Source organism: Bacillus sp. 22483, from assembly GCF_052044605.1.
Classification (GTDB): domain Bacteria; phylum Bacillota; class Bacilli; order Bacillales; family Bacillaceae; genus Bacillus; species Bacillus altitudinis.
Window position 1 is genome coordinate 1 of record NZ_JBQENU010000011.1, and the last position, 112,910, is coordinate 112,910.

General features: G+C 41.1%; 130 protein-coding genes, 1 tRNA gene and 2 riboswitches (1 of these 133 running past the window's edge). Of the genes, 105 read left to right on the forward strand and 26 right to left on the reverse strand.

What is annotated here, in order from left to right:
- On the reverse strand, positions 1-692 hold a 692-nt coding region (gene sigK, locus ACTJJQ_RS14990), incomplete at its 3' end, for an RNA polymerase sporulation sigma factor SigK (RefSeq protein WP_440600345.1).
- A gap of 234 nt (positions 693-926) precedes the next feature.
- Between sigK and ACTJJQ_RS14995 the strand changes: the two genes are divergently transcribed.
- The 4 genes from ACTJJQ_RS14995 (at position 927) to ACTJJQ_RS15010 (ending at position 3,983) form a co-directional block, all read left to right on the forward strand.
- Positions 927-2,048, forward strand: a complete 1,122-nt coding sequence (locus tag ACTJJQ_RS14995) for a tetratricopeptide repeat protein (RefSeq protein ID WP_007501361.1) — start codon at positions 927-929, stop codon at positions 2,046-2,048.
- A 166-nt stretch (positions 2,049-2,214) separates the two neighbouring features.
- Positions 2,215-2,955 (forward strand): polysaccharide deacetylase family protein, encoded by a 741-nt coding sequence (locus tag ACTJJQ_RS15000; protein WP_024718802.1) that lies wholly within the window; start codon positions 2,215-2,217, stop codon positions 2,953-2,955.
- Between the two features lie 71 nt (positions 2,956-3,026).
- Complete coding sequence (locus ACTJJQ_RS15005) at positions 3,027-3,755, forward strand: SGNH/GDSL hydrolase family protein (protein WP_169476094.1); 729 nt, start codon at positions 3,027-3,029, stop codon at positions 3,753-3,755.
- A gap of 78 nt (positions 3,756-3,833) precedes the next feature.
- Complete coding sequence (locus ACTJJQ_RS15010) at positions 3,834-3,983, forward strand: hypothetical protein (protein ID WP_003217499.1); 150 nt, start codon at positions 3,834-3,836, stop codon at positions 3,981-3,983.
- A gap of 136 nt (positions 3,984-4,119) precedes the next feature.
- On the opposite strand, the gene ACTJJQ_RS15015 is transcribed toward ACTJJQ_RS15010, so the two are convergent.
- Positions 4,120-4,260 (reverse strand): sporulation histidine kinase inhibitor Sda, encoded by a 141-nt coding sequence (locus ACTJJQ_RS15015; RefSeq protein ID WP_003217327.1) that lies wholly within the window; start codon positions 4,258-4,260, stop codon positions 4,120-4,122.
- A gap of 362 nt (positions 4,261-4,622) precedes the next feature.
- Here ACTJJQ_RS15015 and ACTJJQ_RS15020 point away from each other — a divergent pair, with 362 nt between their 5' ends.
- From ACTJJQ_RS15020 to ACTJJQ_RS15055, 8 genes are read left to right on the forward strand one after another with little or no spacing between them, the layout of a single operon-like run.
- The gene (locus ACTJJQ_RS15020) at positions 4,623-5,144 is read left to right on the forward strand and encodes a YqeG family HAD IIIA-type phosphatase (protein WP_008356191.1); all 522 of its coding nucleotides are present in this window, start codon (positions 4,623-4,625) and stop codon (positions 5,142-5,144) included.
- A gap of 2 nt (positions 5,145-5,146) precedes the next feature.
- Positions 5,147-6,247 (forward strand): ribosome biogenesis GTPase YqeH, encoded by a 1,101-nt coding sequence (gene yqeH, locus ACTJJQ_RS15025; RefSeq protein ID WP_178930347.1) that lies wholly within the window; start codon positions 5,147-5,149, stop codon positions 6,245-6,247.
- A 21-nt stretch (positions 6,248-6,268) separates the two neighbouring features.
- A complete protein-coding gene (gene aroE, locus ACTJJQ_RS15030) occupies positions 6,269-7,111 on the forward strand; it encodes a shikimate dehydrogenase (protein ID WP_440600346.1) in 843 nt (280 codons plus the stop codon).
- Entirely contained in the window at positions 7,105-7,395 is a 291-nt protein-coding gene (gene yhbY / locus ACTJJQ_RS15035) for a ribosome assembly RNA-binding protein YhbY (protein ID WP_008342507.1), read from the forward strand. Before aroE ends, yhbY begins: the two co-directional genes overlap by 7 nt.
- Positions 7,396-7,408: 13 nt before the next feature.
- On the forward strand, positions 7,409-7,978 hold the full coding sequence (locus ACTJJQ_RS15040) for a nicotinate-nucleotide adenylyltransferase (protein WP_045034392.1): 570 nt from the start codon (positions 7,409-7,411) through the stop codon (positions 7,976-7,978).
- Positions 7,968-8,531, forward strand: a complete 564-nt coding sequence (yqeK, locus tag ACTJJQ_RS15045; RefSeq protein WP_017367637.1) for a bis(5'-nucleosyl)-tetraphosphatase (symmetrical) YqeK — start codon at positions 7,968-7,970, stop codon at positions 8,529-8,531. Before ACTJJQ_RS15040 ends, yqeK begins: the two co-directional genes overlap by 11 nt.
- A 12-nt stretch (positions 8,532-8,543) precedes the next feature.
- Positions 8,544-8,900 carry a ribosome silencing factor gene (rsfS, locus tag ACTJJQ_RS15050; RefSeq protein ID WP_008342502.1) on the forward strand — a complete coding sequence of 119 codons (357 nt, stop codon included), beginning with the start codon at positions 8,544-8,546 and terminating at the stop codon, positions 8,898-8,900.
- Positions 8,897-9,640: a class I SAM-dependent DNA methyltransferase gene (locus tag ACTJJQ_RS15055; protein ID WP_440600347.1), complete on the forward strand. Its 744-nt coding sequence runs from the start codon at positions 8,897-8,899 to the stop codon at positions 9,638-9,640. The genes rsfS and ACTJJQ_RS15055 overlap by 4 nt, the downstream gene beginning before the upstream one ends.
- 48 nt (positions 9,641-9,688) lie before the next feature.
- Here ACTJJQ_RS15055 and comER read toward each other — a convergent pair whose 3' ends face one another.
- Positions 9,689-10,537: a late competence protein ComER gene (comER, locus tag ACTJJQ_RS15060; RefSeq protein ID WP_440600348.1), complete on the reverse strand. Its 849-nt coding sequence runs from the start codon at positions 10,535-10,537 to the stop codon at positions 9,689-9,691.
- Between the two features lie 90 nt (positions 10,538-10,627).
- On the opposite strand from comER, the gene ACTJJQ_RS15065 reads away from it, so the two are divergent.
- The 3 genes from ACTJJQ_RS15065 (at position 10,628) to ACTJJQ_RS15075 (ending at position 14,212) form a co-directional block, all read left to right on the forward strand.
- Complete coding sequence (locus ACTJJQ_RS15065) at positions 10,628-11,257, forward strand: helix-hairpin-helix domain-containing protein (RefSeq protein ID WP_440600349.1); 630 nt, start codon at positions 10,628-10,630, stop codon at positions 11,255-11,257.
- Positions 11,258-11,322: 65 nt separating this feature from the next.
- Entirely contained in the window at positions 11,323-11,892 is a 570-nt protein-coding gene (locus ACTJJQ_RS15070) for a ComE operon protein 2 (protein WP_008342495.1), read from the forward strand.
- Positions 11,885-14,212: a DNA internalization-related competence protein ComEC/Rec2 gene (locus ACTJJQ_RS15075; protein ID WP_440600371.1), complete on the forward strand. Its 2,328-nt coding sequence runs from the start codon at positions 11,885-11,887 to the stop codon at positions 14,210-14,212. Before ACTJJQ_RS15070 ends, ACTJJQ_RS15075 begins: the two co-directional genes overlap by 8 nt.
- Positions 14,213-14,251: 39 nt before the next feature.
- Here the strand turns inward: ACTJJQ_RS15075 and ACTJJQ_RS15080 are convergent, their stop codons facing one another.
- The gene (locus ACTJJQ_RS15080) at positions 14,252-14,386 is read right to left on the reverse strand and encodes a YqzM family protein (RefSeq protein ID WP_008342491.1); all 135 of its coding nucleotides are present in this window, start codon (positions 14,384-14,386) and stop codon (positions 14,252-14,254) included.
- 238 nt (positions 14,387-14,624) lie between these two features.
- Here ACTJJQ_RS15080 and holA point away from each other — a divergent pair, with 238 nt between their 5' ends.
- Positions 14,625-15,644 (forward strand): DNA polymerase III subunit delta, encoded by a 1,020-nt coding sequence (holA, locus tag ACTJJQ_RS15085; protein ID WP_017358025.1) that lies wholly within the window; start codon positions 14,625-14,627, stop codon positions 15,642-15,644.
- 133 nt (positions 15,645-15,777) lie between these two features.
- Here holA and rpsT read toward each other — a convergent pair whose 3' ends face one another.
- Entirely contained in the window at positions 15,778-16,044 is a 267-nt protein-coding gene (rpsT, locus tag ACTJJQ_RS15090; protein ID WP_008342485.1) for a 30S ribosomal protein S20, read from the reverse strand.
- 198 nt (positions 16,045-16,242) lie between these two features.
- Between rpsT and gpr the strand changes: the two genes are divergently transcribed.
- From gpr to mtaB, 12 genes are all read left to right on the forward strand, one after another.
- Positions 16,243-17,358, forward strand: a complete 1,116-nt coding sequence (gene gpr, locus ACTJJQ_RS15095; protein ID WP_008342483.1) for a GPR endopeptidase — start codon at positions 16,243-16,245, stop codon at positions 17,356-17,358.
- A gap of 66 nt (positions 17,359-17,424) precedes the next feature.
- A complete protein-coding gene (locus tag ACTJJQ_RS15100) occupies positions 17,425-18,633 on the forward strand; it encodes a stage II sporulation protein P (protein WP_007501337.1) in 1,209 nt (402 codons plus the stop codon).
- 13 nt (positions 18,634-18,646) lie between these two features.
- On the forward strand, positions 18,647-18,979 hold the full coding sequence (locus tag ACTJJQ_RS15105) for a YqxA family protein (protein ID WP_019743214.1): 333 nt from the start codon (positions 18,647-18,649) through the stop codon (positions 18,977-18,979).
- A 165-nt stretch (positions 18,980-19,144) separates the two neighbouring features.
- Entirely contained in the window at positions 19,145-20,983 is a 1,839-nt protein-coding gene (gene lepA, locus ACTJJQ_RS15110; RefSeq protein WP_008342476.1) for a translation elongation factor 4, read from the forward strand.
- A 114-nt stretch (positions 20,984-21,097) separates the two neighbouring features.
- Positions 21,098-22,237 carry a radical SAM family heme chaperone HemW gene (hemW, locus tag ACTJJQ_RS15115; protein ID WP_440600350.1) on the forward strand — a complete coding sequence of 380 codons (1,140 nt, stop codon included), beginning with the start codon at positions 21,098-21,100 and terminating at the stop codon, positions 22,235-22,237.
- Positions 22,238-22,318: 81 nt separating this feature from the next.
- Positions 22,319-23,350: a heat-inducible transcriptional repressor HrcA gene (gene hrcA / locus ACTJJQ_RS15120; protein WP_008342473.1), complete on the forward strand. Its 1,032-nt coding sequence runs from the start codon at positions 22,319-22,321 to the stop codon at positions 23,348-23,350.
- Between the two features lie 63 nt (positions 23,351-23,413).
- On the forward strand, positions 23,414-23,971 hold the full coding sequence (gene grpE / locus ACTJJQ_RS15125) for a nucleotide exchange factor GrpE (RefSeq protein ID WP_440600351.1): 558 nt from the start codon (positions 23,414-23,416) through the stop codon (positions 23,969-23,971).
- Between the two features lie 24 nt (positions 23,972-23,995).
- Positions 23,996-25,834, forward strand: coding sequence for a molecular chaperone DnaK (gene dnaK / locus ACTJJQ_RS15130; protein ID WP_008342469.1), 1,839 nt, complete (start codon positions 23,996-23,998; stop codon positions 25,832-25,834).
- A 165-nt stretch (positions 25,835-25,999) separates the two neighbouring features.
- Positions 26,000-27,133: a molecular chaperone DnaJ gene (dnaJ, locus tag ACTJJQ_RS15135; RefSeq protein WP_008342467.1), complete on the forward strand. Its 1,134-nt coding sequence runs from the start codon at positions 26,000-26,002 to the stop codon at positions 27,131-27,133.
- A gap of 22 nt (positions 27,134-27,155) precedes the next feature.
- Positions 27,156-28,091: a 50S ribosomal protein L11 methyltransferase gene (prmA, locus tag ACTJJQ_RS15140; RefSeq protein ID WP_440600352.1), complete on the forward strand. Its 936-nt coding sequence runs from the start codon at positions 27,156-27,158 to the stop codon at positions 28,089-28,091.
- Between the two features lie 23 nt (positions 28,092-28,114).
- Positions 28,115-28,885: a 16S rRNA (uracil(1498)-N(3))-methyltransferase gene (locus ACTJJQ_RS15145; RefSeq protein ID WP_440600353.1), complete on the forward strand. Its 771-nt coding sequence runs from the start codon at positions 28,115-28,117 to the stop codon at positions 28,883-28,885.
- Complete coding sequence (gene mtaB / locus ACTJJQ_RS15150) at positions 28,885-30,243, forward strand: tRNA (N(6)-L-threonylcarbamoyladenosine(37)-C(2))-methylthiotransferase MtaB (protein ID WP_017367626.1); 1,359 nt, start codon at positions 28,885-28,887, stop codon at positions 30,241-30,243. The genes ACTJJQ_RS15145 and mtaB overlap by 1 nt, the downstream gene beginning before the upstream one ends.
- A 40-nt stretch (positions 30,244-30,283) precedes the next feature.
- On the opposite strand, the gene ACTJJQ_RS15155 is transcribed toward mtaB, so the two are convergent.
- The gene (locus tag ACTJJQ_RS15155; protein WP_116307164.1) at positions 30,284-31,213 is read right to left on the reverse strand and encodes a Na/Pi symporter; all 930 of its coding nucleotides are present in this window, start codon (positions 31,211-31,213) and stop codon (positions 30,284-30,286) included.
- A 182-nt stretch (positions 31,214-31,395) separates the two neighbouring features.
- Here ACTJJQ_RS15155 and rpsU point away from each other — a divergent pair, with 182 nt between their 5' ends.
- From rpsU to ACTJJQ_RS15280, 25 genes are all read left to right on the forward strand, one after another.
- On the forward strand, positions 31,396-31,569 hold the full coding sequence (gene rpsU / locus ACTJJQ_RS15160) for a 30S ribosomal protein S21 (protein ID WP_003152957.1): 174 nt from the start codon (positions 31,396-31,398) through the stop codon (positions 31,567-31,569).
- 14 nt (positions 31,570-31,583) lie between these two features.
- Positions 31,584-32,033 (forward strand): GatB/YqeY domain-containing protein, encoded by a 450-nt coding sequence (locus ACTJJQ_RS15165; protein ID WP_007501319.1) that lies wholly within the window; start codon positions 31,584-31,586, stop codon positions 32,031-32,033.
- Positions 32,034-32,174: 141 nt separating this feature from the next.
- The gene (locus ACTJJQ_RS15170; protein WP_079919484.1) at positions 32,175-33,488 is read left to right on the forward strand and encodes an NfeD family protein; all 1,314 of its coding nucleotides are present in this window, start codon (positions 32,175-32,177) and stop codon (positions 33,486-33,488) included.
- Between the two features lie 27 nt (positions 33,489-33,515).
- The gene (gene floA / locus ACTJJQ_RS15175; protein ID WP_007501317.1) at positions 33,516-34,508 is read left to right on the forward strand and encodes a flotillin-like protein FloA; all 993 of its coding nucleotides are present in this window, start codon (positions 33,516-33,518) and stop codon (positions 34,506-34,508) included.
- A gap of 31 nt (positions 34,509-34,539) precedes the next feature.
- The gene (locus ACTJJQ_RS15180) at positions 34,540-35,037 is read left to right on the forward strand and encodes a hypothetical protein (RefSeq protein ID WP_024718815.1); all 498 of its coding nucleotides are present in this window, start codon (positions 34,540-34,542) and stop codon (positions 35,035-35,037) included.
- Between the two features lie 205 nt (positions 35,038-35,242).
- Entirely contained in the window at positions 35,243-35,524 is a 282-nt protein-coding gene (gene yqfC, locus ACTJJQ_RS15185) for a sporulation protein YqfC (protein ID WP_012010618.1), read from the forward strand.
- An 18-nt stretch (positions 35,525-35,542) separates the two neighbouring features.
- Entirely contained in the window at positions 35,543-36,733 is a 1,191-nt protein-coding gene (gene yqfD / locus ACTJJQ_RS15190; RefSeq protein ID WP_242730677.1) for a sporulation protein YqfD, read from the forward strand.
- A 3-nt stretch (positions 36,734-36,736) separates the two neighbouring features.
- Positions 36,737-37,696, forward strand: a complete 960-nt coding sequence (locus ACTJJQ_RS15195) for a PhoH family protein (protein WP_008342419.1) — start codon at positions 36,737-36,739, stop codon at positions 37,694-37,696.
- A gap of 114 nt (positions 37,697-37,810) precedes the next feature.
- On the forward strand, positions 37,811-39,925 hold the full coding sequence (locus ACTJJQ_RS15200) for an HD family phosphohydrolase (RefSeq protein ID WP_423232571.1): 2,115 nt from the start codon (positions 37,811-37,813) through the stop codon (positions 39,923-39,925).
- Positions 39,926-40,405, forward strand: coding sequence for an rRNA maturation RNase YbeY (gene ybeY / locus ACTJJQ_RS15205; protein WP_007501310.1), 480 nt, complete (start codon positions 39,926-39,928; stop codon positions 40,403-40,405).
- Positions 40,383-40,769, forward strand: a complete 387-nt coding sequence (locus ACTJJQ_RS15210; RefSeq protein ID WP_242730675.1) for a diacylglycerol kinase family protein — start codon at positions 40,383-40,385, stop codon at positions 40,767-40,769. The genes ybeY and ACTJJQ_RS15210 overlap by 23 nt, the downstream gene beginning before the upstream one ends.
- Positions 40,770-40,881: 112 nt before the next feature.
- A complete protein-coding gene (locus ACTJJQ_RS15215; protein ID WP_008342410.1) occupies positions 40,882-41,280 on the forward strand; it encodes a cytidine deaminase in 399 nt (132 codons plus the stop codon).
- On the forward strand, positions 41,273-42,178 hold the full coding sequence (gene era, locus ACTJJQ_RS15220; protein ID WP_440600354.1) for a GTPase Era: 906 nt from the start codon (positions 41,273-41,275) through the stop codon (positions 42,176-42,178). The genes ACTJJQ_RS15215 and era overlap by 8 nt, the downstream gene beginning before the upstream one ends.
- A gap of 147 nt (positions 42,179-42,325) precedes the next feature.
- Positions 42,326-42,469, forward strand: coding sequence for a YqzL family protein (locus ACTJJQ_RS15225; protein WP_008342408.1), 144 nt, complete (start codon positions 42,326-42,328; stop codon positions 42,467-42,469).
- A 35-nt stretch (positions 42,470-42,504) separates the two neighbouring features.
- The gene (recO, locus tag ACTJJQ_RS15230; protein ID WP_366968157.1) at positions 42,505-43,275 is read left to right on the forward strand and encodes a DNA repair protein RecO; all 771 of its coding nucleotides are present in this window, start codon (positions 42,505-42,507) and stop codon (positions 43,273-43,275) included.
- 329 nt (positions 43,276-43,604) lie between these two features.
- A complete protein-coding gene (gene glyQ, locus ACTJJQ_RS15235) occupies positions 43,605-44,492 on the forward strand; it encodes a glycine--tRNA ligase subunit alpha (RefSeq protein ID WP_003217487.1) in 888 nt (295 codons plus the stop codon).
- Positions 44,485-46,530 carry a glycine--tRNA ligase subunit beta gene (gene glyS, locus ACTJJQ_RS15240; RefSeq protein WP_241511284.1) on the forward strand — a complete coding sequence of 682 codons (2,046 nt, stop codon included), beginning with the start codon at positions 44,485-44,487 and terminating at the stop codon, positions 46,528-46,530. Before glyQ ends, glyS begins: the two co-directional genes overlap by 8 nt.
- Before the next feature lie 166 nt (positions 46,531-46,696).
- Positions 46,697-47,335: a helix-turn-helix transcriptional regulator gene (locus ACTJJQ_RS15245; protein ID WP_024423017.1), complete on the forward strand. Its 639-nt coding sequence runs from the start codon at positions 46,697-46,699 to the stop codon at positions 47,333-47,335.
- A gap of 25 nt (positions 47,336-47,360) precedes the next feature.
- Positions 47,361-48,182 carry a pyruvate, water dikinase regulatory protein gene (locus tag ACTJJQ_RS15250; protein ID WP_440600355.1) on the forward strand — a complete coding sequence of 274 codons (822 nt, stop codon included), beginning with the start codon at positions 47,361-47,363 and terminating at the stop codon, positions 48,180-48,182.
- Positions 48,183-48,443: 261 nt separating this feature from the next.
- Positions 48,444-48,944, forward strand: a complete 501-nt coding sequence (locus tag ACTJJQ_RS15255; protein WP_008342395.1) for a YaiI/YqxD family protein — start codon at positions 48,444-48,446, stop codon at positions 48,942-48,944.
- A 33-nt stretch (positions 48,945-48,977) separates the two neighbouring features.
- A complete protein-coding gene (gene dnaG / locus ACTJJQ_RS15260; RefSeq protein WP_008342393.1) occupies positions 48,978-50,807 on the forward strand; it encodes a DNA primase in 1,830 nt (609 codons plus the stop codon).
- A 203-nt stretch (positions 50,808-51,010) separates the two neighbouring features.
- Positions 51,011-52,132, forward strand: coding sequence for an RNA polymerase sigma factor RpoD (gene rpoD / locus ACTJJQ_RS15265; protein WP_008342392.1), 1,122 nt, complete (start codon positions 51,011-51,013; stop codon positions 52,130-52,132).
- Between the two features lie 301 nt (positions 52,133-52,433).
- Positions 52,434-52,793, forward strand: a complete 360-nt coding sequence (gene cccA, locus ACTJJQ_RS15270) for a cytochrome c550 (protein ID WP_008342390.1) — start codon at positions 52,434-52,436, stop codon at positions 52,791-52,793.
- A 120-nt stretch (positions 52,794-52,913) separates the two neighbouring features.
- Complete coding sequence (locus ACTJJQ_RS15275) at positions 52,914-53,630, forward strand: tRNA (adenine(22)-N(1))-methyltransferase (protein WP_440600356.1); 717 nt, start codon at positions 52,914-52,916, stop codon at positions 53,628-53,630.
- Positions 53,623-54,744 (forward strand): Nif3-like dinuclear metal center hexameric protein, encoded by a 1,122-nt coding sequence (locus tag ACTJJQ_RS15280; protein WP_060781198.1) that lies wholly within the window; start codon positions 53,623-53,625, stop codon positions 54,742-54,744. Before ACTJJQ_RS15275 ends, ACTJJQ_RS15280 begins: the two co-directional genes overlap by 8 nt.
- A 37-nt stretch (positions 54,745-54,781) precedes the next feature.
- On the opposite strand, the gene ACTJJQ_RS15285 is transcribed toward ACTJJQ_RS15280, so the two are convergent.
- On the reverse strand, positions 54,782-55,726 hold the full coding sequence (locus ACTJJQ_RS15285; protein WP_007501283.1) for a 4-hydroxy-3-methylbut-2-enyl diphosphate reductase: 945 nt from the start codon (positions 55,724-55,726) through the stop codon (positions 54,782-54,784).
- Between the two features lie 156 nt (positions 55,727-55,882).
- Positions 55,883-56,596, reverse strand: a complete 714-nt coding sequence (gene vrrA, locus ACTJJQ_RS15290; protein WP_144679327.1) for a VrrA/YqfQ family protein — start codon at positions 56,594-56,596, stop codon at positions 55,883-55,885.
- A 155-nt stretch (positions 56,597-56,751) separates the two neighbouring features.
- Between vrrA and ACTJJQ_RS15295 the strand changes: the two genes are divergently transcribed.
- Both ACTJJQ_RS15295 and ACTJJQ_RS15300 read left to right on the forward strand, forming a co-directional pair.
- The gene (locus ACTJJQ_RS15295; RefSeq protein ID WP_024718822.1) at positions 56,752-58,071 is read left to right on the forward strand and encodes a DEAD/DEAH box helicase; all 1,320 of its coding nucleotides are present in this window, start codon (positions 56,752-56,754) and stop codon (positions 58,069-58,071) included.
- 9 nt (positions 58,072-58,080) lie between these two features.
- On the forward strand, positions 58,081-58,974 hold the full coding sequence (locus ACTJJQ_RS15300) for a deoxyribonuclease IV (protein WP_206115550.1): 894 nt from the start codon (positions 58,081-58,083) through the stop codon (positions 58,972-58,974).
- A gap of 48 nt (positions 58,975-59,022) precedes the next feature.
- Here the strand turns inward: ACTJJQ_RS15300 and ACTJJQ_RS15305 are convergent, their stop codons facing one another.
- The gene (locus ACTJJQ_RS15305) at positions 59,023-59,277 is read right to left on the reverse strand and encodes a DUF2624 domain-containing protein (protein WP_008342377.1); all 255 of its coding nucleotides are present in this window, start codon (positions 59,275-59,277) and stop codon (positions 59,023-59,025) included.
- A 140-nt stretch (positions 59,278-59,417) separates the two neighbouring features.
- Between ACTJJQ_RS15305 and ACTJJQ_RS15310 the strand changes: the two genes are divergently transcribed.
- From ACTJJQ_RS15310 to ACTJJQ_RS15330, 5 genes are all read left to right on the forward strand, one after another.
- Complete coding sequence (locus ACTJJQ_RS15310) at positions 59,418-60,299, forward strand: YitT family protein (RefSeq protein WP_007501276.1); 882 nt, start codon at positions 59,418-59,420, stop codon at positions 60,297-60,299.
- A gap of 136 nt (positions 60,300-60,435) precedes the next feature.
- Complete coding sequence (locus ACTJJQ_RS15315) at positions 60,436-61,212, forward strand: metal ABC transporter ATP-binding protein (protein WP_008342368.1); 777 nt, start codon at positions 60,436-60,438, stop codon at positions 61,210-61,212.
- A complete protein-coding gene (locus ACTJJQ_RS15320; protein WP_007501274.1) occupies positions 61,212-62,072 on the forward strand; it encodes a metal ABC transporter permease in 861 nt (286 codons plus the stop codon). Before ACTJJQ_RS15315 ends, ACTJJQ_RS15320 begins: the two co-directional genes overlap by 1 nt.
- Positions 62,050-62,478 (forward strand): Fur family transcriptional regulator, encoded by a 429-nt coding sequence (locus tag ACTJJQ_RS15325; protein WP_003217433.1) that lies wholly within the window; start codon positions 62,050-62,052, stop codon positions 62,476-62,478. Before ACTJJQ_RS15320 ends, ACTJJQ_RS15325 begins: the two co-directional genes overlap by 23 nt.
- 140 nt (positions 62,479-62,618) lie before the next feature.
- Complete coding sequence (locus tag ACTJJQ_RS15330) at positions 62,619-63,536, forward strand: ROK family protein (RefSeq protein WP_025207635.1); 918 nt, start codon at positions 62,619-62,621, stop codon at positions 63,534-63,536.
- Positions 63,537-63,763: 227 nt separating this feature from the next.
- Here ACTJJQ_RS15330 and ACTJJQ_RS15335 read toward each other — a convergent pair whose 3' ends face one another.
- Positions 63,764-64,342, reverse strand: a complete 579-nt coding sequence (locus tag ACTJJQ_RS15335; protein WP_025207634.1) for a 5' nucleotidase, NT5C type — start codon at positions 64,340-64,342, stop codon at positions 63,764-63,766.
- Between the two features lie 139 nt (positions 64,343-64,481).
- Between ACTJJQ_RS15335 and ACTJJQ_RS15340 the strand changes: the two genes are divergently transcribed.
- On the forward strand, positions 64,482-64,844 hold the full coding sequence (locus ACTJJQ_RS15340; RefSeq protein WP_008342359.1) for a DUF308 domain-containing protein: 363 nt from the start codon (positions 64,482-64,484) through the stop codon (positions 64,842-64,844).
- Between the two features lie 48 nt (positions 64,845-64,892).
- On the opposite strand, the gene ispG is transcribed toward ACTJJQ_RS15340, so the two are convergent.
- Together ispG and ACTJJQ_RS15350 are read right to left on the reverse strand one after the other, a co-directional pair.
- Entirely contained in the window at positions 64,893-66,008 is a 1,116-nt protein-coding gene (gene ispG / locus ACTJJQ_RS15345) for a flavodoxin-dependent (E)-4-hydroxy-3-methylbut-2-enyl-diphosphate synthase (RefSeq protein WP_008342357.1), read from the reverse strand.
- Between the two features lie 106 nt (positions 66,009-66,114).
- Positions 66,115-66,417: a hypothetical protein gene (locus ACTJJQ_RS15350; RefSeq protein ID WP_007501268.1), complete on the reverse strand. Its 303-nt coding sequence runs from the start codon at positions 66,415-66,417 to the stop codon at positions 66,115-66,117.
- A gap of 185 nt (positions 66,418-66,602) precedes the next feature.
- Here ACTJJQ_RS15350 and ACTJJQ_RS15355 point away from each other — a divergent pair, with 185 nt between their 5' ends.
- Positions 66,603-67,148: a GNAT family N-acetyltransferase gene (locus tag ACTJJQ_RS15355; protein WP_017367613.1), complete on the forward strand. Its 546-nt coding sequence runs from the start codon at positions 66,603-66,605 to the stop codon at positions 67,146-67,148.
- A gap of 39 nt (positions 67,149-67,187) precedes the next feature.
- On the opposite strand, the gene ACTJJQ_RS15360 is transcribed toward ACTJJQ_RS15355, so the two are convergent.
- A complete protein-coding gene (locus tag ACTJJQ_RS15360) occupies positions 67,188-67,940 on the reverse strand; it encodes a DUF1189 domain-containing protein (protein ID WP_007501266.1) in 753 nt (250 codons plus the stop codon).
- Positions 67,941-68,083: 143 nt separating this feature from the next.
- Between ACTJJQ_RS15360 and ACTJJQ_RS15365 the strand changes: the two genes are divergently transcribed.
- The 9 genes from ACTJJQ_RS15365 (at position 68,084) to pstB (ACTJJQ_RS15405) (ending at position 77,685) form a co-directional block, all read left to right on the forward strand.
- Positions 68,084-68,569: a DUF456 domain-containing protein gene (locus ACTJJQ_RS15365; protein ID WP_440600357.1), complete on the forward strand. Its 486-nt coding sequence runs from the start codon at positions 68,084-68,086 to the stop codon at positions 68,567-68,569.
- Positions 68,570-68,752: 183 nt separating this feature from the next.
- Entirely contained in the window at positions 68,753-69,361 is a 609-nt protein-coding gene (gene sodA, locus ACTJJQ_RS15370; protein WP_007501264.1) for a superoxide dismutase SodA, read from the forward strand.
- Between the two features lie 123 nt (positions 69,362-69,484).
- The gene (locus ACTJJQ_RS15375) at positions 69,485-70,771 is read left to right on the forward strand and encodes an MFS transporter (RefSeq protein WP_440600358.1); all 1,287 of its coding nucleotides are present in this window, start codon (positions 69,485-69,487) and stop codon (positions 70,769-70,771) included.
- Between the two features lie 122 nt (positions 70,772-70,893).
- A complete protein-coding gene (locus ACTJJQ_RS15380; RefSeq protein WP_440600359.1) occupies positions 70,894-73,029 on the forward strand; it encodes a peptidoglycan D,D-transpeptidase FtsI family protein in 2,136 nt (711 codons plus the stop codon).
- Between the two features lie 214 nt (positions 73,030-73,243).
- Entirely contained in the window at positions 73,244-74,161 is a 918-nt protein-coding gene (locus ACTJJQ_RS15385) for a phosphate ABC transporter substrate-binding protein (RefSeq protein ID WP_017367609.1), read from the forward strand.
- A 79-nt stretch (positions 74,162-74,240) separates the two neighbouring features.
- Positions 74,241-75,167 carry a phosphate ABC transporter permease subunit PstC gene (gene pstC, locus ACTJJQ_RS15390; protein ID WP_017357999.1) on the forward strand — a complete coding sequence of 309 codons (927 nt, stop codon included), beginning with the start codon at positions 74,241-74,243 and terminating at the stop codon, positions 75,165-75,167.
- A complete protein-coding gene (gene pstA, locus ACTJJQ_RS15395; RefSeq protein WP_007501259.1) occupies positions 75,167-76,051 on the forward strand; it encodes a phosphate ABC transporter permease PstA in 885 nt (294 codons plus the stop codon). Before pstC ends, pstA begins: the two co-directional genes overlap by 1 nt.
- 23 nt (positions 76,052-76,074) lie before the next feature.
- Positions 76,075-76,887, forward strand: a complete 813-nt coding sequence (pstB, locus tag ACTJJQ_RS15400) for a phosphate ABC transporter ATP-binding protein PstB (RefSeq protein ID WP_440600360.1) — start codon at positions 76,075-76,077, stop codon at positions 76,885-76,887.
- A 15-nt stretch (positions 76,888-76,902) separates the two neighbouring features.
- Positions 76,903-77,685 (forward strand): phosphate ABC transporter ATP-binding protein PstB, encoded by a 783-nt coding sequence (gene pstB / locus ACTJJQ_RS15405; RefSeq protein WP_017367606.1) that lies wholly within the window; start codon positions 76,903-76,905, stop codon positions 77,683-77,685.
- 44 nt (positions 77,686-77,729) lie between these two features.
- Here pstB (ACTJJQ_RS15405) and ACTJJQ_RS15410 read toward each other — a convergent pair whose 3' ends face one another.
- Together ACTJJQ_RS15410 and ACTJJQ_RS15415 are read right to left on the reverse strand one after the other, a co-directional pair.
- Positions 77,730-78,230 (reverse strand): endolytic transglycosylase MltG, encoded by a 501-nt coding sequence (locus tag ACTJJQ_RS15410; protein WP_007501254.1) that lies wholly within the window; start codon positions 78,228-78,230, stop codon positions 77,730-77,732.
- On the reverse strand, positions 78,227-78,574 hold the full coding sequence (locus ACTJJQ_RS15415; RefSeq protein ID WP_003217285.1) for a hypothetical protein: 348 nt from the start codon (positions 78,572-78,574) through the stop codon (positions 78,227-78,229). Before ACTJJQ_RS15415 ends, ACTJJQ_RS15410 begins: the two co-directional genes overlap by 4 nt.
- A 451-nt stretch (positions 78,575-79,025) precedes the next feature.
- On the opposite strand from ACTJJQ_RS15415, the gene rpmG reads away from it, so the two are divergent.
- From rpmG to ACTJJQ_RS15470, 11 genes are all read left to right on the forward strand, one after another.
- Positions 79,026-79,175, forward strand: coding sequence for a 50S ribosomal protein L33 (gene rpmG / locus ACTJJQ_RS15420; RefSeq protein ID WP_008360061.1), 150 nt, complete (start codon positions 79,026-79,028; stop codon positions 79,173-79,175).
- Between the two features lie 49 nt (positions 79,176-79,224).
- Positions 79,225-79,785, forward strand: a complete 561-nt coding sequence (locus ACTJJQ_RS15425) for a 5-formyltetrahydrofolate cyclo-ligase (RefSeq protein WP_317327620.1) — start codon at positions 79,225-79,227, stop codon at positions 79,783-79,785.
- Positions 79,786-79,870: 85 nt separating this feature from the next.
- Complete coding sequence (locus ACTJJQ_RS15430; protein WP_440600361.1) at positions 79,871-80,335, forward strand: hypothetical protein; 465 nt, start codon at positions 79,871-79,873, stop codon at positions 80,333-80,335.
- A 100-nt stretch (positions 80,336-80,435) separates the two neighbouring features.
- Positions 80,436-80,609: a hypothetical protein gene (locus tag ACTJJQ_RS15435; protein ID WP_017367602.1), complete on the forward strand. Its 174-nt coding sequence runs from the start codon at positions 80,436-80,438 to the stop codon at positions 80,607-80,609.
- Positions 80,610-80,695: 86 nt separating this feature from the next.
- Positions 80,696-82,234: a rhomboid family intramembrane serine protease gene (locus tag ACTJJQ_RS15440; protein WP_440600362.1), complete on the forward strand. Its 1,539-nt coding sequence runs from the start codon at positions 80,696-80,698 to the stop codon at positions 82,232-82,234.
- Positions 82,235-82,304: 70 nt separating this feature from the next.
- Complete coding sequence (locus ACTJJQ_RS15445; protein WP_008342322.1) at positions 82,305-82,508, forward strand: YqgQ family protein; 204 nt, start codon at positions 82,305-82,307, stop codon at positions 82,506-82,508.
- Between the two features lie 13 nt (positions 82,509-82,521).
- Positions 82,522-83,475: an ROK family glucokinase gene (locus tag ACTJJQ_RS15450; protein ID WP_007501244.1), complete on the forward strand. Its 954-nt coding sequence runs from the start codon at positions 82,522-82,524 to the stop codon at positions 83,473-83,475.
- 212 nt (positions 83,476-83,687) lie between these two features.
- On the forward strand, positions 83,688-85,607 hold the full coding sequence (locus tag ACTJJQ_RS15455; protein WP_440600363.1) for an LTA synthase family protein: 1,920 nt from the start codon (positions 83,688-83,690) through the stop codon (positions 85,605-85,607).
- A gap of 84 nt (positions 85,608-85,691) precedes the next feature.
- Positions 85,692-86,816 carry a M14 family metallopeptidase gene (locus ACTJJQ_RS15460; protein WP_440600364.1) on the forward strand — a complete coding sequence of 375 codons (1,125 nt, stop codon included), beginning with the start codon at positions 85,692-85,694 and terminating at the stop codon, positions 86,814-86,816.
- Between the two features lie 350 nt (positions 86,817-87,166).
- Complete coding sequence (locus ACTJJQ_RS15465; protein WP_081114337.1) at positions 87,167-88,420, forward strand: MFS transporter; 1,254 nt, start codon at positions 87,167-87,169, stop codon at positions 88,418-88,420.
- Between the two features lie 77 nt (positions 88,421-88,497).
- The gene (locus ACTJJQ_RS15470) at positions 88,498-88,812 is read left to right on the forward strand and encodes an MTH1187 family thiamine-binding protein (protein ID WP_017367597.1); all 315 of its coding nucleotides are present in this window, start codon (positions 88,498-88,500) and stop codon (positions 88,810-88,812) included.
- Between the two features lie 24 nt (positions 88,813-88,836).
- Here ACTJJQ_RS15470 and ACTJJQ_RS15475 read toward each other — a convergent pair whose 3' ends face one another.
- Complete coding sequence (locus ACTJJQ_RS15475; protein ID WP_003217333.1) at positions 88,837-89,010, reverse strand: DUF2759 domain-containing protein; 174 nt, start codon at positions 89,008-89,010, stop codon at positions 88,837-88,839.
- 160 nt (positions 89,011-89,170) lie between these two features.
- Between ACTJJQ_RS15475 and ACTJJQ_RS15480 the strand changes: the two genes are divergently transcribed.
- Positions 89,171-89,809: an MBL fold metallo-hydrolase gene (locus ACTJJQ_RS15480; protein ID WP_216942587.1), complete on the forward strand. Its 639-nt coding sequence runs from the start codon at positions 89,171-89,173 to the stop codon at positions 89,807-89,809.
- A gap of 48 nt (positions 89,810-89,857) precedes the next feature.
- On the opposite strand, the gene ACTJJQ_RS15485 is transcribed toward ACTJJQ_RS15480, so the two are convergent.
- The gene (locus ACTJJQ_RS15485; RefSeq protein WP_003217440.1) at positions 89,858-90,100 is read right to left on the reverse strand and encodes a DUF2626 domain-containing protein; all 243 of its coding nucleotides are present in this window, start codon (positions 90,098-90,100) and stop codon (positions 89,858-89,860) included.
- Between the two features lie 212 nt (positions 90,101-90,312).
- On the opposite strand from ACTJJQ_RS15485, the gene ACTJJQ_RS15490 reads away from it, so the two are divergent.
- Complete coding sequence (locus ACTJJQ_RS15490) at positions 90,313-90,693, forward strand: Spx/MgsR family RNA polymerase-binding regulatory protein (RefSeq protein WP_007501232.1); 381 nt, start codon at positions 90,313-90,315, stop codon at positions 90,691-90,693.
- Between the two features lie 55 nt (positions 90,694-90,748).
- On the opposite strand, the gene ACTJJQ_RS15495 is transcribed toward ACTJJQ_RS15490, so the two are convergent.
- Positions 90,749-90,819 (reverse strand) — tRNA-Gln (locus ACTJJQ_RS15495).
- A gap of 99 nt (positions 90,820-90,918) precedes the next feature.
- Between ACTJJQ_RS15495 and ACTJJQ_RS15500 the strand changes: the two genes are divergently transcribed.
- The 9 genes from ACTJJQ_RS15500 to ACTJJQ_RS15540 all read left to right on the forward strand — a co-directional run bounded on the left by ACTJJQ_RS15500 (position 90,919) and on the right by ACTJJQ_RS15540 (position 96,469).
- On the forward strand, positions 90,919-91,791 hold the full coding sequence (locus tag ACTJJQ_RS15500) for an STAS domain-containing protein (RefSeq protein ID WP_035390819.1): 873 nt from the start codon (positions 90,919-90,921) through the stop codon (positions 91,789-91,791).
- 465 nt (positions 91,792-92,256) lie between these two features.
- Positions 92,257-93,327, forward strand: coding sequence for a competence type IV pilus ATPase ComGA (comGA, locus tag ACTJJQ_RS15505; protein WP_024718839.1), 1,071 nt, complete (start codon positions 92,257-92,259; stop codon positions 93,325-93,327).
- The gene (gene comGB, locus ACTJJQ_RS15510) at positions 93,308-94,348 is read left to right on the forward strand and encodes a competence type IV pilus assembly protein ComGB (RefSeq protein WP_440600365.1); all 1,041 of its coding nucleotides are present in this window, start codon (positions 93,308-93,310) and stop codon (positions 94,346-94,348) included. The genes comGA and comGB overlap by 20 nt, the downstream gene beginning before the upstream one ends.
- Before the next feature lie 16 nt (positions 94,349-94,364).
- Positions 94,365-94,658, forward strand: coding sequence for a competence type IV pilus major pilin ComGC (gene comGC / locus ACTJJQ_RS15515; protein ID WP_008342186.1), 294 nt, complete (start codon positions 94,365-94,367; stop codon positions 94,656-94,658).
- Positions 94,651-95,097, forward strand: a complete 447-nt coding sequence (comGD, locus tag ACTJJQ_RS15520) for a competence type IV pilus minor pilin ComGD (protein ID WP_440600366.1) — start codon at positions 94,651-94,653, stop codon at positions 95,095-95,097. The genes comGC and comGD overlap by 8 nt, the downstream gene beginning before the upstream one ends.
- Positions 95,081-95,395, forward strand: a complete 315-nt coding sequence (comGE, locus tag ACTJJQ_RS15525) for a competence type IV pilus minor pilin ComGE (RefSeq protein ID WP_039166034.1) — start codon at positions 95,081-95,083, stop codon at positions 95,393-95,395. The genes comGD and comGE overlap by 17 nt, the downstream gene beginning before the upstream one ends.
- Entirely contained in the window at positions 95,337-95,834 is a 498-nt protein-coding gene (gene comGF, locus ACTJJQ_RS15530) for a competence type IV pilus minor pilin ComGF (RefSeq protein ID WP_440600367.1), read from the forward strand. Before comGE ends, comGF begins: the two co-directional genes overlap by 59 nt.
- Positions 95,831-96,214: a hypothetical protein gene (locus ACTJJQ_RS15535; protein WP_440600368.1), complete on the forward strand. Its 384-nt coding sequence runs from the start codon at positions 95,831-95,833 to the stop codon at positions 96,212-96,214. Before comGF ends, ACTJJQ_RS15535 begins: the two co-directional genes overlap by 4 nt.
- Positions 96,215-96,274: 60 nt before the next feature.
- The gene (locus tag ACTJJQ_RS15540) at positions 96,275-96,469 is read left to right on the forward strand and encodes a YqzE family protein (protein ID WP_008342191.1); all 195 of its coding nucleotides are present in this window, start codon (positions 96,275-96,277) and stop codon (positions 96,467-96,469) included.
- A 33-nt stretch (positions 96,470-96,502) separates the two neighbouring features.
- Here ACTJJQ_RS15540 and ACTJJQ_RS15545 read toward each other — a convergent pair whose 3' ends face one another.
- A complete protein-coding gene (locus ACTJJQ_RS15545) occupies positions 96,503-96,829 on the reverse strand; it encodes a DUF3889 domain-containing protein (RefSeq protein ID WP_017367590.1) in 327 nt (108 codons plus the stop codon).
- Between the two features lie 252 nt (positions 96,830-97,081).
- Between ACTJJQ_RS15545 and tapA the strand changes: the two genes are divergently transcribed.
- Genes tapA through tasA form a run of 3 tightly spaced genes read left to right on the forward strand, consistent with a single transcriptional unit; the run spans position 97,082 to position 99,090 of the window.
- Positions 97,082-97,609 carry an amyloid fiber anchoring/assembly protein TapA gene (gene tapA / locus ACTJJQ_RS15550; RefSeq protein ID WP_440600369.1) on the forward strand — a complete coding sequence of 176 codons (528 nt, stop codon included), beginning with the start codon at positions 97,082-97,084 and terminating at the stop codon, positions 97,607-97,609.
- 49 nt (positions 97,610-97,658) lie between these two features.
- The gene (gene sipW, locus ACTJJQ_RS15555; protein ID WP_017357979.1) at positions 97,659-98,231 is read left to right on the forward strand and encodes a signal peptidase I SipW; all 573 of its coding nucleotides are present in this window, start codon (positions 97,659-97,661) and stop codon (positions 98,229-98,231) included.
- 58 nt (positions 98,232-98,289) lie between these two features.
- A complete protein-coding gene (tasA, locus tag ACTJJQ_RS15560; protein ID WP_008342195.1) occupies positions 98,290-99,090 on the forward strand; it encodes a biofilm matrix protein TasA in 801 nt (266 codons plus the stop codon).
- Positions 99,091-99,157: 67 nt separating this feature from the next.
- Here the strand turns inward: tasA and sinR are convergent, their stop codons facing one another.
- The 4 genes from sinR to ACTJJQ_RS15580 all read right to left on the reverse strand — a co-directional run bounded on the left by sinR (position 99,158) and on the right by ACTJJQ_RS15580 (position 102,358).
- Positions 99,158-99,493, reverse strand: coding sequence for a transcriptional regulator SinR (gene sinR, locus ACTJJQ_RS15565; RefSeq protein WP_017357978.1), 336 nt, complete (start codon positions 99,491-99,493; stop codon positions 99,158-99,160).
- Positions 99,494-99,526: 33 nt separating this feature from the next.
- A complete protein-coding gene (locus ACTJJQ_RS15570; protein WP_008342197.1) occupies positions 99,527-99,691 on the reverse strand; it encodes an anti-repressor SinI family protein in 165 nt (54 codons plus the stop codon).
- Between the two features lie 184 nt (positions 99,692-99,875).
- Positions 99,876-100,673 carry a YqhG family protein gene (locus tag ACTJJQ_RS15575; protein ID WP_007501215.1) on the reverse strand — a complete coding sequence of 266 codons (798 nt, stop codon included), beginning with the start codon at positions 100,671-100,673 and terminating at the stop codon, positions 99,876-99,878.
- 14 nt (positions 100,674-100,687) lie between these two features.
- Positions 100,688-102,358: a DEAD/DEAH box helicase gene (locus ACTJJQ_RS15580; RefSeq protein WP_440600370.1), complete on the reverse strand. Its 1,671-nt coding sequence runs from the start codon at positions 102,356-102,358 to the stop codon at positions 100,688-100,690.
- Between the two features lie 250 nt (positions 102,359-102,608).
- Positions 102,609-102,716, forward strand: a riboswitch (glycine riboswitch).
- Positions 102,717-102,719: 3 nt separating this feature from the next.
- Positions 102,720-102,815: riboswitch (glycine riboswitch) on the forward strand.
- 104 nt (positions 102,816-102,919) lie between these two features.
- Between ACTJJQ_RS15580 and gcvT the strand changes: the two genes are divergently transcribed.
- The 3 genes from gcvT to gcvPB are packed head-to-tail and all read left to right on the forward strand — an operon-like array spanning position 102,920 to position 106,833.
- Positions 102,920-104,017 carry a glycine cleavage system aminomethyltransferase GcvT gene (gene gcvT, locus ACTJJQ_RS15585; protein ID WP_057079317.1) on the forward strand — a complete coding sequence of 366 codons (1,098 nt, stop codon included), beginning with the start codon at positions 102,920-102,922 and terminating at the stop codon, positions 104,015-104,017.
- Positions 104,018-104,033: 16 nt separating this feature from the next.
- Positions 104,034-105,380 (forward strand): aminomethyl-transferring glycine dehydrogenase subunit GcvPA, encoded by a 1,347-nt coding sequence (gene gcvPA / locus ACTJJQ_RS15590; RefSeq protein ID WP_345910964.1) that lies wholly within the window; start codon positions 104,034-104,036, stop codon positions 105,378-105,380.
- Positions 105,373-106,833, forward strand: coding sequence for an aminomethyl-transferring glycine dehydrogenase subunit GcvPB (gene gcvPB, locus ACTJJQ_RS15595; protein ID WP_035390797.1), 1,461 nt, complete (start codon positions 105,373-105,375; stop codon positions 106,831-106,833). The genes gcvPA and gcvPB overlap by 8 nt, the downstream gene beginning before the upstream one ends.
- 39 nt (positions 106,834-106,872) lie before the next feature.
- Here gcvPB and ACTJJQ_RS15600 read toward each other — a convergent pair whose 3' ends face one another.
- Positions 106,873-107,253 carry a rhodanese-like domain-containing protein gene (locus tag ACTJJQ_RS15600; RefSeq protein WP_110487391.1) on the reverse strand — a complete coding sequence of 127 codons (381 nt, stop codon included), beginning with the start codon at positions 107,251-107,253 and terminating at the stop codon, positions 106,873-106,875.
- Between the two features lie 219 nt (positions 107,254-107,472).
- Between ACTJJQ_RS15600 and ACTJJQ_RS15605 the strand changes: the two genes are divergently transcribed.
- From ACTJJQ_RS15605 to ACTJJQ_RS15615, 3 genes are all read left to right on the forward strand, one after another.
- Positions 107,473-108,309 (forward strand): lipoate--protein ligase family protein, encoded by an 837-nt coding sequence (locus ACTJJQ_RS15605; protein WP_017357972.1) that lies wholly within the window; start codon positions 107,473-107,475, stop codon positions 108,307-108,309.
- A gap of 85 nt (positions 108,310-108,394) precedes the next feature.
- The gene (gene mntR / locus ACTJJQ_RS15610; RefSeq protein WP_003215946.1) at positions 108,395-108,829 is read left to right on the forward strand and encodes a transcriptional regulator MntR; all 435 of its coding nucleotides are present in this window, start codon (positions 108,395-108,397) and stop codon (positions 108,827-108,829) included.
- Between the two features lie 305 nt (positions 108,830-109,134).
- Entirely contained in the window at positions 109,135-110,010 is an 876-nt protein-coding gene (locus ACTJJQ_RS15615) for a patatin-like phospholipase family protein (RefSeq protein WP_041091753.1), read from the forward strand.
- Here the strand turns inward: ACTJJQ_RS15615 and ACTJJQ_RS15620 are convergent.
- The gene (locus tag ACTJJQ_RS15620; RefSeq protein WP_024422959.1) at positions 110,007-110,402 is read right to left on the reverse strand and encodes an SA1362 family protein; all 396 of its coding nucleotides are present in this window, start codon (positions 110,400-110,402) and stop codon (positions 110,007-110,009) included. The two genes, ACTJJQ_RS15615 and ACTJJQ_RS15620, sit on opposite strands and share 4 nt — an antisense overlap.
- Before the next feature lie 38 nt (positions 110,403-110,440).
- Complete coding sequence (locus ACTJJQ_RS15625; RefSeq protein WP_017357970.1) at positions 110,441-111,397, reverse strand: DUF1385 domain-containing protein; 957 nt, start codon at positions 111,395-111,397, stop codon at positions 110,441-110,443.
- A 222-nt stretch (positions 111,398-111,619) separates the two neighbouring features.
- Here ACTJJQ_RS15625 and ACTJJQ_RS15630 point away from each other — a divergent pair, with 222 nt between their 5' ends.
- The 3 genes from ACTJJQ_RS15630 to ACTJJQ_RS15640 form a co-directional block, all read left to right on the forward strand.
- Complete coding sequence (locus ACTJJQ_RS15630) at positions 111,620-112,147, forward strand: YqhR family membrane protein (protein WP_035390792.1); 528 nt, start codon at positions 111,620-111,622, stop codon at positions 112,145-112,147.
- Positions 112,148-112,256: 109 nt separating this feature from the next.
- Positions 112,257-112,700: a type II 3-dehydroquinate dehydratase gene (aroQ, locus tag ACTJJQ_RS15635; RefSeq protein WP_007501195.1), complete on the forward strand. Its 444-nt coding sequence runs from the start codon at positions 112,257-112,259 to the stop codon at positions 112,698-112,700.
- A protein-coding gene (locus ACTJJQ_RS15640; RefSeq protein WP_007501193.1) for a M24 family metallopeptidase crosses the window boundary here: on the forward strand, positions 112,697-112,910 show its 5' portion. 848 nt of this gene lie beyond the right edge of the window; 214 of the gene's 1,062 nt are visible here — the first part of the coding sequence; the start codon lies at positions 112,697-112,699; its stop codon lies beyond the right edge, outside the window. Before aroQ ends, ACTJJQ_RS15640 begins: the two co-directional genes overlap by 4 nt.

Sequence of the window (112,910 nt, forward strand, 5' to 3'; positions counted from 1 at the left end):
TCCGCCCGGTAAAACTCATGAAACATCTTCATCAGTGCGCGTTTCTCTATCCGAGACACATAGCTCCGCGATATCCCGAGCTCCTTGGCTATTTCCCGCTGCGTTTTCTCTTTTTTTAAGTCCAAACCGAACCGGCCGACGATGACTTCTTTTTCCCGGCCGTCGAGAATGTCGATATATTCTTTTACTTTTTCAAGCTCCATGTTGAGCTGAATGGTATCAATCACGTCTTCATTTTCTGATTTTAAGACGTCAATTAATGAAATTTCATTTCCTTCTTTATCTTGACCGATTGGGTCATGCAGAGAGACGTCCTTTTTTGTTTTTTTGAGTGCGCGTAAATGCATGAGGATTTCGTTCTCAATACAACGCGCCGCATATGTCGCCAGCTTTGTTCCTTTTCCAGAGGAATAGCTTTCGATGGCTTTAATGAGTCCGATCGTCCCGATGGAGATGAGGTCTTCAGCGTCTTCCCCGGTATTTTCAAATTTCTTGACAATATGGGCGACGAGCCGAAGGTTATGTTCAATCAGCATGTTTCTTGCGTGTTCATCGCCCTCTGCCATGAGGGCTAAGTATTTTTTCTCATCATCTCCCGAAAGGGGTTGTGGAAAGGCATTGTTTTTGACATAGGACACTAAAAACACCAATTCTTTGACCATCAATCCCATCGCTGTAAATACTCCTGCCACGATTTTCACCTCCACCATGTTTAGGCCGCTGCCTATATCCTCAAATGTATGTGAAGGAAGGATTGTCTGTGTCTGTACGATGAAAAAATCATCTTATTTGAAAGAAGCGTGCTTGTGTGCGTATGTTTTTGCTGCACCTCTCATATGTTTGCGGTTTCTTTGCGGTGCTTGGCGGTCTAGAAGCGTGCTAAAATATGTAATATTAGACCGAAAAGGAAGGGGTTTTTTCGGAACATGGGGAAGGTTCTTTCTTCACATGTCGGTATGAAAATTAATGAATGGTATCGAATGATACGGCAGTTCAGTGTTCCAGATGCGGAAATCTTGAAAGCGGAAGTAGAAGCGGAAATTGAACGTATGGAAGAGGACCAGCATTTACTGATTTATTATCAGCTCATGTGTTTTCGGCACCAAATTATGCTCGACTATATACACCCTTCAAAATATCAACCTTTCTCAGTATCTAACCTTGTCGATAAAATCGAAAATTCCAATCATGAGTTATCTGATATGCTGCATTATTACCATGCATTTTTTCGTGGCATGCATGAGTTTAGTCAAAAAGAATATTTGGAGGCCGTCAAATATTATCGCATGGCAGAAAAACAGCTGTCTATGGTATTTGATGATATTGAGCAGGCTGAGTTTCATTTTAAAGTAGCAGAAGCCTACTATATAATGAAACAAACGCATGTCTCCATGCACCATATTTTAAAAGCGCTTGAAATATACGATCAGCATGATGCATATTCCATTCGCATTATTCAGTGCCTCTTTGTCATCTCGGGAAATTATCAAGATTTAAAACGTAAAGATCGAGCACTGCCTCACTTGAAAAAGGCGAAACAACTCGCATCTGAAATTGACCACCCGCGCATTTATAGCTCAGCACTCTATAATTTAGGGAAATGTTACGGGGAGTTAGGTTATCGAGAAGAAGCAGAACGATATTTAACCGAATCGGCTGACCTCGCCAAAAAAGAGCTGCTTCCCACGCTGCCTCATACACTTTATACACTGGCCAAGCTGCTTTTTAGACAAAATGAGCAGACTGAAGCAAGGCGCATATTAGAGGATGGGAAATTGGCCGCAAAGAAGCATGAAGACCAGCTGTTCTGTCATATGTTTGAGTATCTGGATGCTTTATATGTTCAGGAAATCAATGAAGAACAACTGCAAAAAACCATTGATTATTTGGAAAAACTTAGCCTATACTCTTATATAGAGGATATCTCACTAGAAATTGCGACAGCCTTAGAAACCTCTCAACAATACCAGAAGTCCAACCAGTATTATCAAAAATTGCTATGGGCTCAAAATCAAATCCAAGAAGGAGAGTGTCTGTATGAATTCTAAGCAACGTTCGACAGTTGAAGAGAGAAACCAAACGTGAGACAAAAAGCGGGCCTGATGGGCCGGCTTTTTTTATGTGAAAAAGAAGCGTAGACGATCACGAAACTTGAATGAATTCATCAGAAAGCGGGCAATTTAATGTGTAATGATGTTCTGTGGAGGCGGTCTGATGAAAGGGTTGCATATCTTGTTATGTATATTGGTAATATGCGCTTTTGTTCCTGGTAACATAGAGGCGCGTACATTAAAAAGAATCGACCTAGAAAAAACGGGACGAGCCTTTTGGGACATGAGAGAGGAACGGAAAAAGATTGCGTTAACCTTTGATGATGGACCTCATCCGGTATACACAAATCAAATACTAGATGTACTGAGAGAGCATGAAGTGAATGCCAGCTTTTTTGTCATCGGAAGCCGTATTCATGCATATCCCCTGCTCGCAGAGCGGATTGTGAGCGAAGGAAATGAGCTTGGCAATCACACGATGAACCATACGTATTTTGACCTTTTGTCATCGAAAGAAATCAAGCAAGAATTAAAAGAATCAGCGGCTCATATCGCTTCTCTCCAGCCTGGCGGACCCTTATTATTTCGTCCCCCGGGCGGGCGCTTGACGATGAAGTCATTCCGCATTCTTTCAAAGCAAGGATACGATGTCGTGATGTGGTCCTTTACGCAAGATCCGAAGGACTGGTCTAGGCCAGGTGCACACAAAATTGCCAGCCGTATTATTGAGAATATTCAGGGCGGTGATATCATCCTTTTACATGATGGCGGAGGAAATCGTAAGCAGACAGTAGAAGCGCTGAAACAAGTCGTACCTGAACTAAAGAAAAGAGGCTATGAGTTTGTGAAAGTGAGCGAACTGGTGCACCATAACAGAGATTATCTACCGGTTCAATTACAATAAGAAACAGTCATTCATTGAAACCAAAAGTCTTGTCGTTTACTATATGAAGAGGGCTTTTGGAGGTGAATGTTGTGAAGAAATTTGTTTTCCTTTTCATCCTGTTATGTGTTGCTGCTGGGTGCTCAAAACCAGTTCAGGAAAGTGTGATTGCATTTGGTGACAGTAACACAAGAGGATCGAACTGGGATTTTCGAGATTATCCAACATCTGAAAAATGGGTGAATCTCATGAAAAACGTCGAGCGCGGCCAAATCAAGGTACAGAATGCCGGAATTGGCGGGCAGACAACAGAAGATGCGAAGCTGCGCTTTGAGCAGGATATTTTAAAACAAAAACCAACTTACGTCCTCATCATGTTCGGTACAAATGATGCGGCGATTCTAGACGGGAAACATCCCCGTGTGACCAAAAAACGATTTAAAGAAAACTTATCCTACTTCATTTCTGAAAGTAGAAAAGAGGGAATTACCCCGATCCTCATGACGTGCGTGCCTGTGGTGGAAGGAGGCAAAAAGGGCTTGTATTATTATTCTAGATATAAGTCATCTTATTTTGCTGAGAGAGGCGGGGCGAGAGCTTGGCAAAACTCATACAATGACATCACAAGACAAGTAGCTGAAAAACAGCAAGTGCCGCTTGTCGACAATTGGAAAGCGTTCATCAGAGAAGCGGGTGAAGATAGTGACAACGCCTTGATTCAGTCTGGCCTCATTGACCCTTCTGGCAATCATATGACACCAAAAGGGGCAAGAATCATTTATAACGAAATCAAAGAGCGTGATGTCATTAAACATTTTTAAATGCAGGCCATCTGCCTAAACAAGACGATCCATCCAGCATAGTCTAACAGTATATCTTCTTAGAAGGAGGTAACTGATATGTGGGGATGTCCTTATCCTTACCCTGCGTGTTCGCCTTATCCAGCTCAAGGAGCAGGAATCGGTTACGCTTTTCTTGTTGTGTTCCTTGTCGTCATTTTGGTCGTAGGTGGAGGGTTATGGTTTTGGAATGAACAGCCTTGCAAATAAGACACCTCTTCTTTGATCAGAAGGGGTGTTTTTTACGGAAAATAGTAGTAAGCCTATAGCGCAAGTGATATAATATCAGTCACCTGAGTTTAAAAAAGGAGAGTGCTCGGGAGGCATGGTTCCTGGATATATGGAATTAAGAGGAAACAGAGAGCATATGCCCGAGCGAACGTCTTTTCATTTCTGTCTCAATTAATTCAATGAAGTCGCGATTTAAGTTCATTTCATTTGCTTTATAATACGATTCTATAAGTAAATCATCTGACAGCTTTTTCATACTAGAAACCCATATGATGGGAAAAACACCTCCCCTGAAAAAGTTGGCATAAAACTTGAGGAAAAGACATATCATCATAGGTTGATCGAATGTCTTTGAAGTACCTTTAATCTACCATGAATGGGAAACAAGAACAATCGTTCTGTTATCCACATGGTTAAGTGGATAACTTGTGGGTAGAGTGTTTATAATTGAATGAAAGCGTGATGAAATATAGGTGGATAATGTGTGTAAAATTATCCACACCTGTTGAAGGTCCTCATCATATGTCGAAAACTTTTTCATTGTATTCGATAGACAGACAAATTGTGATTTGATTCGACACAATCGCTGAAAAACCAATGGAAGAAAGGGTGCAAATTGTGCTAAAGAAGTATTTCTTACCGGATGAATTTGTGAAAAGTATTTTCCACATTTCGCCGCAAAAACTAAAAGAACGAAATGTAAAAGGAATTATTACGGATTTAGATAACACACTAGTAGAATGGGATCGTCCTAGTGCGACCCCGCGTTTAATTGAATGGTTTCAAGAGATGAAAGATCACGGGATACAGGTGACGATTGTATCGAACAATAATGAAAAAAGGGTCAAGCTTTTTTCTGAGCCTGTTCATATCCCGTTTATTTATAAAGCGAGAAAACCGATGGGAAGAGCCTTTAATAAGGCCGTCGCTGATATGCAATTGAAGAAAGAAGATGTGGTTGTCATTGGCGATCAGCTTATGACAGATGTGCTTGGCGGAAACAGGCATGGCTTCCATACCATTTTGGTTGTACCTGTTGCGGCATCGGACGGATTTTTCACGAAGTTTAACAGGCAGATTGAACGCAGAATTTTAGGAGCCTTAAAGCGTAAGGGCCACATTCAGTGGGAGGAAGAGTAATAATGGAAAAGGTTGTTTGTATTGGCTGCGGTGTAGCCATTCAGACGGAAGATAAAGATCAATTAGGATATGCGCCGGCAGCATCTCTATTGAAAGAAGATGTGATCTGTCAGCGCTGTTTTAGGTTAAAGAACTACAATGAAATTCAGGATGTATCTTTAACAGAAGACGACTTTTTAAATATTTTACACAGCATTGGCGAGACTGATTCTTTGATCGTCAAGGTCGTTGATATTTTTGACTTTAACGGAAGCTGGATTAATGGACTGAGCCGTATTGTTGGTGGTAATCCCATTTTACTTGTCGGCAACAAGGTAGATATTTTACCGAAATCCGTGAAAAAAGACCGTCTTGTTCAATGGATGAAGCGGGAAGCAAAAGAAAATGGGCTCAATCCGATTGATGTGTTTTTAATCAGTGCGAGCAGAGGACAAGGTGTGCCTGAGGTTATGGAGGCCATTGATCATTACCGTGAGGGCAGAAATGTCTATGTTGTCGGCTGTACAAATGTTGGGAAATCAACATTTATTAACCGCATTATCAAAGAGGTGTCTGGAGAAGAGAATGTGATCACCACATCCCAATACCCAGGGACAACACTTGATGCGATTGAAATCCCGCTTGATGACGGGTCTGCTTTATTCGATACACCGGGGATCATCAACCGCCATCAAATGGCGCACTATGTCGGCAAAAATGACTTAAAGATTTTAACGCCGAAAAAAGAATTGAAACCGAGAACGTTCCAGTTAAATGAAGCTCAAACGCTTTACTTTGGCGGACTGGCTCGATTTGATTATGTAAAAGGCGGCAGAACATCCTTTGTCTGCTACATGCCAAATGAACTCAACATTCATAGGACGAAGATGGAGAATGCAGATGACTTATATGAAAAGCATGCAGGTGAACTGCTTTCACCGCCATCAAAAGAGGGAATGGAAGATTTCCCGCCGCTCGTTCTGCACACTTTCACCATCGATCAGCCAAAAATGGACATTGTCTTTTCAGGATTAGGCTGGGTGACGGCGAATGATGCTGGGAAACAAATCAAAGTGTATGCGCCAAAAGGCGTGCACGTGTTTATGAGACGTTCGTTAATTTAAATGTTCAGAGGGGGAGAGACCTTGAAACCTTTATACGGAGTAATCGGTAACCCTGTTGGCCATTCAATGTCTCCAGATATTCATAATGCAGCATTAAAGGATGCTGGAATTGATGGACATTATCATGGCTTTCAAGTAGAAGAAAACGACCTGAAAGATGCCATTAACGGTATGAAAGTCTTAGGAATCAGCGGCTTTAACGTCACTGTTCCGCACAAGGTAGACATCATGCAGTACCTTGACAAAATTGATGTGACAGCTGAACGCCTGCGTGCCGTCAATACGGTTCGCCTCGAAAATGGTCAGCTCGTTGGGTACAATACAGATGGAGAGGGTTTTCTTCATTCATTGCTTGAAGCGTTGGATCAGCCGTTATCGGAGCTGTCATTTCTCCTGCTTGGTGCTGGTGGAGCAGCAAGAGCGATTTACACGACAATTGCTGAGTATGCACCGAAACAATTTGATATCGCCAACCGCACCATTGAAAAAGCTGAGGCTTTAATTGAAAGTGCCGATGGGAAAATTACATCTCGTGCGATAGCATTAAATACAGCAGAAGAGCGGCTGGGGGAATATGATGTCATCATCCATACGACCTCGATTGGTATGTATCCGAATGTTGAAGAAACCCCAATTTCTTTAGCGAACGCAAAAAAAACAGCGGTCGTTTGTGATATTGTGTATAATCCAATAGAAACAAAGCTGCTAAGCGAAGCAGCCGGGTTAGGTTTGAAAACGGTCGATGGCGTCGGCATGTTTGTTGGTCAGGCGGTAAGAGCCTTTGAACTGTGGACGGGCATTACACCTGACGCCCGAAAAATGAAGTCAATTGTCATAGAGAAATTAGGAGGAACACCATGTTAAAAGGTAAGCAAAAACGTTTTTTACGTGCGCAAGCACATCATTTATCACCTATTTTTCAAGTTGGAAAAGGCGGGGTAAATGACAATATGGTCAAGCAAATTTCCGAGGCGCTTGAAGCAAGAGAACTTTTGAAAGTCAGCGTATTGCAAAACTGCGACGAGGACAAAACAGAGGTTGCAAAAGCACTTGTAAAAGGTGCAAAAGCTGAACTCGTTCAAACGATCGGAAATGTGATTGTCCTTTATAAGGAATCAAAGGAAAATAAACAAATTAAGCTGCCGTAAAGGTGGATATGATATGAAAAAAATAGGGTTGTTCGGCGGTACGTTTGATCCCCCGCATAATGGGCATTTGCTGATGGCAAGTGAGGTGCGTTTCCAAGTAGGGCTTGATGAAATTTGGTTTATCCCAAATCACAAGCCCCCTCATAAAACGGGCCGAAAACGAGCAGAGAGTCATCACCGCGTAAAAATGGTGGAAAAAGCGATTCAGTCAAATCCTCATTTTCGAGTTGAGCTTATTGAAATGGAGCGGGAGGGCCCATCTTATACAGTAGATACGGTTGAGCTGTTGAAGAAGCGCCATCCTGAAGATGAGTTCTTTTTTATGATTGGAGCGGACATGGTCGAGTATTTGCCGAAATGGCACAGAATCGATGATTTGCTTCAGATGATCACCTTTATTGGGATGAAAAGACCAGGTTATGAAGGAAGTACGGCGTATCCTCTTTTGTTTGCAGATGTTCCGGCTTTTGATGTATCATCGACATTGATTAGGCAGCGAATGAAGCAGGGGAAACCTGTTGATTATTTGATTCCGAAAGCTGTTGAGTGTTATATAAAGGAGCATCATTTATATGAATCGTGAAGAAGCGTTAAACTGTGTCAAACAGCAGTTAACAGAGCATAGATATACACATACAATTGGGGTAATGGAGACGGCCATTTCATTAGCTGAACGTTTTGGTGTAGATGTGAAAAAAGCAGAGGTCGCGGCTATTTTCCACGATTATGCCAAATTTAGACCGAAAGAAGAAATGAAGGGCATCATCCAGCAAGAACAGATGAACCCTCTATTGCTTAAATATTCACCTGAGCTTTGGCATGCCCCAGTTGGTGCCTATTTGGTCAAAAAAGAAGTTGGAATTGACGACCGAGATATTTTAACAGCCATTGAATTCCATACATCCGGCAGACCGAACATGACATTGCTTGAAAAAGTTATTTATGTCGCCGACTATATAGAGCCAGGACGCCATTTTCCTGGTGTAGAGGAAGTAAGAGAGTTAGCAGAGCAGGATTTGGATCTTGCCTTGATTCAATCTTTAAAAAACACCGTCAGCTTTTTAATGAAAAAGAATCAGCCAGTTTTCCCAGATACACTTGCTACTTATAACTCACTTGTGCAAAAGAACAACTAAGGAGGAATTTTGATGGATGCATCATCAATTTTAAACATCGCAGCTGGAGCGTGCGATGATAAACGGGCAGAGGATATTATTGCCCTGAATATGCAAGGGATCTCACTTGTTGCAGATTATTTTCTCATTTGTCACGGGAATTCTGACAAACAAGTACAGGCCATTGCAAGAGAAGTGAAACACCTTGCAGAAGAAGGCGGCATCGAAGTTAAAAAGATGGAAGGCTTTGACGAAGCAAGATGGGTCTTGATTGATCTAGGAGATGTCATTGCTCATGTGTTCCACAAAGAGGAAAGAGGATACTATAACTTAGAGAAGCTTTGGGGAGATGCGCCGAGAGAAACGCTTTCGCTTGGCATTAACTCATGATTTATCAAGGGTTTGCAGGTGTGTATGATAAGCTCATGACACATGCCCCTTATGATGAATGGGTTCAGTGGATACAGCGGCATATCAAGCCAAATAGTGCGATTATCGATGTAGGTTGTGGAACTGGAGAGATCTCTCTTCGGTTAGCTGCAAAAGGCCACATGGTCACAGGAATTGATCTAAGTGAAGAGATGCTGGCATTTGCGCAGCAAAAAGCACAGGCTCATAAGCAGTCTATTCAATTTTTACATCAAGATATGAGAGAGCTTGAGGGGTTTGAACAAACTTTTCAAGCAGCGGTTATTTGCTGTGATTCTTTGAATTATCTAAAAAACGAAAATGACGTCAAAAAAACCTTTAAAAACATGTTTCAGCTTTTAGAGACAGGTGGGGTTTTATTGTTTGATGTTCATACCCCTTATAAAATGGAAGAGGTATTTCCTGGCTCTACTTATGCCGATCAAGATGAAGAGATCAGCTATATTTGGCAGAGTGATCAAGGAGATCATCCATATTCGGTCATTCATGATTTAAGCTTTTTTGTAAAAGACGGAGACGTGTATGAGCGTTATGATGAAACGCACGAACAGCGTACATTTCCTTTTGAGACATATGCAGCGTTCCTTGAGTCCGCTGGCTTTGAACAGATTGAAGTGACCGCTGATTTTACAAATGAAGCACCTCAAGAATGTGCAGAAAGATATTTTATTTCAGCGAAGAAACCAAAAACCATCGTTTAATGGAACGATGGTTTTTTAAAACCCTTTTTTCGCTTGTTGCGAACATGTTTAATTTCTGAGATCATCAGTAAACACACTCGGCGGGTATTGATGCGCAACCGCTTCTACATCCTCATCGAACTTGTCATGAGTGTTCTGAAAAAGCTGATGGAACATATCTTGAACACCTGCTTCAAGTGCTTTAATGCCCTCGCCGGTGACGCCGCCTTTTACACACACCTTCTGTTGCAGTGTAGGCAGGGTATACACCCTTTTTTCAATCAAACGGCCAAGTCCTACAAGCATATCTTCTGATAAGGTGGTGGCTTCTTCTTTTGAAATATCCGTTTCTTCAACAGCGGCTTCAATCATTTTCTGAACAAGAAAGCTAATAAAGGCAGGACCGCAGCTGACAATATCTGAGGCTGCCCGTGTGATTGAATGATGAATTTCGATTGGTGTTGAAATGCGGCAAGCGAGTTGTCTGAGCGCTGCTTTTGTCGTGACATTGCATGATGAACCAAATGTTAAAAGTGATGCGCCTGATAACGCGCGGTTGGTGATGCTTGGGATCAGTCTGGCTGTTTGACAAGGAACAATGTCTTGAAGCTGTTCAGGATGAACCGGACTAGTAATGATGACAATGGTTTGCTGTTCTTTTAAAAGTGGGCTCAGTTCTTTTAAAAGCGGATAAATATCAAGTGGTTTGACACAAACAAAGATGAAATCTTTATCTGTTACAGCTCCTGAAAGCTGTTTCGTCACTTCGACCTCTGGGTGATTCTTTTTTATATTGAACGCTTTTTCGATGGTCCGATTTGTAATGGTGATGGATGAGGGATTGACTGCTTTTGATTCAATAAATGCCTCAGTAAGTATGGTACCCATGTTTCCTGTACCGATTAACCCTATATTCAAACGTTCTCCCTCCTTAGACGCATAGGATCTGTTATCTTCTAAACAGTATGTGAAGCAGCGTGAAAATATGATTGAAAGAAGCGTGAACAAGTGAAGCAGCTCATTTCGTTGAAAAAATACAGTCTTTATCTGATAGCGGGAATCATTATCCTCGTCATCATCTGTTTCTTCTTTTTAGCAGGAAAAGAGAAAGGCAGCGCCGAGCTAGGTGTATTGAAAGAACAACATGAAACGCAAGTCACATTAGAAGAAAAACAAGAGAGTGCAGAAAAAGAGCCAACATCCATCGTAGTAGAGGTCAAAGGAGCTGTACGGAAGCCGGGCGTTTATGCATTTATGGCTGAGGACAGAGTTGAAGAAGCCATTAAAAGAGCAGGTGGTTTTACGAGCAAGGCAGATACAGTTGACATCAATCAAGCAGCAAAATTAGAGGATAGTATGATGATTTATGTACGAAAGAAGGGGGAGGCTGACAAGCAGGGACAAACAGCAGCGGCTGATACGCCGCCGGGAAATGAAAAGAGTCAAGGGGTGAATGTCAATCAAGCTGATGCAGCGGAATTGCAGACCATTAACGGAATAGGTCCAGCCAAAGCGGAAGCCATCATTGCGTATAGAGAAGAACATGGAGAATTTCAGCAAATTGAAGATTTACAGAATATTTCGGGTTTTGGAGAGAAGACCATTGAACGGCTGAAAAATCAACTGACGGTCAAGTAGAATTGACGGTATAGAAGAAAGGCATGTACACTTAATACCAACCATCATTCTGGAGGGATCAGCTCGTGGAGAGAATTTCATGGAATCAATATTTTATGGCTCAAAGCCATTTGCTTGCCTTGCGAAGCACCTGTGAGCGGCTAGCTGTTGGGGCAACGATCGTAAGAGACAAGCGCATCATCGCAGGTGGATATAATGGATCCATTGCCGGTGACGTGCATTGTGCAGATGTAGGATGCTATGTGATAGATCATCACTGCGTTCGTACAATCCATGCGGAGATGAACGCTATTTTACAATGTGCCAAATTTGGTGCACCAACGGCTGATGCTGAAATATATGTGACGCATTTTCCTTGCTTGCAGTGCTGTAAAGCGATTATTCAAGCAGGTATTCGAACAGTGTATTATGCGAAGGATTATAAAAATCATCCATATGCTGTTGATTTATTTGAACAGGCCGGAGTTCAAACAGAACAGGTTGAATTAGATGAGATGATTATTGACTTAAAAAACCAAGAAAAATTAGCCTTTGTTGCGGATTTAATAGGCAAACTAAGTGAATCAGGACGTAGCGAAACAGAAATTCGTCAAATGCATGAAAAGGCGAATCAATTATTTACTTCCTATGTTTAAGTATTTGCCGTTCGGGGCGATTTCAGCAGCTGTTGGAATTGCTCTGGCCGCATATCATCTTCATTTGTATTTTCTCCTTTTTCTTCTTGTATGTCTTCTTTTCAGTCTGCTGAAAAAAACACCCCAGCTCTTTTTAATGGTCAGTTTGTGTGGAATGATCTATATGCTCATTTTTATGGTGCATCAGTCTTTTGAAACGGATCATCCTGTACAAGAAAAAGCATTTTCTGATTCGGTTGTGATTGAAACGATTCCGAAAATAGATGGCAATCGCTTTTCAGCGACTGTTTCATCAGAGAATGGTCGACTAGCGGCATTTTATACGATTCAAACAGAGCGTGAAAAAGAAGCGCTGAAAGATGTTGAGCCAGGTATGAGCTGTCATATGACAGGTGAGGTTCGGTTACCTAAACATGCTACCATACCGAACGGGTTTCAATATGATCAATTTCTAAAAACAAAAGGCATTGATGCTATTTTCTTAACGCAGTCTATGAAAAGCTGCACGAAACATGACAGTCCTTCACATGACCTTTCATCTATTAGGCAGAAGGGGCTGAAATTTCTAGAAGATCATGTCCCGAAGAGTTCTGTTGGGATTGTGCAGGCACTTATTTTTGGCGATCGTGATTTAATAGACCCTGATACATTAAGAGATTATCAAATGCTTGGCATCATTCATTTATTAGCCATTTCAGGACTTCATGTTCAAACATTGCTCGCTTGTCTATTTTGGTGTCTACTCCGCGCTGGCGTGACAAGAGAGACAGCACGTATTCTTCTAATATCCTTTTTGCCGGTTTATGCTTGTTTAACAGGTGCTGCACCGTCTGTGTTAAGAGCCTGTCTCATGGCTGGAATTTATTTAGTCATCACAAGCCTGCCAAAAGAAATGAAACAGCCTTTTGCGGTCGTGTTAAGTGCAGCGTTCTTGCTTTTATTAGCTATTCAACCACTTTATATATTTGATGTCGGTTTTCAGCTGTCATTTGTGGTGACCTTATTTATTTTGCTATCCACTAGTATTTTATCAAAAGCAAAAAGTTCGGTGATGCAGTTATTCCTCATTTCCGTGATTGCACAGCTTGCTTCGCTTCCTGTTCTTTTATATTATTTTCAGCAATTTTCCTTGCTGAGTGTTCCTTTAAATATGATGTTTGTTCCTTTTTATACAATGGTTGTCATGCCTCTGTCCTTATTCTTTTTTCTTTTATCTATCATTTATCTTCCGCTTGGACAAACACTGTTTCAGCTGCTTGATTGGGTGATCCAGTTTAGTCATCAATTGTCAGCACATATGGCTGCTTACGATGGTCTTACTCTGATTTTTATGAAATCGACATGGTGGCATGTTCTCCTAGAGGTGTCCTCCATTGTTTTTCTATTCATTGTGATGGAATGTAAAACTTCTATCAAATCTTATTTTGTGCCGATTTTGATTCTCATTTGTGTGCTGGCTGTACACTATTTCACGCCGAATTTTCTTCAAAAAGGAGAGGTCACGATGTTAGATATAGGACAAGGGGATAGTTTGTTTATTCAGCTACCTTATCGAACCGGGCATATATTAGTCGATACAGGAGGCAGGCTTTCTTTTGAAGAAGAGCCATGGAAAAAAAGACGTAAAGTATCTACAATTGGGGATCAAACGCTTATTCCATTTCTGCATTCTAAAGGCATAGCAAAACTTGATGTCCTCATCCTTACCCATGCAGATCAAGATCACATGGGAGAAGCGATGCGGTTAATAAAGCGAAATAAAGTCAAACGCCTTGCAATCCCAAAAGGCTTTGCTCGAAATCCAGAGGATGCGCAGCTTTTAAAGGAAGCGGCTGATCAAAGGATTCCTGTAGATGAGTTGGAAAGAGGGGATCAGCTGAGAATTGGAGGACAAAAATTTGACGTTCTGCATCCCGCACGTGACCAGGTGACGAGTAAAAATAATGATTCACTGGTCCTCACCTTTACGCTTGGCGGCAAGTGTTTTATGCTGACTGGGGATCTTGAACAAGAAGGGGAACGAGACATCATTCAAGCTTACCCCAAGCTGAGAGCGGATGTCTTGAAGGTTGGGCATCACGGGAGTAAAGGATCAACAAGTGAAGAATGGCTTCAGCATTTGAACCCGTCATATGCACTGATTTCAGTAGGTGAACGAAATCGGTATCACCATCCTCATCAAGAAGTTTTGAAAAAATTAAATGATCATAAAACAAAGGTGTATCGTACAGATATTGATGGAAGTGTGACCTATGAATTTCTTGAAGAGGATGGAACATTTTACGCTCATCCTCCATATGATATCTTACAAAATCAATAAAAAAACTGCCAAAACGGCAGTCATCTTGCATTCATGTAGTTAAGATCCAACGAGGTGTATCACTGTTGCCAAAATAAACATTGAGGCGAAAAATCCGAATGTGACGATAAAACCAACAGCTGAGTCGGTCACATCATTCCGCTTGCTTTGAACATTCTTTTCAAATTCATTCATTTTCATCCCTCCTGGCTATTTTTAGTATACTTGAACTCATTTGGAATTGCTAGAAGGTAAAGTAACCGTTTTCCATTTTCATGATCATTTTGTGAATATCGTCTGACTGTAAGCTGACCCGGGAGCTTACGTGAGACGTTTACTATAAATGAGGAGGCGGCACTTTCAGCTTCCTCTTTACTAATGTCTCTACACACTTTAGGATAGAGGAGGAAGTGAAAGAGAGGGATTTAAGCGAATGGTCTTTGAGGTATGGAACAATTTAAAAAAAGGGGATATCCATCCCGTTTATTGCTTATATGGAAAAGAAACGTATTTACTTCAAGAGACAGCTGCAAAATTGAGACAAGCTGTCGTCGACGAAGAAACAAAGGATTTTAATTACTCTGTCTTTGATATGGAAGAGGTGCCGCTTGAGCAGGCTGTGACGGACGCAGAAACATTTCCGTTTATGGGAGAGCGGCGTCTCGTTGTGATCAAGAACCCTTATTTCCTCACTGCAGAAAAGAAAAAAGAAAAGATCGAGCATCAGCTTTCTGTGTTAGAAGCTTATTTAGAAAAGCCAGCACCCTATACGATTCTCGTGTTATTAGCGCCATATGAAAAACTGGACGAACGTAAGAAAATCACCAAATTGTTAAAAAAGAAAGCGGCTGTGGTTGAGGCGAAAGAGTTAAATCCGAAAGAAACAACGGATTTCACCATCACATTAGTGAAAACAGAAGGAAAAACAATCTCTGCTGAAGCGGCAGAACAGCTTGTCATGTTATGTGGCGGGAGCCTGTCCTCACTTTTTCAAGAGGTTCGAAAGCTAAGTACATATATTGGGCAGCGAGAGGAAATTGAGCTGGCGGATGTCAATCAGCTCGTTGCACGAAGTTTGGAGCAGAATATTTTCGAATTGATTAATCAAATCGTGAACAGGCGCCGGTCTGAAGCGATGCAAATGTTTTATGACCTCCTAAAGCAAAATGAGGAACCCATTAAAATATTGGCACTCATTTCAAATCAATTTCGGTTGATATTGCAGACAAAGTACTTTGCTCAGCAGGGGTACGGGCAAAAACAAATTGCGTCAAACCTGAAAGTCCACCCATTCCGGGTCAAACTCGCGATGGATCAGGCAAGACTGTTTTCAGAAGAAGAGCTAAAGTACATCGTCAAAGAGCTCTCCACGATTGATTATGAAATGAAAACGGGTAAAAAGGACAAGCAGCTATTATTAGAATTGTTCCTGCTTCGGTTATTAGGGGCTTGAACATAAAAAAACGACCTTCTCAAAAGAGGGTCGTTTTTGTTTAGATGTATAATTGCCAGTCTGTCCTTAGGCTCGGCCGGTCAGGACGGACGTACAGTTAAACAGGTGCCTCATCACTGAGGCGTTGCAAACATTATGCAGAAAGTCCGTTTACTTGTTTCGCAAGTCTTGATTTGTAACGCGCAGCTGCGTTTTTGTGTACAAGACCAGTTTTAACGGCTTTGTCAATGCGTTTTGCAGCAGAAGAAAGAGCAGCTTTTGCTTGCTCAGCATCGTTGTTAGCTACAGAAACTTCAACTTGTTTAATCGCAGTACGCATCGCAGACTTGATTGTTGCGTTGTGTGCACGGCGTTCGTTATTCGTTTTTGTACGTTTGATCGCTGATTTAATATTTGGCATGTGTTTCACCTCCTAAGATACAACCTAAACACAATTGTCTTAAGGTTAAATCTTCACAATAGAACAAATTGTATTCTATCAAACACACCTTTAGAATGCAATATAAATGTAAAGTATTTTTCATTGATGAAGCGCTCGAATGTTTCTTGAACGAGATGGAAAGACTACTGTTAATTACTTGATGGAAGGAGCCTTTTCATGAAGAAACAGAAACTCGATTTAAGCGCTTATCAAATCCGGACCGATTTGGCCGTTGAAACAAAAGAGATACTAGAACAAGAGAACGATCCGAATGTGGTCAAAAAGGACGGTATTCAAGGAATTGTTGAGAAGGAGAAGGAAGAGCACGGCATCCGCATCCGCACTGTGGAGATTACGACAGAAGGAGAAGAGCTGACCGGAAAAAAGGCAGGGACATACTTGACGCTTGAGGCGCAAGGAATTCGGGAGAAAGACTCTGAGATGCAAGAAAAAGTGGTCGAAGTTTTTGCCCATCATTTTGCTCAGTTTTTAAAAGATCACGGCATTCAGGCAGATGCGAGCTGTCTTGTCGTAGGACTCGGAAACTGGAATGTCACGCCTGATGCTTTAGGGCCGCTCACAGTTGAAAATTTGCTGGTGACACGCCATTTATTTGAATTACAGCCTGAGAATGTGCAGGAAGGCTATCGCCCGGTGTCTTCATTATCGCCTGGTGTCATGGGGCTGACTGGTATAGAAACAAGTGACATTATACAAGGTGTCATTGAACGATCTAAACCAGATTTTGTGATCGCCATCGATGCACTGGCTGCACGTGCAGTAGAACGAGTGAATACGACGATTCAAATTTCTGATACAGGTATACATCCAGGATCGGGTGTCGGAAATAAACGAAAAGAATTAAGCAAAGAGACCTTGGGGATTCCAGTCATTGCCATTGGTGTGCCGACAGTGGTCGATGCAGTCACGATCGCAAGTGACACGATTGATTACGTGTTAAAGCATTTTGGTAGAGAACTGAAAGATGATAGACCTTCCCGATCTTTAGTACCAGCGGGTCTGACATTTGGGAAGAAAAAAGTGCTGAATGAAGAGGATTTGCCAGATGATGAAACGCGTCAATCCTTTTTAGGAATCGTCGGAACGCTTCCTGAAGAAGAAAAAAGACAGTTGATCCATGAAGTGCTTGCACCGCTTGGACAAAATCTAATGGTCACACCGAAGGAAGTGGATACATTCATTGATGACATGGCGAACGTACTCGCCAATGGGTTAAATACAGCACTTCATCAAAAAATCTCTCAAGACAACATGGGTTCCTATAATCATTAATCAGTTCTACTTTCTCTAGCTCGCTCATAGTGTAATTACTAGAAAGCGTGCTGGAGGGAGTAAATCATGAAAAAAAGACCTCGCCGTCCTCGACAGTTGGTCGTTGCGATTAATGGAACAAAAGTAGTGAAGAGTATTTTTTTGTTTATTGTCTCTCTGGTGGTTGTGTTTGTCATGTCAGGGGCTTTGACGTCTTTAAAACCTGAGCTTAGGCCTCAAGCATCATTATATGGTGTGGCAGATGAGCTGTCAGGGGCATTCTTTGCAACTCTAATGGGGATGGAAAATCAATATTTTGCTTCAGCAGTCCCTGAAGATCAAAAAGGATTTCATTTCTCCGGGCTGTCACTCAAACTTGCCACAAGTATCAATTTAGAAGACCCCCGCAGTTTTCTAGGAAGAGAGCTGCCAGGCTTTGAACATTTTGATACAAAAATCATCCTAGCAGGTGAAGGTACAGACTATACGAATATGCCAATGGAATCGCCGCCTCCAAGTGAAGTCATCAAAGATGAAAAAGAAGCAAATCTAGCTGAGCTGGACAAGCTTGATGAAGATGAACCGAAAACGCCTGCAAAAGAGCCGGATCAGTCGACAGGAAAACGAAAAGCTGTATACATTTATCACACACATAATACGGAATCATATTTACCATTTTTAAAAGGAGAAACAAACCCAAACAATGCGCGCCACTCAAAAGTGAACGTCACCCTTGTCGGGGAGATGTTTGGTAAAGCGCTCGATCAGCAAGGAATCGGCAACACAGTGGATAAAACAGAAATTGAAAAAAGACTGCTGAAAAAAGGGTTGAAGTATCCTCAATCATATAATGAATCCAGATTGGTTGTAAAAGAAGCTCTCGCTAAAAATGATGACCTAGATTACTTAATCGATATTCACCGGGATTCAAGAAGAAAGAAAGATACGACAGTAGAAATCAAAGGCAAGAAATATGCGAGAATCGCGTTTGTTGTAGGGAAGAAGAATCAAAGCTATGAGAAAAACTTAAAGCTGGCGACAGAGTTCCACCATTTGATGGAGAAAAAATATAAAGGACTTAGTGTCGGTGTGTTTGCCAAAGGAGAAATTGGTGATAATGGAATCTATAATCAAGATTTATCTGACAAAGCACTCCTATTAGAATTTGGCGGTGTGGATAATAATATGGAAGAACTGAAAAACGCATCCAATGCAGCAGCTGATGTGTTCAGTGAAATTTTCTGGGACGCAGAAAAGGTAGACGGCAAAGCAAAGGATGAGAAAAAACGGTCTTAAGGTGGTGGAGGACATGGGCTCATTTATCGGAAAAACCATTATTTTATCGCTCGTATTGCTATTCGGTGTCTTTTTAGGAATGCAGCAAGCCAATAATGGCATGCTGCAAATGAAAGGGTATCATGATCCGCAATTAAAAGGGGCCTTCACTGTCCAAATGAATGATGATCAAGAAAAAGAAGCCTCTATCCTCGGAACAGCTGTCACACAAAAAGACTTAGCAGAAAAACAAAAGCAGCTAGAAGAAATGGAGAGCTTTAATGCCTTCTCTAAGGCCGGAAAAGCATTATCAGATGGTATGACGCATGCAGCCCGTACACTTTATGATTGGGTGAATGGTAAATAAACTGTTGTAAGCATCATGTTGGATGTTATTTCATAAGATATCACACCTTTTCATGAAAGCCGCTAACCGATGAGCGGCTTTTCTTGATTTCGATTGAATCTTTACAGCCCTATTGATATAATCTAACCTAGCGCAACCCGCGTTTTATAGTAGGAGTGATAGATTGTGACAGATAAAGAAAAACGATTAGAACGGCAATCAAGAATTCGAAATTTCTCCATTATCGCCCATATTGACCATGGGAAATCCACATTGGCTGACCGTATTTTAGAAAAAACAGCGGCGATTACGCAACGAGAAATGAAAGAACAATTACTTGATTCCATGGACTTAGAGCGTGAACGCGGCATTACGATCAAATTAAACTCTGTCCAGCTGAAATATCAGGCGAAGGATGGAGAAGAATATATTATGCACCTGATTGATACACCAGGGCATGTCGACTTCACCTATGAGGTATCTCGAAGCCTAGCTGCCTGTGAAGGTGCAATTCTTGTGGTGGATGCAGCACAAGGCATTGAGGCTCAGACACTTGCGAACGTTTATTTAGCTCTTGATAACAACTTAGAAATCCTGCCGATCATTAACAAAATTGATCTGCCGAGTGCAGAGCCTGAACGTGTAAGACAAGAAATTGAAGATGTCATCGGGTTGGATGCATCTGAAGCTGTTCTCACCTCTGCTAAGGCGGGCATCGGGATCGAGGATATTTTAGAACAAATCGTCGAAAAGGTGCCGGCACCAGCTGGAGATCCAGAAGCACCACTTCAAGCCCTCATTTTTGATTCTCTCTACGATGCGTATCGTGGCGTCATTGCTTACATACGAATTGTCGAAGGAACCGTAAAACCGGGTCAAAAAATTAAGATGATGGCGACAGGCAAAGAATTTGAAGTGCTTGAAGTTGGCGTATTTACACCGAAAGCAATGCCAACAGACGAACTCACTGTTGGAGATGTTGGCTATTTAACAGCTGCCATTAAAAACGTTGGTGATACACGAGTAGGGGATACGATCACAAGTGCGGTAAACCCTGCGAAAGAAGCTCTGCCTGGATATAGAAAGCTGAACCCAATGGTGTACTGCGGCCTTTATCCAATTGACACAGCGAAATATAACGACTTGCGTGAAGCGTTAGAAAAGCTTGAATTAAATGATTCTTCACTTCAATATGAGGCAGAGACATCCCAAGCACTTGGCTTCGGCTTCCGCTGCGGCTTCCTTGGCATGCTTCATATGGAAATCATCCAAGAACGGATTGAACGTGAATTTAAAATCGACCTCATTACGACAGCGCCAAGTGTTATTTACGATGTGTATATGACAGACGGAGAAAAAATCGTTGTAGATAATCCATCCAATTTGCCTGATCCGCAAAAGATTGAGCGAATTGAAGAGCCATACGTGAAGGCAACAATGATGGTGCCAAATGATTATGTTGGTTCTGTGATGGAGCTTTGCCAAGGAAAGCGCGGCAATTTCATTGATATGCAATATCTTGATGCAAACCGCGTGAGCATTGTGTACGAAATTCCTCTGGCAGAGATCGTATACGAATTCTTTGATCAATTAAAGTCCAATACAAAAGGGTATGCATCCTTTGATTACGAGCTAATCGGCTATCGCCCATCCACTCTAGTGAAAATGGATATCATGCTCAATGGCGAAAAAATCGATGCACTTTCCTTTATTGTTCACCGCGATTATGCATATGAACGCGGAAAGATCATTGTAGAAAAGCTGAAAGAACTGATTCCGCGCCAGCACTTTGAAGTACCAGTTCAGGCAGCGATCGGTCAAAAAATTGTTGCTCGGTCTACCATTAAAGCAATGCGCAAGAACGTACTAGCGAAGTGTTATGGTGGAGATATTTCCCGGAAAAGAAAGCTTCTTGAGAAGCAAAAAGAAGGGAAAAAGCGCATGAAGCAAGTGGGTTCTGTAGAAGTCCCACAAGAAGCATTTATGGCCGTGCTGAAAATGGACGACAGCACACCGAAAAAATAACATCCTCAAGGCAACCTGCTTTACAATGCTCGCCTTGACGTTTATAGTCGAAAACAAACGAAGAGGCCGCAGCGATAAACTGCGGCTCTTTACCTGTAAAGAAGGTGTCAACAAATGAAAGCAGCATACATTCACATTCCATTTTGTGAGCACATTTGTCACTATTGTGATTTTAATAAATTTTTCATTAAAACCCAGCCGGTCGATGAATACTTAGCCGCTCTTGAAAAAGAAATGCAGCACACGATCGATCAAAAAGGGGAGCAAGAACTAAAGACGATCTTTATTGGCGGGGGAACCCCGACATCACTGACAACCACCCAGTTAGATCAGCTTATGGACAGCATTCACCGCGTATTAAAACCAACCAAAAACTTAATCGAGTTTGCAGTAGAAGCAAACCCAGACGAACTATCGCTTGAGAAATTGAATGTCTTAAAATCAGCAGGCGTTAATCGGCTGAGCTTTGGTGTTCAAACATTTGAAGATGACCTGCTCAAAAAAATCGGACGGGTTCATCAAAAGAAAGATGTTCTCACGTCTTTCGAGCGAGCAAGAGCAGTTGGGTTTGACAACATTAGTCTTGATCTGATGTTTGGTTTGCCTCATCAAGAGAAGCATCATGTCATGCATTCACTAGAGACCGCTTTTTCATTAGGTGCAGAACATTATTCGGTTTATTCGCTGATTGTCGAGCCGAAGACGGTTTTTTACAATTTAATGCAAAAAGGGAAACTGCATTTACCACCGCAAGAACGTGAGGCTGAAATGTATGAGCTCGTCATGGATGAAATGGAGCGGAACGGACTCAGACAATATGAGATTAGCAATTACGCCAAACCAGGTTTTGAAAGCCAACATAACCTCACCTATTGGAGCAACGAAGATTACTTTGGTTTTGGCGCAGGAGCGCACGGGTATGTAGATGGCGTCCGTAATGTGAACGCTGGACCAGTGAAGCATTACTTAGAGCTCATTGAACAAACAGGGTTTCCATATAAGGAAACGCATCAGGTGACAAAAGCAGAACAGATTGAAGAAGAAATGTTCTTAGGTTTGCGGAAAATTGAAGGCGTGAAAAGTGCTCACTTTCAAGCGAAATTTGGAGCATCACCAGAAGCACTCTTTCCCGCCGTTCTTGAAGAATTAGCAGAAAAAGGTCTCATTGAACAGGATGAGATTGGCATTCGTTTAACAAGAAAAGGAAAATTGTTAGGAAATGAAGTATTTCAAGCGTTTCTCGGTGAGTTATAATTGACATTTTAATTTGAGTTTGGTAATTTTGTTTATACAATTAGCACTCGTTGAAAGAGAGTGCTAACAGGGGTGATGATGATGTTAACAAATCGTCAGCTTTTGATTCTACAAGTCATTATTAATGACTTTATTCGTTCGGCGCAGCCAGTTGGATCAAGGACTCTTTCCAAAAAAGAAGACATTACATTCAGCTCTGCGACGATTAGAAACGAAATGGCTGATTTGGAGGAACTCGGTTTTATTGAAAAGACCCATTCTTCATCAGGAAGAATTCCTTCCGAAAAAGGATATCGTTATTATGTAGATCATTTGCTCTCTCCGCGAAAACTGTCATCTAAAGAGCTTGTGCTCATCCAGTCAGTATTTCAGGAGAAAATTTTTGAGCTGGAAAAAACAGTTCAAAAATCGGCGGAAATTTTATCAGATCTCACAAACTACACATCGATTGTCCTTGGTCCAAAGCTAAGTGAAAATCGATTGAAGCAAATTCAGCTTGTTCCTGTCCAGCCTAATAAAGCAGTAGCGATTATGATTACAGACAGCGGGCATGTTGAAAACAAAACCATCACCTTCTCTGAGCATCTTGATGTCTCCGATATTGAGAAGCTGATGAATATTTTAAACAGCCGCTTAGCCGGAGTCCCGATGGATCAGCTGAAGGACAGGATGTATAAAGAAGTAGTGATGCTCCTTCGCACGCATTTAAAAGACTATGATCATATTTTAGATGCGCTTGGTAACACATTCACTTCAACACAAAATGAATCAAAACTTTTCTTTGGCGGGAAGATTAATATGTTGAACCAGCCAGAGTTTCATGACATTGACCGCATTCGTTCACTCATGATGCTGATTGAACAAAAGAATGATGTCATGCAGCTGTTTCATCCAAATCAGCAAGGAATCACCATTAAAATCGGTTCAGAAAACAATTTGGAAGCAATGGAGAACTGCAGTTTAATCACAGCAACTTATGCGATTGATCAAAAATCACTCGGCTCCATCGCTGTCATTGGTCCAACCCGTATGGATTACGGGCGAGTCGTTAGTCTTTTGCATCATGTATCAAAAGACTTGTCAAACGCACTTTCCAATTTGTATGATGAGTAGGGTGATAAAAGATGGGGGCACAGCCCCTTCGTATAATTGAATCTTTTGAGGGAGGTGAACACAATGTCAGAAGAAAAACAGCCACCTGAGCAAGCAGCAGAGGTTGAAGCACAAGAAGAAGCAGTTCAAGCAGAAACTGAGGAAGTAAAGCACGATGAACAGTCTGCCTTCCAAGAGAAGATTGATGAATTGCAGCAGCTTCTAGATGAAAAAGAAAACAAAATTCTGCGTGTTCAAGCAGATTTTGAAAACTATAAACGCCGTGCTCGAACTGAAGTGGAGACCGTGCAAAAATATCGTTCTCAACATGTTGTCAGCGACCTTCTCCCAGCTCTCGACAACTTTGAAAGAGCGCTTGGAATCGATCCAGACAATGAGCAGACGAAAAGTTTGTTAGAAGGTATGCAAATGGTTTACCGCCAGCTGGTAGAAGCGTTGAAAAATGAAGGCGTTGAACCAATTGAAGCTGTCGGCAAAGAGTTCGATCCAAACCTTCATCAAGCCGTCATGCAAGTTGAAGATGAAAACTACGATTCAAACATCGTTGTAGAAGAATTGCAAAAGGGCTATAAACTCAAAGACCGAGTTATTCGTCCATCAATGGTAAAAGTAAATCAATAACTACATAATGGGAGGTCATCGAATATGAGTAAAATCATTGGTATTGACTTAGGAACAACAAACTCATGCGTTGCAGTACTCGAAGGCGGCGAGCCAAAAGTTATTGCAAACGCTGAAGGAGCACGTACAACACCATCTGTTGTCGCTTTTAAAAATGGAGAGCGCCAAGTAGGTGAAGTAGCGAAGCGTCAATCAATTACAAACCCGAACACCATCATGTCTGTTAAAAGACATATGGGTACAGATTATAAAGTAGAAGTTGAAGGCAAGAACTACACGCCGCAGGAAATCTCTGCAATTATTCTTCAACACCTTAAATCTTACGCTGAAGCTTATCTTGGCGAAGAAGTAACAAAAGCGGTTATTACAGTTCCTGCTTACTTCAACGATGCAGAGCGCCAAGCAACAAAAGATGCTGGTAAAATTGCTGGTCTTGAAGTAGAACGTATCATCAACGAACCAACAGCAGCTGCACTTGCTTATGGTTTAGATAAAACAGATGAAGATCAAACGATCCTTGTATATGACCTTGGCGGCGGTACATTTGACGTATCAGTCCTTGAGCTTGGAGACGGCGTCTTTGAAGTACGCTCAACTGCTGGGGACAACCGTCTAGGTGGAGACGATTTTGACCAAGTCATCATCGATCATCTAGTGGCTGAATTCAAAAAAGAAAACGGCATTGATCTTTCAAAAGATAAAATGGCGCTTCAGCGTTTAAAAGATGCTGCTGAAAAAGCGAAAAAAGATCTTTCTGGTGTATCTTCTACACAAATCTCACTGCCATTTATCACAGCTGGAGATGCAGGTCCTCTTCACCTAGAATTAACGCTAACGCGTGCTAAATTCGAAGAGCTTTCTGCAGACCTTGTAGAGCGTACAATGACACCTGTACGTCAATCACTGAAAGATGCTGGTCTATCTGCTAGCGAGATTGATAAAGTTATCCTTGTTGGTGGATCAACTCGTATTCCTGCAGTACAAGAAGCAATCAAAAAAGAAACAGGTAAAGAGCCTCATAAAGGCGTAAACCCTGATGAAGTGGTTGCACTTGGTGCGGCAATTCAAGGTGGAGTTATCACAGGAGATGTCAAAGACGTTGTTCTTCTTGACGTCACACCACTTTCTTTAGGAATTGAAACAATGGGCGGCGTATTCACAAAGCTGATTGAACGTAATACAACCATTCCAACAAGTAAATCTCAAGTATTCTCAACGGCTGCTGACAACCAAACTGCTGTAGACATTCACGTCTTACAAGGTGAGCGTCCAATGGCAGCAGACAACAAAACATTAGGTCGTTTCCAATTGACTGATATCCCGCCAGCACCACGCGGCGTACCACAAATCGAAGTATCTTTTGATATCGATAAAAACGGTATTGTCAACGTACGTGCGAAAGATATGGGTACAGGCAAAGAGCAAAACATCACAATCAAATCTTCTTCAGGTCTTTCTGATGATGAGATCGAAAAAATGGTCAAAGAAGCAGAAGAAAATGCTGAAGCAGATGCAAAGAAAAAAGAAGAAATCGAAGTGCGCAATGAAGCAGATCAATTAGTGTTTACAACAGAAAAAACATTAAAAGATCTTGAAGGCAAAATCGATGAAGAGCAAGTGAAAAAAGCGAATGATGCAAAAGATGCGCTAAAAGCTGCGATCGAAAAAGGCGAGCTTGAAGACATCAAAGCGAAAAAAGATGAGCTACAAACAATCGTTCAAGAATTAACGACAAAGCTCTATGAAGAAGCTGCAAAACAAGCACAAGCTCAGCAAGAAGGCGCTGAAGGTGCTCAAAAAGCAGATGACAATGTAGTGGATGCAGAATACGAAGAAGTAAACGACGATCAAGAGAAAAAATAATCACCTTTACTTTTGAAAAAGACTGCTGAAACGTACTCGTCAGAAAGTCAAAGTCAGGATCTCTTGGCTTTGACTTTTTTCTTTTCAACGATGAAAAGGAATTGAAAAAGATCAATTTAAAATGATACAATCGTATTTATGTGAGAAAATCGGGAGTGTGAAGAGATGAGTAAGCGTGATTACTATGAAGTGCTTGGCGTGAGTAAGAGCGCCTCAAAGGACGAAATCAAAAAGGCATACCGCAAGCTTTCAAAAAAGTATCACCCTGATATTAATAAAGAAGCTGGCTCAGATGATAAATTCAAAGAAGTAAAAGAAGCCTATGAAACCCTTTCTGACGATCAAAAACGTTCACATTATGACCAGTTCGGTCACACCGATCCAAACCAAGGATTTGGTGGCGGCGGATTTGGCGGTGGAGGAGACTTTGGCGGCTTCGGCGGCTTTGATGACATCTTCTCTAGTATTTTTGGCGGCGGAGCCAGAAGAAGAGATCCAAATGCACCGCGTCAAGGAGCGGACCTTCAATATACAATGACCCTTTCATTTGAAGAAGCAGCATTTGGGAAAGAAGCAACGATCGAGATTCCCCGCGAGGAATCATGTGAAACGTGTCATGGATCAGGTGCAAAACCTGGAACACAGGCGAAGACATGCTCACATTGCGGCGGATCAGGTCAACTAAATGTCGAGCAATCCACACCATTTGGTAAAGTAGTCAACCGCAGAGTATGTAACTACTGTAGCGGAACTGGTAAACAAATTGAACATAAGTGTTCAACATGTGGTGGATCTGGTAAAGTGCGTAAGCGCAAGAAAATCAATGTGACGATCCCAGCAGGTGTGGACGATGGTCAGCAGCTTAGAGTATCTGGTCAAGGTGAACCAGGTGTAAATGGAGGACCTCCAGGCGATCTATTTGTTGTTTTCCATGTGAGGGCGCATGAATTCTTCGAACGAGATGGAGATGACATCTACTGCGAAATGCCCCTTACCTTTGCGCAGGCTGCACTAGGTGATGAAATTGAAGTGCCGACATTACATGGGAAAGTCAAATTAAAAGTTCCTGCGGGCACACAAACGGGTACGAAGTTTAGACTCAAAGGAAAAGGTGTAAAAAATGTACGCGGTTATGGTCAAGGCGATCAGCATATCGTTGTACGCGTCGTAACACCGACGAATTTAACTGAAAATCAAAAAGATATCATTAGAAAATTTGCTGAAGTGAGCGGAAATAAACCGGACGAACAAGAAATGAGCTTTTTCGATAAGGTGAAACGCGCATTTAAAGGCGAGTAAGACGGATAAGGAGTTGGTAGTATTGAAGTGGTCAGAAATTAGCGTCCATACAACAAATGAAGCGGTGGAACCGATCACCAATATTTTGCATGAAGCAGGTGCAAGTGGTGTCGTGATTGAGGACCCGCTTGATTTAGTCAAGGAACGTGAAAATGTATACGGTGAGATCTACCAGCTCGATCCGAATGATTATCCTGAGGAAGGGGTTATCGTCAAAGCCTACCTTCCGATGAATAGCTTTTTGATGGAAACGGTAGATGAGATCAAAGAAGCCATCAACAATCTTCTTCTATATGATATTGACCTTGGACGAAATACACTGTCAATTTGTGAAGTAAACGAAGAAGAATGGGCGACTGCATGGAAGAAATACTATCATCCTGTGAAAATCTCTGAGAAATTTACCATCGTCCCAACATGGGAAGAGTACACACCCGTTCATTCTGATGAATTGATCATCGAAATGGACCCTGGAATGGCATTTGGAACCGGTACACATCCAACAACGGTTCTTTGCATTCAGGTGCTTGAGCGCTATGTGAAGGAAAACGACACGGTGATTGACGTTGGAACAGGATCTGGCATTTTAAGTGTTGCCGCTGCAATGCTCGGTGCAAAAGACATTCATGCATTTGATCTCGACACCGTTGCAGTGGAAAGTGCAAAGCAGAACATCGAATTAAATGGTGTGAGCGAGCAAGTAACGGTAAAACAAAATAATTTACTTGATGGGATTTCAGGTGAACGCGATGTGATTGTGGCCAACATCCTTGCAGAGGTCATCATGCGCTTTACAGATCAAGCGTATGATCTATTGAAGAAAGATGGTTACTTTATTACATCAGGCATTATCGGACAAAAGAAATTACAAGTCAAAACTGCTTTAGAAGAAGCCGGTTTTGAGATTGTTGAAGTGCTGTCAATGGAAGATTGGGTCAGCATAATAGCGAAAAAATAAAGCGAGTAGGTGTCAGGACACGTATGCAACGATATTTTATCGACCTCACAAAAGAAGAAGTGACGGAAAAGGGAAACATCGTCATAAAGAATGAAGATGTTCATCACCTTGCAAACGTCATGCGGATGAAAGCAGGAGAGGACATCCTTTGCTTAACGACAGACGGCTTTGAAGCGCTCAGTAAAATTGATACAATAACAAAGGAAGAAGTGATTTGTCACTTGGAAGGCTGGACGAATCAGAATCGAGAACTTCCGATCAAGGTGACGATTGCAAGCGGTCTGCCAAAAGGGGATAAGCTTGAATGGATTATCCAAAAAGGTACCGAGCTTGGCGCAAGTGCTTTTATGCCGTTTCAAGCGGCTCGTTCGATTACAAAACTTGACCAAAAAAAGTCATTGAAAAAACGAGATCGCTGGGAAAAAATTGCGAAAGAAGCTGCCGAGCAGTCTTACCGGAATATCATTCCGCGCGTTCATCCAGTATCAACATTTAAAGAGCTGATTCAACTGGCCGGTGAATTCGATAAATGTGTCGTTGCATACGAAGAATCATCGAAAGAAGGCGAGCAAAGCCGGTTTCAAACGGTGCTCCAACAGATGAAGGGCGGACAAACCTTATTAGTGGTTTTTGGTCCAGAAGGCGGTTTAGCAGAAAAGGAGATTGAAGAACTTGAAGCGCATGGTGCAGTCATTTGCGGGCTTGGACCACGCATTTTAAGAACAGAAACAGCTCCTCTTTACGCGCTTTCTGCTATATCTTATCAAACAGAGTTATTAAGAGGTGAATCATGATGGGAACAGTAGCGTTCCATACACTTGGCTGTAAGGTCAATCACTACGAAACAGAAGCCATCTGGCAACTGTTTAAAGAAGCTGGCTATGAAAGAAAAGATTATGAATCAAAAGCAGACGTATATGTCATTAATACATGTACCGTCACCAATACAGGCGATAAAAAAAGCCGCCAAGTCATTAGAAGAGCCATTCGTCATAATCCGGATGGTGTCATTTGTGTAACAGGCTGTTACGCACAAACGTCTCCGGCAGAAATCATGGCGATTCCTGGTGTTGATATTGTGGTTGGCACACAAGACAGGCATAAACTGCTTGGTTATATTGAAGAATACAGAAGAGAAAGACAGCCGATCAACGGAGTTGGCAATATCATGAAAGCACGGGTCTTTGAAGAACTAGATGTTCCTGCGTTTACTGACAGAACACGTGCTTCATTAAAAATCCAAGAAGGCTGTAACAATTTCTGTACATTCTGCATTATCCCTTGGGCTCGCGGATTACTGCGTTCTCGCGATCCAGAAGAAGTCATCAATCAAGCGCAGCAGCTTGTCGATGCCGGCTACAAAGAAATTGTATTAACAGGTATTCATACAGGTGGATATGGTGAAGATTTAAAGGATTATAACTTTGCTAAGCTTCTGAAAGAATTAGATGAACGTGTGGCGGGATTAAAACGAATCCGCATTTCATCCATTGAAGCAAGTCAAATTACAGACGAAGTGATTGAAGTGCTCGATCAGTCAGATAAAATTGTGAGACACTTGCACATTCCGCTTCAATCTGGCTCTAATACTGTACTGAAAAGAATGCGCCGTAAATACACAATGGAATTCTTTGCAGAGCGTTTAACGAAGCTCAAAAAAGCATTGCCAGGTCTTGCTGTCACTTCAGATGTGATCGTTGGATTCCCTGGAGAAACAGAAGAAGAATTTATGGAAACATACAATTTTGTCAAAGACCATCAATTCTCTGAGCTCCATGTGTTCCCTTACAGCAAACGGACAGGTACCCCTGCTGCAAGAATGGAAGATCAAGTAGATGAGAATGTGAAAAACGAACGCGTTCACCGTCTAATCGCTCTTTCTGATCAGCTTGCGAAAGAATATGCATCGGCATATGAAGGCGATGTCTTAGAGATTATTCCAGAAGAATCCTTCAAAGAACAAGACGGAACGCACAATCTGTATGTAGGATATACTGATAACTACATGAAGGTCGTATTTGAAGGAACAGAAGACATGATCGGCCGTTTGGTAAAAGTGAAGATTACGAAAGCAGGTTATCCATATAACGAAGGACAATTCGTCCGTATAAGTGATGACGTGCAGACGGATCAAGTGAGAATGACTTCATAATAGATGAAAAACCGGCAGCCATTAGGCAAGCCGGTTTCTTTTATGTTGACCGATTCGGAAGAAGGAACAAAATCAAGGCGTGAAAAGGGCGGATGAACGGGAAAAAGAGGAGAGAACTTGCAACATTAAACAGCAGACTAAAGTGCGCAATCTGCTGGGCAGGAGAGCTTGCGAGAAGCGCAACAAACTCTGTGATAAAGGCGAGAAAAGGAAGACATAAAAGAACACCTAGAACATTAAACACAACGTGTGCATACGCGGTTTGGCGTGCTGCATAACCGCCAGAGATAGCAGCCATCACGGCAGTAATACATGTCCCGATATTGGACCCTAAAACAAAGCTGATGCCTTCTTTTAGAGCGACAGTCCCTTCATTCATAAATCCCATCAAAATACCGATACATACGGAGCTTGAATGAACAATCGCCGTGAGCACTGTACCAGAGAGAAGAGCTGTCCAATCGGAGTGCTGCATCATTTCAAGGAAATGCAGTGTCTCTGGCTGACTGGTCATCATACCTGCAATTTTTGAAAAACCTTGAATGCAAAAAAAGATCATGCCAAGCCCAAATAAACTTTTTCCTGCATATCGAAAAGACTTCCTGCCCAAAATGATACATAAAAGACCAGCTGCAATCAGAACCCACATAAACACGTCCATCTTAATGGCAATAAATTCTGTCGTAAATGTTGAGCCGATATTCGTTCCAAGAATCATGGGTATGGATTTTTTAAACGTGAGAATGCCTGTACTCACAAAGCCGATAACGATGACCATAAACGCCGAACTGCTTTGAAGAACCCCTGTAAACACAATACTGACCAAGAATGCTTTGACTGGATGATCTGTAAAGAGAAGAAGTGATTTCTCAATACGAGACGACGTGAGCGCCATTAATCCTTTCCTAAGCAAACCCATTGCCCATAAAAAAATGAAAATAAGTGCACAAAAATAAATGATCGCCATCATAGAAAAGTCCTCCTCTTACCAATGAATATATGGACTTGTCTACCTGCTCATGACGAAAATATATTTCCAAATCACTTAGTTGACCTCAACCTAGGCTTATATTATAATGTCTAGGTACATGTTTTGCATGTATATCTTTTTTTAATGCAGTCGATTGGTGTATTCGGAGGGAGGGAAAGAGAATGTCAAAAACGGTCGTTAGAAAAAACGAATCGCTTGAAGATGCTCTTCGTCGCTTTAAACGCAGTGTATCCAAAACTGGAACATTGCAAGAAGCAAGAAAGCGTGAATTTTATGAAAAGCCTAGCGTAAAGCGTAAGAAAAAGTCTGAAGCTGCTAGAAAACGTAAATTCTAAAGAGGGTGGATTTTATGAGTCTTCTTGAGCAATTAAATTCTGATATGAAGCTTTTTATGAAAAACCGAGAGAAAGACAAGCTTATTGTCATTCGTATGGTAAAGGCTTCACTGCAAAATGAAGCAATAAAGCTTAAGAAAGACAGTTTGACCGGAGATGAGGAACTAACCGTCCTTTCCCGCGAGATTAAGCAACGTAAAGACTCCCTCCATGAATTTTCGAAAGCTAATCGCTTAGATTTAGTAGATAAAGTTCAAAAAGAGATTGACATTTTAGACGTTTATTTACCTGAACAGCTTTCTGAAGAAGAACTGCAGGCGGTTGTGAAAGAAACAATCGCCGAAACCGGTGCTTCATCGAAAGCTGATATGGGTAAAGTGATGAGCGCTATTATGCCAAAAGTAAAAGGTAAAGCTGATGGTGCTGTGATTAACAGACTTGTCAGCGAGCAACTGTCTCAATAAAAAAGTATCCTTCTCATGTTAGAAGGGTACTTTTTTTATGCCTCCATAAACCTGTCATATAAAAATGAAACCTATGATACATTTGTAACGTATGTAAAGGAACGGTAAAATGAAAGAAAGAGAGGGGGGATCACCAAATAGATGAAAAAAATGAAAATTTCTATTGCTCTCTTCAGTTGTTTTATAATATGCTTGTTATTAGGGGTTCAATTGACCGCGAAATCAGCAGATCAGAAAGTTCATGTTATCCCAATTGAAGATACAGTAGAAAAAGGACTTTCTAAATTCATTGAACGATCATTTGAGCAGGCAAAGTCGGAACGGGCGAAGCACATCATTCTCGACATCAATACACCAGGTGGTGCAGTCGATGCGGCGCTTGAAATAGCCGATACCATTCGTGCATCCGATATCCCAGTGACAGCGTTTGTGAATCATAGAGCGCTTTCAGCCGGGGCATTCATTGCCTTAAATGCCGATCAAATTTATATGACCCCAAACGGAAAGATGGGGGCTGCTGCGATTATTGATGGTGAAGGCAACGCTGCCGATCAAAAATCTGAATCTCTATGGCTTGCTGAAATGAGTGACGCTGCTGAAAAGCAGGGGCGTGATCCAAAATATGCTCTTGCGATGGCAGATGTAGATATAGACGCAAAAGAAGCTGGTGCACCAAAAGGAGAATTGCTGACCTTTAACACAGATCGGGCGCTTCAGTTCGGTTATGCAGAAGGAGAAGCGAAAAATATGGATGACTTGCTTCAGAAGCTGAACTTAGCAGATGCCTCTGTTCAATACGATGAAGTGAGCTTTGCTGAAAAGGTTGCGCGTTTTCTCACGCATCCGATCGTCATTCCTATCCTTTTATCCATTGCGAGCTTAGGATTAATTGTTGAATTATATTCTCCCGGCTTTGGGGTCCCAGGCACCATGGGAGTCACAGCGCTTCTTCTATTCTTTTATGGTCATCTCGTGGCAGGTTTTGCAGGATATGAGACATTGTTCCTGTTTTTGGCAGGGATTGTGTTGATCATTCTGGAATTATTTTTGCCAGGGGGAATCGTGGGTGTCATTGGACTAATCTGTGTCGTTGTCAGCTTATTTTTAGCAGCTGGAAGCTTCACAGAAATGGCGATTTCCATCTTGATTGCCACTGCTGTTTCAATCATAGCAGTTATTTTATTGACAAAGGTGTTGGGGAAACGTATGAAATTTTTTAAAAAGTTCATTTTAACCGATTCAACCAATAAAGAAAGTGGTTATGTCTCAAATGAAACAAGAGATGATCTTGTAGGACAAATCGCAGTGACAGCAACAGCACTTCGTCCATCTGGTACGATTGTATTCGGAGACGAGCGCATTGATGTTGTGTCAGAAGGTGCTTTTATCGATAAGGATGTACAAGTAAAAATTGTGAAAGCGGAAGGCTCACGCATTGTCGTGAGGAAAGTATAGATATACTGATTTTATAGGAGGAATAAAATGGATCCATCTACTTTACTATTATTCGTGATTATCGCAGCAGGTTTGATCGTTCTATCGATCTTCTTCACCTTTGTACCGGTGATGCTGTGGATTTCTGCCCTAGCGGCTGGCGTAAGAGTGAGCATTTTTACACTAGTAGGAATGAGGCTTCGCCGAGTGATTCCAAACCGAGTGGTCAACCCGCTCATCAAAGCGCATAAAGCAGGTCTTGATGCGACGATTAACCAATTAGAAAGCCACTATCTTGCAGGTGGTAACGTAGACCGAGTTGTCAACGCACTGATCGCAGCTCAGCGTGCGAATATCGAATTGAACTTTGCTCGCTGTGCGGCAATCGACCTAGCAGGCCGTGACGTACTTGAAGCTGTCCAAATGAGTGTAAACCCTAAAGTCATTGAAACACCATTTATCTCAGGTGTTGCGATGGACGGGATTGAAGTAAAAGCAAAAGCACGTATTACAGTTCGTGCAAACATTGACAGGCTTGTCGGTGGTGCAGGGGAAGAAACAATCATTGCTCGTGTAGGTGAAGGGATTGTTTCGACAATCGGTTCATCAGATAATCATAAAAAGGTTCTTGAAAATCCTGATATGATTTCTCAAACGGTTCTTGGTAAAGGATTAGATTCAGGTACAGCATTTGAAATTCTCTCGATTGATATCGCAGATGTTGATATCGGTAAGAACATCGGGGCGATCCTGCAGACAGACCAAGCAGAAGCCGACAAAAACATTGCACAGGCGAAAGCAGAAGAACGCCGCGCAATGGCTGTTGCACAAGAACAAGAAATGCGTGCGAGAGTTGAAGAAATGCGCGCGAAAGTAGTAGAAGCAGAGGCTGAAGTACCACTTGCAATGGCCGAAGCACTACGTGAAGGTAATATCGGTGTCATGGACTACATGAACATTAAGAATATCGATGCTGATACGGATATGAGAGATTCATTTGGCAAAATGACAAAAGGTCCATCTGATAATGAAAACAAATAAGCATCCTCTCACGCTTTAAGGAGGGAGCCCATTGGACATTCTATTTGAAAATCCGCTATTAATCGCGATTATCATCGGTATCATTTCTGCGGTCTTTGGGAAAATCGGTAAACAAGAGGAGAACGAACAAAAGAACCAGCAAAACAAACCGGCTCCTCAGCGTAAACCAGTGCCGCAAAAGCAAACAAAACAAACAAGTCCAGATCCGGTCGTAACGGACCAGCTTGACGATTTTGGCGATGTACATGATCATGGCGGGATGAAGAAACAAGGTTCACAATCCTTACAGGATCGTTATACAGCTACACTTGCCGAAATGGAAGAAAGAAAAAGCGAGCTGAATAAAGAGTTTCAATCGCTTGAAAGAGAACTTACAAGGCCAAAGGCAGCATCTGCTGGAATGAAGCCGAAAATGATTGAGAAACTCAACCAAGATACGGTCGTTCAAGGGATGATCCTTGGTGAAGTATTTGGAGAGCCTCGTGCGAAAAAGCCACATCGAACGATGAAACGGCCATATAAAAGATAAAGAAGTAAGCCCCCTCATCCTTAAGGGGGCTTTTTTGTTGTGTATGGAGACTTTTTTTAGTCAAAATGATGAAACGGCTGTTTTACGGGATTCATTAGCATGATATGAACCGCTAAGGAATAGGATGATATAGAGGCTTTCTCATCAGTCTCACCATCTTTCAGTTTGATCTCATACACATGAGGTGGGAAGGGGTTCTTATTGAATGGGAAAAAGAAAAAATCGACTTAAAGCATGGCTGACAAGAACACTTGAAATCCCTCCGGACGTGATGATGGATCTTCCCCGTATTACGATGGTTGGCAGACTCCATATTTACATAGAGAACCATAAAGGGCTTTTACTTTTCAGTGATCAAGAGGTAAGGCTGATGCTCAAGCAAGGACAGTGCATTATTTCAGGAAAAGACTTTGTGATTAAAACGATTTTGCCAGAAGAGATCTTATTAGAGGGGAAAATCGATGAGGTCCGTTATATTGATTCTTAACTGACGGAGGGGAGAAACGTGAAAAACAAATGGTTTTCCTATTTTATTGGCAGAGTGGAAGTGGAGATAAGAGGAAGCGGTATTGAGCGGCTAATCAATGAGTGCACGAGACAGGGGATCACAATTTTTCAAGTGAGCCGCCGTCAAGACAGCGTGCGCTTATTTATTCGCCTCTCAGATGTACATGCCTTTAGAAAAGTGCGCAGACATCATGAGGTGAAATGTTCGTTTCATCAAAAGAAAGGGTTCCCGTTTCTTCTTCTATGGTCGAGAAGAAATATTGGATTCACCCTCGGAATGGCTTTTTTCCTAGTGACGATATTGGCTCTTTCAAATATGGTGTGGAAAATTGAGATTAAAGGTGCGAATCCAGAAACAGAACACCAAATGAGAAAGCATCTGGACGAAATAGGGGTGCAAAAAGGGCGTTTTCAGTTTCTCATGGGGACACCTGAAAAAATACAAAAGTCATTGACGACCAATATTCAGAGCATTACATGGGTCGGAGTTGAACTGAACGGAACGACGTTTCAAATGAAAGTGGTCGAAAAAAATGAACCTGAAAAGGAGAAATATACGAGTCCTCAGCACATCGTTGCCAAGAAAAAGGCGGTCATCACGAGAATGTATGTAGAAAAGGGGGAACCGCTTGCCCAGGTCGATGAGCATGTGAAAAAAGGGCAGATGCTCGTCTCAGGTTTAATTGGGAGTGAAGATCAGAAAAAAACGGTCGGAGCTAAAGCGAAAATCTATGGTGAAACATGGTACCGATCTGAAGTTTCTGTCCCTCTCCGAACATCTTTTGATGTCTTTACGGGTAAAATGAAGACAAAGCACAAGCTCTCCTTATTTGGAGGCTCCATCCCATTTTGGGGATTTTCCTTTAAAAAAGATGATTTTCAGCAGCCGAAAACAGAAACAGAAGTTCACCCGCTTCATTTTTTGAATATGCAATTGCCGTTCTCCTATGAAAAGGAAATCACACGAGAAAGTGAAAAAATAAATCGAGAATACACAAATAAAGAAGCGGTTCAAGCAGGGATTAAAATGGGTAAAAAAGAATTAGAAGAAAAGCTAGGTTCAACAGGTGAGGTGAAAAGTGAAAAAGTTTTGCACGAGACAACAGGGAATGGTAAAGTTAAGTTAATCATCCTTTACCAAGTAATAGAAGATATTGTTCAACCAACACCTATTGTTCAGGGAGACTAGAGAATGACAGAACATTTACTTGAGATTCAACAAAAATTGGATAGTCCAAACGAAGCCATTGCTTTATTTGGCAATCAAGATGCTTATCTGAAACTGATGGAAAACGAGCTGAATGTCTCCATTATCACACGTGGAGAGAAAGTGTATGTTTCTGGTCAGGAAGCATCAAGAGATACTGTGAGCCGTTTGATTACATCTCTCTTACATCTCATTCGTAAAGGAATTGAGATTTCTGAACGGGATGTTGTCTATGCCATTAAAATGGCGCAAAAAGACAAGCTCAATTATTTTGAAAATATGTATGAAGATGAAATTACGAAAAATGCCAAAGGAAAGTCGATCAGAGTCAAAACGATCGGCCAGCGTGAATATGCTGCGGCAATGAAAAAAGATGATCTGGTCTTTGGGATTGGACCTGCTGGTACAGGTAAAACGTATTTGGCAGTGGTCAACGCCGTACATGCCCTGAAAAATGGACATGTCAAACGGATTATCCTGACAAGGCCAGCTGTTGAAGCAGGAGAAAGTCTTGGCTTTTTGCCAGGAGATTTAAAAGAAAAAGTTGATCCTTATTTAAGACCGCTATATGATGCTTTGCACGATGTGCTTGGTAGTGATCATACGGAACGTTTAATTGAGCGCGGAGTGATTGAAATTGCCCCTCTTGCCTATATGAGAGGGCGGACGCTTGATGATGCATTTGTGATTTTAGATGAAGCGCAGAATACAACGCCAGCTCAAATGAAAATGTTTTTGACGAGACTAGGCTTTGGTTCTAAAATGGTCATTACAGGAGATATTACACAAATTGATCTGCCTAAAGGTATGCAGTCAGGTCTTGCGGCTGCAAAGGACATGCTTGCTGAGATCAAGGGTATCTCATTCATTGAATTAGATCAGACAGATGTGGTCAGACACCCGCTTGTGGCGAAGATCATTGGAGCATACGAAAAGCAAAAATGAACTGAGTGACCCGATCGCCTTAATCGGGTCATTTTGTTTCGATCGTGGTTTAAAGTAAAAAAGGAGGTACTTTCCTTGAGAAAGAATCAGAAAGGCAGTAAGCGCAAAAGGCTGCTGTCTAAAAAAGAACCTCAGAAAATGGAGCGCTCACGCTATTTAAACGTACTGCTATACGCTGGTTTAGCGGCCATCATGTTTGTGGTGCTCTTCTTCCATGTAAAGCCTGAATCGCTCGACCTAGATTTGTTTTCAGTGAGCGAACAGACCATCTATTCTCCGTCTACCGTTGATGACCAAGAAGCAACAGAAGAAAAGAAACAAGAAGCAACGGATCAAGTGGAAGACCAATATACACTCAAAAAAGCGTATTCTGATAATCGTGTTGACCTCATTTCATCCCTCTTTGAAGCCATTAAAGAAGAGAAGAAAGCAGCAGCTGATGACAAAGAGAACCCGCCAACAGATCAAGAGATGGTGAAGCATGTAAAAGAGAAACTCACGACGGATATGCAGGAAGCTGTTTCGGATCAATCGATTAAAGCACTGCTCCAAGCAAGCGACGAAAACCTTTCTTTTACAAAGGACTCCATCATCACAGTGGTCAATTCGCTCATGGGTAAAGAAATCACAGCTTCTAAGCTGCAAGATGAAAAGAAACAAGTGAAAGCAGAGCTTGAAAACAATTCGATTCCGTCAAAATATTTAAATGCAGCGAAAGAAATTGGTGAATTTGCGATTATTCCAAACTATGTATTTGACCCGGTGGCAACAGAGAAGAAAAGACAAGAAGCAGCTGATAATATCCAGCCGGTTCAAATCAAGCAAGGGCAAATTTTAGTGGAAGAAGGCGAGCTCATTGACCGTGAAGTGTATCGTAAATTAGAACTGACCGGTCTTTTAAACAGCTCCAATTTGTTTAAGCCTGTAAGCGGTCTTATCATCTTAATCGGTCTTTTCTTAGCGGCGATTGTCCACTCACTGGAATCGAGGAAAAAGTCGCTCGTCCATAAGAATAAATCGTTACTGCTGTACTCGCTTATTTTCACCATTATTTTAATCATCATGGAAGTATTCAGTCTCTTCCAGGAAACCAAATATACAACCATCGGCTACGTCGTGCCTGTGGCACTTGGCACGATGCTGATTAAGCTGCTGATCAATGAGCGGCTGGCGATCTTCTCCGGCCTTGTATTTGCCCTTTGCGGCAGTATGATGTTTAATCAAGGAGTAACAGGCGTCTTTAACTATGTCATCTGTGCTTATTATCTAATAAGCGGGATGGCGGGGATTTTATTTTTGAGAAAACATAATGCGAGATCAAAAATTTTGCAGGCGGGGCTTTGGGTAGCTTTGGTGAATGTACTTGTTGTGCTGTCCATTACGCTGATTCAAAATTCTTCTCCATCAGGGCTTGAAATAGGTGTGAACCTCATCATGGCGATTGTGTCAGGGTTTGCATCGGCTATTTTGGTTATTGGGTTAATGCCAGTCTTTGAGAGCATGTTTGGCATTCTTTCGACCATGAAGCTTATTGAATTATCGAACCCGAATCATCCGCTGCTGAAAAAGATCTTAACAGAGACGCCAGGTACATATCATCATAGTGTCATGGTGGCGAATTTAGCGGATGCTGCATGTGAAGCAGTCGGTGCAAATGGATTGTTAGCAAGGGTTGGAGCTTATTATCATGACATTGGAAAAACGAAAAGACCCCAATACTTTATTGAAAATCAAATGAACATTGATAATCCGCACGACAAGCTTTCTCCTCAGCTGAGCAAAAATATTATTATTGCCCATACGACAGATGGTGCTGAAATGCTGAGAGAAAAGAAGTTTCCAGAGGAACTTGTGGACATTGCAGAACAGCATCACGGAAAGTCCCTGCTGAAGTTCTTTTACTATAAGGCAAAAGAACGGGATGATCAGGTGACAGAAGAAGAATTTCGTTATCCTGGTCCAAAACCGCAATCGAAAGAAGCGGCCATTATTTCTGTAGCTGACAGCGTGGAAGCGGCGGTTCGTTCGATGCATAATCCAAACCCTGAGCGGATTGAAAAGCTTGTCAAAGGCATTATTTCAGATAAGATGCAGGATGGGCAATTTAGTGAATGTGATCTGACATTTAAAGAATTAAATATTATTAGTCAAACAATTTGTACAACATTAAAGGGGATTTTCCATTCTCGGATTGAATATCCAGATGCCCCGAAGCAGAAGGTGAAGTAAATGACATTGTTAATCGATTTAATAGATGAAACAGGACAAGTATCGAAAGAGCAGCTTGAAGAAGTGGAAAAGCTTCTTCAATTTGCTGCGGATGCTCTTGAAGTAAAAGATCAAGCAGAAGTATCAGTATCGATCGTTTCAAATGAAGAAATTCATCAAATTAATAAAGAATACCGAGGAAAAGATGCACCAACAGATGTAATTTCATTTGCACTTGAGGAAGAAGGCGAAGGGGAAATTGAAATCATTGGAGCTGATGACATTCCGCCTGTACTTGGTGACATTATCATTAGTGTTGATCGTACGAAAGAGCAAGCAGAGGAATATGGACATTCCTTCATGAGAGAGCTAGGATTTTTAACGATTCATGGTTTTCTTCATTTGCTTGGTTATGATCATATGACAGAAGAAGATGAAAAAGAAATGTTCGCCAAACAGACAAAAATCTTGGATGATTATGGCCTTTCTAGATCATCGTAAGAAACGAACGCCGCTTGTCCGTTTTTTTCGGAGTTTTTATTATGCATTTAGAGGAATATGGCGAACTTTCTTGAATGAACGGAATTTTCGGTTTCACACAGTCGCAGCCATCATCGTGGTGATTTGCGGCTTTTGGTTTCACATTCATCCGGTTGAATGGATGATCATTCTGCTTTTATGTGGCGGGATGTTTGCGTTAGAACTTGTGAATACAGCGATTGAACATACAGTAGATCTTTTCACAGAAGAGAAGCATCCTCTTGCTGAGAGAGCGAAGGACGCGGCAGCAGGCGCTGTTTGCGTTTACGCCGCCATTTCGGTTATGATTGGGTTGATGATCTTCTTACCGAAGATCATGCAATAGAACAATATTACTATTTATTAACATTTTTAGAAATGGGCGTGAAAATGTCACGTGAATTATGTAAAATATAAATGTGACAGTGGTACCATTTCTTCTGAAAGTGGGAACTAGAATGAACAAACAAGAGTTGATTTCAGAAGCAGTCAAAGCAAGAGATTTTGCATATGTACCCTATTCTAAATTCAAAGTCGGTGCAGCATTATTATCGCATGACGGAAAAGTGTATGGCGGCTGCAATATTGAAAATGCAGCATATGGTATGTGTAATTGTGCGGAAAGAACAGCACTTTTTAAAGCTTACTCAGAGGGCATCACATCTTTTCAAATGCTTGCAGTAGTGGCTGATACAGATCGGCCTGTTTCACCATGCGGCGCATGCAGACAGGTCATTTCAGAGCTATGTGCACCTGATATGCCAGTGATTCTAACGAACTTAAAAGGACATATATACGAAACGACAGTAAACGAACTATTGCCAGGCGCATTTTCACCGGAGGATTTAAATGATTAACGAAAGCTTCAAATCAGGATTTGTATCAATTATTGGAAGACCAAATGTAGGGAAATCGACCTTTCTTAATCGTGTGATTGGACAAAAGATTGCGATTATGAGTGATAAGCCCCAAACGACTCGAAACAAAGTGCAAGGTGTTCTGACAACGAACACGTCACAAACGATTTTTATCGATACACCAGGAATTCATAAACCGAAGCACAAACTTGGCGATTTTATGATGAAGGTGGCTCAAAATACACTCAAGGAAGTCGACCTGATCTTGTTTATGATCAACGCACAGGAAGGCTATGGCAAAGGTGATGAATTCATCATTGAACGACTAAAGCAAACATCGACACCGGTGTTCCTTGTCGTCAATAAAATTGACCAAATTCATCCGGATGAACTGTTCCTTTTAATTGATGAATACCGCACACGTTACCCATTTAAGGAAATTGTGCCAATTTCAGCACTTGAAGGCAACAACATTGATACGCTTCTTCAGCAAATTGAAGGTTATCTTCCAGAAGGCCCTCAATTTTATCCGGCAGATCAAGTAACAGATCACCCAGAGCGATTTATTATTTCTGAATTAATTCGTGAAAAAGTGCTGCATTTAACGAGAGAAGAGATCCCTCACAGTATTGCGGTTGCGATTGAATCGATCAAGCCAGATGAAAACGGCAAGATTCATGTTGCAGCGACCATCGTCGTAGAACGTGATTCACAAAAAGGGATTGTGATTGGTAAGCGCGGCAGCTTATTAAAAGAAGTGGGACAAAAAGCGCGCAGAGACATTGAAGCACTTTTAGGCTCAAAGGTGTATTTAGAGCTTTGGGTAAAAGTGCAGAAGGACTGGCGTAATAAATCCACACATCTTCGTGATTTCGGATTTAGAGAAGACGAATATTAAAAACCTATACAGTTGTTAGTAGATCTGACAATGGTGCGGTTCGATTAGTAAAAATTGTTTATCATGAAATGGAGGTAGCCTGGTCAAGATAAAATTAATATGTTGGATGTAGCGTTGCTGCTTCTAATAAAGAAAGGTGGGGTTTTTATGTTGAATTTTACATGGAACGTATTTTCACAAACAGGAAGCGTTGACACGTATCTGCTTTTCAAAGAGTTAGAAAAGGAGAACCTGGAAAGACCCGATGTACTTGAAGAAGAAATAGCACGACTTGATTTTCCAATCTTATAATTCTTGACCCCCTCCAATGCTCGGAGTGTAGACAAATGCTCATTAAAAGTGAAGGAATCGTCCTTAGAACAACAGATTATGGCGAAACAAACAAAATTGTCACGCTGCTCACTAGAGAACATGGGAAAATTGGTGTGATGGCAAGAGGCGCTAAGAAATCGAACAGCCGCCTGTCAGCCATAAGCCAGCCGTTTTTATACGGAACCTTCCTGATCCAATCATCAACAGGACTTGGAACGCTCCAGCAAGGTGAAATGATGGAAAGCATGCGGACCATTCGGGAAGATTTATTTCTGACCGCATATGCCGCATATATGACAGAATTACTTGATAAAGGAACAGAAGAAAAGAAGCCAAACCCTTACTTGTTTGAACTTCTTCTTCAATCTTTACGCCATCTCAATGAAGGCACAGATGCTGATATTATTTTATTTATCGTAGAGGTTAAAATGCTGTCAGTGATGGGGTTGAAGCCTGAACTGGACCAATGTGTACACTGCGGTCAAAAAGAAGGGCAGTTCCATTTCTCAATTAGAGATAACGGATTCATCTGTAAGCGATGCTTTTCTAAAGATCCATATAAACTGCCCTTATCCCCAGCAGCAGCAAGACTGCTCCGTTTGTTTCATTATTTTGATTTATCAAGGCTTGGTCAGGTTGACGTGAAACCACAAACGAAACAAGAAATTCGTCAAGTGCTCGATCATTATTATGAAGAGTATTCAGGTCTTTATTTAAAATCAAAAAAATTCATGAATCAAATGGAATCCATGAAAAAGCTAATGGACGGTGAAAACAAAAGTTGACATCTCTCATGACTTTTTGTAAGATCATCTAAGATCAAATATGTTGCATTGACAGAAAGAAGTACTTACGTATCAGCCATAAAAGCGACCTTAGGGCGGTGTGAGCTAAGGATGGACACGTAACGAAAGGCATTCTTGAGCAACGTAAAACAAAGCGGCTGGGTGCTACGACACCAGCAAATAGGGTGGAACCGCGGGAAAAACTCTCGTCCCTATGTTTGCAAGGAACCTTGTGAGCATAGAGACGGGAGTTTTTGTGTTTTGCAAAAAGGTTCTAGGCCCCACCGCCATACATAGCGGATGGTGTAAAAAAGATGGAGGTGCGATCATTGAATATTCAAGACATGATTTTGACACTGCAAAAGCATTGGTCAAATGAAGGCTGCGTATTAATGCAGGCATATGACACAGAAAAAGGTGCTGGAACGATGAGTCCATACACGTTCCTGCGAAGCATTGGGCCAGAGCCATGGAAGGTAGCCTATGTAGAACCTTCAAGACGCCCGGCTGATGGCAGATATGGAGAAAACCCAAACAGATTGTATCAGCATCATCAATTTCAAGTGATCATTAAGCCATCACCTGACAATATTCAAGAACTGTATCTAGAATCATTGAAGGCGCTTGGCATTGACCCGCTAAAACATGATATCCGCTTTGTTGAAGACAACTGGGAAAACCCATCTCTTGGCTGCGCAGGACTTGGCTGGGAAGTTTGGCTTGATGGAATGGAAATTACGCAATTTACGTATTTCCAGCAAGTTGGCGGTTTAGAATGTAAGCCAGTTTCTGTTGAAATCACATACGGAATTGAGCGCCTTGCTTCTTACATTCAGGACAAAGAAAATGTGTTTGACCTTGAATGGACAGATGGCTTTACTGTAAGAGATTTATTCTTAATGGCTGAATACGAGCATTCTGTGTATACGTTTGAAACATCTAATACGGATATGCTGTTCGATTTATTTACAACATATGAAAAAGAAGCACATAGCCAAATGGACAAAGGGCTTGTTCACCCGGCATATGATTATGTACTCAAATGTTCTCACACCTTTAACCTGCTTGATGCCAAAGGCGCGATTTCTGTGACTGAGCGAACAGGTTATATCGGAAGAGTACGTCAGTTAGCGAGAAAAGTAGCCAAAACATATTACGAAGAACGAGAAAAACTAGGATTCCCTATGCTAAAAGAGGAGGCGGCTTCTCATGAATAAACAAGATGTATTACTTGAAATCGGCTTAGAAGAGATGCCGGCTCGTTTCATGCCAGAAAGCACAAAGCAGCTAGGTGACAAAGTAAAAGCTTGGTTCGTAGCGCAAAATATTTCATTCGAAGACGTTGCTTTATTTAATTCACCAAGACGTCTAGCTGTACTCGTCAAAGGTGTTGCAGAAAAACAAGAGGACATCAAAGAAGAAGCAAAAGGACCGGCTAAAAAGATTGCTCAAGATGCTGAAGGCAATTGGACAAAAGCTGCCGAAGGTTTTGCCCGCGGACAAGGCGCTTCAACAGATGATCTTTATTTCAAAGACATTAAAGGTGTGGATTATGTCCATGTCCAAAAGTTTCAAGAAGGAAAGCAAGTCAAAGACCTTCTTCCAGCATTGGGTGACATTGCCGCTTCATTGAGTTTTCCAAAGAACATGAGATGGGGAAGCGAGGATTTACGCTATATCCGTCCAATTAAATGGATTGTTTGTTTATTTGGCCAAGAGATCATTCCTGTCGAAATTGCAGGAGTGAAAAGCGGACGGGAGACTAGAGGACATCGTTTCCTAGGGACGACAGCCAGCATTGACACACCAGCTTCTTATGAGCAAACATTAAGAGATCAATTTGTGATTGTAGATTCAGATAAAAGAAAACAATTAATTACTGAGCAATTACATGCGCTTTCTTCCGAAAAAGGCTGGGTCATTCCAGTTGATCCCGAGCTTCTAGAAGAAGTGAACGATCTCGTTGAATATCCAACCGTTCTATTTGGTTCTTTTGAAGAAGAATTTCTTGCGCTACCGGAAGAAGTGCTTGTTACGACAATGAAAGAGCATCAGCGTTATTTCCCTGTGAAAAATGAACAAGGGGAATTACTGCCGCACTTTATTACGGTCAGAAATGGAAACAGTGAGGCACTTGAAAATGTGGCAAGAGGGAACGAAAAGGTCCTTCGTGCACGTTTATCAGATGCGGCATTTTTCTATAAAGAAGACGAAAAACTCGTCATTGAAGACAACATTCAAAAGCTTGATAAAGTCGTATTCCATGAGAAACTTGGCACGATTGGCGACAAGCTGAAAAGAGTAACAGACATTGCCGTTCGCCTTGCTAGTCATGTGGGTGCAGATGAAGAAACGTCTAAACGCGCTGCAAGAGCAGCCAGTATTTCTAAATTTGACCTTGTGACTCAGATGGTCTATGAATTCCCAGAACTGCAAGGAATCATGGGTGAAAAATATGCTAGAGCACTTGGCGAGCATGAAGAAGTGGCAAAAAGTATCAACGAGCACTATATGCCGCGTTTTGCTGGTGACGATGCGCCGTCAACACTTATTGGGGCGATTGTTGCAGTGGCGGATAAGTTAGATTCTATTTGTTCATTCTTCTCAATTGATGTCATTCCAACGGGCTCTCAAGATCCTTATGGATTAAGAAGACAAGCGAGCGGTATCGTTCAAATCCTGCTCGACCGCCAATGGAATCTTTCATTTAAAGAGCTTTTAGCACTAGCTCAAGTAGAGACTAAACATGAAGTGGCTCTCATTGAATTTTTAACACACCGTTTGAAATATGTTCTCCAAGCAGAACATATCCGTCATGACGTAGTGGAAGCAGTCCTTGATGTTGAAAATATTGAACCATATGCGGTTGTGAAAAAAGCGGCTGTTCTTGAAGAGAGCGTGAAACAGGAGAGTTTCAAAGAAACGGCTGAGGCACTAGGCCGCGTCATTTCAATCAGTAAAAAAGGGGAAGACGCACAGATTCAGCCTGAACTGTTTGAAAATGAACACGAACAAAAGCTATTTGAAGCGTATCAGCAAGCGGAAAAAGCCGTCAACGAGCATATGGCAAGTGGACAGTACCATTCAGCACTTGAAGCGTTAGATACGTTAAAGGCACCAATTGTTCATTATTTCGACCATACCATGGTTCATGCCGATGATGAAAAACTGAAACAAAATCGTTTAGCACAAATGGTCAAACTTGCAAAAGTCATTCAATCATTTGCGAATATGAACAATTTAATTGTAAAATAAATACCTAAGAACGGTTGCCTTTTTCGAAGGGCAATCGTTTTTTACTCATTTAATTCACGGTTTTTGAGTGGATTTTTGTTTCATTCGGACAAAGATGCGCTATAATATGATGAGTTATGAAATTGATATACATAAAGTAAGGATTCGCTCTCTCTATTTAAAGGTGGTGAGTACAATCGAGTTAAATAAACGGCAAGAGCAGATTTTACAGATTGTCAAAGAGAATGGTCCGATCACTGGAGAGCATATCGCCGATCGGCTGAACTTAACAAGGGCTACCCTCAGACCGGATTTAGCCATTTTAACGATGTCTGGCTTTTTAGAAGCAAGACCAAGGGTCGGCTACTTTTTTACAGGCAAAACAGGCACGCAGCTTCTGGCAGATAAGCTGAAAAAACTTCAAGTGAAAGATTTTCAGTCCATTCCGGTCGTGATACACGAGAATGTTTCGGTTTATGATGCGATTTGTACGATGTTTTTAGAGGATGTGGGCACATTATTCGTTGTGGACGATCACTCTATATTAACAGGCGTGTTATCAAGAAAAGACCTCCTTCGAGCAAGTATTGGGAAACAAGAGCTTCCATCTATACCTGTCCATATTATTATGACAAGAATGCCGAACATTACCGTTTGCCGCAAAGAAGATTTTATTATGGATGTGGCCAAGCACTTGATTGAAAAGCAAATAGATGCACTTCCTGTTATAAAAGATACGGATAAAGGCTTTGAAGTGGTCGGCAGAATTACGAAAACAAACATGACGAAAATACTTGTTAGCTTATCAGAGAACGAAATTATCTAATTACAGAAGACTGCGAGGGGATGTTATGAGTAATCGCGTAATTTTTGTTGTATCAGATTCAGTAGGAGAAACGGCAGAGCTCGTGGTCAAAGCGGCACTTAGCCAATTTGATGGCGGCTCATCCGACCATTCAAATATTAGAAGAATCCCATATGTAGAGGATGTCGGTACGATTAAAGAAGTGATTTCATTGGCGAAAGCAGATAATGGGATCGTTTGCTTTACTCTTGTTGTGCCAGAAATGCGCCAATTCTTAATAGAAGAAGCAGAAGCGAATGGCGTCGTGTACTATGACATTATCGGTCCACTTATTGATAAAATGGAGACGGCATATGGAAATGAAGCGAAACATGAGCCAGGTCGTGTACGTCAATTAGATGAGGACTATTTTAAAAAGGTAGAAGCCATTGAGTTCGCTGTGAAATATGATGATGGCCGGGACCCAAGAGGTATTCTAAAGGCTGATATTGTGCTGATTGGTGTATCGCGTACGTCTAAGACACCACTTTCTCAATACTTAGCACATAAACGCTTGAAGGTAGCAAACGTTCCGATTGTTCCTGAAGTTGATCCGCCAGAGGAGTTATTCTCAGTTGATCCCAAAAAATGCATCGGCCTGAAAATTAGTCCAGACAAACTAAATCATATCCGTAAAGAACGTTTAAAATCACTCGGTTTAAATGACCGTGCCATTTATGCGAATATCGAGCGGATTAAAGAGGAACTAGAATATTTTGAAAAAGTGGTTGACCGCATTAACTGTCAAGTTGTGGATGTATCGAATAAAGCAGTTGAGGAGACAGCAAATGTCATTCATCAAATGATGACCAAAAGAGGTTCCGAATAAACTCAGGATGCTCCTCCTGGGTTTTTCCTATGGTGGGAAACGGGTAAACAAAAACAATAGCATATTTGCTGCATTTGTATTATAATAAAAAATTGTGATAAAATGATTGATTTTAGGTTTAAGTTAAGTCAAGAACGAATAAACTAATATTGGCAGAAGTCAAGTGATTCTGAACATAACTTTTCGACAAAATGAGTTTTACTGTTGATTGCTTTATGGGGGAAAAGTATGGTCTTTTTGCTTCTCTAAAGCAGGAATAAGGTGGAGGGATGGAGAATTAGTCACCTGAATGAACGTAAAAAAGAAAGGACGATTTATGTCGATGCAGATGCTTGTCCTGTAAAAGACGAAATCCTTTCTGTCGCATCTCAATTTCAAGTACCTGTGACTTTCATTGCTTCATATGAGCATTTTCAAACCAAACGATCACCACTTGAAGATTGGCGGTTTGTTGATACACATAAGGAAGCAGCAGATTTAGTCATTGCGAACTTAGCTGTCAAGCACGATATTGTTGTCACCCAGGATATTGGTCTGGCCTCCTTACTGCTTCCAAGACAAGTCATTGTTCTGTCTGAAAGAGGACGAATGTACACAAACGAAACAATTGATTTTGATTTGGAACGCAGGCATGTTTCCAGTAAACAGCGAAGAAAAGGTGTATACGGAAAAGGTCCCAAAAAGCTTTTAGAAGAGGATAAAAAGCGATTTATTGCCCAACTACAAAAAATCCTGTCGAATCATGAAGGATTTTTGAATTAAAAGGCGAATAATGTACGACGGAGTGTTATTAGGATGAGCAAACGTATACCAGATGAACTTTTGGAGCAAATCCAAAAAAACGCAGACATTGTCGAAGTGATTGGAGAATACGTACAGCTTAGAAAACAAGGTCGGAATTACTTCGGTCTTTGTCCATTCCATGGTGAAAATACTCCTTCATTCTCTGTTTCAGCAGATAAGCAAATCTTCCATTGTTTTGGCTGTGGTGCAGGAGGCAATGTATTTTCGTTCCTCAGACAAATGGAAGGCTACTCATTTATTGAAGCCGTTTCACATGTTGCTGATAAGTACCATATTGATTTGCCGGATCATGTAGCGAATGCGCAGATCAGTTCCTCACAGCAAGAGGATACAGCAGATCATAAAATGATTGAGGCGCATGAGCTTCTTAAGAAATTTTACCACCATTTGCTGGTAAATACAAAGGAAGGTCAAAACGCACTCGATTATTTAAGGTCCAGGGGCTTTACGGATGAAACAATTGCCAAGTTTGAGATCGGGTATGCTCTCGACTCGTGGGATTTCGTGACCAAGTTTTTAGAAAAACGAGGGTTTGATCCTGCGATGATGGAGAAGGCTGGTCTTTTGATTCAACGAGAAAACGGCACAGGTTTTTTTGACCGCTTTAGAGATCGTGTCATGTTTCCGATTCATGATCATCACGGGACGGTCGTCGCTTTTTCTGGAAGATCACTTGGTGATCAGCAGCCAAAGTATATGAATAGTCCTGAAACGCCACTTTTTCATAAAAGTAAGCTGCTTTATCACTTTCATGACGCGCGTATGCATATTAGAAAACGCGAACGTGCTGTCCTTTTCGAAGGATTTGCTGACGTCATCTCGGCTGTCACAAGTGGTGTTGGCGAAAGTGTTGCAACAATGGGTACGTCTTTAACAGAAGAGCACGTAAAGCTTCTTAGACGGAACGTTGAAGAGATCATTTTATGTTATGACTCTGACACGGCCGGGTATGAAGCGACCATGAAAGCATCAGATTTGCTTGGAAAAAGAGGATGTAAAGTTCGCGTTGCCATGATACCAGATGGACTTGATCCAGATGATTACATTCGTAAATATGGCGGCGAGAAATTTAGGAATGACATCATAGATGCAAGTGTGACATTAATGACATTTAAGATGAATTTTTTCCGAAGAGGAAAGAATTTGTCTGACGAAGGAGACCGCCTGACTTACATGAAGCAGGTTCTCCGAGAAATTAGCCGATTAAACGGTTCCTTGGAACAAGAGATTTACATGAAGCAGCTGGCTGGGGAGTTCTCCATTTCACTTGACTCATTAAAGGAGCAATTGGAGCTTTTTGAAAAGCAGCAGAGACAAGAGGCCAAGAGCTCGCAAGAAGAAAATGGACTTGAAAAGAGGCGTGCACATCTGTCAACACAGGTAAGACGAAAACGTCTAAGGCCGGCATATGAAAACGCAGAGCGAATGCTCCTTGCACATATGTTGAAAAATGATGACGTGATCCGAAAAGTGCTTGATAGGATAGGGTTTGAATTTAATATAGATTCGCACAGAGCGCTGGCAACATACATTTATGCATTGTATGAAGAAGGCAAGGAGCCGACCCCGCAGCATCTGATGAACCGTATAGAAGATGATGTGATCAATCAGCTCCTGACGGATATATTCATGATTCAAGTTGGAGACGAACTAAGTGAAGCTGAATTAAGTGATTATGTAAAAAAAGTGTTGAATCATCGGAATTTGTCAATGATAAAGGAAAAAGAACTAGAACGTGCAGAGGCGGAGAGGCAAAAAGATTTCTTCAAAGCGGCAACACTTGCAAAAGAAATTATTCAGTTGAACCGTTCGCTGAAGTAATACGTCTACTATTTATGACAAGACTTACGGCTGGCAATGAATCCTTTAATGGGAGGAGCATAAGACCGCAAGCATCTTGCCTTCATCATTATTTATTTTATTCCTATTTGCTCATTCTGTTTGATAGAGAGAGAAAGGCAGAGCAGAAGCAAATCGCAAGTTACTTTAGAATTCGTTGCAAGCTTTGGAAGGAGGGATCCATAATGGCTGATAAACAAGCCCACGAAACTGAAACTGAATTAACCTTTGAACAGGTGAGAGATAAGCTCACTGAAACGGGTAAAAAACGGGGCGTTTTAACATACGAAGAAATTGCAGAGCGTATGTCTAGCTTTGAAATTGAATCAGACCAGATGGATGAATACTATGAATACTTAGGCGAACAGGGTGTAGAACTCATCAGTGAAAATGAAGAGACTGAAGACCCAAATGTTCAGCAGCTGGCTAAGGCAGAAGAGGAATTTGACCTGAATGATTTAAGCGTACCACCAGGTGTCAAAATTAATGATCCTGTTCGTATGTACTTAAAAGAGATCGGGCGCGTCAATTTGCTATCTGCTAAAGAAGAGATTACGTATGCTCAAAAGATTGAAGAAGGCGATGAGGAATCAAAAAGAAGATTAGCGGAAGCGAACCTTCGTCTCGTTGTCAGCATTGCGAAACGTTATGTTGGTCGTGGTATGCTGTTCCTTGACTTGATTCAAGAAGGAAACATGGGGCTCATGAAGGCGGTTGAGAAGTTTGATTACCGCAAAGGATACAAATTCTCAACATATGCGACATGGTGGATTAGACAGGCGATCACACGTGCGATTGCCGATCAGGCGAGAACAATCCGGATCCCGGTTCATATGGTGGAAACCATTAATAAATTAATCCGTGTTCAAAGACAGCTTCTACAAGATCTAGGTAGAGAACCAACGCCAGAAGAAATTGCGGAAGACATGGATTTAACACCAGAGAAAGTAAGAGAAATTCTTAAAATTGCGCAAGAGCCAGTATCTTTAGAAACACCTATTGGTGAGGAAGATGACTCGCATCTTGGTGATTTTATCGAAGACCAAGAGGCGACTTCTCCATCAGACCATGCTGCCTATGAGCTCTTAAAAGAGCAGCTTGAAGATGTATTAGATACGCTAACGGACCGTGAAGAAAATGTGCTGAGACTGCGTTTCGGACTAGATGACGGAAGAACACGCACATTAGAAGAGGTAGGAAAGGTGTTTGGCGTAACAAGAGAGCGTATTCGCCAAATTGAAGCGAAAGCTCTTCGTAAATTAAGACACCCAAGCAGAAGTAAACGATTAAAAGACTTCTTAGAATAGAAACCGGACGGATCTTGAGAGAGATCCGTTCTTTCTTCATCAAAATGAAAACGCTTTTTTGATCTGATTATATTTTACTGAATAACAAATGAATTTGCAACGTTCTTAGAGAAAAGATGTATAAAAAATACATCTAAATGTGCTGAAGGCTTCATTTCTCATTTTGAATCATTTTTGTCTAATCTGTGAACTTGACCAAAGTTTTGTATCATAATTCGTTTACTTTTTGTAAAATTAAAGTAGAATTAGAATTGTTTGCATAGTCTCAAAGGGGTTTTTCACAAAGGGGAGGATGAAAGAAATGAAACGGAATCCACTTATACCATTCTTATTGATTGCCATTTTAGGTATTGGACTCACTTTTTTCTTATCAATGAAGGGGCTGAAAGATGAAGACAAAATTGCCTCTGGGGGCAAAGAGCAAAAGCAAGAAGAGACCGCAAATGCGACGCCGGAAGAATTGTATAAGCAGAACTGTATTAGCTGTCATGGGGAAAACTACGAAGGTGGCGCTGGTCCTGCATTAAAAGGTGTTGGCGACAAGCTTGAAGTAGCAGACATCAAGAAAAAAATTCAAGAAGGCGGAAATGGGATGCCGGGCGGGCTAATTCCGAATGAAAAGCTCGATGAAATGTCAGAATGGGTATCCAAAATTAAATAATAAAGCGCAAAAAGCTCTTTTTCATCAGAAGAGCTTTTTTCATTTGAAAACGACTTTTAAAAAGTCCATAATTTATATAAGATAGACAAGTATGAACATTAAAGAAAAGTAGTGATATGGATGAATGAAATGAATTTGTCAAAACGATTAAAAAGAGTCGCAGACTTTTTACCAAAAGAGGCGGTCTTTGCTGATATTGGCTCAGATCATGCCTATTTGCCATGTTATGCGATATTACATCATAAAGCATTGAAAGCCATTGCTGGTGAAATTACTGATGGACCGCTTCAATCTGCGAAGAAGCAAGTACATAGGCTTGAATTAGATGAGCAGATTTCAGTCAGAAAAGGAAATGGCCTTGAAGTGATTGAAAAAGGCGAGGTGAATGCTGTCACGATTGCAGGAATGGGCGGAGCACTCATTGCAAGCATTCTAAATGAAGGTAAACACAAGCTCACAGGGCAGGAGCGGCTTATTCTTCAGCCTAATATTCATGCTCACCATATTCGTTTATGGCTCTATCAAGAGGGGTATGAACTGATGGATGAAGTGATTTTAGAAGAGGATGGCAAAATATACGAAATCATCATTGCCGAAACTGGCGACAAAGATAAAGCTTATGAAGGCATGTCGATTGAAACAGGCATGCTCGTTGGTCCGTTTCTTGCCAAAGAACATAATGATGTCTTCCGGCGCAAATGGATGAATGAGCTTCAGCACATGGAGCATATAGAAGGCCAGATTCAAAAAGCAGCGCCGACGGAAGAGAACAAAGAACGTCTAAAAGAGCTGAATGCGAAAATAAAAATGCTAAAGGAGGTTTTGACTGTTGGCTAAAACAGTGAACGGGCATGAAATCATCCAATTATTTGAGCAATTTTCACCAAAGGCATATGCGGTGGAAGGTGATAAAATCGGGCTCCAGATTGGAACGCTGAATAAAAAAGTGACCAATGTCATGATCACCTTAGATGTATTAGAAAATGTGGTAGATGAGGCAATTGAGCGGAAGGTGGATCTCATTATTGCCCACCATCCGCCAATTTTCCGTCCATTAAAACATGTGGCTACAGATCAGCCGGCAGGACGGATCATTGAGAAATGCATCAAACATGATATTGCGGTGTATGTAGCACATACAAACCTGGATGTGGCTGATGGGGGAGTCAATGACTTGCTTGCAGAGGCTTTAGAGCTCGGGGAAACAAAAGTGCTAGTTCCAACATACGAAGATCCAATTAAGCAGCTAGCCTTGTATGTTCCAGTGGAATTTGAAGAGGCCATCAGGACGGCTTTAGGAAATGCGGGAGCTGGCCATATTGGCAACTACAGTCATTGCGCTTTTTCAAATGAAGGGACAGGCAGTTTTCTGCCATCAGAAGAAGCTGTGCCATTTATTGGTGAGACGGGTAAATTGGAATTTGTGAAAGAAGTACGAATCGAAACCATTTTCCCAGCGAGTATTGAAAAACAAGTGATTCGTGAAATGATCAAAGCACACCCTTATGAAGAAGTGGCTTACAGTGTACACACGACAGATCTTCCTCCTATTCAAAAAGGCCTTGGGCGTATTGGTGAATTAAAAGAACCTATGACACTTAAAGACTTCACTCAATTTGTGAAAACGAAGTTAGATGTGAATGGAGCGCGTTTTGTAGGAAATCAGGAAGCGGTCGTGAAAAAAGTAGCTGTGCTTGGAGGAGACGGAAATAAATATATCCATCAAGCGAAAAGAATGGGTGCAGATGTGTACGTGACTGGCGACCTTTATTTCCATGTCGCTCACGATGCCATGATGCTCGGACTGAATGTAGTGGACCCGGGTCATTACGCAGAAAAGATCATGAAAGAGGGCGTGAAGACAAAGCTAGAATCGCTATGTACAGATAAAAAATATGATGTGCAATTCTTTGTATCAGAATCAAACACAAACCCGTTTCAATTTGTGTAAACAAAAACGTCAGAGCATAGCAGCTCTGACGTTTTTTTTATTTCTTTGTTTTCACGCGAGGTAATATCTTAGAAAGAGGAACCGTCCGTTCAATTTTCCATGTCGATTCATCATCAGGTTCGTAGTTTTCTAAGAAACGAATGACTTCTTTTGTAATAGGTGTTGGTGTGGAAGCACCTGCAGTAACGGCAACTGTTTTTACCCCTTGGAGCCATTCAAGCTTTAACTCACTGAGATCACCAATTCGGTAAGCCTGCGTTCCTGCAATCTCCATTGACACTTGCGCCAGACGATTTGAGTTATTGCTTTTTGGATCGCCGACCACAATGGTCAGATCGGCTTGGCCTGCTTGCTGTGACACAGCTTCTTGACGTACCTGTGTCGCAAGGCAGATCTCTTGATGGTACTCGACGTGAGGATATTTTTCTTTAATGAGCTCCATCAGATCATGAACATCCCACTGAGACATTGTCGTCTGATTGGTGATGAGCAGTTTATCTGACGTTAAATCGAGCGCTTTAATATCAGCTTCTGTTTCGACAAGGTGCACTTTGTCAGGTGCAACACCGACGGCTCCTTCTGGCTCAGGGTGACCCTTTTTTCCGATATAAATAATGTCATATCCATCAGCTGTTTTTTCTGAAATGAGTTCATGTGTTTTCGTGACATCTGGACAGGTCGCATCAATGGCGACAAGGCCTTTTTCTTCTGCAATTTGACGGACTTCAGGAGATACGCCGTGAGCGGTGAAAATCACTGTGCCACTTTCAACCTGTTTTAAAATATCCAGACGGTTTGGTCCGTCCAGTGTGTAAATTCCATCTTCTTCGAAGGCGTCTGTGACATGTTTGTTGTGCACAATCATACCTAATATATAAATTGGGCGTGGCAAGTTTTTATCAAGTGCGGCATTTTTAGCAATGACCATTGCATCTACAACGCCATAGCAATAGCCACGCGGCGAAATTTTAATTACATTCATTTATTCGTCCTCCTGTAGGGAAGTGCTGCTAGAGAAGAACAATATAAAAAGCCGTGAAAAACGGCTTTTGATCATTCTCTTCCTTCATTATAGCCAAAGTAAGCGCATATATCAAAGATTGTTATACATGGGAAACACTTCGCCTTTAAAAGATCACTAGACATATAGTTTCGGAATGGAACTACCCGATCTTTTTTTCGGTTTTGCTTCAGGAGCAGCTGATGTGTGTACAGTCCCTTTTTTGACAAGGATGTCCTCTGGTTCTTCTTCTTTTCCTTCTTCTATTTCATCATCAACTGGTTCGTGCGGAACGTCTGTTTCTGCAGTGATTTCTTTTGGTTCTTCGTCTGCATCATTCGTATTTGTTTCATCGTCATCCGCACTGCCAAGCTGGCTATAGAGTTTAATCATGGCAGGCAAATTTCTGACTAAAGGACCGTATTGCTGAATCATAGGCGTGAATTGCTGCGCCATTCCGAGTACTTTTTGAACATTTCCTAACATGCTTGAAAGGTTCGCAGGGTTTGCGAAGCTCTGGATTCCTTGTAATCCCGCACCACCTCCAGCTCCAGAGATCCCTGCTCCTCCAGCTCCAGGAAGAAATTTTGCCAGCATGCCCTTAATTCCGGCTCCGCCGCCTAGTGCACGGCTTTCGCCTCCAGGAATGCCACCCATCCCGCGTAGACCGCCGCCTTGTACAGACGGAGAGCGAGGCATCATTTGTTGAAATTGGTTGCCTTGCCCTTGAAAAGGCTGTTCGATCGGAGCCTGCTGTCTCCGTTGAAAAATTCCGGGCTGTCCGCCATTTCCAAGGTGCCGGCGTGAGGGGCGATGCGGCTGAAAATCGCCCATAGGCCTTTGCCCTAACATACTTGTACCTCCCTTACTGCATTCTCTTTCTCTTCATAGGTTATGCAGGGAAGTATCATTTGGTTTCCTGTGAGAAAAGCGGACATGGTTTTTTTGCAGAAAATCAGCTATAATGAGGAGATGAGCAAAAAGGCATTGCCTTAAGGAGTGAAAACATGAAAGAAACGAAATTTACGACATATGAATTAAAGTCTTTTATTATAGATGCTATTCATGAACTGGGCTTTTATGAGCCGACTGATATTCAAAAAAGAATTATCCCTGCTGTTTTAAAAGGTGAAAGCGTGATTGGACAGTCTCAAACAGGGACAGGGAAAACCCATGCGTATTTATTGCCGCTTATTCATTCAATTGATCCAAGCAAAGAGCAAGTACAAGTGGTCATTACTGCACCAACACGAGAATTAGCGAATCAAATTTTTAAAGAAGCACAAACGATCTTAAAAAATACGCCTCCAGAAGAAGAAATCAAGGCAAAGCTTTACATTGGCGGAACGGACAAGCAGAAATCCATTCAAAAGCTAAAGAATCAGCCGCACTTAGTGGTCGGCACTCCTGGACGTATTGCTGATCTTATTCATGAGCAAGCGCTGAATGTGTACAAAGCAACATCTCTTGTCATTGATGAAGCAGACCTTATGCTGGATATGGGCTTTTTAGAAGATGTGGATCGTATTGGTTCACAAATGCCAGAACAGTTGCAAATGCTCGTGTTCTCAGCAACTATTCCAGAAAAATTAAAACCTTTCCTCAAAAAATATATGGATAATCCGAAATATGCACATGTTGAACCGAAACGAATTACGGCTGAAAACATTCAGCATATTTTAGTTCCATCTAAACAGCGTGATAAATTAAAATTACTTCATGAAATGGTGACGAATGTACAGCCTTATTTAGGGATCATCTTTGCCAATACGAAATCAACTGTTGATGAGATTGCCTCATTCCTACAAGAAAAAGGAATGAAAATTGGGGTACTTCATGGTGGTTTAACGCCTCGTGAACGTAAAAAAGTGATGAAACAAATTGAAGATTTGGAGTTCACATATATTGTGGCATCTGATCTTGCTGCCCGCGGGATTGATATTAAGGGCGTCAGCCACGTGATTAACTATGAGCTCCCATCCGATCTTGATTTTTATGTTCACCGTGTGGGAAGAACGGCTCGCGCTGGTTCATCTGGCATTGCAATGACCATTTATGATCTCGCTGATGAGGATGCACTCGTTCAAATTGAAAAAATGGGTGTTGTGTTTGAAAACAAAACGATTGTTCATGGCGAATGGCGAGATGCAGATGATCGTTTGAAGCGTCAAAGACGTAAAAAAGCACCAAATGAAATTGAAGAAAAAGCAAAACGCCTTGTCAGAAAACCGAAAGCCGTCAAACCTGGATATAAAAAGAAAATGACACGTGAGATGGATAAGATCAAAAGACAAGAACGTAGAAAGTCAAAGCGTAACGGAAAGTAGGGGGACACATTGTTGAAGATTGGATCACATGTATCCATGAGCGGAAAACATATGCTACTTGCAGCGAGTGAGGAAGCTGCCTCTTATGGTTCAAATACTTTTATGATTTATACAGGTGCACCGCAAAATACGCGCCGTAAAAAAATTGAAGATCTCAATATTGAAGCTGGACAAGCGCATATGAAAGAGCATGGTATGACAGATATCGTCGTTCATGCACCGTATATTATTAATATTGGGAACACAGTGAATCCAGCGACATTTGAGCTTGGAGTGGATTTCCTTCGCTCTGAGATAGAGCGTACAGAAGCGCTAGGTGCAAGACAAATTGTTCTTCATCCAGGTGCGCATGTCGGAGCAGGTGCAGATGCTGGAATTCAAAAAATCATTGAAGGTCTTAATGAAGTCATTGTGAAGGGGCAGGAGGTTCAAATTGCGCTGGAAACAATGGCGGGAAAAGGATCAGAGTGCGGAAGAAGCTTTGAAGAGCTTGCCCAAATTATTGACGGTGTGACACATAACGAAGCACTTTCTGTTTGCTTTGATACGTGTCACACGCACGATGCAGGTTATCCCATTGTGAGTGATTTTGATGGAGTATTAGAAGAATTTGATCGAATTGTCGGGATCGACCGAATCAAAGTTCTTCATATTAATGATAGTAAAAATGTACAAGGCGCAAGAAAAGACCGACATGAAAATATCGGTTTTGGAGAAATTGGTTTTGATGCCCTGAGCTATATCGTTCATCATCCACAGCTTCAAGATATGCCGAAGATTCTAGAAACGCCTTATGTAGGTGAAGATAAAAAGAACAAGAAACCACCTTATAAATTCGAAATTGCGATGCTGAAAGAAAAGCAATTTGATGAAGGTTTACTAGATAAGATTACGGGTCAATAAAAGTGCATGCAATGTGATGAGGTGCCGCTAAATGCGGCCCTTTTTTGCCTAATTTGTGAACTGATTAAACAGATCGTTGACGGTCTGTGCAGTTTGTTTAGACGTAATCGCTTCCACTTGCTTAAGCAGCCGGTTGCGCTCTGCATCGTTAAAAATATTGACGTTTTTCCCATTCATGAGTTTGGCGACCTCAGCAGCCTGATTGGATGTTAAACTGACCCCATACTGTTTCGCATACCTTAACAAGTCATTTGCTGTGATCTGATTCAGACGCTGCAACACAATTTTTTGAATTAAAATCAATTCCATTCCTCCCCTCTGTATCAATGTATGGGCGAAAACGGAAAATGTGCAAAAAATTTTATTTTACTCTGTGAAATGATAAAATAGTAAAGTGAATAAAATGTTCATTGAAAACTAAACATGTGTAGAAGGGAGAACGTATGGCAAATAGTAAACAGCATAAAAAGGAATCAGTGCCTCATTTTATTTTGAGAATTTTTCTGATTCTAGTAGGAGCTGCATGTGCGGCAGTCAGCATTGAATTATTTTTAGTGCCAAACAATATTATTGATGGAGGCATCATCGGTATTTCGCTTATTTTGGATTATCTTTTTACGGATAACCCATTCATTAATTTTGCGACGATTGTTGTCATTTTAAATATTCCATTTATGATATCAGGATACAAACATATTGGGAAAACCTTCTTGATTTCCACTGTGATTGGGATTGTCAGCTTGGCCGTGATTGAATCTTCACTCCATCATGTAGAAGCATTTACGACGCAGCCGATTTTAGCTACTGTATTTGGGGGGCTGTTACTCGGGTTTGGCGTTGGGCTTGTGATACGGAATGGAGGCTCAATGGACGGAACGGAAATCTTAGGAATTCTTCTGACGAAAAAAATTCCTTTCTCCGTCGGTGAGTTTGTCATGATCGTCAATGTGTTCATTTTTATTTGGGCGGGCTTTGTATTCGGACCGGAGCAAGCTATGTATTCTGTCATGACATATTATTTGGCAATGAAAACAATTGATGCTGTCATTCAAGGACTAGATGAAACAAAAGCTGTCATTATCGTTTCGGATTATTATGATGAAATTTCAGATGCGATTCTTCATCGTCTCGGCAGGGGAACGACCAAACTTAGAGGAAAAGGCGGTTATACCGATGAAGAAAAAGATGTCATTTACGCCGTCGTGACAAGACTTGAAATTACGAAGCTGAAATCTATTGTGTTTGAAATTGATGGTCAAGCCTTTATTACGATTATGGATACGCATGAAACAAAAGGCGGTAAATTCAAAACAGCCATTCATTAGCTTTTATTTTACTTTTTTATCTTTCTTTTATATAATGAAATGTATGTATGGACAAAGAAAATGGCTTTTGCCATTTTCTTTTTGTTGTATAAATCGTAATCATTCTTTTTATATTGGATTAAAGGTGGAAAGATTTATGGCAAAGCCAATTATTGAAATGAAGGACATTTCGTATTCATATGGACAGCGAAATGTCATCGATCACATTCATTTAACGGTAGAGGAAGGAAACTTTCTAGCACTTGTTGGACCGAATGGATCTGGTAAAACAACCTTATTAAAATGCCTGCTTGGCTTGATTAAACCACAGCAGGGAGAATTGAAGCTCTTTGGCACACCTGCTCAAAAATTTAAAGACTGGGATCAAATTGGATTTGTTTCTCAAAAGGCGAATAGCTTTAATACAGGTTTTCCTGCTTCTGTATACGAGGTCGTGGCAAGTGGTTTAACGGCGAAGATTGGTTTATTCAAACGCATGAGTAAGCAGGATAAGCTTCAAGTAGATGAGGCCATACGTTCAGTTGGCATACAAGACTTAAAACACCAAAACATTGGTGAGCTTTCAGGCGGTCAGCAGCAGCGTACATTTATTGCCCGTGCGCTCGTCAGTCAGCCGAAGCTGCTCATTTTAGATGAGCCGACTGTGGGTGTAGACCAAAGAACAGTAGAGGGCTTTTATCAGCTGTTAGAAACATTGAACAAAGAAAAAGGAATGTCTTTAATTCTCGTTACACATGATGTAGGAACCGTTTCTGACAAAGTCACGCATGTGGCTTGTTTAAATCAGACACTTCATTTTCATGGAGATGCGGAAACGTTTGATTCGATGGATGATCAGGCGCTTTCTCAGTTTTACGGGCATGACATTCAAGTGATTCATCACGATCATCACCATCATGGGGGACATGAATAATGCTATTTCCATTTTTTCATTATGAATTTTTACAAAATGCGTTTATCGCAGGGATGCTGATCGGCTTTATTGCGCCCTTACTTGGTGTATTTATTGTCGTGAGAAGGCTCTCTCTCATCGCAGATGCGCTTAGTCACGTGTCACTTGCTGGGATAGCGGCAAGTTTATTCCTTGATAAAAAGTTTGGACTTTTGACAGGGGTTAGCCCGCTTTACTTAGGAATGGCTTTTTCTGTGGCTGGCTCATTGTTTATTGAACGTCTGCGCTCTGTGTATAAACATTATCAGGAGCTGGCGATTCCCATTATTTTATCAGGTGGTATTGGGATCTCTGTTATTTTCATTTCACTTGCAAATGGTTTTAATACAGATTTGTTCAGCTATTTGTTTGGAAGTGTCAGTGCGGTTTCAAGGCTCGATCTTTGGATCATTGTTGGGATCTCACTTGTCGTTGTATTAGTGGTTGTGCTCTTGTATAAAGAATTGTTTTTGCTTTCTTTTGATGAAGAACATGCGAAGGCTTCTGGTATTTCAGCGAAGTGGATTCATTTTATTTTTATTTTAGTTGTTGCACTTGTCATCGCAGCATCGATGCGTATTGTCGGTACACTCCTAGTGTCCGCACTCATGACACTGCCAGTTGCGGCAAGTATTCGGATTGCCAAAGGGTTTAAACAGGCGATTTTCCTTTCCATCTTATTTGGGGAATTGTCTGTCATGGTCGGCTTGATTTTAAGTTATTATCTTGATTTAGCGCCGGGTGGAACCATTGTGATGCTGTCTATTTTGATTTTAATCGGGTGTATTAGTATTGGGAAATTCAGAAGGGGGAATCATCATGAACGTACAAGAAGCGCTTGATTTATTAAAGGAAAAAGGCTATAAATATACAAGCAAACGTGAAGATATGCTTCAATTGTTTTCTGATTCTGATAAATACTTGACCGCTAAAAATGTATTAACAGCTTTAAGTGAAGATTACCCAGGGCTTAGTTTTGATACGATTTATCGAAACCTGTCTTTATATGAAGATCTTGGGATATTAGAGACAACGGAATTATCAGGGGAGAAACTGTTCCGTTTTAAATGTTCGTTTTCCCATCATCATCATCACTTTATTTGTTTGACGTGCGGTAAAACAAAGGAAATCGATGCTTGCCCTATGGACAAGCTTGATGCCGATCTAGAGGATTATCACATTAGCGGACATAAATTTGAAATTTACGGAACGTGTCCTTCTTGCGAACCGAAGGAAGTTCATTCATGAAAGAAGCCAGCCGATGGGCTGGCTTTTTGTTTTGTCATGTTGAAAACGTTTTACAAAGGATAGCTGTTTCATTAAAATGAGAACAACAGATCATCTATAGAAGCAGATTTGAGTCTTTAGAAATAGGGGGAGGGTCAAAAGTGGCGTATTATATCGTATTCGATGTAGGCGGGACAAAAACAAAGCATGGGGTCATGGATCGACATGGTGAGCTGATCACGAGCGGCGACTACGAAACAAACTGCAGGCAGCTTGAGCCGTTTTTAGAGGACATGGAGAACGTGGTGAAAGAGTATCAAAGGACTTGGGATATCAAAGGGATTGCGATGAGTCTTCCGGGGTTTGTTGACAGTCAAACGGGTTATACGGAATTTGCAGGAGCGATTATTGCTTTAAATGGCCAAAATGTCAAAACGCTTTTGGAAGAAAAAACATCACTTCGTGTAGAAGTAGAAAATGATGCGAACTGTGCAGCTCTGGCTGAAAAATTTAGTGGTCATGCGAAAGAGTGTGACAGCTTTATATGTATGACGCTTGGGACTGGTGTCGGCGGCGGTATTTTTGCTGGCGGAGAGCTTGTTCGCGGTGCCTCTTTTCGCGGCGGTGAATTTGGCATGATGCTGACAGAAACAGAAAACGGTCAGTTTACGACACTCAACAGCAGTGCTTCGACAGCTGGATTGATACGAAGCTACAAAGAGCAGCAAGGAATTCCACAAAGTCAGCAAATCGACGGTCAAGAAATCTTTGAAAAAGCCAAGCAAGATCCGGCCATTGAGAAGATGATCGATCAGTGGTACAAGCGAATCGCAATTGGCATTTACAATGTGGCAACAGTTCTCAATCCAGAGAAAATCCTCATTGGCGGGGGCGTGAGTGCAAGGCCCGATTTGATTCCAAACATTGAGAAACATTTACATACTTTGCATGCATGGAAAAACATACAGGTGACACTGGAAACGTGCTATTACTTCAATCAGGCAGGTATGATGGGTGCACTTTATCATTTTTTAATAAAAGAAGGACATCATCGTACAATCAAAAAGCCGATACATTAAACGTATCGGCTTCAGCGCGCAGACAAACCCTCGCATTCTTTGTCAGTCCTGCGTTCCGGTGCTCACGAATGTCAAATTCGCTCCGCTCCAGTACTCGTCCTTCCTAGGGCTGCAAAGGTTTTCTATCACGTTGAAACGAAGACAAAGGGCTAAAATAAAGTTCATTTTAGCCCTTTGTCAACAATCTGAAGCCGATACATTAAAAACGTATCGGCTTTTGATCTGTTTTAGTAAGCAGTTTGCAGACGCTTTTCATACTGTTTGATCCATTGGGATGCTTCTTGCCAGTTATTCACGCGAATGATCCGTTCATCAATTGGCATTTGATTATACGGTGAGTTAAACAGAATCACTGGAATGTCAGCTTCTTTTGCAATCATTGTGGCATTACCATGGTGATCTTCAAAAAACACATCGATCTTATGTTTTTGAACAGCTGCCACCTTATGATGTCCGCCAACAAGCTCGATATCGTCATAATGGACATGATTCTCCTCAAACCATTTGTAGGTGATGTCTGAGTGATGCTGCCTTCTGGCTGTGATATAAATCAATTGATGATGATGTTTCATTTGATTGAGGATTTCTTTTGCACCCTCGGCAGGCTTTGCCTGTTTATAAATAAGAGGCTCATACTCATTCATCCAGCCCCAAAATTCTTCATTTGAAATCTTTAAAAGCTTCGTCAAATCATATTCCGTCATATCATCTAGTGTGATGTCACATTGAAACGACTCATTTAAGTAGGGGACAAAGGTGTCCTGCGCCGTGACTGTGCCATCGATATCAATTCCTAAACGTAACATGCCCACACTCCTCATATTTATCCTCTTAAAGTGTAACATAATCAATTCACAATTCCAGCAAGTTTTAGCAAACATGAAACAGACATTTTTGCTCATACTAAAAAAGCTCCTTTCTATTAACCAAAAGGGGGAATTGATCATGGAAAGAGACGAAGATTTCAGAAGAAATGATCGTGAAATCGACACACACTTTAGTAATGATGATGGCTATTTAGAGGAAACAGCTGCTGAAATTGCAGAGCCATATCAAGCATCAAGAGATCGTGAAGACAGAAGAGAACGTGACCATGTAGGTGACGATTCAGGCAGTAAGGGGATAGGCTATACAGCACTCGCGATTGCGATTATCTCACTATTTGTCTTGCCGGTGCTATTAGGCGTAGCGGCAATCGTCGTTGGTTATATTGCAAGAAGAAAAGGAGCACATGCGCTTGGCGCATGGTCAATCGGGATCGGAATCGTTTCCGTCATCCTCGGCATCTTTATCACCCCGTTCTTTTAACAGGACAGGAACAGAAAAACGCCTGACAGTGATGTCAGGCGTTCTTTGTTATGCGTTCGCTTGTTTTGCTTTTTCAGCTTCCATTTTTGCATAATGTTCTTCAGCGATTTTATCGATTTCTTTTTTCAGTTCTTCGACCATTGTTTCTTCTGGTACTTTCCGAACAATTTCACCTTTGCGGAATAAGAGGCCTTCACCTCTAGCACCAGCGATGCCGATATCAGCTTCACGCGCTTCACCCGGACCGTTTACAGCACATCCGAGAACAGCTACTTTAATTGGTGCTTTAATTTTAGAAATATATTCTTCGACTTCATTTGCAATGCTAATGAGGTCAATTTCAATTCGTCCACAAGTTGGACAAGAGATGAGTGTGGCTGCATTTGATGCAAGGCCAAATGATTTTAATAATTCACGTGCCACTTTGACCTCTTCGACCGGGTCAGCACTTAATGAAATACGGAGTGTGTTACCAATCCCCATATTCAAGATTGCGCCAAGACCAGCAGCACTTTTGACCGTACCTGCAAATAACGTACCTGATTCTGTAATCCCAAGATGAAGAGGATAATCAAAGGCTTTTGCTGCTTTTTCGTATGCCTCAATCGCAAGGTTTACATCAGATGCTTTCATACTGACAATGATGTCATGAAAGTCTAGGTCTTCTAAAATTTTAATGTGATGCAGTGCACTTTCAACCATACCATCTGCTGTTGGATAGCCGTATTTATCAAGAATCTTTTTCTCGAGCGAACCGGCGTTTACCCCAATACGAATTGGAATGCCTTTTTCTTTTGCAGCTTTCACAACAGCTTCGACTTTTTCTCGTCTTCCGATGTTTCCTGGGTTGATACGAATTTTGTCTGCACCTGCTTCAATCGCTTTCAGTGCAAGCTTGTAGTCAAAATGAATGTCGACAACAAGGGGAATGTTGATTTGTTTTTTAATGTCCGCAATCGCATTTGCTGCACGCTCATCTGGGCATGCGACACGCACGATTTGACAGCCAGCTTCTTCTAAACGTTTAATTTCAGCTACTGTCGCTTCGACATCATGTGTTTTGGTTGTCGCCATACTTTGAATGACGACTTCATTGTTTCCACCTATAGTTAAAGGTCCCACTTTGACGGGACGCGTTTTTGTACGATGTGTGACTTCACTCACTTGTCAATCGCTCCTTAGTGTACATGCAATTCGTTTGCAGTGTACGACGTGTTTTACATCTCATATTGTAACAGTCTCTTCGTATGAATGACAAGGAATTAACGTTTTATCTCTTATAGACCGGAAACTTGTATGTGCTGCCTGCCCGAATTTCGTTCGCTTTGACGCCTTGATTCAGTGCTTCAAAGTCTTCGATCACTTCATCTAATGGCTTACTTGTATGTACGATAGAGACGACGGTTTGACCTTGTTTAACAGTGACAGTTTTATATGCCTGTTTTTCAGCTGTTTGAAAGGCGCTGGCGGGAACAGCAGGGCCTTCCTGAACGGGGATCGTTCCATTTTTCAAATCAAAAAAGATAATAAAGAGGACAAACAAACTGACTAGTAAAAAAATAATTCGCCGCATTTTACTCACCGCTTTTAAGAGTTTACTTCAGTGTATGCATGTCCTGAGTTGATAGAACCAAAAAGAGTGAAAAAGCTAGGGAAGGGCGGTTCTAGTGAGTTCTATTATGACTTGTAATCGGAAAAATCTTTGATAAGCCGAAGCGCTTTCTTTATTATGATAAAATAAAAAAAGGGGGAGAGTATATGAAGAAAATCAGTCAAAATATATATGTAAGAACACTAACAGAAAGTGATGCAGAAGCACTATTAACACTTGAACGAGAAAACCGCACCTATTTTCAGCAATTTACTCCTTTGGTTCAGGATGATTTTTTTACTGTACCTCGTCAAAAGGAACGGATTAACCGCAGTATGCAAAGGCGTGCAAAAGATGAAGCCTATATGCACGGTATTTTCTTAAATGAAACAGATGCATTAATTGGAACGATCTCACTCCATTCTGTTGAAAGAGGACCGATTCAAGGGGCTTTGCTTGGATATGTGCTTGATGAAAGGCAAGGCGGGAAGGGGTATATGACAGAGGCGATTCGTTTGATTATCGATTATGCCTTTTATGAACTGTACCTTCACCGCATTGAGGCTGGCGTAAAACCATCTAACATTGGTTCCATTCGTGTGCTTGAGAAGACAGGGTTTGAAAATGAGGGACTTCATCGTAAAAAAGTAAAGATCAATGATAAGTGGGAGGATCACTATATGTTTGCGATCATCCATCCAGATGAGTCATAGGGTCAAAACAAATAAAAAAGCTCCCCGAAATGAGGGAGCTTATTTTTTTGCAGGTATTTCTTTAACGACAAGATATAAGAAAATAAAGTTAATCACCCAATTTAATAAAAATGAGTTCGCAACCGGCGTGTTTAATGCACTCATGATGGCGAAAAAGACGGTTGTTAATGTGAGTGAATAGGCAGAGAGCTTCCAAAGCATTTGAAAGGACAGCTCTTTTTGCTGCATTCGTTTAATAAATGTACCAAGCATGGCTAGGAATGTTGCGCTGATGAACATGAGAGCAGCAGTAGATAGGTACAGCAGGACACAAATGACAGGGATAATGATCGCTTGATTCTGGTTTGTGACGCTGGCAAGTTCATCTTTTGTGAGTGTTCCGCCAAGCAGCTGGTATGGAATATCTGTCATTTGTCCGTCAATGGCAATCACTGCTTTTTCTTTCAATAACGCAATGGCTGTTTGTTTTGATTCAAGCTCACTTGATTTTATTTTTTCAGCGGGATCAAAGATAATCGTGATGCCGTTTTCTTCTTTTTCGATCGGCGTGCTTTGATCCGCTTGAAGCGTTCCTTTTTCAATGGAAAAGTCGGGTAAATCTTTTTTAATCACATGCTGAAATCCTGACATCGCATTTGAAATCTCTTGGCTCATATGATAGCCCTGGGGGACAGCTGCGATGATCGAAAGGATAAAGATGAATAAAATGGCCTTTCCAATCCCAGTAAAACGTGCTCTGGCAATATCTTTTGGTGAATAAATTCCTTTTAACAATAAACTAAATACGTTCAACCGATTCACTTCCTACATTCTTTTCTATTTCTCACATTGTATCAATGTCTATCCATCCAGTACAAGTACGGCCTTCATTACTGGTTAAGATAGAAGGAATGAGGCATAATGTATACAGCATATAAAAAGGAGGCGGCTGCGGATTGGACGTGCTGTATTGGGTTTTGATCGGCTGTGCATTTATCATTGCGTTTGTGGGACTTGTCTATCCAATCATTCCTAGTGTGGTTTTCATGGTTCTTGGGTTTATTTTATATGGGCTCTTTTTTAGCTTTGAGAAATTGACGCTCACCTTTTGGCTCATTCAAGCCATGTTTACAGCTGTGTTATTTGCCGCGGATTATGTCTCCAATCTGATTGGGGTGAAACGCTTTGGCGGCAGCCAGGCGGCCATTTGGGGAAGTACCATTGGGCTTTTAGCCGGTCCTTTTGTGATTCCGATTGCTGGAATTATCATTGGTCCATTTATCGGCAGTGTCATCGCAGAGCTGCTCGTTCATCAAAAAGATCTGAAGACAAGTGTGAAAGTGGGGCTTGGCTCATTAATTGGTTTTGTGTCAGGCGTATTTGCAAAAGGGTTGATTCAAGCACTGATGCTGGGAATCTTTTTGTTTTATGTGCTTCGCTAAATGCAAAATCGGTGTTTAACACTCTTTCTGAAGGGTTAAATACAAAATAAACACTGAAATGTTTCAGATCATGAGCAATAACGTTGAAACAAGCCGTTTCTTTTGATACTCTTTGATTAGGGTGAATTGCTTGCTTACTAAGGAAGCATTTCAGTACATACATTTCTAAGGAGGAATTTAACCATGGCTTTTAAACTTCCAGAATTACCATATGCTTACGATGCATTAGAACCACATATCGACAAGGAAACAATGACGATTCACCACACAAAACACCACAACACTTATGTAACAAACTTAAACAAAGCAATCGAAGGTGTATCAGCTCTTGAAGATCAATCAATTGAAGAGCTAGTGGCTAACTTGAACTCTGTGCCTGAAAACATTCGTACAGCTGTACGTAACAATGGCGGAGGACATGCGAACCACTCATTATTCTGGACGCTTCTTTCACCAAACGGTGGCGGCGCACCAACTGGTGAACTTGCAGATGCGATCGAAAAAGAATTAGGCGGATTTGAAAAATTCAAATCTGATTTCGCTGCAGCAGCTGCAGGACGCTTTGGTTCTGGTTGGGCATGGCTTGTTGTGAACAATGGCAAACTTGAAATCACAAGCACACCAAACCAAGATTCTCCTTTAACTGAAGGAAAAACACCAATCCTAGGACTAGACGTTTGGGAGCATGCTTACTACCTAAACTACCAAAACCGTCGTCCTGATTACATTTCAGCATTCTGGAATGTTGTGAACTGGGATGAAGTGGCTCGCCTTTACAGCGAAGCTAAATAAATGATTTGATTTTAAAAGGCCTGCTTCTCTCTGAGAGCGGGTCTTTTTATATTTTCCCTCCTTTTTTTACATATCTGCCTTTTGATGAGACAGACTATTGTGTAGAAAAGGAGAATGAATGATATGAGCAGATTAAAGAAAATGTTCGGGGACATGGATGTCACAAGAGATTTATTGCTCCTCCTCACGATTGGTGGATTATACGCACTTGCGATTGCGCTTTCGAATACGTTTGTGAACGTGTATTTATGGAAACAGTCTGGGCGATTTACAGACCTTGCGATTTATAACTTGGCAATTGTTGTCCTTCAGCCCATTACCTTTTTATTTGCTGGACGGCTCGCTAAAAAAATAGATCGTGCATTTGTCCTTCGTTTCGGTGTCATCTTCTTAGCCGCTTTTTACTTAATTGTTCTCATGGCAGGAGAGCAAGCGGCAGCTCGGCTCGTGTTATTAGGCAGTGTGCTTGGAATCGGCTATGGTTTTTACTGGCTTGCCTTTAACGTGCTCACTTTTGAGATTACTGAACCTGAAACAAGGGATTTCTTTAATGGATTTTTAGGAGTGCTTACCTCTACAGCCGGTATGATCGGGCCGCTCATTGCAGGAATTGTCATTTCTCAATTAACGGATGATACAGGCTATACAGTGATTTTCACTTTATCGCTTTTTTTGTTTTCACTAGCGGTTGTGATGAGTTTTTTCCTCAAGAGGAGACAATCAAAAGGAAAATTTATCATTAAGCAAATTTGGAAAGAGCGCCATGCGGACGAGAATTGGCGTAAGATCACAACTGCTCACTTTTTTCAGGGGCTCCGTGAAGGCGTGTTTGTCTTTTTAATCAGTGTCTTTGTGTTTATTGCAACAAACAGTGAGCTTGCTTTAGGCACATTTGGTCTAGTCAATTCAGGTGTTGCCTTTTTTGCCTATTTTTTTGCTACTCGTTTGATTAAGAAAAAATGGCGCAAAAAAGCGATTATGTTTGGCGGGCTTATTTTATACGGCGCTTTATTTTTAATCGTCTTTCACTTGTCCTATGTATCACTGCTTATGTACGCAGTAGCCATTGCGATTGGCTACCCGCTTCTGCTAGTTCCGTATGTCTCTTTAACTTACGATGTCATCGGTCATGCCAGATATGCAAGAAAAGCCCGAATTGAATATATTGTCGTCAGAGAACTATTTTTAAATACAGGGCGTATTTGTTCGATTGTCTTTTTTCTTTTATCTGTCACCTTACTGGGCGATCGGCTTGGGATTCCTGCTTCACTTGTCGTACTCGGAGCGGGGCACACCCTTATTTATTATTTTGTAAAGGACATTCATTTAAAAGAGAAAACAGCTGATATAGAAGAGGCTGACGGTCAAAAGCCTGTTTCTCAAACGAACCTTATGAAGGGAGAAAGGTAAAATTTCTTACCAATGGAACATCAAATTTCTAGATAAATGATAGAAAAACCGCTAAAATGATGATGGCACCTTTTATACACAAAAAGGGGTGCCATTTCTTTCTTGATAGAAAAGGTGATGTGATGAGAAACAAGAAAAACAAAAAAGACGCGAAGGAAGGGCGCAAAACACTTCCGATCCGGCTGAATTTATTATTTTTAGCTGCGTTCATTATTTTTACCGGTGTTGTGGTCAGACTCGGTTTTGTGCAGATTGTGAATGGAGAAGATTATAAAAAGCAGGCAGAAAAACAAGAAGACGTGAATGTCAGCTCATCTGCTCCGCGCGGAAAAATTTATGATCGAAACTATAACACGATTGTCAGCAATAAAGCGCTAAATGCCATTACATATACGAGAACCTCGACGACTTCACAAGAAGAGCGGCTCAAAGTGGCAAAAAAATTAGCGGATATGATTCACGTAAGTACGAAGAAAATCACAGATCGTGATAAAAAAGATTTCTGGATCTTAACCCATCCGAATGAAGCGAAAAAGCTTGTTCAAAAAGAAGCCGATTTAAAGGGTGACGATAAGGTCTCTGATGATAAACTATACGAGCTCCAGCTGAAACGCATCACAGACAAGGAATTAAATCAACTGACGAAAAAAGATTTGCAAGTGCTTGCGATTAAAAGACAAATGGATGCAGGCTATGCACTTACGCCTCAATTCATAAAAAATGAAGACGTTAAACCAAGTGAAATTGCTTACGTCTCTGAGCATTTGGACGAGCTACCAGGTGTAGATGTCACAACAGACTGGTCGCGCAGCTATCCTTATAAAGGACTGCTCCGCAGTATGCTCGGCAGTGTGTCTTCAAGTGATGAAGGTCTTCCGTCGTCTCTGCTTGAACATTATCTATCACTCGGCTACAGCCGAAATGATCGTGTAGGAAAAAGCTATCTTGAATATCAATATGAAGATGTGCTACAAGGTCAAAAAGAAAAAGAACAAAGTACAACGGATAAAGAAGGCAATGTCACAAGCTCTAAAGTGTTAACAGAAGGAAAGAGCGGGAAAGACCTTGTGCTGACGATTGATATTCAGCTGCAAAAAGCGGTGGAAAAAATCATCGAAAAGAACTTGAAAAGTGCGAAGCAAAGAGGCGGAACAGAACTTCTTGATCGTGCGTTTGTTGTCATGATGGACCCGAGAAATGGGGAAGTGCTCTCGATTGCGGGTAAACAGATTACCAATAAGAATGGGACATACAAATTTGATGACTATGCACTAGGAACGATGACATCATCATATGCGATGGGATCAGCAGTAAAAGGGGCAACTGTGCTGACAGGTTATAAAACAGGCGTCCTTCACATTGGAAGCACCCAATACGATGAACCGCTCTATATCGCTCAGTCACCGCCGAAAAAATCCTATCAAAATATGGGACTCATTAATGATTTAACCGCACTAGAACGTTCATCAAACGTATATATGTTTAAAACAGCGATTGCAATTGGGAAAGGGGAATATCGTAAGAATCAGCCGCTCCCAATTGATACAAAGGCGTTTGATACGTTCCGTTACAATTTTAGTAAATTTGGTCTTGGAGTTGAGACAGGTATTGACCTGCCAAACGAAGCAACCGGCTATCGTGGAACGTCTACACAATCCGGTCTTTTACTTGACTATGCGATTGGACAATATGACACGTTTACACCGCTACAAATGGCGCAATACGTTTCAACGATTGCCAATGGTGGCTATCGTTTACGTCCTCAGCTCGTAAAAGAAGTGAGAGAGCCAGATCCGCAAAGAGGCATTGGGGCTGTAACGGAGTCCGTCAAGCCGGATGTACTGAATAAGCTCGATATGACAAGTGATGAGATCAAACGCGTACAGCAAGGATTCAAGCTTGTGATGCAGAACCCAAGAGGCACAGCATATTCGAACTTTGGCAACAAAAAATACAATCCAGCTGGCAAAACAGGGACCGCTCAATCATTCTATGACGGCCCGATTAAAAGCAAACGAGGCACACCGACGTATAACACAACACTTGTTGCGTATGCGCCTGCTGATAATCCAGAAGTAGCGATTTCAGTTGTCGTGCCTTGGGTGTATCAAGATTACAACCAGCGCTATCCGATTACAAATGATATTGGTGAACAAGTATTAGACAAGTACTTTGAACTGAAATCGAAACAGGAAAGCAACGACACACAAGCGAAGAACAAAAACAAAATTGAAAATGAAGCAGAAACAAATAACTAGACCTATTCTAGGTAAAAACGCTCACTTTTTGTGGGCGTTTTTTTATATTTTCTACAAACTTTTCGATATAAATTGACAAAAATCATAAAAAACCCCGCAATTTCTCTACAAATCTTCGACATTTACAAAACCTTAACATTCCATTTAAACGAAATTAATAAAGAACCTTTAATGTATTACTCGTAGGACAAATTATTCAGGGGGTATTCTTGAAATGAAAAAGAACAAATTATGGCTGCTTACTTTCCTTACTATCGCATTGTTAGCATTCGTCACAGCATGCGGAAACAGCAGCTCAAGCGGAGATTCAAAAGACAGTAAAGGAAATGCTTCAAACAAAGATGAGGCATCAGGTTCCATTACCATCTCAGGATCATCTGCGATGCAGCCTTTAGTTCTTGCGGCAGCAGAAAAATTCATGGATAAACATCCAAAAGCCGATATTCAAGTACAAGCCGGCGGTTCAGGAACAGGACTTTCTCAAGTATCAGAAGGATCTGTACAAATTGGGAACTCAGATGTATTCGCAGAAGAGAAAGACGGAATCGACGCAAAAGCTTTAAAAGACCACAAAGTAGCAGTTGTTGGAATGGCGGCAGCTGTTAACCCTGAAGTTGGTGTCAAAGACATCACAAAGGACGAATTGAAAAAAATCTTCACTGGTAAAATCAAAAACTGGAAAGAGCTTGGCGGGAAAGACCAAAAAATCACACTTGTGAACAGACCAGACTCATCAGGAACTCGTGCAACATTTGTGAAATATGCACTTGACGGCGCGACTCCTGCAGAAGGAATCACAGAGGATTCTTCAAACACAGTGAAAAAGTTGATTGCAGAAACACCAGGTGCGATTGGGTACCTAGCATTCTCTTATTTAACAGATGACAAAATTACACCGCTTAGCATTGATGGTGTGAAACCAGAAGAAAGCAATGTAGAAAGCGGTAAATATACAATTTGGGCATACGAGCACTCTTATACAAAAGGTGAGCCAGAAGGTTTAGCAAAACAATTTTTAGATTACTTGATGAGTGACGAAGTACAAAAAGAAATCGTTAAAGACCAAGGCTACATCTCAGTCTCTAATATGAAAGTAGAAAGAGACGCAACAGGCAAACAAACAGATAAGTAAAAGGTCTTGAATTGATGATGAAGGAAAAGTGGAGCTTTTCACTTTTCCTTTTATGACATTCATAGGAGTGTAGAAAAAGATGAAACAGATAGAACATACAGAAGCGAGCGATCGACTGATCAGCTCGAAAAAAAATAGGCAAATGGATGAAGTAAGAGGAAGTATTTTGGTGAAATTTTGCGCATTCTTAATGATTGCTGTATCAATCGCCATCACGATCTTCCTTGGTATTAAGGGTTTACAATCTTTCATCGTAAATGGTGTAAGCCCAATTGAGTTCTTAACCAGTATCAATTGGAACCCTACAGCAGAAAATCCGCAATACGGCGCATTTCCGTTTATCTTTGGATCAATCGCTGTCACGCTTCTATCAGCACTCATAGCAGCACCGCTAGGCATCGCAGGAGCGATCTTTATGACAGAAATTGCACCTGCATGGGGACGAAAAATTCTCCAGCCAGTGATTGAACTGCTTGTAGGGATTCCATCCGTTGTTTACGGATTCATAGGTCTTACAGTATTGGTGCCGTTTATTGGACACTTCAAGTCAAGCGGTTCAGGGCACAGTGTTTTAGCAGGAACGATTGTCCTGTCTATTATGATTCTGCCGACTGTTACATCCATTGCAACTGATGCAATGGCTTCACTTCCAAAAAGTTTACGTGAGGGATCGTATGCATTAGGCGCAACAAGATGGCAAACGATCAGACGTGTTCTTGTACCGGCAGCGCTTCCGACATTAATGACAGCGGTCGTGCTTGGAATGGCAAGAGCATTTGGAGAAGCCCTTGCCGTTCAGATGGTCATTGGAAACACGCGTAATCTACCAGAAAGTATTATGGACACAGCTGGTACATTAACAACCATTATTACGTTAAACATGGGACATACAACGTATGGAAGTGTTGAAAACAATACACTTTGGTCAATGGGACTTGTCCTTCTAGTTGTATCATTTATGTTCATACTCATTATCAGATACTTGTCATCTAGGAGGAAGATTTAATGAATAGCAAAATGACCGATCGTTTTGCCACAATTGTTTTTGGATTATGTGCCGCCATTATTACGGCGATACTTGTTGGCTTGTTTTCTTATATCATCTTCAACGGTGCCAAAGAATTAAATTTTGACTTTTTGACTACCCGCTCAAGTGCGATTGGCTCTGGCGGCGGTATCAGGGATCAGCTGTTTAACTCGTTTTATATTCTATTTATTACGATGCTGTTTACCGTGCCTCTTGGCGTGGGCGGTGGGGTGTACATGGCAGAATATGCACCTCAAAACAAAGTGACTGATTTTATTCGTACATGTATTGAAGTGTTATCGTCTCTGCCATCGATCGTCATCGGTATGTTTGGTTTGCTGATGTTTGTTAATTTAACAGGATGGGGCTATACGATCATCGGAGGAGCCCTTGCGCTAACTGTCTTTAATCTGCCAGTGATGGTCAGGGTGACAGAAGATGCACTTCGATCTGTACCGAAGGATCAAAAGGAAGCATCGCTTGCGCTCGGTGTGACAAAGTGGCATACAGTGAAGACGGTTCTGATCCCAGGTGCGATTCCATCCATTATTACCGGAGCGATTTTAGCATCGGGAAGAGTTTTCGGTGAGGCGGCTGCTCTTCTTTTCACAGCAGGTCTTTCAACACCGCGTCTTGATTTTACAAACTGGAGTCCTTTCTCCGATACGTCACCACTGAATATTTTTAGACCGGCAGAAACATTAGCCGTTCATATATGGAACGTCAATACACAGGGGATTATTCCAGATGCAGAGGCCATTGCAAATGGTGCATCAGCCGTACTTGTGCTCTCTGTATTAGTATTCAACTTAGCAGCTAGATGGCTTGGTTCATTTATTCATAAGAAGCTTACGTCAAAATAAATAGTGAGAGGTGTGAAGGGGATATGGTTCAAATGCTAGCAGAAAAAAAAGAGATTGCAGCAAAAAAGGCTCCACTTCAAGCGGAACAGATTCTACAGGTGCAGGATTTAAGTATTTATTATGGTGAAAAAAGAGCAGTCAATCAAATTTCATTTGAAATTGAAAAAAATGCAATCACTGCATTAATCGGCCCATCAGGGTGCGGAAAATCGACTTTTTTACGCAGCATTAACCGCATGAACGACCTAATTCCAGGTGCACGAAGTGAAGGGGCGATCATGTACGAAGGGCTAAATATTTTGGATGACCGTATTAATGTGGTGAATTTAAGAAGGGAAATCGGGATGGTCTTCCAAAAGCCAAATCCATTTCCTAAATCCATCTATAATAACATTACGCATGCACTAAAATATGCGGGTGAAAAAAGGAAATCAGTGCTTGATGATGCGGTAGAAGAAAGCTTAATAAAGGCAGCGCTATGGGATGAGGTCAAGGATCGCTTGCACCGCTCTGCCTTATCATTATCAGGCGGCCAGCAGCAGCGCCTCTGTATTGCACGTACCCTTGCGATGAAACCTAGCGTGCTTTTATTAGATGAACCGGCTTCTGCCTTAGACCCGATCTCAAATGCAAAAATCGAAGAATTATTATCGGAATTGAAACATGATTATTCGATTGTCATTGTCACACACAATATGCAGCAAGCGTTACGTGTATCTGATCATACAGCCTTCTTCCTGAACGGTGATCTAGTGGAATACGATGCGACTGAACGTATCTTTACACGTCCTGCGCAGCAAAAAACAGAAGACTATATTAATGGTCGATTCGGATAAGGCGGGTGGATTTTGATGAATGCAGTAGCAACTGAAACAGCCAAAAAAGAAGTGTTTCGTGTGAATGATATGAACCTTTGGTACGGACAACATCACGCACTGAAGCATATTGATTTAGACATTAAAGAGCATGAGGTCACAGCGATTATCGGTCCGTCCGGATGCGGAAAGTCAACATTTATAAAGACCTTAAATCTCATGGTCAAAACAGTGCCAGGTGTGAAAATCACCGGGGATATGATGTATAATGGTGACAATATTTTAAAAGGCCGTGTCGATCTAGTGGAACTGCGTAAAAACGTCGGGATGGTCTTTCAAAAAGGAAACCCATTCCCTCAATCTATTTTTGATAATGTCGTCTATGGACCAAGAATTCACGGGGTGAAGAGCAAGCAGCAATTGAAAGAAATCGCTGAAAAAGCGCTTCGTGATGTTGCCCTTTGGGATGAAGTGAAAGATCGATTAAGTGCGCCTGCATTAGGTCTTTCCGGCGGTCAGCAGCAGCGTCTTTGTATCGCAAGAGCCATTGCCACAAGCCCGGATATTCTATTAATGGATGAACCAACATCTGCGCTTGATCCTGTTTCAACATTAAAGATTGAAGAATTGATCATGAAACTGAAAGAGAAATACACGATTGCCATTGTGACACATAACATGCAGCAAGCGGCAAGGGTATCCGACCGAACAGCGTTCTTCTTGATGGGCGAGCTTGTTGAGGTCAATGATACGAATGTGATGTTTTCAGAGCCAAATGATCAAAGAACAAATGATTATATATCAGGACGATTTGGATAATCAAAAACCCCCTGGAGGTCAATGCCGTCAGGGGGTTTTTGATGTTATTTTGTTAAGGCTTTGACGATTTGTTTGAATGTCATACCTGTTTTTAAATTAAATTTGCCGGCACGAATTTCTTTATGGTAGCCTGCGTCTATCACGTAATCATTAAAATCTTTAGACGAGTTGATGATTCCGTCCTTTTCAAGCATGTCTGAAACATCACTTGTGCTCATACCGTTTTTAATCACGAATTTAACCGTTTTGCCTTTTGGCTTGTCCGTTGTTTGTTTATCGTTCTGAGAATCGCCGTCTTCACTTGCTTTCAGCGCTTTTTCTTTATAATCAAGAAGTTGTTGATATGTTTCACGGCTGACGGAGACTTCTTTTTTAGAGTCTAAGTAATTTTTCACGTCAGTGTCTGTCACTTTCGCTGCGAGGGTTTCTTTTGTTGTAGAATCAGCTGCCGCTTCATCTTTTCCAGTAAGGAAAAAGACGATCGCCAGAACACCAGTTGCAAGAATCATACCTGCTGCAAACGTTTGGATGCTTTTTTTCGTCATACAAGCACCCTCTCGTTGTCTTTAATGATCATGTTCACATCTTCTACAGATACATGCTCAGCGCGCGCAATGGCCTCAGGAGACATGCCATTTTGATGCTTTGAAATGATTTGTCTTGCAATAGATGGATCAATTTCTGAATGCTTGCGGACAACGATGTTTGTTTCAAGCAATTCTTCTTCAAGAACCTTCATTTTCTTTTTCAGTTTATAGATTTCTTGCATTGCAGATAGTTGAAGTGTTTCAAGTTCCTGTTCGACTTCTTTAATCGGCTCTCTTTGAAAATATGAGAATGCGATCAGTACAATACTGACAACAAGCAATCCGATAATTGCAATTTCCATGTTTCATCACCTTTTATTCATATTTTAATGCTGAAAGCCAAAAAAGGCTCTCATGTTTGTTTCAGACAGTTTTCGACCCTTCTTTTTTATACCATAAAAAAGCTAGTTTCAAAAGGAATTGCTGAAAAAATCACCTTTTTTTCATCATTTTTCTTTTTATAGGGAAACCGAGTATGAAAACCTTGCCCGCTGTTAAAATAAAAGAAGACGGATCAGATGAAAAAAAGCTGTGGAACAAAGAGGGGGTTCTCATGTATACAGTACGACAAAGAACGTGTTTTTATAGGGGAGAAGGCGATTTTTCATCACATGACCAGACAATATGGATCAGGATGCGGGTGGAATGCATTGAAAAATGAAATTGGTGAAAAAACATTCTAGCATTCCTTAGCTAGAAGTGGTATTATAGTTAGGTCTGAATGTGAATTGATTTTAGTTTGGAGGGAAAAACATGCGCGTAAATATTACTCTAGCTTGCACTGAATGCGGTGAGCGTAACTATATTACTAAAAAGAATAAGCGAAACAATCCAGATCGCGTTGAATTCAAAAAGTATTGCTCACGTGATAAAAAACAAACTTTACATCGTGAAACAAAGTAAGCAGCAGGGAATTTTCCTGCTGTTTTTTTATGATGGGAGATGAACCTGTATGAAAAAGGAGCTCCGCCTTCAAACATTAGCCATGCTTGATCAGATAAGCGCTGAAGAGTTCAATCGCCACGCCGCTCTACTTCATGAACACGTGTTGCAGCTGCCAGCATGGAAACAGGCGAAAACGATTGCTTTGACTATGTCTAGGGGAAAAGAAATACCGACAATGCCTCTGATTGAAAAAGCGTGGGAAGAAGGAAAAACAGTTTGTATTCCCACCTGTTTTCCGAAAACAAAAGAGATGGTGTTTTATGAATATACACCTGAAACAAAGATGAAATCCAGCTACTTTGGGCTATTGGAGCCAGACCCTCTTGAGTCTACAGCTGTACATAAAGAAGCCATTGATTTGATCATTGTCCCTGGGGTGTGCTTCGATCAGCACGGCTACCGTATCGGTTACGGAGGCGGCTATTATGATCGCTACTTAGCGGACTACCACGGGGTAACCATTGCCCTTTGTTTGTCTTTACAGCAGACAAGGCATATTCCGGCTGAAACGCACGACATACCGGTGTCTATGATTGTCAGTGAAAAAGGTACGTTATATCAAAAGTGAAAGCCCGCTCATTGTCCAAAAACGGGCTTTTTGTGTTGAGATCGTTTCATTAGCTCATGGCATTTTAGCTAGTAGGAGGCGTGTTTTGAAAAAATTTCGAGGAAAGAAAAGATACTTCCGTAATTTGTGGGAGGAAGTGAATACTTTTGACTTACAACTTGATCATGATTATTGGTTCGATTTTTTTCATACCCATCTTGATTTTTGGGGTGTTGGGAAAAATAGCTTGAAAATAAGAAGAGAGCATATTAAAGCTAATGTCGCCTTGTACAATAGAACACTCAAGCTGCTTGAAGGTTTTGAAAAGCCATATCAAACATGGATTTGTATTTACGAACAAGATCCTGCATTAGACGCAGTATATATCCATACACCAAATCCAAACGATCACAACTTCCCGCACAAGATCGAAGAGTTAGAGTGGAATGGTAAACTGCCTCATACGTTCAAGGATTTGATTGATCTTCAACAATTTGATGTAGCTTATCTTCAAACAGAGTATGGAGAAGAGTTTTATATTCAATCAAAAGAACAAGGGATTAGGCTGTGAAAACTGACTAATAAAAGACGCCATTGTCAGCGATAAAAATGATGGTTCATGCATAAACAAATCCTATTTAAGCCACGATACGAACATAGGAGGGAATATGATGAATAAAATGATTTGGAGCATTGTGTTCACACTGTTTGCATTCGTTCTTGTGCAAAATCGTTATCGGCTCATGAATTTGATCTTAGGTCAAAACCAAGTGCGTCACTTTTTTATTAAATGGCTGATGAAAATCCCATATTTTCGGACGAAATTTATTCGCCAAGCATTCTAATCCCGCAAAAGCCGGGATTTTTTTGTTGAGAAATGCGTATAAGAGTAATTCTTGCTATAATAATGTAAAAAATGGAGCGCGAATGAATGAATGTCATAGATAGTCTATTTTGGCGAGTGATTGATGAACTCAGACAAAAAGGATACGAGATGATTCAAAGTCCGTACCCAGAAGATGAAATCTTTTTTGAAGCACCACGAAACTCAGGATATGATCTCATCCGTCTATATAGAAGAGATGTGAATTTTAGACAGGAGATCGTTCGAGATATGGAAGAGCAGGCCTTTCGGATGAATCAGTTGAGAGAAGCCATGCGTAAACGTTCTCTTCATCTCCTGCAGCTACAATTTACAGCTGATCATCCAGTAGATGATTGGGAAGACATAAACGGTCAACCGCAAAAACAGCAAAAGGTAACGGTGACACCTGTTTTACTGAATGAAGAAACCCTTCAAAACGATGGACACGAGCTGCAAAAATGGCTGAATACATCACTTTCGATTGATGTAGAAGAGGCGAAGGCAGATACAGTCGAAGATGTGATGCAGCTTAAAATGAACGTGCTTCAGGCATTTCAAGATCAGGAAAAGCAGCGTGAACGAGAACGGGCCGTTTTTCAAAATGGCAGACCGATTTTTACCTACTTGTTAATCGCAGTTCAAGTGGTGATGTTTCTTTTACTTGAATTATCTGGTGGAAGTACCAATACAGCCACTTTAACAGCATTCGGTGCGAAAAATAATGTGCTGATTTTAGAGGGTGAATGGTGGCGTTTTGTGACACCTATGTTTTTACACATTGGTTTGACGCATTTACTCTTTAATACATTTGCTCTTTGGTCCGTTGGAGCGGCTGTTGAGAGAATTTATGGTTCAGGAAGATTTTTGCTCATTTATTTAATTTCCGGCATCTTTGGCTCCATAGCGAGCTTTGTGTTTAATACAGCCATCGCAGCAGGAGCATCAGGTGCGATCTTTGGCTGTTTAGGCGCATTGTTATATTTAGCGATCTCTAACCGGAAGCTCTTCTTTCGTACGATGGGGACAAATATTATCGTGATTATCCTCATCAACTTAGGGATAGGTTTCACTGTATCAGGGATTGATAATGCAGGGCATCTTGGGGGGCTTGCTGGCGGATTTTTAGCCGCTTTAGCGGTCCGTCTTCCTAAACAGTTTCAGCCTGTCAAAATGCTTCTTGCTAGTCTTCTTCTCCTCCTTATTGGCGGCTTTGGATTGTATACAGGGTTTCATTCAGACGATCAAAAAGAAGCGGCGGCAACTAGCGAGGCAGCGAGTTTATTTGATGAAAAGCACTATAGCGAAGCAAGTCAGCGTCTAGAGGAATATGTAAAGCAAAAGGATGCCTCAGCTGAAGCACTTCATATATATGCGCTTTCCGAAGCGCAGCTTGGACATCTTGACAAGGCCATTGAGTATTTGCAAAAGTCGCTTGAAAAAGATCCAAATGAGCCGAATAAATTGTATCACTTATCGTTGTTATATGTAGAAAAAGGCGAGACAGCGGAAGCAGACGACTTCATCGAAAAAGCATTAAAACAAGATCCGCAAAATGACCAATTTTTAAAGTTGAAACAATATATTGAAAACACTCAAACACGTTGAATGACTTGACTGAAAGCGTATTTATGAATACGCTTATCCTATCTGTTGATTTAGAGAAATGGTGAAAATAATGAAAACGTTATATGATGTACAGCAGCTGCTCATGAGATTTGGAAATTACGTATATTTCGGAGATCGTGAAGTGGAATTAGAATTTATGGCAGATGAATTGAAGGAAATGTACACATCGGGTATCATCGATCGAACTGAATGGTCAAACGCAATGACCATCCTTCAAATGGAACTAGCCAAATTAAATCGAAAAACAATGTGAAGGTGGAGGACATATGACAGGGGATTGGTTTGTAGGAGTTGATCTTGGCGGTACGACAATTAAGCTTGCGTTTATTAATCTTTATGGTGAAATTCAGCATAAGTGGGAGATTCCTACGGATAAATCTGGGCAGACAATTACAGTCGACATTGCCAAGTCAATTGACCATAAACTAGTTGAGATCAGCATGCCGAAATCAGCACTAATTGGGATCGGTATGGGAGCACCTGGACCAGTGGATAAAGTATCCGGAATTGTCTATAAAACAACGAATCTGGGCTGGACAAACTATCCCTTGAAAGACCATTTAGAGGCAGAGACAGGACTTCCATCTGTCATCGAAAATGATGCGAATATTGCTGCACTCGGTGAAATGTGGAAGGGTGCAGGTGATGGCGCCAAAAACATCCTGATGGTTACACTGGGCACAGGGGTTGGCGGCGGTATTATTGTCAATGGAGAAGTGGTTCAAGGCGAAACAGGTGCTGGTGGAGAAATTGGTCATATTTGTGCCGTTCCATTTCAAGGAGCACCATGTAACTGCGGGAGAACAGGCTGTATTGAAACCATTGCGTCTGCCACAGGTATCGTCCGAATCGCAAAGGATACATTACAAACAAAGAGCCATACATCATCACTTGGCTCACTTACTTCGCTGTCTGCAAAGGATGTATTTGAGGCAGCAGAAAACGGAGACGAACTGGGGATGCGTGTCGTAGATGAAGTGACAACCCATCTTGGTCTTGTCCTTGCGAATCTGGCTAGTGCCTTAAACCCAACAAAAATCGTCATTGGCGGGGGTGTATCTAAAGCAGGCGAGCTTCTTCGCAGTAAAGTAGAGCGTGTCGTCAAACATCATGCCTTCCCCCCATGTGCTGAGGATGTTGAAGTGGTAATTGCCTCACTAGGAAACGATGCAGGCGTGATCGGCGGTGCATGGATGGCAAAAAACAAGTGGCTGTCTTGAACAAAAATGTCATAATGATGTCATTTTTATTAAAATCAGCGATAGATAGGCATGAAATTGAATGATGAGCATATTCATAAGTTTGTCATGGGGAAAAAGACATTGATTTTCCAGCATAGACAGGATAAGATATACTTTAGTTATTTTTGAAGAAGCACCAATAATTGGGGATGTCCCTAACCTGAGTGCGTTTTTAGCATAAGGAGGTTACAATGCGAAAGAAAAGATTAAAGGCGATGTCATTTTTACTGATTGCGACTTTGTTAATGTGGGTGAAAACCTATGTTATCTATAAATCTAGCTTTAATATCAAAATTGAAAATTTCATGCAGGAATTTATCCTGTTTATTAATCCGCTTAGCTTTCTCTTGTTTATCTTCGGTATCGGTTTATTCTTTAAAGAAAAAAATCGCAATCGATATATCATCGTGACGAGTTTTGTTCTGACATTTATTTTGTTAGCTAACATTGTATTTTATCGATTCTACAGTGATTTTCTAACCATCCCCGTCCTATTTCAAACAAACAATATGGGTGACCTCGGGTCAAGTATTACCTCTTTAATTGAACCAGTTGATTTTCTGATGTTTGTTGATATCATCATTTTAATTTGGCTCTATAAAAAACAGCCTTCCTTTAGAACAGATGTAACGATTTCACGTAAGGGACGTGCAGCTTATTATTTATTTGTGGCAGCCACTTTCTTCTTTAACCTTGGTCTGGCTGAAACAGAAAGACCAGAGCTGTTAACTCGTTCATTTGACCGTGAGATGCTAGTGAAAAACATCAGCTTATATAACTTCCATATTTATGATGGGGTTCTGCAATCGAAGCAATCCGCTCAGCGAGCACTTGCCGACAGCAATAGCTTAACTGAAATTGAAAACTATGTAAGCGCAAATCAAACAGACCGTAATGAAAAGACGTTTGGTCAAGCAAAAGGACGAAATGTCATTCTAGTATCGCTTGAGTCTACTCAGAGCTTTGTGATCAATGAAAAATTGAATGGGAAAGAGATCACCCCGTTCTTAAACAAATTGATCAAGAAAAGCTACAATTTCAGTAATTTCTATCATCAAACGGGTCAAGGGAAAACATCCGACTCCGAGTTTATTGTTGATAATTCACTCTATCCGCTTGGAAGAGGAGCTGTATTTTTCACAAATCCAAGCAACGAGTTCAAAGCCGCACCTGAGTTGTTAAAAGAGAAAGGCTATCATTCTTCTGTTATTCATGCGAATAACAAAAGTTTCTGGAACCGTGACCTGATCTATGACAGCTTTGGCTACGACAAATTTTTTGATATTAAATCATTCGATGTAAATGAAGAAAATTCAGTTGGCTGGGGACTAAAAGATGGTCCGTTTTTTGAGCAGTCAGTAGATTTAATGAAAACGATCCCGCAGCCGTTCTATACGAGATTGATTACATTAACGAACCATTTTCCATTTGACTTAGATGAAGAAGATAAGCTCATTGATGAATATGACTCAAAGAGCAAAACGTTGAACAAATACTTCCCTACAGTGCGTTATCAAGATGAGGCACTAAAGCTTTTCTTTAAAAAAATGAAGGAAGCAGGGTTATACGATAACTCCATTTTTGTGTTATATGGGGATCACTACGGGATTTCTGAAAACCATAACGAAGCAATGGGACAATTCTTAAACAAAGACATTACACCTTTTGAAGAAGTTCAGCTTCAAAAAGTACCATTTGTTGTACACATTCCTGGCATCACGGATAAACATCCAAAAGAGATTGATACAGTTGGCGGCCAAGTGGATATCCGTCCAACAGTCATGAACCTTCTAGGAATCGATACAAGCAAGCAAATTCAATTTGGTCATGACCTATTATCAAAAGATACAAATGACTTCACAGTGCTTCGAGATGGAAGTTTTATTACGAAGGACAGTGTTTTCACAGCTGGTGTGTGCTACAACAAAGAAACGGGTGAGCCGAGAGAAGATGAGTCTGGTTGTCAGTCTTATGAAGAAAAGGCAAAACAAGAGCTTCAATTCTCTGATCAAATTATCTATGGAGATCTCCTTAGATTTTATGACCGAAACAACTCGGACCATTCACCATCTAAAAAAGAAGATGACACTGAGCTAAAAAAGGCGTCTTAATTTAAAAGAAAACCTCTGCTATTTACATGCAGAGGTTTTCTTTTTTTACTTACTGGTTCATATAGTGTGAGAGGAGGGATGTAAATGAACATAACGTCGTTTGGCACAATTGAATGGCATCTGGGTGAAGCAAGGAAGGAGGATGTGGCAAAGCAGCTTGGTATAGGGAAAGAAGCTTTCTATTTGTCCAATCAGTCAAATACTGAGCACCTCCTTTTACCGGGGTATAGACTTCCAGAAGGGACCCATTCATTTCAATCGGTAGGTGATGTGCAAAGCTTCATTGCGCCTTACCGGCTCCAGCAATCAGATGATTGGATCAGCGGAACATTTGAATATGATAGCACTCACTTAGAAGGAGAGCTTCAATATTTGAAAGCTGTTTTTCCTTTTCTTCAGATGAGTGTGATTGGTCAATCAGTGCTTGATACGCCCATTTATGAAATCCGTACGGAGCCTGTACAACATTTACATTCCATACATGTTAATGCCTCTTTTCATGCAAATGAATGGATCACGACCTCCGTTTTATTAAAATGGCTTAAATCACTTTGTTTAGCGGCCTCTGACCCAGTGCAAGCAAGACATCATGAAGCGGTTCGTATATTGCAGACCACTGCTTTATCTATTGTACCCATGGTAAATCCAGACGGTGTTGATTTGGTTCGCAATGGTCCAGAATCTTTAGGGCTGTGCCGTGAGGAGTTCGCGCCGCTAAATGGAGGATTTTCCGATTATCGAGAATGGAAGGCAAATATTCGAGGAATTGATTTAAACAATCAATTTCCTGCTTATTGGGAAATCGAATATTATCGTAATAAGCCGAAGGCACCGTCTTATAGGGATTTCCCAGGGCATCAGCCGTTAACAGAACCAGAAGCGAAAGCAATGGCACATCTCGCCTTACGAAAACGCTTTGACCGGCTAATTGCCCTTCATACACAAGGAGAAGAGATATACTGGGGTTTTCTTGGCCACGAACCGGCCATTTCAAAAGAGACGGTCAAACGGTTAGAACGGGTGAGCGGTTACAAAGCGATTCAATATCTTGATAGCTATGCAGGTTATCGAGATTGGTTTATTTATCAATGTAAAAGTGAGGGCTATACGGTGGAACTTGGGCGAGGAAAGAACCCGCTTTCTATGAGTCAATTTGATTCGATCTATGAAAAAACAAAGCGGTTATTGTGGGAAGCATGTAAGTATTAAAAGCACCTAACCGGTGCTTTCAGCGTGTAGACAAACCCTCGCATTCGGTGTCAGTCCTGCGCTTCGGTGCTCACGAATGTTAAATTCGCTACGCGCCGATGCTCGTCCTTCCTAGGGCTGCAAAGGTTTTCTATCACGCTGAAAAGAAGACAAAGGGCTAAAATAAAGTTCATTTTAGCCCTTTGTCAACAATCTGAAAGCACCTAATCGGTGCTTTTAATACGTTCAAACCAATCAATTTCTTATGGTCAATAAAAACCGTGTTGAAGTGATTGACGAGAGCATCCCTGTAAGCTATTGTGAAAGAGTGGATGTAAAAAAAAGGATATGAATTAGGGAGATGTCGATGATTGAATGCTCAAAGCCTGTGGAAACGGAATTTTACTTATCTATTTGTTTCTAAAATGTGTAAAATTACTGCTGATAGTTTATCTTTTAACACCATTTTGTGGCTTTTAGTGCTAGGGGGAAAAGGAGCAATTGGAACAGCATTTTTTATTGCCGTTAGTTTTGTCCCTCAAGCCATTATTGGGCCGTTTATTACCCCAATGATGAAGCCGCATCAATTGAAATTTTGGATGTGCTTTGCTGATTTAACTCGGGCGGCGATTATACTTGTGATTGTGGTGAGTTATTTTTATGATTTTTCTCCTTTAGCACTCATCATTGGCGGTATGTTGCTGCATTCAGCGACTGGTGGTTCCTATGAACCAGCTTCGGTGTCTATTATTCCAAAGCTTGTGCATGAAGATGTGATACAAAAGGCGAATGCAACCATTCAATCAGCCAGTCATGTGGTCAGGCTTGTGACTGTGACGATTTGTGGTGTCATGATTGCATTTGTAGGGGTAGGATATACAATGCTTGTCATTATTCCTCTTTACCTCATGTCCGCTTTGCTGGTTTTGCTGATTACATATAAAACGGAAGCGATCATGGATAAAGGAAAAAAAGGATTATCATACGGAAAACGATTAATAAGGGGATTTTCACTTGTGAAAAGTCATCATATTTTGTTTCCATTAGCCATTTTTTGTGTCTGCTCCAATTTTGCTGCGGCACCGTGGGAGGCATTGTCGGTTATTTATTTAACAGAAGATTTACATAGTGGACCAGTAGTATATTCATTCATCAAAGTGACCACGGCATTAGGTGCATTTTTGATGGGATTCGTTTTAACAAAGGTGAAAGTGAATCGATACGGTCTGTTGTTTATCGGGGCAGGGATCGTTGATGGAATTGCATTTTTCATTACAGGGATGAATGCCTTATTACCACTTGTGTTTATATCTGCATTTGCCTTAGGTGCAGCCATCAGTGCAGTCAATGTACCTGAACATACGATGATTCAATTGTCAGTAAAAGCGGAGGATCAGCCGCAAGTGTATGCGATTATTAACATGATCTCGTATTTAATGATACCGTTAGGCGCTCTCATTGGTGGCTATATGGCGACGTTATTCGGTTCAGGATATGTCATTGCAGCTGGTGGACTGATCGAAGCCATATCAGGTATATGCCTGCTCCTTTTTACAAATATTGGGAAGGTAGAGAGATCAGATTTGACGATAGAACGGGACAAACCAAGCTTAAACGCCACATGATCATGGCATTTTTGAATCACGATGGGTTACAATGAGAACGAGAAAGAAATAGGATGTCATTGAAAGGAGCAAGAACCATGGCGATAGCAGATGTCACCATCATTCCAATAGGCACTGAGACACCAAGCGTGAGTGCATATGTAGCAGACGTACAAAGACTGTTAGAGGGCTTTCAACAAGAAGGGAAAATCAAATATCAGCTCACACCAATGAATACATTAATTGAAGGGGAGCTATCCGTTTTATTTGAGGTCATTCAGCGTATTCATGAGGCTCCATTTGAAAAGGGTTTACACCGAGTAGCAACCAATATCCGCATAGATGACAGAAGAGATCAAACGACCACCCTTTCAAGCAAATTAGAAAGCGTGAATAAACATTTGAATCAATAGAAAAAGCCTGCTAATTGCAGGCTTTTAATGTGCAGTTGGATAACCGCTATAGATGATGGTCATGACGGTAAACCATCCAAAAACCAAAAATGTGGCGCCAGCGAAAGCAATGGCCAGTACGTTCACTTTTTTGAGTGAGCGATAGATGCCGAGAGCGGCTAAAATCGTGACTAGACCAAAAATAATGACGAGCATCATATGAAAGTCCCCCTTTGTCATCAATCCCCTTGATTTCCTTTCTTTTCATTTTAACCGTTTTCATAAAGCTTGTCGAGTACATTCAAGTTGACGATTGTTTGAATTTTTATTGAATAGCCTTCATAATAAAAAAGAATGAAAAAAGTAGTAGGTGATGAAAATGAATTGGAGAAGAATGCCGCTAGGCTATGTGCAAGCGAACGCATATATTTGGAAAAATGAACAGGGAGAATGTTTAATTTTTGATCCAGGCGGCGAAGCGCAAAAGCTAATTTCTTATGTGAAAGAAAAACAGCTGAAACCACTTGCTGTCTTATTGACACATGCCCATTTTGATCATATTGGTGCAGCAGATGAGGTGCGTCAAGAATGGGGAATTCCGCTTTATGTCCATGAAAAGGAAAAAGAATGGCTGACAAATGCTCAGCTAAACGGTTCAGCTCGACTTATTGGTAACGGAATTACGGTCAAAGAAGCGGAACAATTGATTACGTCAGAAGGACCTCTTCACATTGGATCGTTTACATTAGAAATGTTCCACACACCAGGTCATTCACCTGGCAGTGTGTCTTACTATTCTGCGGAAGAGGGATTTGTAATTTCTGGTGATACTTTATTCCAAGGTGGTATCGGGAGAACTGATTTAACGGGCGGTAATCAAGACGTGCTGCTTCAATCGATACATGACAAATTGTTGTCATTGCCCGAATCAACTCTTGTGTTAAGTGGACATGGCGAGGAAACAACTGTGCTTACAGAACAGGAGCAAAATCCGTTTATCAATGGGTTTTCTTTATAATAGCACGCACGAAAAAAGCATCTCTTTCAAAGGAGATGCTTTTTTCTATTAATGTCCGGTACCGGGAACCATGATGAAAATCGAATAATATGTAAATCCGGCAAAGAAAATCGTCAAGTACGCTCCGAAAATGTAAATATACATTCTTTCGGATAAATTCAAGTAGGATAAAAATACAAAAAGAACGGTTTGACCGAAGAACAGCAAGGATGCATCTTTCATATGTCCTAAATAGAACATGACAGCAAAAATACCCGTCCAAAACCCAAGAACGCGGAACATGCGATTCATTTCTTTCCCTCCCCTTAAAAAACCCCTTTGATTCATATTATAGCTGATGATCACTTGTTATGTAAACATTTACATTTTTGACAACGTGTGAACATTCATTCTTTCGTTAGAAAAAATTTTTTTGAAAAAGTGATGAAAAAGTGTTTATGCCTAAATTTATGAGGGTACTTAGTCCATAAGAGAAAAGGTTAACGACCTAAGGAGGAAGACTAATGAGTGACATTACTTTTTATTCATACCCAAGCTGCACGTCTTGCCGCAAAACAAAACATTGGTTAAAGGCGAATCAAATTGATTTTAAAGAGCGTCACCTTTTCAGAGAAACGCCAACACTAGACGAATTGAAAAAAATCCTTTCCTTAACAACAGAAGGAATGGATGAAATTTTAGCTACTCGAAGCCAAGCTTTTAAAAGCTTAAATTTAAATATTAATGATCTAAAAGTAAATGAGGTACTTCAGCTTCTCATTGAAAAACCAAAGCTGCTCCGGAGACCTATTATCATTGATGGAAATAAATTAGTGGTCGGCTATAATCCAGGAGAACTCATGAAAATTTCAAAAAAGAAAGCGATTCATCAATCGGTTTCCTAATCAAAAACGAAGATCAGCTGAATGATGTTTCAGCCGTCTTCGTTTTTGTGCTGAACTGGGCTAGCTGGGTTCGAACCAACGATCACGGAGTCAAAGTCCATTGCCTTACCACTTGGCTATAGCCCAATATGAAACGTGTAATGCTATTGTTCACCATCTGCGGTCATTTATACATAAAAAGTTGGTTGTCACTAGTTGTAAGTGAAAAAGGAGCGAACGACAGAAATGAAAAATGAAAAATCTGAGCAATTATATGAATTTATTCTTAAAGAAGCCCCTGTCATGACCGAAGAATGGCTGAAAACAAGAACAGAAGAAGGCTCATTATATTCCAAACATGCTTCAGAGGAGACAGAAAAGAAGCTGAAAGAACAAAACACAGCATTTATTCAAACGATTGCAGCAACGTTAGTCACGCTATCAGATAAAGTAGAAGACCATCTAAAAAAGTGGTCAGTTGATATTGCCCGCGATCGAGCTGTTCATGAAGTACCTTTATATGAAATCATCGGACAATTTAAGGTGTTCCGCCACATTTTTTGTTCCAGAATTGAGACCTTTACACAACAAACGGAGCTTGAAGTGACACTCAAAGATGTGTGCGATTGGAATCAGCATTTTCACGCCACATTTGATGACATGATTGCACGTTTATCAGAAGAGTATGACCGCGTGACAATCAATCAGCTTAATGCACAAAGAGAAATGATTCAAGAGCTTAGTGCGCCTGTTATTCCAGTTTCAAAAGAGATCGGTATTTTGCCGCTGATTGGTGAAATTGATACATACAGGGCGAAAATCATTTTGGAATCAGTACTAGAACAGGCATCTAGACTGCGTCTAACCCATTTATTTATTGATATATCTGGCGTTCCCGTTGTTGATACGATGGTTGCTTATCAGCTGTTTAAAGTGGTTGATAGTGCGAAGTTGCTAGGAATTGAGACGATTATATCAGGTATTCGACCAGAAATCGCTCAAACTGTAGTGAAACTCGGCATTGATTTCTCAAAAGTAAATACTGAACACAGCCTTGCAAAAGCTTTAGAAAAAAGAGGATTTCGTATCTTTGAAGAGCAGCAGCAAGAAGCAACGTGAACCAAAAAATGTTACTAGTAAAAGTAACGGGTCCGTTGACAAGGAGAAACAATATAATGAGCATATGAATGAGATGACCAATTCGCATACAGATTTGGTCTCTTTTTTTATCCATAAATCAGACACGAAAGGATATTCTTTATCTTCAAATCAGTAATCTATTAAGGAGGATTAAATTTGGAGACACCTCCTTGTAACAGATCATCCATAATGAAAGAACAAAATGAAATAATGATGATCATCAAAAAAGAGGTGCCAGTAGCACTTCTTTTTTATTTTCTCCTCTGAACGGAACCCGTTGTTGTAAAAGTCAAATTTTTTGATATGTCTTTCTGTTATTTATAGATGAAATACACCTCAAATTGAACATTTTTAACCCTCTTCAGTCATGAAAATCATGAAATACGTTTTTGTCAGGCACGTTCCACCATCATACAATATGGTCACTGAAAGGAGTGAACACCCTTGTATGGTATTGAATATTTGGGGCAAGAGCTGCTAGAAGAGGCGTGCCGCATGAGAGCATCTGATGTGCATATTGTTCCGAGAGAAAAGGAAGCTTCAGTCTCTTTTCGTGTAGACGCTGACCTCATTCAGCAGCGGATCATTGACAAAAAGAGCGGAGAGCGGCTCATTGCTCATTTCAAATTTTTATCTTCTATGGATATTGGTGAAAGAAGGAGACCACAAAATGGGTCATTGGCTGTGATGCTAAGACGCGGTCAAGTGTTTGTTCGGCTTTCTACATTACCGACTGTAAATGATGAAAGTTTAGTGATTCGGATTTTACCGCAGGATCATGTGCCGAAAACAAAGTATTTGTCACTGTTCCCGAAGGCTTCAGCGAGATTATTATCGTTTCTGAATCATTCGCATGGGCTTATTTTATTTACTGGACCTACAAATTCAGGGAAAACGACAACACTTTATTCATTGATCCAGTTTGCCAAAAAACATTTTAATCGAAATATTATTACCCTTGAAGATCCTGTGGAAACAAGAAATGAAGAAGTGCTGCAGGTTCAAGTAAATGAAAAAGCTGGTATCACGTATGCGGCAGGTTTACGCGCTATTTTAAGACATGATCCAGATATGATTGTGCTTGGAGAAATAAGAGATGCGGAAACAGCAAGAACAGCTATTAGAGCAGCTCTGACAGGTCATTTAGTCATGAGCACACTGCACGCAAAGAATGCAAAAGGAGCTCTTTATCGAATGCTCGAATTTGGTGTGACGATGAATGAACTCGAACAAACAATGGTTGCCATTGCTGCTCAGCGGTTAATCGAACTCGCATGTCCATTTTGCGGCGAAACGTGTGAGCTTTATTGCAAACTAAATCGACCAGTCAGACGAACAAATGTATTTGAATTGCTTTACGGAAAGGAGCTTGGTGAGTGTATCAAAGAGGCAAAAGGAGAATACGCTCATTCGTCATACGAAACACTGCAAAGATTAATTCGGAAAGGAGTGGCACTCGGCTATTTATCAAAAAGCACATATCATCGCTGGGTTTATGAAGAAGCGAACCTCTAAAGCCTGGTCTAAAAAAGAACAAGTTGAATTCTTATCGAAACTGGCTCAATTGATTCAAGCCGGATATACATTGGTTGATGCACTAACGATGGTGAATATTCAGTTATCAAAAAAACAGCAGCAACGATTAACGCCAGGCATTCAGTGGCTGCTTGAAGGAGAGCCTTTTTACGTTGTGCTTGAGCGACTTCATTTTCAGCGAGAAGCCGTCGCTATTCTTTGTTTTTCAGAGAAACATGGCAGCCTAGCGAGAGCTCTTGAACAAAGCGCCCGTTTTTTAGAGAGAAAAATTATGCAGATAGACACATTCAAGCGCATGTTACGATATCCAATTTTTCTTATGTTTACAGTTTTTGTTGTGCTCATCATTGTTCAGCAAATGATCGTTCCTCAATTTTCTTTATTATATTCATCTATGAATACAAGCATGTCATGGCTCATTCAAGGAATGTTTGGCCTCTTCCAATTCCTACACGCTTTGCTGATCATGATCGGTTGTATATGTATCTGTCTTTTTGGATATTATGAGCTCTTTTTTAAGAAAAAATCAACCCTTGAGAAACTGAAAGTCATCAGCAGGCTGCCGGTGGTATTTAAAGGGGTGCAGCTGATGCATACGTATCTTTTTTCCCTTCAACTAAGCGGACTTCTTCAAGCTGGGTTATCGATTTACGAAAGTTTGCAAGCTTTTAAACAGCAGACCTATTTACCCTTCCTTCAAGAAATGTCTGAACAAATGATAGGAGAGTTAAGAAAAGGTGAGAGTATGGAACATCAAATAAGCCGGTCTCCTTTTTTCGAAAGGCATTTTGCGGCTGTCATTAAGCATGGGGAAGCAAGTGGGATGCTAGCGAGAGAGATGTACACATATAGTCAATTTCTTTTAGAGAATGCAGAATTGAAAATTGAAAAATGGGTTTCATGGCTGCAGCCTGTCATCTATGGCTTAACAGCGTTTCTTATACTCATTGTGTATTTATCTATTCTTTTACCAATGTATCAACTAATGGAACAAGTGTGAAAAGGAGGACTAAGGCATGAATGATAAAGGATTTACACTGTTAGAAATGTTAATTGTCATGCTTGTGATCTCCATTCTTTTATTGATCACCATTCCAAATATCACTCGGCATCATCAAAGCATTCAAGCAAAGGGCTGTGAAGGGCTGAAATCAATGGTGAGTACACAGGTAATGGCATATGAATTAGAGCATGACGGCAAGACGCCATCTTTAGCTGAATTAGAAAAAGAAGGCTATGTCAAAAAAGGATTAACTTGTCCAAATGGAAAGGCAATTTTCATTCAAAACGGGGATGTGAAAAATGAATAAATCGCTTTTCCAGGAGAAAGGATTTACACTCATTGAGCAGCTCTTGATCGTCATGATTTTCTCTATCTTATTATCGATAATAGGTGGAAAAGTGCCCAATATATTAGAAAGTGCTGAAGCAAAAAAGCAAGTGAACTTGCTAAAACAAGATCTTCAATTGGCATCTTATACTGCATTTATTAAAAAAACACGAGTAACTGTTGAGTTTCACCCGCCCAATGTATCTTATCAAGTCATCGAACAGAATAGTGAGCAGATCATTGCTTCTAATCCACACAATAAAGGCACCATCAAGCAATCCACATTTCAAAAAGGCCTTCACTTTAATAAAAACGGACATCCAAATAGCGGCGGTTCTCTCATTGTTCAATTTGGCAGTCAAATATATAAACTCACGATTTACTTAGGGAGCGGGCGGATTCATGTTCAGCAACAATAAAGGATTTAGTACGTTTGAGATGCTCTTTTCTTGCCACCTCTTTCTATTTGCTGCTCTTGTGCTCGTGCCATCCTTTGAAAAACTGACAATTGGGAAAGAAGAATTAAGGGCTAAACTGGAAGCTTATCAAATCTTACATGAGTATATGAATACAGCTTTTATAGAAGGTCAAAATGAATCAAGTACAAAGAAACGAGGCGAGATCACATATGAATTCATTTGGGGTCAGGAGAAGGGATGTGTTTCATACAAAGTACAAAAAAAGAAGACGATTTGCTTTCGACATTTGGAGCGATGAACAAGGCTTTACACTCGCTCAAGCAATATGGCAATTGCAGCTATTTTTGCTGCTTTCTTTTGGCTGCATGTTGCTTTTATCAATTGCTGAAAAAGCTCATCCGTTTGCAGAAATCAACAAATTTTCGCAAATGGAGTGGAAACAAACGGTCCTGCAATTAGAGGAGGAGCTAAATTGTGCTGTCGCTGTAAGAGCGGTGAAAAATGGAATAGCACTGGAGTATATTTCAAATCAAGGGCGAGTGGTGACGATTGAGCCTTATCAAGAGATGCTTCGTAAACGAACGGATCAGGCAGGTCATCTCCCTTTATTACAAAAGGTGAAACAATTCCATGTAAGAACAAAAGAGCAAACCACCACTCTCCAAGTCACAGATGTATTTGGTCAAGTACATGAAGCTGTTTTTTTCACTTACAAAGGAGTGATTCCTAAAACGTGAAAAGAGAAGACGGGTTTATTTATCCCCACGTACTTGCTGTCATTCTTTTATTTTTATTGATTCTAGGATCGATGACCATTGGGTTTCAAAAAGAGTTGAAAAGTGCAGAGCTCGCGATTTCTTTTTATCAAAAACACCAGTTATTTCGTTTAGGTCTAAGTGAAGCTGCAAACAAATTAAATCGTATTTGTGATCAGCCATTGAGCCCAATTGTCACAGAAGAAGGTCGAGTGACGTTGAAGCGAATTGGGTGCGATGACAGAAAAAAGCTAGTCCGCCTCTTGGTTAACATCGAAACAAAGGGTGGTGTAACTGACGAGCGGGAACTAGAGATGAATAAGGAGACAGGAGAAATCAATCAATGGATCAGCACTTATTAGCGAGTGTATAAAACGATACTCTTCTTGGTAACACTTTAAGGAAGAAGAGGTGAGTGTTCGATGAAGACAAATGATTATGTAAAATATATGACGCAGGAAATTATTAAATACATGAATACACCACGTGACGAGCGGAAAGAACATAAACAGGAAAAAATGGAGACAAAACCACCATTTTCTCAGCGTTTATTCGGTGTTCTGCCTTTTGGCTTCTCAATGATGCTAAAAAAACGTCAACGTCATCGACAAAAGTAAAAAGCCGCCAGCAGGCGGTTTTTTAATGCCATTTTAGCTGTATTCTTCGACAACAATGACTTTATTGACCTTGTTCGAGTATGGGTTATAGGAAATGGTGACATATACCCCAAATTCTTTGGCCTGATCTTTCAACGTAATATGATATTGCTTCACGGATTCTTTCTCCCGGTGCCGATCCCACACTTTTTGTTTGAATAAAACATGTGCTAACGGATACCGTTTTTTTGCTTCTTTGACTGCCCTTGTTTCCCATTGATCTGCGGCAGCAGTGATTCCTTTTGCCTCCGCTAGATGGGCGCTTTGGATCGAAGGGCTTAACAGTAAACTGAGCATGATCATGATTCTTCCATATTTCAACTAACATCACCTCACCAATTATTATCCTGACCAAATCCTGCACTTTTATGTAAATTTTTAAGAAGTACAAATGTCACAGAAAAAAATATTGAATATGGCGAAAGAATGAGAAAATGGAAGAATTTTCTCGGTAATGTTCTTGTTTAAGAACAAAATGGACTAATTTGACGTTTTGGATTTTATAGGTAATTCCTTATACTGAGTGTAATCGTTCTTTTTAAAGAACAATTGTTCAAGGAGTTGAAAGAATCAATGAAACAGCCGCTCTTTGTACTATTTTGTGCTATTTGTTTGATTTTCACTTCTTTTTTTATTACGTCTACTAATGCTTCTTTTAACGATGTCGAGCATTCGAATTTTGTCATGAAAACATGTGAAAATTTCGAAGAGACAGATCAGCATTGTCAGCCGAAGAAATGGGATAGAAGCCATTTGAAACTGATCGATCAAACGATCATTGAGGGGACAGTCTGTGCGCCTCAAAAGTTGAGCATGTCACTAAAAAATATTGGACAACCCATCGCGCACTCTGAATGGAAGTGGGAACTGCATAAAGTAGAGAGTGTTCAGATGCCATTACAAGATGGCCATGTTATTGAAAAAGGTGCTATACAGTCCCTCTCATCAGAAGAAACGACGACTATCACGGCAGTTAAAGCAAAAACAAATGGAATCTATGTGTTTAAAATCTATTATCCTAAAGGGTTTGGTGGTTCTGAAAAGCCATTCTTTACGTCTCAACATATGCAGCTTTCGAATTGTCAAGAAAAGGCGTCCTAAGTAGGGGTTGCCTGCTGAATGAAACATGATATGTAAAGGGGAGAAAGGTATGAAAAAGTGGATGAAAATGTCTGGGAGTATTCTTTACGCGCTGGTCTTCACGATGATGATTGTGTGTATTATTGTCGTGTTGTCATCAAGGACAACAGGCGGAGATCCTCAGATCTTTGGTTATGAGTTCAAGCAAGTACTATCTGGATCAATGGAACCGGAATTTTCGACTGGTTCATTGATTGTTGTGAAACATGTCACCTCACCTGAAACACTCAAAAAAGGGGATATTATTACGTTTCAAACGAAGCAAGACCAATCCTTTGTGACTCACCGCATTGTTGGGGTGAAAGGAAAAGGAGTAAATAAAGCCTTTGAGACAAAAGGAGACCACAATATGTATCAAGACGGCACGCTCGTCAAAGCGAATCAAGTGACTGCGCAGTATACGGGCGTGAACATTCCTTATGCAGGAAAGCTTCTTTCGTATGCAGGAACTTCTGCTGGGACCGCTCTTTTGCTCATTATTCCAGGGGTGATGCTACTTGTTTATTCAACCATTCATTTTGTTGGTGCTGCCAAACATCGAAGACATACGGCTGAGTTACATATGTCAGAGGAACAAGCATAAATTTTCGTTTGTAACCTAAATCAGGTTTCAATAAAACAATTTATTAGGGGGTTCAATCATGGCAATGAAAAAATCAATTCGTTTAGGTGTTTTATCGGGAGCGTTAGGTCTTGCTTTAATTGGCGGGGGAACGTGGGCTGCATTTAATGATGTTGAGACGGCAAACGCGGTCTACTCTACAGGAGAGCTGAATCTATCTGCAAAAGAGAATTCCGGCGCCATCAACCTTGCGAACATAAAACCCGGTGACCGTATAAAGAAGGAATTTAATTTTGAAAATAAAGGGTCTCTTGCAATTAATCAAGTGCTGATGAGTCTTGATTATAGCCAGTTTCAAGATGGAACATCAGCGAAAAATGGCGGGAAGAATACAGCTGAAGAATTCCTCAGCCAATTTCAGGTGAGTGTTCTAACGGTTGGAGCCGAAGGTGGGAATGGATACCCGAAAAATATTATTTTAGACCATGCAAACCTGCTTGACCTGCATCTATTAACGTCAAAGCAGGATCAGACCGCATTTGAAAAGCTTCGTCATGCCGTCGATGAGAAGTTTTTACATGAAAGTGGTAAAATTAATGTTGCCACCGTTGATGGATCAACAGCTCCAGAGTATGACGGCATTCCAAAGAATCCGTTTGATTACGATAAAATGGAAATGATCATTGAATTTGTCAATGACCAGACGAAGGATAAAGCGGGTAACTATATCCAAAATAAATACCAAGGCGATGCGATTCAAGTTGATCTTTCCTTCGAAGCGACTCAGTGGAATGGTTTAACGATCAATCCGAAAAAGCATACGGATGAAAAAGGCTACGTGAAAGAAAACGAAAAAGCACACAGCGAAGATAAAAAATAAAGTCAGTCTTTAGACTGATAACAAGATCTGCATAGCAATTGGAGGAGTATGCGCTAAAATATGCGCATTACTCCTCTTCTTGCTTTTTTTTCCAGATTTGATAATCTAAAAATTCACGAAATTGCTTTTTCGAAACCCCTGATGTCATTGCATCTCGAACTAGTTTTTCCCATTCACTATCTAATTGACCATCGTATTCGGTTTCATCATTTTCGTTTAACAGTGTATGAACCGAGACGTCCAGAACAGCGGAGACTTTTTCAAGAAATTGAATGGAGGGGTTTGTTTGCAAGTTTCTTTCTATTGAACTTAAATAAGACTTCGCTACCCCAGCCTTTTCGGCCAGTTCTGATAGTGAGTAGCCTTTTTCATTGCGGTATTGTTTAATACGCTGGCCAATCAATGTCATCACCTTCCTTTCGATATTATAGCACATTCAGAAAGGTTTGATAGAATGACTTCTTGCCATAGGGGGAGACTCAGAGGACTTTTCGCGTGATTTGAGAAAATGACGGACTTCTTCAACTGTTAGTCCCGCTTTGCGCGCTTCGCGTAATAATTGAACCCATTCACTGTCTAATAACTTCGTTTTCTTTTCCATACAAATACCCTCCTAAAATACTGAATCGTGTATTTCAGGCACTTAACGCATGAAATGGAAAAACACAGGTGATAAGACCTCATAGATTGCTTGCGTCATGTTTCCGCCCAATACAAACAGACAAACGTTGCTTTTGATTGATCGAAAATTTGATATCACATGAAAGGGAGGGAGACTCGCTAAGTCAGCCTCCTCTTTTTTGCTGTAAGTAAAAAAGTCCGCCATTTTCAATCGTAAGACTGATTTTTGGTTCGTATAAAGTTTTAAGTGCTTGTCTTTCTATTTCATATTCTACAGATGTGTCTGAAGTCCCTTCATAAAATTGGTTTAAAAGTTCCGAGTCTTCTTTCCACTTTTGAACAGCTCTTACCGCCCAATCATCCGGCTCTTCATTGGCATAACGTTCCATCAGGCTGTAAAGCCGTTTGACGCCGCTCTCTGGCTTAATCATCGTACTCATTGTGAAGCAATAATCAGGAATTTGAGACGATAGCTCACGCGCTTCCAGCTTCTCTTGAAATTGTTCGATGACTTCTCCGCGTATTAGATGAAGTCCAAGAGACAGCAGTTTGTCTTTTTTACGGTCTGCCAGATAGGATATTTTGACATTGAGACCAAGCCACGGCTCCAGTGCGATCTGGCTGTTTGTGAGCGGTCTGACTTTTTCGTACAGCCGAATAAAACGGCCTTGCTGTTTCACAACCTCGAATATTTGGAATAAACGAGGGGAGCCGAAGTGGACAAATTCTCCTTCGACCGAGTCATCAGCTTTTTTTTGATCGGTGATCAAAGTCAATTGCCGCGGCTCAGGTACGCCTCCCGTTTTTTCGAGCCAATGCCAATAAAAAGGGCGGTTCATGATCAATTTATCCATTTCGATTGTCAGCTGTACGGTCAGGTGCCCTGCACTTTCTTCAAGTATGTCGCATTGGTTTGCCTGAAAGAAACGGAGAAGAAATGTGTGAATCTCGCGCTGCTCCATTGGTCAACTCTCCTTTATGAACCTTGCTGTCTTTCTTCTAAAAACGGTGTTTGTGTTTCTGTTAAATAGGAAGCAAATTGGGTTAATTTCTTTTTCATGTCTACGTCAGACTCGTGCTGGAAGAGAATTTGATGCAATTCTGTTTCAGCATCTTGGATATCAATTCGGGTTAAAATATCATCTAGATCGCCAATGACGTTTTCAAACAGCTGAATTTTTTCATATAAAAGTTTTAAAATATGTTCTTCGACTGTCCCGCTGGTTGCCATATTGTAAATGTGGACATCCCGCTCTTGACCGAGCCGGTGAATACGTCCAATTCTTTGTTCCAAGCGCATTGGGTTCCACGGAAGGTCGTAGTTGATGATTTGGTTGCAAAATTGAAGGTTGATCCCCTCGCCGCCTGCTTCTGTTGCGATGAGCACTTGCGCCCGCTCTCTAAATAAATCTTTCATCCAGTCTTTTTTACTCCGTTTAAACCCGCCTCGAAAAGGAACCGAACTGATGCCGTTTTGCTGGAGAAACCATTGTAAATAAATTTGTGTCGCGCGGTATTCAGTGAAGATAATGACTTTTTCATTTAATTGCTGAATGAGTTTAACGACTTCAATTGCTTTAGAATTTTGTTCTACCTGGTTGATTTTCTCCATGATGTGCATCATCGCAGAAGCACCTAGAATGTGTTTTTCCTCTTCTTGCATTTTTTTAATGGTCATATAGACGGCCTCACGACTCGAACAGCATTCTCGTTCTAAGGTCATAATTGAAAACATGTGCTTCGTATAGGAAGGGTTTTCTTTTAACTGACAAATTTCATCATATAGTGCTTGTTCTGTCGGGGAGAAATCAATAGAAATTGTCTTCACATGACGCTTTGACCACTCGATGCCAGTGTCTTGTCTCCGGTTCCGAATCATGACTTTATTGACTAACTGTTTTAGCCGGTCATGGTCTTCAAGTTGAAGGTCTTTTTTGGCAAAGAGGTCTTTAAATTGTGTTTCATTACCTAAATGGCCTGGCTTCAACAGAGAGACGAGATTAAAAATTTCTCCTATCCGATTTTGGATAGGTGTGGCTGTGAGCAGTAGGCAGAACTTTTTATTCAAATTTCTCACAAACTCATAGTTTTTCGTTTTATTGTTTTTCAGTTTGTGTGCTTCATCAATAATGACCATATCGTAGGAGATGGATAAGATCGTGTCTCGATGCGGCTGTCTTTTGGCTGTATCAATTGAGGAAACCACAACATCGCACTGCTCCCACACATAGCTCTTCTTTTGCTCGACAGCATCTATGTAAAATTTCGTCCGCAGTTCTTGTACCCATTGAGACACAAGGGATGCGGGTACGAGAATGAGAATCTTCTTGGCAAGTCCCCGAATCATGTATTCTTTGATAATCAGTCCTGCTTCAACGGTTTTTCCAAGACCCACTTCATCTGCTAAAATGGCTTTCCCATTCATCTCTTCTACGACTCTTCTAGCGACTTCGAGCTGGTGTTTTAAAGGAGTAAATGCAGGCAGGTGCGCAGGTGCTTGCAGTCCTTCAAATGAATCAATGGCTGTCACTTTTTGTACCTGTGCTGCTAAACGGTACATATCCCAATTCGCCCAGGGACCGTCTGCTGTAAGTCGCTTTTGAAATTCACTTGCCCATTTTTGATCAAAGATCGTTTGAATATTCAATGTGACCGCCTGCCTTTCTGATAGAGTGATGATAAAATCGTTCTGTTTTTAAACGCTTCATTTTTTCATAGCGATTTAAAAGATGTTATATATCAATAAAAGCGAACGATAATGAATGATTATTTTAAAAATGTTAATGATTTTTCTGTTGCTCTTCATCCATTTCTAATGGTAGGATGTTGGTAAGTGATCTAGAGAATAAGTCACCCATTTTGATAGTATGTCCAATAAAGGTGAAGAATATGAGCGGATGAAGGTATGGGGAGAGACCTAGCGGTTATTTTGCACTGACAGGCGCCGAAGGAGCAAGCTGAATTGGTTCAGTGAATCTCTCAGGCAAAAGTACTCTTACCGGACGCAACTCTGGAGAGTGTTTGCGCAACGATTTTTAGCAAACCACCAAAGGGGAAAACGCACAATGATGTTGTGCTGTAAACTTTCAGGTGCAAGGACAGAGACTTCTTTTTGATAAAAGGGAGCGCTCTGTCCTTTTTTGCTGTGATTTTTTTCTGAAAATTCAGCTTGTAATGTGCACTGTAAGAAAAAAGGGGGAAACGATTGATGTTGAAACGAACACCGCTTTTTCATGCGTATGAAACGTTTGGCGCAAAAACCATTGACTTCGGGGGCTGGGAATTACCTGTCCAATTTTCTTCCATTAAAGAAGAACATGAAGCTGTTCGAACAAAAGCAGGGCTGTTTGACGTGTCTCACATGGGTGAGGTGGAAGTCACAGGTCAGGGAGCCCTTCCTTTTTTACAAAGGTTATTAACCAATGATCTGTCAAAGCTGACAGACGGTAAGGCACTATATACAGCCATGTGTTATGAAGATGGCGGAACGGTGGATGATCTGCTTGTCTACCAAAAAGAAAAGAACAACTATTTGCTTGTGATCAATGCTTCAAATATTGAAAAAGATGTGGATTGGCTGCTGAAACATCAAGGTGGGGAAGATGTTTCGATTAAAAATGTCTCTGATCAAACCGCCTTGTTAGCCCTTCAAGGACCTCATGCTGCTGACATCATCAAAGATGTTGCGGATGAAGAGGTAACATCACTGAAGCCATTTACGTTTTTATCAAAAGCAATCATTGCGCAAAAAGAGGTGCTTGTCTCAAGAACCGGCTACACAGGAGAAGATGGCTTTGAAATCTACTGCCAGTCAGAAGATGCTGTTCACCTTTGGACCGCTTTATTAGATGCCGGACAGCCGAAAGGACTGATTCCATGTGGACTCGGTGCACGTGACACCTTAAGATTTGAAGCAAGACTCCCGCTTTATGGTCAAGAGCTCACGAAGGATATTTCTCCTTTAGAAGGCGGCATTGGTTTTGCTGTTAAAACGGATAAAGAAGCAGATTTTATCGGAAAAGATGCACTTAAAAAACAAAAAGAAGAAGGACCGAAGCGAAAGCTTGTCGGGATTGAAATGATAGATAAGGGGATTCCGCGGACAGACTATCCAGTCTTCTCAGGAGATAAGCAGATTGGTGTAGTCACAACCGGTACACAATCTCCAACATTAAAGAAAAATATTGGGCTTGCCTTGATTGAAACATCAGAGGCGCAGCTTGGGACAGAAGTGGAAGTGCAAGTTCGTAAAAAACGTCTAAAAGCCAAAATCGTCGCCACACCATTTTATAAAAGAGCCAAATAACGAGGAGGAATAGAGGATGAAGCACAGGTATTTGCCGCAAACAGAGCAAGATCAAAAAGAAATGCTGGATGTCATTGGCGTTCAGTCAATTGATGAGCTTTTCTCAGATATCCCAGAGAAAGTCAGATTCAAAGGTGCGTACAACATCAAAGAAGCCGCATCTGAAACAGAGCTAGTGCGGGAATTGTCTCGTCTTGCTGCAAAAAATAAAGATACAGTGGCCTATGCCTCGTTTTTAGGTGCTGGTGTGTATGATCATTACCAGCCTGTGATTGTCGACCATGTGATTTCACGTTCTGAATTTTATACAGCGTACACACCTTATCAGCCTGAAATTTCTCAAGGTGAATTGCAAGCAATCTTTGAATTTCAAACAATGATTGCTGAGCTGACCGGTATGGATCTTGCCAATTCCTCGATGTATGATGGCGGAACGTCATTAGCTGAAGCAGCGATGCTGGCTGCAGGTCATACAAAGAAGAAAAAGATTGTGGTTTCTGAGACGGTTCATCCTGAATCAAGAGCGGTGCTGAAAACATATGCGAAAGGTCAGCATATTGAAGTCGTCGAGGTACCTGCGCGAAAAGGTCAGACCGATCTAGCTGCATTAGAAGAAGCCGTCTGCGACGAAACAGCAGCGGTCCTTGTACAATACCCAAACTTCTTCGGTGTTGTTGAACCATTAAAGGACATTGAACCGATTGCGCATAAAGGGAAAAGTTTATTCATCGTCTCAAGTAACCCGCTTGCACTTGGTTTACTGACACCACCAGGAAAGCTTGGGGCAGATATTGTCGTTGGTGATGCGCAGCCATTTGGCATTCCAGCTGCATTTGGCGGACCTCATTGTGGATATTTCGCTGTGACGAAAAAATTAATGCGAAAAGTGCCGGGGCGTTTAGTCGGGCAAACAGAAGACGAGAACGGTGTGCGAGGATTTGTGCTGACCCTTCAAGCGCGCGAGCAGCATATCCGAAGAGACAAAGCGACTTCAAATATTTGTTCAAACCAAGCATTAAATGCGTTAGCCGCTTCTGTTGCGATGACGGCGCTTGGGAAAACAGGCATCAAAGACATTGCCTATCAAAACGTACAAAAAGCCCATTATGCCAAGACGCAGGCAGAAAAACATGGGTTACAGGCTGAAATAGAGGGTGCTCATTTTAATGAATTTGTGTTGAAACTGAATGAACCTGTGAAAGAAGCGAATGAGCGATTGCTTAAAAAAGGAATCATCGGCGGATATGACTTGGGACGGGATTATCCAGAGCTTCAGCAGCATATGCTCGTCGCTGTGACAGAACTAAGAACAAAAGAAGAAATTGATACGTTCATCAAGGAATTGGGGGATCGTCATGAATAAACAAGATCAGCCGCTTATTTTTGAATTATCCAAAGAAGGAAGAATTGGTTACAGCCTGCCTGATTTAGACGTACCTGAGGAGAAGCTCCCAGATTTATTTGATGAAGCGTATATCCGCCATGAAGATGCTAAGCTGCCAGAGGTTTCTGAACTGGATATTATGCGTCACTACACAGCATTATCTAGGCGTAATCACGGGGTCGATTCTGGCTTTTATCCCCTAGGCTCTTGTACGATGAAATATAATCCAAAGATTAACGAAAAGGTGGCACGTCTTGCAGGTTTCTCGCATGTGCATCCACTTCAAGAGGCAGACACTGTGCAAGGTGCATTAGAGTTACTTTATGATTTAGGTGACCATTTAGAAGAAATTACAGGAATGGACGCCGTGACATTACAGCCTGCGGCAGGAGCACATGGCGAATGGACGGGGCTCATGATGATTCGTGCATACCATGAAGCAAGAGGAGATCTTAAACGAACAAAAGTCATCGTGCCTGATTCTGCTCATGGAACAAATCCCGCATCTGCAACAGTAGCTGGATTTGAAACGATTACGGTGGCATCTAATGAACATGGGCTTGTCGATTTAGACGACCTGCGCCGTGTTGTCAATGAAGAAACAGCGGCTCTCATGCTCACAAATCCAAATACACTCGGCCTTTTTGAAGAAAATATTTTAGAAATGGCTGAAATCGTCCACGGAGCAGGCGGGAAGCTTTATTATGATGGAGCGAACTTAAATGCTGTATTAAGCAGAGCAAGACCGGGGGATATGGGATTTGATGTGGTTCACTTAAATCTTCATAAAACCTTTACAGGTCCACACGGAGGAGGAGGCCCCGGTTCAGGTCCAGTTGGCGTGAAAAAGGATTTGATTCCATATTTGCCAAAGCCAGTGCTTGTGAAGAAAGAAGGTCGTTATTTCTTTGATTACGATCGTCCAGAATCCATCGGCCGTGTGAAACCGTTCTATGGGAACTTTGGTATCAATGTCAGAGCGTATGCGTATATCCGCTCTATGGGACCAGACGGCTTAAAGGCTGTAACGGATCATGCGGTGTTGAATGCAAACTATATGATGCGCCGCTTATGTGCTCATTATGATTTGCCATTTGACCGTCACTGTAAGCATGAATTTGTCCTTTCAGGTAAACGTCAAAAGAAACTAGGTGTGCGGACGCTTGATATTGCCAAACGATTACTTGATTTTGGCTATCATCCGCCAACGATTTACTTCCCGCTAAATGTAGAGGAATGTATCATGATTGAACCAACTGAAACAGAATCAAAAGAAACCCTTGATGCATTTATTGAAGCGATGATTCAAATTGCAAAAGAAGCGGAAGAGAACCCAGAAATCGTACAGGAAGCACCACATACAACCGTTGTGAAACGAATGGATGAAACAAAGGCTGCACGGAATCCAGTGCTGGTTTTTGAAAGAAAATAAAAAGACTCATGGGGGCATTAGCTCCCAGAGTCTTTTTTGTTAGTTCTTTGTTTTAATGCGGCCGCCCCATTTTTTAAAGCCGCCCTTTAAATTATAAATCTCACGACAGCCATTTTTACGTAACGTTTGAGCAGCCTTTCCGCTTCTCAAATTATTTTGGCAATAGAGATAAACAGGCTTGTCAGGACGTATTTCATTTTTGCGCTGCTTTAATTGTGAAAGGGGAATGTTTCTTGCGCCTAAAATATGTCCACCTTCAAACTCATTTGGTTCTCTCACATCAATGAGTTGGGCTTTGCGGTAACCTTTGATAAATTCTGCTTCCGTCAGCGTTTTCATTATGCGCTGCTGATAAATGTAACTGCCGATGGAATAAAGAACGAAAAGTCCACAAAGTGCGAGGACGATATAGTTGAATATTGGCAATACGACTCGACTCCTTCTTGAGCATCAGCACAGTCACCTGTCTGATGGTACGTTTTAGACAAATACTATTATAGTAAAGCAAAAGAAACTTGTCATCATAAATGGTAAGAATTATTTTCAATTCCTTCCCTATTTGATAGACTGATGAAGAGAGAAAATCGGTGGTCACCACCATTATCTAACATTGACTAAGTAAAAGAGAAGGGATTTTATATGCAAAAAGAGAAATGGTGTTTCATTGATACAGGAAACCAAGACCCTGCCTTTAACATGGCAATGGACGAAGCCTTGCTTTATTGGCATAGCGAGAAGCTGATCCCGCCTGTGATCCGTTTTTATGGTTGGAATCCAGCGACATTATCTGTTGGATATTTTCAACATGTTGAAAAAGAAATCAACATGGAAGCGGTTGAGCGCTATGGTCTTGGATTTGTTCGCAGGCCTACAGGAGGCCGCGGCGTTCTTCATGATCAGGAATTGACTTACAGTGTGATCGTGTCAGAAGAGCACCCAGAGATGCCGGCGACGGTGACAGAGGCATACCGCGTCATTTCAGAAGGGATTTTAGAGGGCTTTAAAGAACTAGGACTCGATGCATATTTTGCCATTCCTCGTACAGAAAAAGAAAAAGAAAGCTTAAAAAATCCAAGATCGTCTGTATGTTTTGATGCGCCTTCATGGTACGAGCTTGTTGTAGAAGGTAGAAAAGTAGCAGGCAGTGCGCAAACAAGACAAAAAGGTGTGATCCTCCAGCATGGCTCGATTTTAATTGATCTTGATGAGGATAAATTGTTTGATTTATTTCTTTATCCAAACGATCGGGTGAGAGAGCGGATGCAGCGCAGCTTTAAAAACAAAGCGGTGGCGATCAATGAAATTTCAGATCGAACATGTACGATAGACGATGCGCGTGTTGCATTTAAACGAGGATTTGAAAAAGGATTAAATATCGAGCTTGTGCCTTATGAGCTGACAGATGAAGAGTTGGCATTTGTTCATCACCTCGCCAAAACGAAATACGCCACAGATGATTGGAATTACAAGCGTTAAGACGAAGGACTCTTCTTGTTTTTTAATGGGCGATGGTGTAGAATTGTTATGATTATTAAGTAAAGGTGCATTTTGGAGGGGTTTTATGACTACACCTAGTATGGAAGATTATATTGAACAAATTTATATGCTGATAGAAGAAAAAGGATATGCAAGAGTATCTGATATTGCAGAAGCCCTCGCTGTCCATCCCTCCTCTGTAACAAAAATGGTTCAGAAGCTAGATAAAGATGAATACCTCATTTATGAGAAATATCGTGGTCTAATTTTAACCCCGAAAGGCAAAAAAATTGGAAAACGTCTCGTATACAGACATGAACTGCTAGAGCAATTTTTAAGAATCATTGGTGTAGATGAAGAGAAAATTTATGATGATGTAGAAGGTATTGAGCATCATCTCAGCTGGAACAGCATTGACCGCATCGGCGACCTCGTCCAATTCTTTGAAGAAAACGATGAGCGATCCGTTCAGCTGAAAGCGATTCAAAAGAAAAATGAACAAACAAATCAAGAATCTTAAGAAAAAGGACACCTGTCGAAGGGTGTCCTTTTAAATTGTTGACAAAGGGGTAAAATGTACTTTATTTTAGCTCTTTGTCTTCTTTTCAGCGTGAAAGAAAACCTTTGCAGTCTAGGAAGGACGAGCATCGGAGCGGAGCGAATTTGACATTCGTGAGCACCGGAGCGCAGGACTGACACCGAATGCGAGGGTTTGTCTACACGCTGAAAGGACACCTGGCGATGGGTGTCCTTTTTGAATATAGTTCTAATGAAAGGCAATTGCTCCTACACTATTAATAGTGTGACAGAAAAGGGGGCTCCTTGATGAAGATAGATGGTGTGTTCTCAGGTGGAGGCATTAAGGGTGCAGCACTTGCAGGCGCCTATGAAGCGCTTGAAGCAAGGGGATTTCAATTTGTCCGTCTCGCTGGAACAAGTGCGGGAGCGATCATTGCTTCACTCATCGCAGCGGGTTTTACGAGTCAGGAGATTCGGGAGCTGTTAGACGAAATGGATGAGCATCAATTGCTTGACCGAAGGTGTCAATTCATCCCGTTTAAAATGCTCAGGTGGGTGTCTATTTATTGGCGTCTTGGTCTTTACAAAGGTGACCGTCTAGAAAAATGGCTGACAGACGTGTTAAAACGAAAAGGCGTCACCGTATTTGGGGATCTGAAAAAAGATACGCTCAAAATCGTCGCTTCTGATTTAACAAATGGCAAAATCCTCGTCCTTCCAGATGACCTTCCTTCCTATGGGTTAAATCCAGAACGGTTTTCTGTTGCCAGGGCCATTCGGATGAGCTGCAGTCTGCCGTATTTTTTCGAACCTGTCAAACTGAGGTCTTCAAAGGGAATTTGTACCATAGTGGATGGCGGAGTGCTCAGCAACTTTCCCATTTGGCTATTTGCAGAAGAGAAAAAAAGACCGTTTGTCGGTGTCACATTAACCCCAAACGAAAAAGAACGCCCTCAACATTCCATCCGCAATGCGTTTGAACTGTTTGGCGCTCTATTTGAAACGATGCGTGGTGCTCATGACGAAAGACATATTGCCACAAAACACGAACGTCATATTATTTTTATCCCTGTAGAACACGTCATTGCCACTGATTTTCATCTCATGACAGAAAAGAAAAAGGCGCTCGTCGATCTAGGCAGACAGAAGGCCGAGCAATTTTTAAAGAGCTGGACATTTTAAAATAAGGCGCGATTTTTCTTTTTGTTTTTCTTGCCTTCAATGACTGTCAAATGTGTTTGGCTTTTCTTTTTGAGAAGGACGGGCTTAGACTTGTGGTCAGTCGGCACGCTTCGCAAATGAGTGACCCGGTTTTTCATCTGGCTTTTCGTTTTTGGTTTAGGCTGCTGGTAGCGACGTTTTGATTGTTTGACTGCTTTACGATAAAGATTTCCTTCTGTTCCAGTTCTTCGATTCATCAGCCATCTAAATAAGAAAAATAGAACCGCTCCAATGATCACAACTGATAGCAGCATCGTAAAGAGTCTGCCTGGATTCGTTGTGAGTAAATACACAAATCCCAAAACACCTAAAGCGAAAATAATGGTAAAAGCAGGATGTACTCGGCGATTCATAACTGTCCACCTCCGAAAGAATTTACCGGATTTATAAACTAGATCACTTGATGAGCAGAATCTGATGCTTGTTTCGCAGATGCTTCCTCTAAACGAAGAAGTTCATTAAAACTTGCAATGGCTACCTCGACTTGATCATCAGAGGGTTCTTTTGTTGTGAGCAATTGCAGCCAAAGGCCAGGATAGCCAAGCACTTTAAGCACTGGCACGTCACGGAGTTTGTTTGTGAGCTGAAGCACTTCAAATGAAATGCCCAGAACAACCGGAATAAGCGCCAAGCGATTCAGAACTCTCACCCACAAAGGATCTGTCGGTACGAGTAAATAGACGAACATGCCGACAATGACAGTGAATAAAATAAAGCTGCTGCCGCATCGATAATGCAGGCGAGATTGGCTTTGGACATTTTCCACTGTGATGTCAAGATTCTGTTCATAGCAGTTTATGACTTTATGTTCTGCCCCATGATATTGAAATACCCTTTTAATTAAAGGGGTCATGGAAATAAAGTAAATATAGCCTAATAACAGGATCAATTTAAAGAATGTTTCCACTGCAATTTGTGCGAAGTTTCCAGAAAACACCGGACGCACAAGTTCGGCTAAAAAGACAGGCACTAAAGTAAAGACAAATTTACTAAAAAGAAGAGAGAGAACTCCGATCACAGCAATGCCAAAGATCATTGATAATTTCGAGCTTTTTTGTTCTTTTTCAAGAGAATGATCTTCAGAAGGATCTAAGTCATAGCGCTCGCTGGAGAAGTTTAAGTGCTTACTGCCGTTTGCGCTTGCTTCAACAAGTGCAGCAACACCCCTGACAAAAGGGATTTTCTTAAGAAAGGCGGTTCGTTTATTGGAGGTCCGGGGAAGCTTTAAAAACTCAATCGACTCATCCTTACGCCGAATCGCTGTCACATAGTTCATTTTACCTCCGAACATGACACCTTCCACAACTGCCTGCCCTCCATATGCTGGAGGTTTTGTTTGATTGGACATATTTCATCAACCTGCCTGTTTCCTGTAATTTACATGCATTTCCTTATACCTTTATTGTACAGGAAAAGAGGGGAAATCACTAGCTCACAGGTCGATTATCTACTAGAATTCTATCTACCTCTTTTTAGCCAGTATACCCTGTTATAAAAATTTTACACTCTCGCACGGAAATCCTTTTTTTTTCATGACATTTTGGACATACTACTTGCTGGAGGTGTTCATATGAAACGTGATGAAAAGAAAAACCAAGAAGAAAAAAATCAATCAGTACAAACGTCTTCAATGGTGGCAAGGGCAGCAGCTACAGGTTTTGTCGGCGGAGTTTTTTGGGGCTTTATCGGATTTCTGACCCATATGTTTCATTTTTCAGAGGTGAGTCCAAATATGCTGTTGCAGCCATTTGTGCTTGGTGAATGGAAAAAAGGCGGACTTGGTACATTTATGAGTATTGTACTTTTAGGGATTTTATCTATTGGAGCAGCCTTTATTTATTATGGACTGCTCAAACGGATCAAAGGTTTTTGGATGGGGCTGATCTATGGCGCGATTTTATGGCTGCTTGTTTTTTATGTATTTAATCCTATATTCCCCGATGTGAAGCAAGTGCAAGATTTGCAGCAAAGCACCATTGTGACGACATTTTGCCTATATATTTTATATGGCATGTTTGTCGGATACAGTATTTCATTTGAATACAATGAATTAACGAGTCAGAAGCTTGCAAGGGCACTCGGGAAAAAGACAGAATAAAGTGTAAATCCACCATTCATATGATAAAATTATTTTTGGAAACGAAAGGTTTCTAAGGAAAAAGAAACAGACATCGATATAGAGTGAATTAGGGTGAAGGAGTGGTCATATGCCTCATTTTCTAGTGCTGAATGGGCCCAACTTAAATAGGCTCGGCAAGAGAGAGCCAGGAGTTTATGGAAGTAAAACATTAACAGATTTAGAAACGGATTTGTTTCAGTTTGCAGAAAGAGCAAATATTCAATTGACGTTCTTTCAATCGAATCACGAGGGAGATTTGGTCGATGCGCTCCATGAAGCAGAAGATCAGTACGATGGCGTCGTGTTTAACCCGGGTGCTTTTACCCACTATAGCTATGCACTGAGAGATGCCATTGCAAGTATTACGTTACCTGTCATCGAAGTACATATCACAAATGTTCATAAGAGAGAGGAATTCCGCCATCATTCGGTTCTTGCTCCAGTATGCCAAGGTCAAATCGTTGGACTTGGTTTAGAAGGATATAAATTGGCGATTCGTTATTTAGTCAGTGAAGGGGGAGCAGTATCATGAAACTTGAAAAACTAAGAAAACTTTTAGCCGAATTAGACATAGATGGTTTAGTGATTACAAGCAGCTTTAATTTACATTATATGACGAGTTTTACTGGATCAGCCGGTCTTGCCATCGTTTCAAAGGATCGAGCCGCCTTTATTACGGATTTTCGTTACACGGAGCAAGCCAAGGATCAAGTAAAGGGCTATGACATCATTGAACATAAAG

What these genes read in the sequence shown, in the direction of transcription:
- ACTJJQ_RS14995 (WP_007501361.1), top strand. Translation starts at nt 927, where the DNA reads ATGGGGAAGGTTCTTTCTTCACATGTCGGTATGAAAATTAATGAATGG.
- ACTJJQ_RS15000 (WP_024718802.1), top strand. Translation starts at nt 2,215, where the DNA reads ATGAAAGGGTTGCATATCTTGTTATGTATATTGGTAATATGCGCTTTT.
- ACTJJQ_RS15010 (WP_003217499.1), top strand. Translation starts at nt 3,834, where the DNA reads ATGTGGGGATGTCCTTATCCTTACCCTGCGTGTTCGCCTTATCCAGCT.
- ACTJJQ_RS15015 (WP_003217327.1), bottom strand. Translation starts at nt 4,260, where the DNA reads ATGAAAAAGCTGTCAGATGATTTACTTATAGAATCGTATTATAAAGCA.
- yqeH (WP_178930347.1), top strand. Translation starts at nt 5,147, where the DNA reads ATGGAAAAGGTTGTTTGTATTGGCTGCGGTGTAGCCATTCAGACGGAA.
- yhbY (WP_008342507.1), top strand. Translation starts at nt 7,105, where the DNA reads ATGTTAAAAGGTAAGCAAAAACGTTTTTTACGTGCGCAAGCACATCAT.
- ACTJJQ_RS15040 (WP_045034392.1), top strand. Translation starts at nt 7,409, where the DNA reads ATGAAAAAAATAGGGTTGTTCGGCGGTACGTTTGATCCCCCGCATAAT.
- yqeK (WP_017367637.1), top strand. Translation starts at nt 7,968, where the DNA reads ATGAATCGTGAAGAAGCGTTAAACTGTGTCAAACAGCAGTTAACAGAG.
- rsfS (WP_008342502.1), top strand. Translation starts at nt 8,544, where the DNA reads ATGGATGCATCATCAATTTTAAACATCGCAGCTGGAGCGTGCGATGAT.
- ACTJJQ_RS15055 (WP_440600347.1), top strand. Translation starts at nt 8,897, where the DNA reads ATGATTTATCAAGGGTTTGCAGGTGTGTATGATAAGCTCATGACACAT.
- ACTJJQ_RS15075 (WP_440600371.1), top strand. Translation starts at nt 11,885, where the DNA reads ATGTTTAAGTATTTGCCGTTCGGGGCGATTTCAGCAGCTGTTGGAATT.
- ACTJJQ_RS15080 (WP_008342491.1), bottom strand. Translation starts at nt 14,386, where the DNA reads ATGAATGAATTTGAAAAGAATGTTCAAAGCAAGCGGAATGATGTGACC.
- holA (WP_017358025.1), top strand. Translation starts at nt 14,625, where the DNA reads ATGGTCTTTGAGGTATGGAACAATTTAAAAAAAGGGGATATCCATCCC.
- rpsT (WP_008342485.1), bottom strand. Translation starts at nt 16,044, where the DNA reads ATGCCAAATATTAAATCAGCGATCAAACGTACAAAAACGAATAACGAA.
- gpr (WP_008342483.1), top strand. Translation starts at nt 16,243, where the DNA reads ATGAAGAAACAGAAACTCGATTTAAGCGCTTATCAAATCCGGACCGAT.
- ACTJJQ_RS15100 (WP_007501337.1), top strand. Translation starts at nt 17,425, where the DNA reads ATGAAAAAAAGACCTCGCCGTCCTCGACAGTTGGTCGTTGCGATTAAT.
- ACTJJQ_RS15105 (WP_019743214.1), top strand. Translation starts at nt 18,647, where the DNA reads ATGGGCTCATTTATCGGAAAAACCATTATTTTATCGCTCGTATTGCTA.
- hemW (WP_440600350.1), top strand. Translation starts at nt 21,098, where the DNA reads ATGAAAGCAGCATACATTCACATTCCATTTTGTGAGCACATTTGTCAC.
- hrcA (WP_008342473.1), top strand. Translation starts at nt 22,319, where the DNA reads ATGTTAACAAATCGTCAGCTTTTGATTCTACAAGTCATTATTAATGAC.
- grpE (WP_440600351.1), top strand. Translation starts at nt 23,414, where the DNA reads ATGTCAGAAGAAAAACAGCCACCTGAGCAAGCAGCAGAGGTTGAAGCA.
- dnaK (WP_008342469.1), top strand. Translation starts at nt 23,996, where the DNA reads ATGAGTAAAATCATTGGTATTGACTTAGGAACAACAAACTCATGCGTT.
- dnaJ (WP_008342467.1), top strand. Translation starts at nt 26,000, where the DNA reads ATGAGTAAGCGTGATTACTATGAAGTGCTTGGCGTGAGTAAGAGCGCC.
- ACTJJQ_RS15145 (WP_440600353.1), top strand. Translation starts at nt 28,115, where the DNA reads ATGCAACGATATTTTATCGACCTCACAAAAGAAGAAGTGACGGAAAAG.
- mtaB (WP_017367626.1), top strand. Translation starts at nt 28,885, where the DNA reads ATGGGAACAGTAGCGTTCCATACACTTGGCTGTAAGGTCAATCACTAC.
- ACTJJQ_RS15155 (WP_116307164.1), bottom strand. Translation starts at nt 31,213, where the DNA reads ATGATGGCGATCATTTATTTTTGTGCACTTATTTTCATTTTTTTATGG.
- rpsU (WP_003152957.1), top strand. Translation starts at nt 31,396, where the DNA reads ATGTCAAAAACGGTCGTTAGAAAAAACGAATCGCTTGAAGATGCTCTT.
- ACTJJQ_RS15165 (WP_007501319.1), top strand. Translation starts at nt 31,584, where the DNA reads ATGAGTCTTCTTGAGCAATTAAATTCTGATATGAAGCTTTTTATGAAA.
- ACTJJQ_RS15170 (WP_079919484.1), top strand. Translation starts at nt 32,175, where the DNA reads ATGAAAAAAATGAAAATTTCTATTGCTCTCTTCAGTTGTTTTATAATA.
- floA (WP_007501317.1), top strand. Translation starts at nt 33,516, where the DNA reads ATGGATCCATCTACTTTACTATTATTCGTGATTATCGCAGCAGGTTTG.
- yqfC (WP_012010618.1), top strand. Translation starts at nt 35,243, where the DNA reads ATGGGAAAAAGAAAAAATCGACTTAAAGCATGGCTGACAAGAACACTT.
- ACTJJQ_RS15195 (WP_008342419.1), top strand. Translation starts at nt 36,737, where the DNA reads ATGACAGAACATTTACTTGAGATTCAACAAAAATTGGATAGTCCAAAC.
- ybeY (WP_007501310.1), top strand. Translation starts at nt 39,926, where the DNA reads ATGACATTGTTAATCGATTTAATAGATGAAACAGGACAAGTATCGAAA.
- ACTJJQ_RS15210 (WP_242730675.1), top strand. Translation starts at nt 40,383, where the DNA reads ATGGCCTTTCTAGATCATCGTAAGAAACGAACGCCGCTTGTCCGTTTT.
- ACTJJQ_RS15215 (WP_008342410.1), top strand. Translation starts at nt 40,882, where the DNA reads ATGAACAAACAAGAGTTGATTTCAGAAGCAGTCAAAGCAAGAGATTTT.
- era (WP_440600354.1), top strand. Translation starts at nt 41,273, where the DNA reads ATGATTAACGAAAGCTTCAAATCAGGATTTGTATCAATTATTGGAAGA.
- ACTJJQ_RS15225 (WP_008342408.1), top strand. Translation starts at nt 42,326, where the DNA reads ATGTTGAATTTTACATGGAACGTATTTTCACAAACAGGAAGCGTTGAC.
- recO (WP_366968157.1), top strand. Translation starts at nt 42,505, where the DNA reads ATGCTCATTAAAAGTGAAGGAATCGTCCTTAGAACAACAGATTATGGC.
- glyS (WP_241511284.1), top strand. Translation starts at nt 44,485, where the DNA reads ATGAATAAACAAGATGTATTACTTGAAATCGGCTTAGAAGAGATGCCG.
- ACTJJQ_RS15250 (WP_440600355.1), top strand. Translation starts at nt 47,361, where the DNA reads ATGAGTAATCGCGTAATTTTTGTTGTATCAGATTCAGTAGGAGAAACG.
- dnaG (WP_008342393.1), top strand. Translation starts at nt 48,978, where the DNA reads ATGAGCAAACGTATACCAGATGAACTTTTGGAGCAAATCCAAAAAAAC.
- rpoD (WP_008342392.1), top strand. Translation starts at nt 51,011, where the DNA reads ATGGCTGATAAACAAGCCCACGAAACTGAAACTGAATTAACCTTTGAA.
- cccA (WP_008342390.1), top strand. Translation starts at nt 52,434, where the DNA reads ATGAAACGGAATCCACTTATACCATTCTTATTGATTGCCATTTTAGGT.
- ACTJJQ_RS15275 (WP_440600356.1), top strand. Translation starts at nt 52,914, where the DNA reads ATGAATGAAATGAATTTGTCAAAACGATTAAAAAGAGTCGCAGACTTT.
- ACTJJQ_RS15285 (WP_007501283.1), bottom strand. Translation starts at nt 55,726, where the DNA reads ATGAATGTAATTAAAATTTCGCCGCGTGGCTATTGCTATGGCGTTGTA.
- vrrA (WP_144679327.1), bottom strand. Translation starts at nt 56,596, where the DNA reads ATGTTAGGGCAAAGGCCTATGGGCGATTTTCAGCCGCATCGCCCCTCA.
- ACTJJQ_RS15295 (WP_024718822.1), top strand. Translation starts at nt 56,752, where the DNA reads ATGAAAGAAACGAAATTTACGACATATGAATTAAAGTCTTTTATTATA.
- ACTJJQ_RS15310 (WP_007501276.1), top strand. Translation starts at nt 59,418, where the DNA reads ATGGCAAATAGTAAACAGCATAAAAAGGAATCAGTGCCTCATTTTATT.
- ACTJJQ_RS15315 (WP_008342368.1), top strand. Translation starts at nt 60,436, where the DNA reads ATGGCAAAGCCAATTATTGAAATGAAGGACATTTCGTATTCATATGGA.
- ACTJJQ_RS15320 (WP_007501274.1), top strand. Translation starts at nt 61,212, where the DNA reads ATGCTATTTCCATTTTTTCATTATGAATTTTTACAAAATGCGTTTATC.
- ACTJJQ_RS15325 (WP_003217433.1), top strand. Translation starts at nt 62,050, where the DNA reads ATGAACGTACAAGAAGCGCTTGATTTATTAAAGGAAAAAGGCTATAAA.
- ACTJJQ_RS15335 (WP_025207634.1), bottom strand. Translation starts at nt 64,342, where the DNA reads ATGTTACGTTTAGGAATTGATATCGATGGCACAGTCACGGCGCAGGAC.
- ACTJJQ_RS15340 (WP_008342359.1), top strand. Translation starts at nt 64,482, where the DNA reads ATGGAAAGAGACGAAGATTTCAGAAGAAATGATCGTGAAATCGACACA.
- ACTJJQ_RS15350 (WP_007501268.1), bottom strand. Translation starts at nt 66,417, where the DNA reads ATGCGGCGAATTATTTTTTTACTAGTCAGTTTGTTTGTCCTCTTTATT.
- ACTJJQ_RS15355 (WP_017367613.1), top strand. Translation starts at nt 66,603, where the DNA reads ATGAAGAAAATCAGTCAAAATATATATGTAAGAACACTAACAGAAAGT.
- sodA (WP_007501264.1), top strand. Translation starts at nt 68,753, where the DNA reads ATGGCTTTTAAACTTCCAGAATTACCATATGCTTACGATGCATTAGAA.
- ACTJJQ_RS15375 (WP_440600358.1), top strand. Translation starts at nt 69,485, where the DNA reads ATGAGCAGATTAAAGAAAATGTTCGGGGACATGGATGTCACAAGAGAT.
- ACTJJQ_RS15380 (WP_440600359.1), top strand. Translation starts at nt 70,894, where the DNA reads ATGAGAAACAAGAAAAACAAAAAAGACGCGAAGGAAGGGCGCAAAACA.
- ACTJJQ_RS15385 (WP_017367609.1), top strand. Translation starts at nt 73,244, where the DNA reads ATGAAAAAGAACAAATTATGGCTGCTTACTTTCCTTACTATCGCATTG.
- pstC (WP_017357999.1), top strand. Translation starts at nt 74,241, where the DNA reads ATGAAACAGATAGAACATACAGAAGCGAGCGATCGACTGATCAGCTCG.
- pstA (WP_007501259.1), top strand. Translation starts at nt 75,167, where the DNA reads ATGAATAGCAAAATGACCGATCGTTTTGCCACAATTGTTTTTGGATTA.
- pstB (WP_440600360.1), top strand. Translation starts at nt 76,075, where the DNA reads ATGGTTCAAATGCTAGCAGAAAAAAAAGAGATTGCAGCAAAAAAGGCT.
- pstB (WP_017367606.1), top strand. Translation starts at nt 76,903, where the DNA reads ATGAATGCAGTAGCAACTGAAACAGCCAAAAAAGAAGTGTTTCGTGTG.
- ACTJJQ_RS15410 (WP_007501254.1), bottom strand. Translation starts at nt 78,230, where the DNA reads ATGACGAAAAAAAGCATCCAAACGTTTGCAGCAGGTATGATTCTTGCA.
- ACTJJQ_RS15415 (WP_003217285.1), bottom strand. Translation starts at nt 78,574, where the DNA reads ATGGAAATTGCAATTATCGGATTGCTTGTTGTCAGTATTGTACTGATC.
- rpmG (WP_008360061.1), top strand. Translation starts at nt 79,026, where the DNA reads ATGCGCGTAAATATTACTCTAGCTTGCACTGAATGCGGTGAGCGTAAC.
- ACTJJQ_RS15425 (WP_317327620.1), top strand. Translation starts at nt 79,225, where the DNA reads ATGAAAAAGGAGCTCCGCCTTCAAACATTAGCCATGCTTGATCAGATA.
- ACTJJQ_RS15435 (WP_017367602.1), top strand. Translation starts at nt 80,436, where the DNA reads ATGAATAAAATGATTTGGAGCATTGTGTTCACACTGTTTGCATTCGTT.
- ACTJJQ_RS15440 (WP_440600362.1), top strand. Translation starts at nt 80,696, where the DNA reads ATGAATGTCATAGATAGTCTATTTTGGCGAGTGATTGATGAACTCAGA.
- ACTJJQ_RS15445 (WP_008342322.1), top strand. Translation starts at nt 82,305, where the DNA reads ATGAAAACGTTATATGATGTACAGCAGCTGCTCATGAGATTTGGAAAT.
- ACTJJQ_RS15450 (WP_007501244.1), top strand. Translation starts at nt 82,522, where the DNA reads ATGACAGGGGATTGGTTTGTAGGAGTTGATCTTGGCGGTACGACAATT.
- ACTJJQ_RS15455 (WP_440600363.1), top strand. Translation starts at nt 83,688, where the DNA reads ATGCGAAAGAAAAGATTAAAGGCGATGTCATTTTTACTGATTGCGACT.
- ACTJJQ_RS15460 (WP_440600364.1), top strand. Translation starts at nt 85,692, where the DNA reads ATGAACATAACGTCGTTTGGCACAATTGAATGGCATCTGGGTGAAGCA.
- ACTJJQ_RS15470 (WP_017367597.1), top strand. Translation starts at nt 88,498, where the DNA reads ATGGCGATAGCAGATGTCACCATCATTCCAATAGGCACTGAGACACCA.
- ACTJJQ_RS15475 (WP_003217333.1), bottom strand. Translation starts at nt 89,010, where the DNA reads ATGATGCTCGTCATTATTTTTGGTCTAGTCACGATTTTAGCCGCTCTC.
- ACTJJQ_RS15480 (WP_216942587.1), top strand. Translation starts at nt 89,171, where the DNA reads ATGAATTGGAGAAGAATGCCGCTAGGCTATGTGCAAGCGAACGCATAT.
- ACTJJQ_RS15485 (WP_003217440.1), bottom strand. Translation starts at nt 90,100, where the DNA reads ATGAATCGCATGTTCCGCGTTCTTGGGTTTTGGACGGGTATTTTTGCT.
- ACTJJQ_RS15490 (WP_007501232.1), top strand. Translation starts at nt 90,313, where the DNA reads ATGAGTGACATTACTTTTTATTCATACCCAAGCTGCACGTCTTGCCGC.
- ACTJJQ_RS15500 (WP_035390819.1), top strand. Translation starts at nt 90,919, where the DNA reads ATGAAAAATGAAAAATCTGAGCAATTATATGAATTTATTCTTAAAGAA.
- comGB (WP_440600365.1), top strand. Translation starts at nt 93,308, where the DNA reads ATGAAGAAGCGAACCTCTAAAGCCTGGTCTAAAAAAGAACAAGTTGAA.
- comGC (WP_008342186.1), top strand. Translation starts at nt 94,365, where the DNA reads ATGAATGATAAAGGATTTACACTGTTAGAAATGTTAATTGTCATGCTT.
- comGD (WP_440600366.1), top strand. Translation starts at nt 94,651, where the DNA reads ATGAATAAATCGCTTTTCCAGGAGAAAGGATTTACACTCATTGAGCAG.
- comGE (WP_039166034.1), top strand. Translation starts at nt 95,081, where the DNA reads ATGTTCAGCAACAATAAAGGATTTAGTACGTTTGAGATGCTCTTTTCT.
- ACTJJQ_RS15540 (WP_008342191.1), top strand. Translation starts at nt 96,275, where the DNA reads ATGAAGACAAATGATTATGTAAAATATATGACGCAGGAAATTATTAAA.
- tapA (WP_440600369.1), top strand. Translation starts at nt 97,082, where the DNA reads ATGAAACAGCCGCTCTTTGTACTATTTTGTGCTATTTGTTTGATTTTC.
- sipW (WP_017357979.1), top strand. Translation starts at nt 97,659, where the DNA reads ATGAAAAAGTGGATGAAAATGTCTGGGAGTATTCTTTACGCGCTGGTC.
- tasA (WP_008342195.1), top strand. Translation starts at nt 98,290, where the DNA reads ATGGCAATGAAAAAATCAATTCGTTTAGGTGTTTTATCGGGAGCGTTA.
- ACTJJQ_RS15570 (WP_008342197.1), bottom strand. Translation starts at nt 99,691, where the DNA reads ATGGAAAAGAAAACGAAGTTATTAGACAGTGAATGGGTTCAATTATTA.
- ACTJJQ_RS15575 (WP_007501215.1), bottom strand. Translation starts at nt 100,673, where the DNA reads ATGGAGCAGCGCGAGATTCACACATTTCTTCTCCGTTTCTTTCAGGCA.
- gcvT (WP_057079317.1), top strand. Translation starts at nt 102,920, where the DNA reads ATGTTGAAACGAACACCGCTTTTTCATGCGTATGAAACGTTTGGCGCA.
- gcvPA (WP_345910964.1), top strand. Translation starts at nt 104,034, where the DNA reads ATGAAGCACAGGTATTTGCCGCAAACAGAGCAAGATCAAAAAGAAATG.
- gcvPB (WP_035390797.1), top strand. Translation starts at nt 105,373, where the DNA reads ATGAATAAACAAGATCAGCCGCTTATTTTTGAATTATCCAAAGAAGGA.
- ACTJJQ_RS15605 (WP_017357972.1), top strand. Translation starts at nt 107,473, where the DNA reads ATGCAAAAAGAGAAATGGTGTTTCATTGATACAGGAAACCAAGACCCT.
- mntR (WP_003215946.1), top strand. Translation starts at nt 108,395, where the DNA reads ATGACTACACCTAGTATGGAAGATTATATTGAACAAATTTATATGCTG.
- ACTJJQ_RS15615 (WP_041091753.1), top strand. Translation starts at nt 109,135, where the DNA reads ATGAAGATAGATGGTGTGTTCTCAGGTGGAGGCATTAAGGGTGCAGCA.
- ACTJJQ_RS15620 (WP_024422959.1), bottom strand. Translation starts at nt 110,402, where the DNA reads ATGAATCGCCGAGTACATCCTGCTTTTACCATTATTTTCGCTTTAGGT.
- ACTJJQ_RS15625 (WP_017357970.1), bottom strand. Translation starts at nt 111,397, where the DNA reads ATGTCCAATCAAACAAAACCTCCAGCATATGGAGGGCAGGCAGTTGTG.
- ACTJJQ_RS15630 (WP_035390792.1), top strand. Translation starts at nt 111,620, where the DNA reads ATGAAACGTGATGAAAAGAAAAACCAAGAAGAAAAAAATCAATCAGTA.
- aroQ (WP_007501195.1), top strand. Translation starts at nt 112,257, where the DNA reads ATGCCTCATTTTCTAGTGCTGAATGGGCCCAACTTAAATAGGCTCGGC.